Source organism: Lachnospiraceae bacterium GAM79 (genome assembly GCA_020735665.1).
In the GTDB taxonomy this organism is placed as follows: Bacteria; Bacillota; Clostridia; order Lachnospirales; family Lachnospiraceae; genus Coprococcus.
Map to the genome: position 1 here is coordinate 1,630,856 of CP085928.1, position 86,645 is coordinate 1,717,500.

An 86,645-nucleotide genomic window follows, 5' to 3' on the forward strand; every position below is an offset into this window, starting at 1 on the left:
TCAAATTCCCACTGAACCATCTCATTTTCTTCTGCCTGCTTCTTCTGTTCTTCTTCCTCAAACCGGTTCTTCTCGTAATACAATTCATTTGCAAGAAGCTGGCTGATCTCTAAGATATCGGCATAACGTTCCTGCTTCTTCATATCCAGCAGTCCATCCATCAGCTCACGCTTATTCTGCTCGATGACATCAGATTTCTGTCTGAGAGAATCCAATACACGATCGGTTTCCTCACTGATCATATTATATGCCTGTCGTACCGATTCATTGATCTCCATAAGCATCTCATTCGTATAAATGATTGATGCCGCATAGATCTCATTTGCTGTCCGAAGTGCCATCTTATCTTTCTTATTCAGATCCTTTACCTGTCTCTGGACATAGAGTGGATTCGGCTTGCTCATACGAATCCGGCTTGCGGATTCTTCTGCCTCTACGATGATGTCCTCGGCTTCTTTATTCGCATCCTTTATGATCTTGCCACGCTTATCCGTAATCTCATGATACGCTTTTAATTCTATATCTATCGTCTTTTTCAGATCTTCTATCATTTCCAGCATTTCTTCTTTATTTACAAGAACCTTCCCTGCTGCAAATGGAACATTCTGTCCGTCCTCGATCAATACCTGCATCTTATCAAGCAGTTGTTTTGCTTTTCCTTTTTCCATGTCTATTACTTCCTCCAACTATGGCTTTATAGGATTTTATTTATAGATCCGGTTTCTTATCATCTCTTGGAATACCTAAGAAATCCTGGATCAGATGTCTGCTGAAAAGCCTTCCTTCTTCACTTTCAAAATACCGCTCCGGGTGCCACTGAAACGCAAGAATACTCATGGTTGGTGACACAAATGCCTCAACCGATCCATTTTCTTCATCTACAACCAACGGATAAAACATTGTTGAAAGGTTTTCCAGATATACACAATCACTGTGAAAATTATTTATCTTTATATATCGATCCGAATTACAGATTTTTGCCATATGGTCAACACCTCGCGGTCTTGGCACTACAAACGGTGCAGAATAAGATATCTTTCCTCCAAATAATGCATTCAGATGCTGCATGCCTCTGCATACTCCAATGATCGGTATCTCATTCTCCACACAGTACATAATGAGCCGTTCCTCCATCGCATCCCGATGTGGTTGCAGCTCTGCCTTATGCGGTTCTACATAATATTTCGGGTGAAGCGTACCGCCACCCGTTACGATCAGTACGTCAATCGGATCTTCAAATAAGGCTTCAAAATCTCTGGTGAAATTTGACACCGGATGAAGTCTTATTCCCATGCTTTCATAAAATTCCGTATAGGCAGCTTCCAGAACATCCGTGGATTTTCCATACATATTCTGACCTTCGCGTTGTGTTATCAGTGCGTGAAGCATACGCCTATTCCTCCTTCAGTATCTTTCCATTTTTACAATCAAGTGTCAGTTTGTCAAGTCCTGTTACATAATTATAAATAACGTCGCCACATCCAATAGCCGCCGGAATATTGAATTCCGCACATCGGATTGCCATATGCGATGCGACACCACCATACTTCGTAATAAAGCCCCGGATTCCTTTTGCAAATATCCAGTCATATCCGGGATCTGCTTTCGGGATCACTACAATCTTATCTACAACATCAACCGCTCCGGCATCCTCGCGCTTTGATTCCTCATCCTCCAATACGACAACTGCTCCGGCAACAATCTCCGAAGTGATGAAATTCGGTCTAGCCTCTACCATCTCGATATATTCTAACTGCTGCTTATTGCAGATCACATCCGGCAGAATCATATCGGAAGCATCTGTATATGCCTTTCGGTTCTCTGCGATCACCTGTTCCCATATCCTTCGGATCTCCGTTTCTGGTTTATGATACACTGCAATTATATCATCTACTGTGAGATATGCCATATCTTCTTTTGAAAAATTCAACATTTCTCCAATATTGATCAGAATATCGATCGCCAGACTTAAGGATTTCGTAAATTCAAATTTAAAATATTCCCGTTCTTCCATGGAATCCTTTAAGAATTCCACAAATTTCTTTGCATCAACACCAAAGCCGATATCGGAAAGTGCCTGTTCTACTTTCTCCGGATCTAATGGCGTATGCTTTAACCGCTCAATTCTCTGTCTCTGCTTCTTTGCTGTCTCGCTTGCCTTGGAGCTGTCAAAATCCCGTTCCTCATATGTCTCACAAGTGATATCGTAAGTGCCGGAACGAAGATGCCCGTATTTCTCATCAAATGCAGCTCTGGTAATCCGTTCTTCTGCAAAATCCTGAAAATCCGAATCGTACTCCGATGCTACTGTGTAGATTGACATCATAAAGTCATCAATCTCACGGCTCGTAAAATATCCCTTTGCACTAAGCGACCTGCAAAGAGCCTTTGAGATAAATGCAAGTCTTGCCTGTCTTGCAAATTTCGGTGTTCCGTACTGTTTGATACTCTCGATCAATTCTATAAAATAACGGATGGAAGTATTCACATCCTTTGCTGCCATCAGCCAGTTATTCCTGATATTTTCCCGATGCACCTTCAGTCCGTTTAAGGAACGGATATCCTGCATCCGGTTCTGCCTGAAATTACAGATTGCACGATCCGTCAGACGGAACAGGCTATTTGACAAATCCTGAATCTCGCCTTTCGTGAATTCATATTCTAATAATTCCTGCAACCGATCCTCCGTTGAAAAATCATAATTGGAAAATACGATTTCAAATTCTATTTTATCATGTGCCGTTATATCCGATAATATCTTCCGGTCATAAAATGCCAAAAGTTTTTTCACCATGTCCTCATCTAAATCCGCAGGCATCAGACACAGAAATGACTTCCGCAATGATATATATGGTTTATTTCCGACCTTGTACATCAGATCTCCGTCTACCACACGATATCCGATCGTGGTAAGTCCCTGATTCCAGGCAGCCTTCGTTATGATCTCTCTGTAAAGGGAGAAATCAAGCGGATGCGGATTCACTCCTATGATCTCAGCCGGATTCCAGAATGCCATATCGGATAAAATTGCCTGTTTCTCATACAACAGATCACTGAGTTTTTGATACTGCTGTTTTGTCTTGTTTATCAATTCTCCAAATATACGATCATTCTTTGCTCTGCCTTCTTTGTAGTCAGACGGCTTCTCCAGTTTCTTAATACAGGCCGCAAGCGGACGCACCTGAAAGATCGTAACTGTCAGATCTGCTCCAACTGCAAATTCCACATCGAGTGGATACTCCGGAAAGATGTCTTCTAATTCCCTCATAGCTGTGATCAGAACACCCCAGCGCTCCGGGAGAGATGAACTCTCTGCTGTCCTTGCAATATAGATCGTCTTTCCTCCGCTTCCACTGGTTACCGCATCGGTCGAATCTTCATCATATGAGATTGCATAATACAATCTTCCTGATTTGATCTCTCTGGAGAAGATAACTCCGCTGCTGATGATAGATTTCGTCTGCGTCTGGATCAACACCTGTTCATTCCTGATATCTGGCAGATCTTTTTTATAAGAATCAAATACTGTCTCAACCGCATGACATACAGCATCGCGATCATCAGCGTCGACATCCAATATACTGTCATAATGACCCGCATTTGATGTCTCGGAGGAATCTTCATTGGAACAGGAGCTTCGAACAACGATTGTCTGTCCTTTAAATTGCGACTGAATATCTGCAAGGATCTGTTTCCGGTTCTCACCATACATTTCCCCGGTTACGATCATAAGGTCTTCTATTCTCGATTTTGTTATTCTGTTTTTCAAATAATCTAATGTATCTGCTTTTGTCAAAACCATGAAAAATCACCTTCTACAACAAAACTGCACCTTAGCAGACCATATCATCTATACTAAAGTGCAGTATATTTTTCTCTTTCGAGACATTATTCATTTTGTGGGCTGTTCTGTCAGACCTTCAATTCTTCAAAATCCATCCTCTGTCAATATTCATTACACAATGGATAAAACTGTTCTTATTGGATCGTTAATAGATCGTCAACTGATTTTCTTGGCGGCATCTCCGGTGCAAATACCGGATATCCCATTGCGATAACAGTGGCAACTGTCTGTCCTTCCGGCACACCTACGATCTCTCCAACTTTCTTATCATCAAATACTCCAAGGATAACCGTTCCGATTCCCTTCTCATGTGCTGCAAGACAGAATGTCTGGGCTGCGATACCGGCATCGAACATCTCCCACCCGGCACCCTTGCTTGTACTGAAGCTTCCATCTCTCTCATATCCACAGATACCGTTCTTCTGTGTTACAACCATCAACTGATGTGCTCTGGAAACTGTCTTCTCATTTAATGCGAATCCCATTACACCCTCTTCTGCGATCTTCTTGATCTTCTCCGGATCAGAAACACTGATGTAACGAATTGTCTGTGTATTCTTCCAGGATGGTGAATAGGATGCGAGTTCTACTAACTCACGGATCACTTCATCCGGAATGATATCCTCTTTGAATTTTCTTACCGATCTTCTTGTCTTAATACATTCTAATGCTTCCATGTCTTGTCCTCCTGTATTTTTATAAATATCTTTTGTATCTTCTTACATATATCGCAAGTATAACTCACTCAATGTCTTCGAAAAATCATCTCATTATCTGTTACAGATCACTCACCTGCAAAATATGCATCTATACCATCTGCAATTCCTTTTGCAAGCAGATTCTGATAATCTGATGTTACAAGCTTCTGGTCTTCTTCTGAATTTGTCATATAACCGATCTCAACGATCGTAACCGGAACCTTACACCAGTTAATTCCACTCATGGAATCTGTCTCCCAGACACCTTCGCTGTTTGCCCCTGTTGCTGCTGCCATTCCGCTTAATACATCGGCAGACAACCGTTTACAGGAATCATAGATATCTGCATTATACGGATTATCCTTAGTCTGGCATACTGTCATAACACCGCTCGCATTTGTATCTGTAGAACCATTTGCATGGATTCTTATAAATGCATCTGCCTTATCACTGTTTGCAAGTTCTGCTCTTGCAGCGTTACTGATATCGACATCATTGGATGTACGGATCATCTTCACAGTATAGCCTCTTGCCTCTAATGCACTCTGAAGCTTTAACGCTACCTCAAGATTCAGTTCATATTCCTCTGTACCGGTTGTAACTCCTGTATTACCGGCTGAGACTTTTGCTTTCTCATCTTCCGCACCGGGACCTACCGGCTCTGTATCCGTATTCGGCGTTGCCTGATGACCTGCATCAATACAGATCAGCTTGCCTTCGCCAACATTGCTTGTCTCCTGTGTTGATTCTTCTGTGCTGCTGTCATCACCACTGGATGCTGCTCCTTCTGCCTTTACAAATTCCGAATAAACATAATAGGTCTCACCCTTGATCGATACCTTGCTCCACTCATCGTTATAACCGATCCGGTCAAGCTCTACACCATCTGCAAGCTGCATCGCAGGATCTCCGTCTGTCGATGGTGCTGTTCTGACATTTACATAATCAGTCGTCGTCACCTTGTCATTTACGATCGTGAATCCTTCTTCATCCACCTGTGCTTCCGTCGTCGCTTCTGTTGTATCCTCTGTGGATGCTACATCTTCAGAAGCTTCTGTTGAACTCTCGGTGGTCGTCTTTTTCCCTGCATCCTTTTTCCCACAGGCTACAAGTACAAATGCTGAAAGAATGATCATCATACATATAAGTATTGTTCTGTAAACCTTCTTCATAAGTAACCTCCGTCTATATTTCTATATACCTAACGTCTATTATCGCATAAATATGGCTCTATTTCAACCAAAAAGCGATAAGCAGCCGTTTCATCGACTCATAATCTGACAAATGTGCCATTTCACATGCTGAATGCATAGCGAGTACCGGCATTCCCATATCGACTGCCTTTACCGGAAGATAGGATGAAACGATCGGACCCAGCGTGGTTCCACCCGGCATTCCTGTCTTATTGACCGTACGCTGAAACGGAATCCCTTCATCCTCACAGAGCACCTGAATCACTGCAGCAGCCTCGCTGTCTGTCACATATCGCTGAGACGCGCTGCTCTTTAAGACAACCCCATTTCCAAGCAGTACCCGGTTGACCGGATCGGATTTCTCCTGATAATTCGGATGTGTTCCATGTGCCACATCAAGAGAGATCAAAAATATCTCCGGAAGCAGCTCCTGTATGGTACGGCTCTCTCCGCTGTCTTTTAAGATACGTTCCGTTATCATCCGAAGCAGTCCGGAATCTGCTCCCTGTTTGGACAAACTTCCGATCTCCTCGTTATCGAAGAATACTCCGATGTCGAGATTCATATCAGATCCATTTGCTTCCGATATTTTTTCATCTGCCAATGCAGCTTCTGTTCCCTTACCTTTTTCTTCTTTCCACTTGTTTCCGGTTCGCACCAAAGATTCCAAAATCGCACTAACGGAAGATACATTATCAATTCTCGGTGATGTAAATACGCCACTGTCTCCGATCATTTGGCAGGAATCGCAATTATATAAATACAGATCATAGTCTAATATGTCCGCCTTATCGATCTGAAGCTTTTCTGCAACCTCATCTAAAAAGCTATGCGGCTCATCCTTCTTCCAAAGCCCAAATACCGGGATCAATTCTTTCTGCGGGTCTAATTTTGTCTCTGCGTCTCCACGTTTCAGATGCGGCGCAAGACTCGGTATGATCGCAACCGGCTTCTCGGAATCATATAATCGTACCTCTGGATGAAATGCATCGCTGCCTTTTACCACTACCTTGCCGGCAAGTCCCAGCGGGCGGTCAAACCATGTCTTCATTAACAGTCCGCCATACGTCTCTATATTTAACATATGATAACCGCCTTTTTCCATATCGGCTGACGGCTTTAACTTCAGCATTGGAAAATCCGTATGACTGGTTGCTATCCGGATATGCTGCAGCTGCTTCGGCAGATGAAATGCGATCATAACAGAACTGTATGGTCTGACATAATAATCTGCTCCTGCCTGAAGCTGCCATTTGTCCTTTAACTTAAGCTCGGAAAATCCGTATTCTTTCAAATATTCCTCTACGTGCTTTACAACATGGAATTGGGTAATTCCTTTTTCTAACATATATTTTAACAAGCCTGTCTGTTCCGGCTTTTCTGATATGAGATCAACTTCTGTTTTTCTTTCTTCCATATGCTCTATTCTCCTGTCTTTTTACTTTGTTTTCTATTGTACACCTTTTTAGTTTTTCTTGCTATTTTGATTTTATGTGTATATAATGTTGTTACACGCTTTAACGCGTTAAACCCCAAAAAGGAGAAACAGCTATGAATGCATTTAAAATTGGTTTTATCGGTCTTGGGCTGATCGGTGGATCGGTGGCAAAATCTATTCACCGTATTTTCCCAAACTATACGATCATCGGCTATGATGTCAACACTGTAACCTTAAAAGAAGCGCAGGCGGATGGCACCTTAGATCATTATACAACAAATATCAGCGACATCGCAGACTGTGATTATGTCTTTCTGTGTGCGCCGGTTCATTATAATATAGAATATCTGAAAACTTTAAAACCACTGATCTCTGATTCCTGTATCCTGTCTGATGTCGGCAGTGTCAAATCCGACATCTACGATGCTGTAAAGGAACTGGGACTTGGTTCTCATTTTATCGGCGGTCATCCAATGGTCGGATCCGAGCGCTCCGGCTACGATGCAGCAACCGACCGTCTGATCGAGAATGCTTATTATTTCATCACCCCATCTCCGGACGCTCCGGCAGACCGCGTGGAGGAATTCATGACATTTATCGGTGACCTGGGTGCTATCCCGATCCGATATTCCCCGGATGAACACGATAAGATCACTTCCTATATCAGTCATGTACCGCATGTGATCGCCGCATCTCTGGTCAATCTGGTACGGCATGCCGATTCCCCGGACGGAATCTTTAAATCTCTGGCAGCCGGAGGTTTTAAAGATATCACACGAATCGCATCCTCAAACCCGGTAGTCTGGGAGCACATTCTACTCAGCAATCCGAAGAACATCGTGAATGGATTGAAGGAATATATTGAGCTTCTAAATAAAATGATTTATGATATTGAAAGAAATGACGCAAAAGACATCAATGCTTTCTTTGAGTCATCCAGAGAATATCGGGATTCAATCCCGAACAATACAAGCGGTGTTATCCGTATGCAGTATGAACTCTTTGTCGATATCCCGGATGAACCGGGCGCTCTGGCAAAGGTTACGGTACTGCTCGCTGATGCAGGCATCAATCTGAAGAACTTCGGTATCTCCCATAATCGTGAAGACGAGGAAGGCGTTCTACGTTTATCCTTCTACGATACGGATGCATGCCGGAAAGCATTTGACCTTCTTGCTGATGCCGGATACCGTTTATATAACAGATGAGACTACATAAAAAGGAAATGGACGATATAGCGTCCAGACAGGTAATACATTATGATATTTTCCAGAAGAACAGGATTAAAAGGAACCCTTACGATCCCCGGAGATAAATCCATCTCCCACCGTTCGATCATGCTTGGATCACTGGCAGATGGTATAACCGAAGTACATGGATTCTTAAACGGTGCAGACTGCATTTCTTCTATGAACTGTTTCCGCGAAATGGGTGTAACGATCGACCACAATGGGGATACCGTTATCATTCACGGTAAAGGGCTTCATGGTTTGCAGGCTCCGAAAGAAACACTCGATGTCGGTAACAGCGGAACAACTACCAGACTGATGTCCGGAATTCTTGCGGCACAGAATTTCAAGAGCCGCGTGATCGGTGATGCATCGATCTGCCGCCGCCCAATGAAACGGATCATGACCCCGCTCTCTCTGATGGGCGCTGATATCGTGAGCGAAAACGGAAACGACTGTGCGCCGCTTCTGATCACCGGAAAGCCATTACACGGCATCCACTACGATTCACCGGTTGCTTCGGCACAAGTCAAATCTTGTATTCTTCTTGCCGGTCTGTATGCCGACGGCGAAACCAGTGTAACCGAACCATATGTATCCAGAAATCATACGGAGCTGATGTTTGATGCTTTCGGTGTCGATATCAAGACCTCCGGCACAACCGCAATTGTAAAACCTGCGGATAAATTATACGGTCAGAAGATCATGATCCCGGGAGACATCTCCTCGGCGGCTTACTTTATCGCAGCCGGACTTATCACACCGGATTCCTGTATCACGATCAAGAATGTGGGTATCAACAATACCCGCGACGGAATATTAGAGGTTGTAAAAATGATGGGAGGTACGATCACCTACGACCGGCTGGATCAGCCTGGTGAACCTTCTGCCGATATCACTGTACAAACATCAGATTTAAAAGGTTGTGTGATCCAAGGCTCTCTGATTCCGAAGTTGATCGACGAGATTCCGATCATTGCCATCATGGCATGCTTCGCAAAAGGCCAGACCGTTATCAAAGATGCACAGGAACTGAAGGTGAAGGAATCAAACCGGATCGATGTTATGGTGAGAAATCTTTCCGCTATGGGCGCAGATATTACTGCTACCGATGATGGCATGATCATCCATGGCGGCAAGCCGCTTCACGGCGCTGTCATCGACAGCCATCTCGATCACCGGATCGCCATGAGCTTTGCCATTGCCGGACTTAACGCCGACGGCGACACAGAGATCCTTGGCAGCGACTGCGTAAATATCTCCTACCCGACCTTCTATCAGGATCTCGCCGGGCTGAGATAAATAATCCTCGGACGCTGGGATGAATGTATCAACATTTCTGATAGGGAATTACAAAAAAATCCTGCTGCCCTGCTATGTCAAAAGACAAGCAAGTTTTCTATTCGGTTCGCACATTTATTAGTCAGCAGTCGCCCAAACTCACCCTTACGGGTTCAAACATGGGCTTGGTGCTGACAATTCGTGCAAACCTCATAACGAAAACTTCGCTTACGTCTTTCGTACATAGCCGGGCAGCAGGATTTTTATTGTAATTTCCTTATATAATATCTCGATATAACTCATCCCAGCGTCCGACAGTTTCAAATCGCTGCAATACAGAAGTTCTGTAAAATACATTGTGGCTCATCTGATTGGCGAATTAATTTTGACCTAAAGCTGTGCATAAAAATATTGCCGGGTTGTTATATACACAAGACATTAGTTGTATTTTCGTTATGAGGTTTGCACTAGCTGTCAACATCAAGCCCATGTCTGAACCCGTAAGGGTGAGTTTGGGCGACTGCTGACAAATCAGCGTGCGAACCGAATAGAAAATATACTTGTCTTTGTATATAACAATCCCGGCAGTAGTATTTATGTGCAGCTCAGGTCATAACTTAATATCATCCAGATGAGCGCAAGGTATTTTACAGAATCAACATGGCATCGCCGAAGGAGAAGAAACGATAGCGTTCTTCCACTGCTACCTTGTAGGCTTCAAGAATCTTCTCACGGCTGTAAAGTGCTGATACCAGCATCAACAACGTGGATTCCGGCAGATGGAAGTTCGTGATCAGTCCATCGATGGCTTTGAACTTATAGCCCGGATAGATGAAGATATCTGTCCAGCCACTACAGGCACGAAGCATACCATTCTCATCGGCTACTGTTTCCAGCGTTCTCGTACTGGTCGTTCCGACTGCAATGATTCGACCGCCATTTTTCTTTGTCTCATTGATCGTCTCTGCTGCTTTCTCATCGATCACATAGAATTCCGAATGCATATGATGATCCAGAATGTTGTCCTCTTTTACCGGACGGAATGTTCCAAGTCCGACATGAAGCGTTACATGTGCGATCTTGATGCCTTTTGCCTTGATCTCCTCTAAAAGCTCCTTTGTAAAATGAAGTCCGGCTGTTGGCGCTGCAGCAGAACCTTCATGCTCTGCATAGACAGTCTGATAACGGTTCTTGTCTTCCAATTTATGTGTGATATATGGTGGGAGTGGCATTTGTCCGAGTTCATCTAAGATCTCCTCAAAGATTCCCTCGTATTCAAAACGAACAATACGATTTCCCTCTTCCACGATATCGATGACTTCACCAACCAGTTTGCCGCCACCAAAGATGATCCTTGCACCGACTCTGGCTTTCTTTCCCGGCTTTACAAGCGTCTCCCATGTACAATCATCCAAACGCTTCAATAACAGCACCTCAATAGCCGCTCCTGTTCCTTCTTTTTCACCGATCAGTCTGGCAGGAATCACCTTTGTATCATTAATAACCAGACAGTCGCCTTCTTTCAGATATGATATTACATCATAAAAATGTTTATGTTCGATGGTTCCTTCTTCTCTATCTAAAACCATTAATCTCGAATTATCACGCTTTAAGAGTGGGTCCTGTGCGATCAACTCCTGAGGCAGATCATAGTAAAAATCTGATAACTGCATTTTCTTATCCTCCTTAAAACTCAACTATGATAATGCCACGTTTTATGTCTAAATGCAAGGAAGAAAATGAAGCAGCCAGCCTTAGTGAGAGTGCTTTTTACTTTATAGAACGAACTTTCCTATATAGCAAAAATCCGGATACAGCAATTCTGCCATATCCGGACTTCTACTAAAATATACATGTTATCTGTTCTGCTTATGTCTTTATCCTATGATTGCCTTGATTTCAGCTTCACTCATTTCGGTTACATCCATGATCTGCTCCAAGGAATAGCCTTTCTTATGCATTTTCAGGATAATACCAGCTCTTTCTTCCGACCTTCCAACAGCCTTGCCTCGTGCTTCGCCTATCGCTATTCCAGCGGCTTCGCCCTTTGCATATCCCATTTCCTCTACGCCTTCACTCAGATTGCACATGATCTTCACCCCATCTCTTATACCGCGTCTCTCTACCGGTATATCATACTCCTGTTTCATAAGCTTCAATTTTTGTTCTGCCGTCATTGTCTGCGACGCTTCCAGATTGATGATCATTTTTGCCAGTCCATCCCTCATCCGCACATAGAAAATGATGTCAAAACACACCTTGCCCTCATCGATCTCGGAACTTTCTGTGTTCAGCCCGACAATCCGTTCACCGGTTCCGGCATCTACCATTTCTTTGTTCGTTAGTCCGGGTTCTACCGGAACCTGACTGATATACGGTTCGCCCTCGATCAGCGAAGCAACCATATCTGCATCCATACCTTTAAATTCTTCTACTAACCTGATCAGTATATGCGCCAATATGATCTTCTGTCCAAGCAAGCGCTTGGCACTGGCATCATACTGTGCTTTCTGATATGTCGCATCAGCGGAATATACTAATTCATTATCCATGTTCCATCTTCTTTCCTGACAGAACAGAATAACATGCGTATTTTTTTGCTTAGTATATTGCCGCCATCTCTCCAAATTTGATTGTAACGGATATCAAAGGGGAAAACAAGTTTAACCATAAAAAATCCGGATACAGCATCTCATATCAAATAAAATATAACAAAACCCCTGTCTGCTATAGATTCATATATTTCTCATATCCATAACAGGCAAGGGTTTTATAAATTTATTTTCTAATTATTTTATCTTCCATGTCTTTACATATCCAATGGATTTCTTTTTCATCTGTTTCTTTAAAGCTATCTTTATCATATTGGCAAATGCCTCTCCACCAAGGGATACTACGGTATAACCTTCCAGTTCTGACGGAATATTCAAGACTGCCTTTCCTTCCACAATCTTCAACATAAGACCGCCTTCAACACCCTTTACAATCTCTATGGTCTTCTTTTCTTTATCCAGTATGCGATACTGATAATATCGATTCTCCGTTGTATAAATCGTATCAGTCTCTTCTGCATGCACTTCAGATACCGTAGATATCGTTCCCTGATTTTCAAATAATTCCCCGATCATCCCTGCTGCCATGACAAGCACCATAGCTACTGCCATCATTTGTAACTTTCTTTTTCCTATCTTCTCTCCTTCTTATCCCTATAACCAAAAGGGTCTGAACAATCTGATATACCAAACCGGAGAATACCTGCATTACAAATATCCTCCGGTTCATAATACCAGAATTATCTAAACCTGTAAATTAAGCTCTGAGTTCAATACCAAGCTTTCCTAATTCTTTTACAAGCTTCTCAATGATCTTATCGACTTCTCCGGCCTCTAAGGTTCTGTCTTTTGCACGGAAAGTCATCGTGTAAGCAACAGACTTCTTACCGGCTGCGATCTGCTCGCCTTCATATACATCAAAGAGCTTATAGCTTTCAAGCAGCTTGCCGCCACACTTCTTGATCAGTTCTTCTACCTGACCGACAAAGATGCTCTTATCCATAACCATACTCAAGTCTCTGGTACTTCCAGGGAACTTTGCAATACCTTCATACTTGATATCAAAGGACGACAGTGCTACGACATTTGGCATATCGAGAACTGCTACATATACCTCACCCTTTAAGTTATAGTTATCACAGGTTTCCGGATGAAGCTGACCGAGATAACCAACAACGGTATCGTCCTTTACGATATTTGCCTGACGACCCGGATGCAAGAACGGATGCTCTGTTGTAGGAACATAGGTACAGATATTCTTCATACCAAGGTTATCGAATAACTCCTCGATCACACCCTTTAAGTTGAAGAAATCACCCTCGCCGTACATACCGATCGTGAGCTTCATACGTTCTTCCGGAAGCTCTGTCAGTGGAAGCTGCTTTGGAAGATATACATTTCCGAACTCGTACAGACGTGCAACCTTATTCTTACGATTGAAGTTCGTTGCAAGAGAAGTCAGCATACCATTTAAGGATACCGTTCTCATGATACTGAAATCCTCTCCCAGCGGATTTGCGATCGTGATCGCCTTTCTGTAGACAGAATCAGCAGGAAGCAGTAATTTGTCAAATACCTTCGGGCTTTCAAATGAATAGCACATACCGCCGGAGAATCCGTTCCCTTCCAGAATGTTTCTTGCAATGTCATAGATTCTGTGGCTGTATGGCTTCTTACCTACGGTAGCTTCACCCTTTGGAAGTGACATCGGAATCTTATCATATCCATAGAAACGGGCAACTTCTTCTGCCAGATCTGCCATGCAGTTTAAATCCTGACGGAAGGTTGGAACAGTAAGTGTCTTTGCTGCTTCATCATATGTTAATTCCAGCTTGCCGAATATATCAAGCATAGTCTTTTCATCAATATCGGTACCAAGAAGCTTGTTGATCTTTTCAGGCTCAAATGGAAGCACTTTAGGCTGTACAGGATCCGGATATACATCAACCATACCGCCAACAACTTCACCTGCACCCATTTCTTCGATCAACTGGCATGCACGGTTGATTGCTTCTTCTGCAAGGTTTGGATCCAGTCCCTTTGTGAACTTGAATGCAGCATCCGTTGCAAGTCCGAGTCTTCTGGATGACAGACGGATATTGGTTCCGTCGAAGCATGCTGCTTCAAATAATAAGGTCCGGATATCATCTGTTACCATGGAGTTCTCACCACCCATGATACCTGCGATACCAACTTCTTTTTCTCCGTCACAGATCATCAGGACATCCTTATCCAGCTTTCTCTCCTGACCATCGAGTGTCACAAATGTATCGCCATCCTTTGCACGTCTGACAATGATCTTATTTCCTGCGATCGTAGACAGATCATACGCATGCATTGGCTGTCCGTATTCTTCCATTACATAGTTTGTGATATCAACCAGATTGTTGATCGAACGGATTCCCTGTGAAGCAAGTCTCTCTCTCATCCATTTTGGTGATGGGCCAATCTTTAAGTTCTTTACAACTCTTGCGCAGTAACGCTTACACAGATCTGTGTCCTGTACTTCTACAGATACATAGTTATTTACATCTTCGTCATTTCCTGTTTCCTTGATCACCGGTGGGTAGAACGGCTTGTCAAATGTAACAGCAGCCTCTCTTGCCATACCGATCATGGAGAAGCAGTCTACACGGTTTGATGTGATCTCATATTCTACAACGACATCATCCAGACCCAGTGCCTTTACTGCATCGTCACCCGGCTTTACATCTGCTTCCGCAGGAAATACATAGACACCGTTTTCCGGTGCTTCCGGATACAGCTCTCTGGATGATCCCAGCTCCTCGATCGCACACATCATACCATAAGATGGCACACCACGAAGCTTGCCCTTCTTGATCTTGATTCCATCAGCAGGAAGCTCCCCGCCATCGTGTCCGCCTGCTACTTTACCACCGTCAAGTACGGTAGGAACCAGATCTCCTTCTTTTACATTTGGTGCTCCGGTTACGATCTGAAGCAGCTCATCTGCTCCGATATCGACCTGACATACAACCAGCTTGTCAGCATCCGGATGCTTTTCTATCTTAACGATCTTACCAACTACGATCTTTTCAAGATTCTTGTCTTTTTTCTCAAAACCTTCTACATGTGAACCGGAAAGTGTCATTGCATCGACAAATTCCTGTGCCTCTACATCAAGATCAGGCACATATACTTTTATCCATGAAAGTGGTGTATTCATTTTTCTATCTCCTTTTCCTGTTTTTTAGAACTGCTGTAAGAAACGTACATCGTTTTCGTAAAGAAGACGCATATCGTCGATTTCGTATTTTAACAGTGCTACACGCTCCAGACCGATACCAAATGCAAATCCTGAATATTCCTCCGGATCAATGCCACAGTCATGAAGTACCTTTGGATGAACCATACCACAGCCAAGGATCTCGATCCAGCCGCTTCCCTTACATACACGACAGCCCTTTCCGCCACATTTGAAACAGGTTACATCCATCTCTGCTGATGGCTCTGTGAATGGGAAATGATGTGGACGGAACTTAACCTTTGTGTTTTCACCGAAGAATTCCTTTGCCCACTGCTGTAAGGTTCCCTTTAAGTCAGCCATCGTAATGTTCTTATCGATAACCAGACCTTCTACCTGATGGAAGGATGGTGAATGTGTTGCATCTACTTCATCAGCTCTGAATACTCGTCCCGGTGAAAGAATACGGATCGGAAGGTTGCCCTTCTCCATGATTCTTGCCTGTACCGGAGATGTCTGTGTACGGAGCAGGATATCCTTTGTGATATAGAAGGTATCCTGTTCATCCTTTGCAGGATGATTTGCAGGGATATTTAATAATTCGAAATTATATCTATCATATTCAACTTCAGGGCCTTCTACGATCTCATAGCCCATACCGATGAATACACGTTCCAGATCTTCAAGAGCGATCTGATTCGGATGTCTGTGTCCATCGATCTTCTTGATTCCCGGAAGGGTAACGTCGATCGTTTCGCGCTTCATCTTCTCTGCACGAAGTGACTGATTGATCTTCTTTGACTTTTCCTCTAAGGCTGTCTCAATCGCCTGTCTTGCTTCATTTACCATCTGTCCAACCTTTGGTCGATCTTCAGGTGCTACATCTTTCATACCCTTTAATACCTGGGTCAGTTCACCTTTCTTTCCGAGTACAGATACTTTTACATCATTTAAGGATGTCAGTACATCTGCTTCATTGATCTTGGCAAGTGCTGCTGCTTTGATTGCCTCTAATCTGTCTTTCATCTTTCATTCTCCTTAAATTAAAATAAATTAAAAATAAAAAAAGCCCCAGTCCACAAAGGGACGGAGCAACCGCGATACCACCCTGATTCTGACACCCGGTCTTCCCGGAACTGCCAGCACTCATTCTATGTTATAACGGTCATAACCCGTTATCTCCTACGCTTCCTTTTAAGGAATCCTCAGAGATAAAACTCGGATGTGAAATTAAATGAAATATGGTGCTCGACCAGGCTTCCAGCCGATGACCCGGTCTCTCTGTCAGACATATCCCATCTTTTGCATCTTCAACGTCTTCTCTTCCATCCGCTTATAGTCAGGATGGTTAAAACTATACTTAAATATAGCACATTTTTAATATGTGTCAATAACTTTCTTCAACGACCCATTCATTATCTGTTACAGAAAATGTAAGCTTCGCTCTCAGATTTCCTTTGTCGTCTGATAACATGATAACCGACTGTACACCTGTATCCGGGTCGGATGCAACGGCACCGCCGTTTTCTGAAAGCGCGATCTGAAGCGGAACTCCCTGATTATAGAGTGTAATACTTCCCATTCCAAGCGATGTAAACATCTGTTTAAAATACTTCGCCTTATCTGCCGCAGGCATATCTACGAAGTTGCCGGCATTATCCTTACAGATGATCGTCCCTGTACCGGAGCCGTCATCCGTCGAACCGGAATATGTGACAGCACGAACGGCATACCCTGCTTCATTTGCTTCGATCGCCATATTTACAACTGCCTTTTGCAGCTCGGATGCCGTATCCAGATATACCTGTAATCTGGATTTCTTGATATATTTAATAAGCGCCGGAGCAAGTGCTCCTGCAAGAATAGCCATGATCGCAATTACAATGATCAGTTCAACCAGTGAAAAGCCTTCATTTTGTAAGAATCTTTTTTTCATTTTTTCTCCTCTCATCGAATTCAAATTCCCCATTCATTTATACGCTTAGTATATTTCTCTCATCCATATTTTTCAATATTTTTCTGCTATTTTTTTTCTTTTCCCGAGAATTTTTTCTGAATCTGATCCCTGAGCTTAATAAAAATATCCCGTATACTATCCCTGAAGAACAGATTTAATTCAGCACCCAGCAGCAGGATATACATACATATATATAACCAGAGCATAGCGATTACCATACTTCCAAGGTTCCCATACATATAAGTATTGATTCCAAAATAAGTAAGATAGGAAGAAAACGCTGCTGATAACAGAACCCAGCATACGGTTGTAAATACCGCCCCCGGTATTGCTGTCTTAAGGCGCAGGTGATTATCCGGCAAACGACAGTATATCAGCAGAATAACGGCAAATACCAATACCGGTGCGGTTAACAGTCTCGAATAGAAAAATACCTTTTCTGAATAATCCACCCAGTTCGTCTTTGCCAGTATATCTTCCATGATCGTATTTCCCAGAACATATACACCTGCCAGTGCGATCAGCATAACGCAGAAAATTAACGTATATAATGCATTTGTCAGTCTTCTTAATATATAATTCTTAGTATCCTTTGTCCGATCCATAAAATTGAGTCCCCGTTCGATCGCCATCGTTCCCTTTGCTGCCGACCAGATTGCTACAATCGCTGATATGATCATTGTCATCCCAACCTGAGCACTATAGATCTCATCCACCATATAGCTGAGCATATTCGCCATATCACCGGGAATGATTTCTTCTATCAATGCCACAAATTCTGCCTGAGTCACCGGCAAAAATCGTATACCGATCAGGAGCATCATGGCAAATGGGAAAAATGAAAGCAGTAAAAAGAAAGCTGCCTGTGCCGCAAACGCAGACAACTGATTGTCTTTGTTAATTCCCATCACTCCCTGAACCATCCGGACAATAGCAATATTCTGAACTCTGTCTATCACCCCTGTGACCTTATTCCTGTATTTTTTCATCTGTTACAAATCCTGTCTCATTTATTTTTTTTATTTCTGCTCCATAAAAATAATGCAGCAGAATCTTCTCATATTTATAGCCCTTTTTCGCAAGATCGTTTGCTCCGTTCTGGCTCATTCCGACACCATGGCCAAAACCGCCGCCATATAGATGATACGCCCCTTCTTTGTCCTTTTCGATATAAAAGTATGCACTTGGCAACAACGACCATCCGCTCACTCTGCTCTCATCCTGTTTTACAATTTCGACTTCAAACGGATATAATACCTGCCGGATCGCCATCTGGCCATCAACCTTTACAGCACCCTGTTTTCCGTATATTACCATACTTTGTGCGATTCCGCTATTTCCTCTTTCTGTTATTATGATATTTTTTATCGTCCCAAGAATCTCTTCTGCTTCCTGCCCCGCAAATTCGGTTATTGCATCCGATTCATTCCCCTCTTTATCATAAAAAGTAAGACAACCGGCAGCCACCTGCGAAAGCCCCTGTGACACAGCCGACTGCATCTGCTCTTTACTATAGTCTATCGACCAGCGATACATCGGTTCTTCTTTTTCAATACTATTCACATATATCTTCTTATCTATAAAATCACGAAAAACCTCCTCTGTAGACAGTCTTCCATCCCCGATCTGAAAATATCCATGATCAAGCATAACAGGTGTACTATTTAGCTTTGCTTCGGTCTCTGCATAAGTCTCCAACTGATCGTTCAGATATGACAATTTATCTCCTCCCCATACATCATCATTTCTGCATGTGGTTCCGCATGAAGTAGAAAAAAAATATGCCTGTACCATATCTCCATCGCAAGTGAGCACTTCACCTGCAGTCTCCTGTACCGCCTCTATCGTTTCCGGTGTTTCAAATATATTGTTGTATACCTGACAGGCTGTCGTATCATCAAGATCGGCACCATACTTTTCATATGCATGATCTCGGATTCTGTTTACCGCATAACTTCTGGCACAGATTGCCTGTGCCTTTAATGCCTCCTTCTCATAGGAAGATGGCATCTCACTGGATACAACCGCATACAGGTATTCTTCCAGATCAATCTCATTTGTAACGATATACCCTTCCTTTTTCTGTATGTGTATAGTTCCGTGATAGGATGGCGTTCCGTCTGATTTTTCAAAATTTTTAAGTACGATCCGGTCAGAAGCGGTCTCAGGCTCCACCGTGATATAATCAAATGTATTCTCCTCAGCAAATGCCGCTACATCAAATACATCATTTCTCTTATACGAGATGGTCTTCTTTCCGTCCACATTTACATTATATGTTCCGGCACAACTGATGCTCACCGTATCCTGTAGATAGACTCCATGATTCGACAACAGTACCTTCACCTGTTCCGGCACCACAGGTTTTATTTCTGCTTCTTTTTTCTCATCCTGTCCGTTCTTCTTTTTTGTATCTGTCTCTTTGCTTTTTTTATCCGCATGCTCTGCCGCCGTCTGCGTACGTTCTCTTATATTCGAAAATATACTGATATCCGCCCGTGAAAAAATATCATCCACATCCGTTTTCTCGCTTACTGCCATCTTTGCCGCATACAGGGTACCCACAACCAACAGACATGTTATGCATAATGTAATAAATTTGATTAATTTTTTCATATATTCTCCATTTTTCGGGTATACTTTAACACAGAAAAAGCAGCATCTTAGATGCTGCTCTTTATCTTTCGTATAAAACTGAAATGCGTTCCTGCATTTTGAGTCCTAGCCAATGCTAGGTGGGCAACCGCAACTGAATCTCTGTCTTCCACGTATTAAAGAGGCATGACATCACAAGCAGCAATATAGGAATCCCTTTTATTCAAATGTAGGTTCAAAATCGCAAGAAGCTTAGTACATCTCAGCTTTAACGTAATTATACTATAGGCCTTTTTTACATGCAATACCTAAAATTTGAATAATGGTTTCTTTTTTTCAGTCAGAAGAATTGAAAAAACCTTTATCCCTGTAGTATAATGCATCTAAGTATGAAAATTTCTACTGTTTTTTACAAGGCAGGGATTAATAAAATATGGCAGGTAAACCGATATGAGTAAAACAATATTGACAATTATATTTGGCATCCTATTGCTTCTGGTTTTTATTTTTCTGATTATCTGGACAATCAGCTCTTCCGGGAAAAAGGTATCAACGACACGCAGCAAACGATCTGCCGCCGCCAAACGGAATCTTGAAAATGATCTTTTTGACGAAATTGATGATATTGACGAAAGCATGGGATACTGGTACAACAAAGAAGATATGGCCGATGCCGATGAGATCATGAAAATCCGGTATCAACACTATTTCAACAAATTAGATGAATGTATTCGTGATCTGGTTATCGAGATGTACGACTGCGGTCTTGTGCGAACAGAGGAACTATATTCCATCGCCTATGGTCAGGATGCTCTGACTCCCGATTCCGTTGTTTACCGGATCTCGGATGATTCCGGCGAAGACGAAGCCAACGTCCATGCATCCCTCTCTCTCCCACCGGTTTCTGATGAAGCTCAGCGTAAAATATATGAAAAATGGAGCGGATATGTAAATGAACTTCTGGAAACGGTAGATATAGAGACCTCCGATGACAACAAAAAAGCAATCATTGACGGACTGATGACCTACGGAAGAAAGAATCTCCGCACACTGCTTTACAGTCCGGAATAAAATTAATCAGAATTATAAATCATTAGAAAGATATATAAAAATGGAACTTATTAAACCAAATTTATCGCAACTTGATATTTTAAACCGCTATTTGAAAGGAAGCAGCATTAAAGATTGCGGCTTCTGTACCGGCAATGCAATTCTATGGGCAGAAGAATACCATGTCTCTTATGTAATTCTTTCAGAAATGCTTGTTTTTATAGCTGAAGAAGATGGCAAACCTTCTTCTTTTACCTTTCCGATCGGCATTGGTACAGATTTTATAAAAGATATACAGAACCCGGATTATCTGCTGAATGCGCGTTCTGTATTTGATGAAGTCTGTACCTATTTTCATGCTCAGGGTGTTACACCATGTGTACACTGTGCTACACCGGAAATCTATGAAATTATCACAGGCTGGTATGGAAAGGAATTCCCTTACACACTGGATCCCGGTGATTTTGACTATATCTATACGGTAGAAAAGCTCACATATCTCCGTGGCAAAAAGCTGCACGGCAAACGTAATCATATCAATAATTTCATGCGTAATTACCCGGACTATGAATATTACACGATCACGGACGAACACATAGATGCATGTCTTGCGATCGCCAGATATTGGGTGGAAAAACACGATGTCCTACAGCCTGAGCTTGCCGAAGAACATGCTTATGAATATAATATTATCCGAAAAGCCCTGTCAAACAGGAGAAAAATGCAGATGACAGGCGGAATCATATACGTCAATCACATTCCTTCTGCATTCACACTGGGCGAGCCCTTGACCAATGATACTTTTGATGTACATTTTGAGAAAGCGGACGACAGCATTGACGGCATCTATCCTATGATCAACAAAACATTTGTTGCAAACGAACTTCAAAATTACACATATGTAAACAGAGAAGAGGATCTGGGACTTCCCGGGCTTCGCAAATCCAAAATGTCTTATGTTCCTGACATTTTATACAAAAAAGGAATCATTACCCTAACCGGTCTCTATGATTAGAAAACGGTTTTTAATTTTATTACACAAAAGAATGGAGAATCAAAATGAAAAAAGAAAATTGCATCGTAGCTCAATCCGGCGGTCCAACCGCTGCCATCAACGCTTCTCTTGCCGGAGTGATCGATGGAGTAAAAAAATCCGGCAGCTTCACCCGTATCTACGGTTCTCTCCACGGCATAACCGGAGTACTTGAAAATAATCTGATGGATATGTCTCTGATGGCTCTTTCTCATTTCCCGATGTTAAATACCCTCGAACTGACACCTGCCATGTATCTCGGTTCTTGCCGATATAAGCTTCCGGACTACGATAAAGATCCTGTTCCTTATGAACAGATCTTTGAACGTTTTGAAGAATACGGAATTGCAGCATTTTTCTATATTGGTGGAAATGATTCTATGGATACGGTTATGAAACTCAGTGCATATGCAGAAAGTATTCATTCTGATGTCAGGATCGTCGGTATACCAAAGACGATTGACAACGATCTATATGCAACCGACCATACCCCGGGCTTTGGCTCTGCTGCCAAATATGTAGCTTCCACCATGCTTGAGATTGCACACGACGCTTATATCTATAAGATTCCGGCTGTTATCATCGTAGAAATAATGGGGCGCGATGCAGGATGGCTCACAGCATCCTCTGCACTTGCCAGAACAACTTACAGTCAGGCACCGGATCTCATCTATCTGCCGGAAGTTGCATTCTCAAAAGAGCAGTTCTTAAAAGATGTAAAAAACAAGCTTACCAAACAAAAAACGGTTATCGTAGCTGTCTCAGAAGGAATCCACGATGCTGATGGTAATTATATCAGTTCTGATTCTGCAGTTGCTGACAAATTCGGTCATGCACAGCTAAGTGGTGCCGGAAAAGCCCTAGAATATCTTGTACGTGATGAAATCGGTGTAAAAGTTCGTTCAATCGAATTAAATGTATTGCAGCGCTGTGCAGGTCACATTGCTTCCAGAACAGATATCACAGAATCCTTTGCTCTCGGACAGGCCGCAGTCAAATATGCCGCTGAAGGTAAGACCGGTATCATGGTTACGATCAATCGTATCTCCAATGATCCATATCAATGGATGATCCAGTCGGCTGATGTATCAAAGATCGCAAATGAAGCAAAGTCCGTACCATCAGAGTGGATCCATCCGGATGGAAATGATGTCACAGACGAGATGATCGACTATCTCCGTCCTTTGATCATCGGTGAAATATCCCTCCAGTATAAAGACGGACTTCCAGTTTATCTCCCGGTCGACCATTTATTACATTAAATTTATATATGAATAACAAAGAAACAGTAAAATATCAATATACACAAAGCGAATAAAGCTTTTTTGTTCATATCGCACATATGCACACTTTATGTCAAAAAAAAATTACTTTATATTTTCAAATAGTTGTTTTTATGGTCATAATTTGTTCATAATTATCCGATACTATATAGACAGTTCTTAATTCATAATTTTTTTCTTTGTTGTTGAAGATATTAGATAAGCCCTTTTCTTTTCGAGAAGGGCTTATTTAAATTTATAATAACAGTCAGTCCGGCTCCTGCTCCGGGCACACAACAAAAAGCTCTCCTTCGGATAACAGACTATAACAAGCCTGCTTCTCAAAAGAGAGCTTTTCCCTTTATTTTATGTTACATAAGATTCGTATATCCAACCAGCATGGAATCAACCGCAACCGCTGCCTCTCTGCCCTCATGGATCGCCCATACGACCAGAGACTGTCCTCTGTGCATGTCACCGGCAACAAATACCTTAGGAACATTTGTTGCATAAGACTTCGGACATGCAGTCTTTACATTAGTACGCTCATTTAATTCTACACCAAAGCTGTCTGCTACGTACTTCTGGCTTCCAAGGAATCCTGCCGCGATCAAAACCACTTCACAGTCAATCACATATTCGCTGTCAGGTACTTCTGTCATATTCATACGACCGGTTTTTGGATCTTTCTGCCAGTCAAGCTTTACGCATTTTGCTCCTTTGACATTTCCATCCTTATCCTTTATAAACTCTTTAACTGTTGTCTCATAGATACGAGGATCATGTCCGTATACTGTGATTGCTTCCTGCTGACCATAATCTGTCTTGCAGACTCTAGGCCATTCCGGCCATGGATTATTTTCCGCCCTCTGATCCGGAAGCTTCGGCATCATCTCGAGCTGTGTGGCACTCTTTGCCCCTTCTCTAACAGCCGTTCCTACACAATCATTACCGGTATCACCACCACCAATGACCAGAACATTTTTTCCCTTGCAGTTCACGAACTGTTTATCTGCAAACTTCGAATTTCGAAGGCTCATTGTGGTTGTCTTCAAGAAATCTACCGCAAAATAGATTCCCTTCGCATCTCTGCCTGCTGCCTTGATATCTCTCGGATTAGAAGCACCACAGGCAAGTACGATAGCGTCATATTCCTTTAACAGATCTTCCGCCTTTACATACTTCTGATTTGGATTCTTCAGGTATCCTGTTATCTGATCATCCTTTGGATAAGGTGCCTTCGCCGAAGATTTTCCGGTTGCTACTTCCGTATTTAATACGAAACGGATACCTCGTTTCTCCATATATGCAATCTTGCGGTCGATCACTTCTTTTTCAAGCTTCATATTCGGAATACCGTACATTAACAGTCCACCAGGTCTGTCACTTCTCTCATATACAGTAACCTCATGCCCGCGGCTGATCAACATATCTGCCACAGCAAGTCCGGACGGACCGGAGCCTATCACCGCAACCTTTTTATCTGTTTTTCCTTTTGGAGGCTGATCATTTACCAGACCATTTGCATAAGCATATTCAATAATCGCACGTTCATTCTCTCTTACCGATACCGGATCTCCGTTAATGTTACAGGTACAGGCTTTCTCGCAGAGAGCTGGACATACACGGCTGGTAAATTCAGGGAAATTATTGGTCTTACTCAGTCTCGCATAAGCATGCTCCCAGTTATCGTTATAGATCATATCGTTCCATTCCGGTATCAGATTATTCAACGGACAACCGGATGCCATACCGCCGATCATCATTCCTGCCTGACAGAACGGGACACCACAGTCCATACATCTGGCAGCCTGGATCTTCTGCTCTTCAAGACTTAAAGGTATATGGAACTCATTGAAATTCTTAATTCTTTCTTCCGGAGCGATCTCTATACTGGTTTCTCTTTCATACTCTAAAAATCCCGTTGGCTTTCCCATATCTATTTACCTCCATTTTTAATCCTGTAAAATGCTTCTATCGTTGCCTGCTCACTGTTCAGACCTTTTTCTTCCAGTGCGACAATCGTGTTCATCATCTTTTCGTAATCCTTTGGAATGATCTTCTTGAATTTTGGAAGATATTCATCGAACTTATCCAAAATCCGTTTTCCTACCTCTGAATTTGTATAATTTACATGATCCATGATCATCTGCTTTAATTCACCGATCTCGTATTTATCGGTTACGGCCTCGACATGAATCATTCCCTTATTCAGACGCTTATACAGATCATTCTCTATATCCAATACATATGCGATACCACCGCTCATACCTGCGGCAAAATTCTTTCCGGTGCGTCCAAGAACTACTACCTTACCGCCTGTCATATACTCGCATCCATGGTCACCGACGCCCTCTACAACTGCAGTTGCACCGGAGTTACGAACAGCAAATCTTTCACCGGCTACACCATTGATATATGCTTTACCGCTGGTTGCTCCATAAAGTGCTACGTTACCGATGATGATATTATCTTCATGGACAAATCTGGCAGATCGTGGTGGATATACGATCAGCTTACCACCGGAAAGTCCTTTTCCGAAATAATCATTGCTGTCACCAACAAGCTCCAGCGTCAGTCCCTTCGGTACAAATGCACCAAAGCTCTGTCCACCCGCGCCATTGCATTTTACAAGGTAGGAATCATCCTCCAAAGTCTCTCCATAACGTTTTGTAATCTCTGATCCAAATATCGTACCAACGGAACGATCCGTGTTTGTAACATCGATCTCGATGCTCTTCTTCTGTCCTTTTTCAAGGGCAGGTCCAAGCTTCTTTAACAGAACACGCATATCGATCGTCTTCTCCAGCTGGAAGTCATATGGATGCTTCTCGTTATATTTTATCTTATTCTGAGGTGCATCAATATATGGATTATTGATGATAAGTGACAGATCAACATTTCTGTCCTCTGCGCCCTTACCTGCATATAACAGATCGGAACGTCCTACCAGCTCATCCACAGTTCTGACACCAAGCTTCGACATATATTCACGAAGCTCCTCTGCGATAAATTTCATAAAGTTAATAACATATTCCGGTTTGCCCTTAAATCTCTTACGAAGCTCCGGATTCTGTGTAGCAATACCAACCGGACAGGTATCCAGATTACACACTCTCATCATTACACAGCCCATTGTTACCAGTGGAGCTGTCGCAAATCCGAATTCTTCTGCACCAAGCATCGCCGCGATAGCAACATCACGTCCGGTCATCAGCTTACCATCTGTCTCCAGAATAACTTTATTACGAAGATCATTCTTGATCAATGTCTGGTGTGTCTCTGCCAAACCAAGCTCCCAAGGAAGTCCTGCATAATGAATAGAGTTATTTGGTGCCGCACCGGTACCTCCATCATAACCGGAGATCAGGATAACCTGTGCTCCTGCCTTTGCTACACCGGCTGCAACTGTACCAACACCGGCTTCTGATACCAGCTTTACAGAAATTCTTGCATCTCGGTTTGCATTCTTACAATCATAGATCAACTGTGCCAGATCCTCGATCGAATAGATATCATGATGAGGTGGTGGTGAGATCAGGCTGACACCCGGAGTTGACAATCTGGTCTTTGCGATCCAAGGATATACCTTGCCTCCCGGAAGATGTCCACCTTCACCGGGTTTTGCTCCCTGCGCCATCTTAATCTGGATCTCTTTTGCGCTGACCAAATATCTGGATGTAACACCGAATCGTCCCGAAGCTACCTGTTTGATAGCTGAACAACGATTCTTGCCATCTTTTCCTATCGTTAATCGTTCAATGGACTCTCCACCCTCACCGGAATTGGATTTGCCTCCGATCGTATTCATTGCGATCGCCATGCACTCATGTGCTTCCTGTGAGATAGAACCATAACTCATAGCTCCTGTCTTGAATCGTTTTACGATTGATTCAACCGGCTCTACTTCTTCCATTGGAATCGGATTCTCCGCATATTTGAATTCCATCAGGCCTCTCAGATGGAATGGTTTTGTCTCATCTTCCAGACATGCGGTGTACTGCTTGAACAGGTTATAATCACCACGTCTGGTTGCCTGCTGTAACAGGTAGATTGTCTGTGGGTTATACAGATGTTCTTCCTTGCCGCTTCTGAACTTGTGTGCACCGATACTTGTCAGTGCGAGGTTAGTATCCAAACCGAGCGGATCAAATGCTGATGAATGAAGAGCATCTACCGTCTCCTCGATCTCTTTGATACCGGAACCGCCTACACAGCTTACTGTATTAGTAAAGTATCTGTCGACTACTTCTTTTGAAAGTCCGATACATTCAAAAATCTGTGATCCCATGTATGACTGGATCGTTGATACACCCATCTTGGATGCGATCTTTACAATACCATGCATGATCGCCGCATTGTAATCATCAACAGCCGCATTGAAATCTTTGTTTAACAGGTGACTGTCAACCATCTGCTTGATCGTCTCGATCGCCAGATATGGGTTAACCGCACACGCACCATAACCAAGCAGCGTTGCAAAATGATGAACATTTCTAGGATCGGCACTCTCAAGGATGATTGCAACCGATGTACGCTTTTTTGTTCTTACCAGATGCTTCTGCATAGCCGAAACAGCTAATAATGAAGGAATCGCAACATGAGTTTCATCTACGCCACGGTCTGATAAGATCAGAATATTCACACCGTCACGATACAACTTGTCTGCTTCTACAAACAATCGATCCAAAGCTTTTTCGAGTGATGTATTCTTATAATAAAGAATCGGAAGAACGCCAACCTTAAGTCCCTCTACCTTCATATTCTTGATCTTTAAAAGATCTGTATTTGTAAGGATCGGATTATGGATCTTTAATACATGACAGTTCTCCGGCTTCTCTTCCAGAATATTTCCATCCTTTCCGAGATATACGGAAGTCGATGTTACGATCTCCTCACGAATCGCATCAATTGGAGGATTTGTTACCTGTGCAAATAACTGTTTAAAGTAATTAAACAATGGCTTGTGGCTGTTTGATAATACTGCAAGCGGAGTATCAGTTCCCATCGCACTGATTGCCTCTGCTCCTTTTTCAGCCATTGGATAGATTGTATTTTTAAAATCTTCAAATGTATAACCAAATGCGGTCTGGAGTTTTGCACGCTCTTCATCTGTATATTCTTCTACACGAATATTCGGTATCTTAAGATCATTTAAATGAACCAGATTACTGTCAAGCCATTCACCATATGGTTTTGCTTTTGCATATTTCTCCTTGATCTCATCATCTGATATCAATCTTCCGTTCACTGTATCGACTAACAACATACGTCCCGGTCTCAAACGGTCTTTTTTCACGATCTTAGATGGATCGACCTCTAACACACCAACTTCAGATGAAAGGATCAAATAATCATCATCTGTTATATAATATCTGGAAGGTCTGAGTCCGTTACGGTCAAGCACTGCACCCATGATATCTCCATCTGTGAACAGGATCGATGCAGGTCCGTCCCATGGCTCCATCATTGTTGCATAATACTGATAGAAATCTTTCTTCTCCTGGCTCATAAATCGATCATTTTCCCATGGTTCAGGGATCGTGATCATAACTGCCAGCGGAAGCGGAATACCATTTAATACAAGGAATTCAAGACAGTTATCCAGTCTTGCGGAATCGGAACCATTTGGATCAAGTACAGGCATAACCTTGTACATCTCGTCCTGCATGATCGTAGATTCCATTGTCTCTTCTCTGGCGATCATCTTATCTTCATTTCCACGAATCGTATTGATCTCACCATTATGGCAGAGATAACGATACGGATGTGCCCGAAGCCAGCTAGGAGTTGTATTCGTGGAGAATCTCGAATGTACAAGTCCGATCGCTGATTCATAATCCGGATCCTGAAGGTCGTTATAGAACTTACGAAGTTCTCCAACTAAGAACATACCTTTATATACGATCGTTTTACTGGAAAGTGATGGTACATAGGTATCATCATTACTTTCTTCAAATATTCTTCTGACAAAGTAAAGCTTTCGGTCAAAATCAAGTCCCGTTTTCACGCTGTCAGGTCTCTTGATAAATGCCTGCATAATGCACGGCATAACATCAACAGCCTTCTTTCCAAGAATTCCCGGAGTAGTCGGAACCATTCTCCAACACAGGAACTCAAGTCCCTCTTTCTCGACAATAACCTCAAACATCTTCATTGCCTGTTTTCTTGGCAGTTCATCCTGCGGAAAGAAAAACATACCAATACCATAATCACGTTCTTTACCCAGATCATATCCGAGCTCCGCAACTGCTTTCTTAAAAAATTTATGTGAAATCTGAAGAAGGATACCTACACCATCACCGGTTTTTCCTTCTGCGTCTTTTCCTGCTCTGTGTTCCAGATTTTCAACAATCTTTAACGCATTATTTACGGTTTCATGTGTCTTAATGCCTTTGATATTAACAACGGCACCGATACCACAGTTATCATGTTCGTATTCTTCACTGTATAACCCTGGATTTACTACGTTTCTGTTATCTTCCATGCTCGTTTTCCTTTCCAACTTATTGCCAGTACCTGTAGAGATCTTATAGTCAGGTTATCTGATAGTGATTCTCAAATGCGGCTCTGTGCTTTTTATGATTTGTAATCATACTATCTTTTTTTCCGTTTGTAAACAACTTTTTTCGTCAAATTGTCAGATAGTTTGCAAACTTAATTTTATAAAGTGTTTTGTATAGTCAATATAAATTATTGCAAATCAAAAAGACACAATTGCAATGGTCTTTCCATTGAAATCGTGTCTTTTACTTTTAAAATATATAATCCGCATTTTGTGCGTTTTGTGTTTAAATTTGCCCAATCGGTCTATTCTTTCTCAATAGCAGTATGCTTCATCACCAAAATTCTTCTTACGCTTTCGTTGATCTGAGTCTCCGCAATAATCTGATCTTTTACTGCCTGCTTTATCCCCTCAACTGCCTGTTCCAGATTTTCCGGTTCCAATATCATATCATTTCCTGCAGCCACCGCATAAATCGCAGCATCCCCGGCTGAATATGTATCGGTAATTGATTCCATCTGCAATGAATCCGTAATGATTACTCTGGAAAAACCAAGTTCTGTCCGAAGAATATCTGTCACGATTTCTTTAGAAAGATCGGATGGGATATTCGATATATCGGTTACGATCATATGCCCTACCATCACAAAGTCAGCTCCTGCATCAATTCCTGCCCGAAACGACTGAAATTCATTGTTTTCAAGATCGTCTTTCGTCTCATATACATATGCATTTCCATAATGGGAATCTTCTTTTGTATTGCCATGCCCGGGAAAATGCTTCAAAGTACAGAGCACTCCGCCTGCGTGAAAACCGCGCACCGCATATGGAATTAATTCCGCCGCTTCACTATAAATATTGCTGTAAGCTCTCTTTCCTATGACTGTATTCCCCGGATTTGACCATACATCTGCTACCGGAGCAAAATCAAGGTTAAATCCATAATACGACAGATTATCTCCGATCTGTCTTGCATTCTCATACGCAATATCTCCACCCAGATTTCTGTAATCATACATTGATCCGATATCACCGCCATCTATATTGCCAAGCTTCTGCATTACGCGGCTGACCGTTCCGCCTTCCTCATCTACAGCAAGGAAGAGTGTAATATCAGAATTATCCTGCATTTCCTTCAACAGCTTTTTCAGCTGTTTTTTCGTCTGTATGTTTTTTGATTTCAGCATAATCCCACCGACAGGATACTTCTTAAGCGCCGACTTAAATTCCTTATCCAGCTTGGTCACATCATGACTTAAAACCAGATTCTCAGGATTTACAAACATCATCTGACATACCTTTTCATGCAGTCCCATATGAGCGATATATCGTTCTGTCATACCTGCCCATGCAAGATTCTGTCTTATATCTTTAATCCATTCATGAAGCAATACCCCACGTACAGGGAAGCTGTCATTGGTATTGCGCCTGCAAAATATTTGCTCCGGTAAAATCTCTGTATTTTCTATCTCTATTACTCCGGTTTCATTCGCCCGGACATATTCCATCTGTCTGTATTTCCCGAAAAGTAATACTATCACACATATGATCACTGTCAGCACCGGAATCTTCCCTACGAAAAGTCTCAGACGGATTCTGATATTATTCATTTTCTATCATTCCCGCCGGAGGTGTCGTGATCGTCTGTACTTCTGTTGTCGAACCTGTTTCAGATCCATTTGTTGCCGATTCACTCGAAGCTTCACTGCTTTCCTGTGTTGTAACAGCAGTTTCGCCTGATACCTTATCTATATCAATTGCTTCTGTTGCTGCCACTCCCGTTTCCGATGATACTTCTGTGCTTATAGATGATGCTGTAGTCGACGGAGTATAACCCGATGTTCCATACAGATATTCATGTAAAGCTGTAACATTTGCATTCAGATCCGCTGCTACGATCACACTACCTTTACCATCTAAGGACATCGGTGTATAAGAGAACGGGAATCCAATATTTCCTGTAATCTTATAGTCAGCAATATCTTTCGCCAACGAAGTCACTTCATCCTTTGTAAGACTGGTTGATATGCAGCTAAAGGATACATCGATCAGATTTGATATCATCTTACTGTCTGCATTTATCATTTTATTTACCAGACCAAGTAATACGGTACGCTGTCTCATGGTTCTGGTAATATCTCCTTTACCCGTGCTTCGGATTCTGGAATATGCAACTGCCTGCTGTCCGTTTAATACCTTCGTTCCCGCCTCATGAACGCCCTCGGAATATTTTCCCGAAATACCGATCTGTTCCGCAAGATTCTTGTTCAGATTATTTACCTCATCTTCTGTTACCGTTACCTCTACGCCTCCCAGCGTATTGATTATATCTGCCATAGCATTAAAATCAACGGTAATATAATCCGATATAGCAAGATCCAGATTTGCATTTAACGTATTGATCGACATTAAAGCACCCCCGAGCTGATATGCGTAATTGACCTTATGAGTTGTCTGAGAGTCGCTCTGTATCTGTAACAATGTATCTCTGTATACCGAAACCATCTTAACTTCTTTTGTATCTTTATTGATACTGAGTAAAATGATCGCATCACTGTTTGTTCCTGTATTCAGATTTGAATCTCTGGAATCAACTCCGTAAAGTGCAATCGTGGTATAACCCTTTGTCTGTTCTTTTACACCTTCGTTGACAACCAGATCACTGTTCTTGATCGGACGAATATCCATCTGATTATACTTATAAGATTTATTCGCGGATACATAACCGATCGTAAGGATGAGGAATACTACGAACAATACAATGCCTGTAACCGCCCATTTACCGAGTGTATTCAGTCGAAATGATCGTTTCTGTCCATCATTACCCACTTCTGATATGACAGGCTTCCGGCTTCTGACCTTCTTCTCAGCCTCACCTACTGCATCCCGGACACTTTCTCTCAGATTTGCAAATACATCAGCAACTGTATGTCCATCTTCTTCCGATTCATCCATATCTGCCTCAGATTTCATGGTATCATCCTGCGTCTGTTCTTCATAACCGAGTTTCTTATAAGCAAGCCTTTTCCGTTCTTCGGCTACACGGTCTTCTTTTATTCTCTCTGTCGGCTGCTTCGATTCGGACTTCTCCGCTGTCGCAACCCCAACCTCTTTTAATACCGACTCTAATTTGTCTGCATATTCCTTATAGGATTCCGATACCGGTGTTTCTTTCGCCGAAGAAGCATCTGATACAGAATCTGCCATTTTCTCCTCAGATGTACCATCTGCTTTACCGTCAGCTTTGCTATTTTCCGGTTCATTCTGATTGATGATCGAATCGATCAGCTCATCATCGTCCGTTGTCATTTCCTTATTCCGTTGTAACAGTCTGTCTCTGTATTCCGATAGACGTTTATCATACTGTGTAGTCTTATTATCCATTAGTGAAAGACATCCTCTCTGCAACTAAAAACTTTATTAGAACTTAAATGTTTCCTTTAATCCCAGCCATTTCTGGTCCTTATCACTCAGGTTGAGCGCGGTTCCATCTTCCAGATGATACCCTTCCGCACTTGCGTTTCCCTGATATTCACCAAAGACCTTCGGCCACTCAATACCAATTTCAGGATCATTCCATGCCAGACCGCCCTCATCACCGGGATGATAGAAATCTGTTACCTTATAACAAAATTCCGCCGTATCCGATAAAACTAAAAATCCATGAGCGAAGCCTTCCGAGATATAGAACTGCTTCTTGTTCTCTTCTGTCAACTCCACACCATACCATTTTCCATATGTTTCGCTTCCTGATCTCAGATCAACAGCAACATCATAAACTGCACCTTTAATCACACGTACTAGTTTTCCCTGCGGAAATTCCTTCTGAAAATGGAGTCCGCGAAGCACGCCTTTTGTCGACATACTTTGATTATCCTGAACAAATACCATATTCAGACCATTTTCCTCCATATCCTTCTGGTTATAGGTTTCCATAAAATATCCTCTGCTGTCTCCATGTACTGCAGGTTCAATAATGTACAATCCTTCTATCGGTGCTTTTGTAACTTTAATCTGTCCCATCTTATTTCTCTACCTCTTTTCCACAAATTAACGATTACCATACATCTTCTCATAGTAATTCTGGTATTCTCCCGAGATAATGGTCTCCCACCATTCTCTGTTATCAAGATACCACTGGATCGTCTTCTTTATTCCATCTTCAAACTTTGTCTCCGGAAGCCATCCAAGTTCATTATGGATCTTTGTCGGATCGATTGCATAGCGCATATCATGTCCTTTACGATCGCCAACATGTGTGATCAGAGACTCAGGCTTGCCAAGTTCTTTACAGATGATCTTAACGATCTCAATATTCTGTTTCTCATTGTGACCACCGACATTGTATACTTCGCCAACACGCCCTTTATGAATGATCAGGTCGATAGCCTTACAATGATCTTCTACATATAACCAGTCACGCACATTCAAGCCCTCACCATATACGGGAAGAGGCTTGTCATTCAATGCATTTACGATCATTAATGGTATCAGTTTCTCCGGGAAATGATACGGTCCATAGTTATTCGAACATCTGGATATGCTGACAGGCAATCCGTAAGTTCTGTGGTATGCCAATACCAGAAGATCTGCTGCTGCCTTTGAGCTGCTGTAAGGAGAGCTTGTATGAATCGGTGTTTCTTCTGTAAAGAACAAATCAGGTCTGTCAAGCGGCAGATCTCCATACACTTCATCGGTGGATACCTGATGATATCTCTCAATTCCATATTTTCTGCAGGCATCCATAAGCACTGCCGTACCCATAATATTTGTCTTTAAGAAAATATCCGGATTCTCGATACTTCTGTCAACATGACTCTCTGCTGCAAAGTTCACAATGATATCCGGCTTTTCTTCCTCAAATAACCGGTAAACGGCATCTCGGTCGCAAATATCCGCTTTAACGAATCTGAAATTCGGATTCTTCATTACCGGCTCAAGTGTTGACAGATTACCTGCATATGTCAGCTTGTCCAAGCATACGATACGATATTCCGGATATTTATCAAGCATATGGAATACAAAATTTGAACCGATAAAGCCGGCTCCACCTGTTACTATGATTGTTTTACTCATTTTTATCTTTCTCCTCAATCTATCTTTTATCTTTTTATCTGCAAAAGCTATGCAAGCACATCCAGATACTTACCATCTAATACATCCTTCAGATACTGTCCATACTGATTCTTCTTCAAAACTTCATATACTTCAAGAACTTCTTCTCTGGAAATCCATCCATTCAGGTATGCAATCTCCTCAAGACATGCAATCTTTCTATGCTGATGCTGCTCTATCGTCTTTACAAAGTTCGTGGCATCAACCAGACTCTCATGTGTCCCTGTATCCAGCCATGTGAATCCCTGTCCGAGAAGCTCTACATTTAACTGCTGATGTTCAAGATAAATACGGTTCAGATCGGTGATCTCAAGCTCGCCTCTGGCGGATGGTTTCAGATTCTTTGCATATTCAACAACTTTATTATCGTAAAAATAGAGACCTGTTACACAGTAATTGCTCTTTGGCTTTTCCGGTTTTTCCTCAATCGAGATCGCACGTCCGTCTTTGTCGAATTCAACAATTCCAAACCGCTCCGGATCATCTACGTAATAACCAAATACAGTTGCACCCTTACCGTTTTCCGCATTCTGAACAGCTGCACGTAATCTCTTTTTAAGTCCGTGGCCTGCAAAAATATTATCACCGAGAACCATTGCCACAGTATCATCACCAATAAAATCCGCACCAATAACAAAAGCCTGTGCAAGTCCATCCGGTGTAGGCTGTACAGCATAAGTAAGATTTACACCAAACTGACTTCCATCTCCCAACAGATCCTCAAATCTTGGAGTATCCTGCGGTGTTGAAATGATCAATATATCACGGATCCCTGCATTCATCAGAACTGACATCGGATAATAGATCATCGGTTTATCATAAATCGGAAGCAGCTGCTTCGATGTTACTTTTGTCAACGGATATAACCTTGTTCCAGATCCTCCGGCTAAAATAATGCCTTTCATCTCTTATTCCTCCTGTTAATCAAAAAACTTTTCATTCTTTCACCCGAATTATTATATCTGGCTGTGATTTCTAACTTCAGGATTTCCCATTCACAGTCTATAATAACCAGTATCCACAGTCTATTATATTATATAGCATTTCTACAAGATACTCAAACATTATTCCTATTTTTTCTTATTTCTACTATTTTTTTCTGATTTGTTACAACTTTCTATTCATTATATACAAACCGATGTTTCCTGTAATTCAATGTGTGTGTGTATATTATTCATATTTGTATATGTAATATTCATATTTTATTCTTTTTGTTTCATGATCGTATTTTTTCTTCTATCCCTCTTCTATATTGTAAATTCTGTTTTCTTACATTTTGTTTCTTTTTTATTTTTTCCACTTTTCTATTCAAAAAACACTTGCATAATATTCACTACCGTTATATATTAATTTGCAGACAGGACGATATGTCCTTTATTCAACAAATGGAATTATGATATATCAGAAATGTACATATTCCACACAGACGGATTTTAAGGAGGATTTAGAAATGGCAAAAGACAAAGTTGTTCTTGCATACTCAGGCGGCCTTGATACAACAGCTATCATCCCTTGGTTAAAGGAAACTTATGATTACGATGTTATCTGCGCCTGCATCGACGTAGGACAGGAAAGTGAGCTGGAAGGACTGGATGAAAGAGCAAAATATTCAGGAGCTTCCAAGTTATACATTCTGGATGTTGTTGATGAATTATGTGATGAATACATCATGCCAACCGTTCAGGCAGATGCTGTATATGAGAATAAATATTTACTCGGTACTTCTTTCGCAAGACCTCTGATCGCTAAGAAATTAGTTGAGGTTGCTCGTAAGGAAGGTGCTGTTGCGATCTGTCACGGCGCAACAGGAAAAGGAAATGACCAGTTAAGATTTGAGCTTTCAATTAAGGCTCTTGCTCCTGACATCAAGGTTATCGCTGTATGGAGACAGCCGGAATGGAAGCTGGATTCCCGTGATGCGGAGATTGCATACTGTCAGGCACACGGTATCGATCTTCCGTTTGATGCTGCTCATTCTTACAGCCGTGACCGTAATATCTGGCACATCAGCCATGAAGGTCTGGAACTGGAGAATCCTGCAAACGAACCAAACTACGATGATCTTCTGGTTCTCGGTGTTACCCCTGAAAAGGCACCGGATGAGGATGAATATCTGACACTTGATTTTGAAAAGGGTATCCCAACTGCTATTAATGGTACAAAGATGAAAGTTTCTGATATCATTCGTGAATTAAACCGTTTAGGCGGCAAGCATGGTATCGGTATTATCGATATCGTTGAGAACCGTGTTGTCGGCATGAAGTCCCGTGGTGTTTATGAGACTCCCGGCGGAACAATTCTGATGGAAGCTCACAAGCAGTTAGAGGAGCTGACTCTGGATCGTGAAACCCTTGCATACAAGAAGCTCGTAGCAACCAGGTTTGCAGATCTTGTATACGAAGGAAAGTGGTTCTGCCCTCTCCGTGAGGCTCTTCAGGCATTTGTTGAAAAGACACAGGAGACAGTTACCGGTCAGGTTAAGATGAGACTGTACAAAGGAAACATCATCAAAGCCGGAACAACTTCTCCATATTCTCTGTATTCTGAGAGTCTTGCAAGCTTCACTACCGGTGAGCTGTATAACCATAAGGATGCAACCGGATTCATCAACCTGTTCGGTCTGTCCATGAAAGTCCGCGCAATGATGAACGAGAAGAACAAGAACAACGACAAATAATAGTTGAAATGGAAGCGGCATTCCTGTTATAAAGGAAATTTCTTCCGTAAATCTTTGAAATAAAATGGGAAATACATTACATATTATTCCGCAAGTCGTTCGCACTCTATTTTAACGCAACGGCACTAAGCTCCTCGCCCATGGCGACTCGCTAAGAACCGGCATTAAAAAAGGCTTGCTTCATAATAGTAATGCTATTTCCCATTTTGTTTCATATATCGATTTCCAGATATGTTTCCTTCATAACAGGAATGTAGCTTCCAGATGATGAAAGTTTTATGTAAAAGGGAAGTGGACATTATTATTATGAAGCAAGCCTTTTCGAATGTCGGTACTTAGTGAACCACGGAGTGGTGAACTTTAGTACCGCTACATGAGAAACAGAGCGAAAGCGTCTTGCGGAATAATAGATAATGTCCACTTCCCTTTTTATAAAACTTTCATCATCTAACTACTCACCAAGCGTTGGTTTCTGGCACGGTCGATCACGATTGCAATTGTGATGATGGCGGCTGCAAAGAGCACCTCGATCCCCATATATACGAATGCTTCCGATGGTATCTTTGCCTCATAGTCCAGAAGATCAACGACTTTGACATACCAGTAAGCCGGAAGGAAATGTGCCAGCTTTATGACCCCTTCACCAAGAAATTCCACCGGAACAAAGATGCCGGACAGGAATGCCATACCAAGGGACACTATATTGCCGATCATACTGAAGCCCTCCTCGTTTCGGACAATCTTACTTGCAAGAAAGGCAAGTGCCATAGCTACGAACATGTAGCAAACCATATTGAGCAGATTTCCAAGTCCTGCCGCCGTAAACATTTCTTTTCTGAATACAAAGCACCCTCCAACCGCAAATACTGCGCATCCAAGGAATCCTGTTACGATCGTTCCGAGAAGGATTTCTTTTGTCATATTGGAATATTTATATGCTGAGCTTGCGATCCGTTCTCTTAATTCTTTTTTATCATATACGATCAATACCGGGCTCACACCTTCGATCATCATGACCACAAATATCCATCCCAGATAACTGAAAAATGTATATCTCGTACTATGTTTTCCGCCATGGTCTTCGGTCGTCATCGTTACGTTCGTTCTAGTCTGAAACAATTCATCCACCTGAGCTGCTGCCTCTGCCCGGTCATATCCGGCTGCAAAATATGCATTCAGATAAGAGATATATTTATTTACATCTGCTTCAAACAGTTCCACCTTGCTCCGGTTCGGAATTGCAACGATCTCGATATAATCGGACAGATCTTCCTTATCCAGATGATCCGCATAACCTTTTTTAATGCGGACGATACAGTCTGTATCCCGGTTAAACAGACTGTCCTGCATCGCTTCCGTCGTATCTGTTTTTAATTCAGCATGTTTATGTGCATGATCCAGATACGAAAACAGTTCTTCACTTTCTGCCGTCTGGTCATAATCAAACCAAGCGAATTTACACTTCATGCTTTTATATTCGTCTTCTGTTTTACCGGAATTCGGCAATATAAATCCAAATATAATGCCTGCAAAAATCCCAATATACATCAACATTGAGCCTTTTTTCTTATTTAAGATTTTAAAATAGGATTTAAACACTTGCATATTTATTCCTCCTTAAGATCAGAATACTCGCTCCAAGCAGACAGACAGCCATACCGGTTAAGATCAGGATATTTCTGAAATAACGATCGTAATTATCGTATACATTGAGCGCATAGAGACAGTCCGTTACCAGCACCGCCGGATTGATCCGGTTCAGAATTGGAAGTTTATCTTCAATACTGTTTTTAATTCCATGAACCATCAGATCCGCCATAAAAGAGAAGGTAAGGCTGACCGCTACCGCAATTCCAATCTTTCCTCCATATGAGCATTTTGACCAGGTACCAATCAGCATTCCTCCGGCAATACCGATATTACATGCAATAAAGAGTACCAGTAAAATAGCCGGATATTTTGTTCCAAACTGTACACCGAACAGCCGCATATAGATTACAGTGATAACCTCGGCTGCAAACTGAACCAGCAGTAATGCCAGATACTCCGCCAGAACAGTCACAAGTTTAGGATTCGGTGACAGACAACGACGCATTCCAAGTGCGCTTTCATTTGCCTGCAGCTTATGCATTCTTGTGATTCCGGCAAAGGAAGAAAACAGGCAACTCATAGCAAGCACTGCATAGAAATAATTATAATACTCATTCTGACATCCGTCCGTTGTGGAAATCTCTTCATAATATACCGCATCGCTCTGCACTGCCTTCTGAATGATCTCCGATGCAGCCTCCGGATCCTTCTGCATCAGATTCAGATACATCTGTTCCATCTGCTTATACTGATTCAGGATTGATTCCAGTATCGACTCCTTGATGTCACTCTGCCTCACTATCAGGCTCGCATCCGATGTATAGATCACACCGGTCACTTCTTCATCATTTAACTTTTGAAGTGCTTCTTTCTCACTGAGCACCTCCATGTCGATCCGTTTATTCTCGCCGTCCATAGAAAGCGTAGACAGCACCATCATAAGCGCTGTATCATTCTTACCATCCCTCACAACTGCGACCGGGATATCTTTAAACATCTCATCCTTTTCCATGATATTTCCGAATGCCATGTACATGAATGTGAATAATGCGATCGGAAACAGTATCGTCCAGAACAGTGTATCTTTTCCTTTTATCAGCATTTTACCTGCATATTTAAAATTATGCCAAAACATATCCACCCCTCCTAATCCCGAAGTGTCTTCCCGGTAATCTCAAGGAACACATCGTTCAGACTTGGAAGCTCGGTATATACTTTTCCAAATAATACCGCATGCTCCTTCATATATTCCATAACCCGGATCAGATTGTGATCTCCACCGGAGTAGGTCAGCTTCAACATTCCATCCTGATATGAACTGTCATACACATGTGGAAGCTGTCTCAGCTCCAGCAGTTGTTCATCTGTCAGTGCCGGAGCTTCTATGAAGATACTCTCTGTCTTCTTTATCATTTTTTTCAGCTCTTCCTTCGTGCCAAGAGCGACCTTCCGACCTTTATCCATGATCAATATACGGCTACAGATCTGTTCTACCTCTTCCATGTAATGAGAAGTGTAAATGATCGTTGCGCCCTTCTTATTCAGCTCGACAATTCCCTCTAAGATCTTGTTCCTGCTCTGTGGGTCTACTGCTACCGTCGGTTCATCAAAAAAGATCAGCTTCGGTTTGTGTGCGATTCCACACGCAATATTTAATCGTCTGAGAAGTCCTCCTGACAGTTTTTTCGGCAGGAACTTCTTATAGTCCTGAAGCTCGACAAATGCGATTGCATCCTCTACATACTGTTTTCTTGTCTCTTTATCCCTGATATACAACCCACAGAAATAATCGATATTCTCATATACCGTCATTTCATCAAATACAGCCACATTCTGCATTACAACACCGATCTCCCGTTTCAGATCGTAGCTCGTCGATGTCATCTTCTTACCAAATACGCGGACATCGCCCTGATCGTATGTAAGCAGTGACAAGATACAGTTGATCGTCGTCGTCTTGCCCGATCCATTCGGTCCAAGCAGACCGAAGATCTCGCCCTCTCTCACCTCCAGATCAAAATGTGATAATGCTACAAAATCTTTATATCGTTTCACCAGATCTTTTACTTCAATCGCATATTCCATAACTGTCTCCTCATTCATTTTCTATTCGGATGCTATTGTTTCTTCCGGCATCGCGTCTGAAACTCATCGCATATGTTCCATGTTATGCTGTCATTCTACCATATACCAAAATTTTTGTTCAGTGCCAATCATCACATCTGTAATATGACATTTGTCACATTCTTTTAAAATCCGGAGTTTTTCAACCGTAGTCAATTGACGCTGTATTTCTCAACAGGTATACTAATACCGTCACTTATAAATCCAAGCCGGTTCACGCAATTACCTGACACCCGCGTGACCTGTCTACATACAAGGAGAAGTTATGAAGCAAATCCTGACTCGACTGCTTATATTTGCAATATGCTGTATTATGTGTATTCACACTTTTTCTATATGTACGCGCAGCGTAATATATATTCTGCTTGCGATCATACTTGCTTTTGGCACAATGCTGATTGCTGACAGGCTCTCACCCACAGCTCCGGTACTGATCCACGTAGGCATATTTATTCTGTGCTGTCTGTGCCTTAAGTTTGTTGTATTTCTTCCGCTTTTCTGCTTCTATCTGAGCAGACGACCGGTTTGTTTTACTGCACCCATCGGAGTTCTTTCCATCATTCTGGCATCTGCAAAACTTCCGATGGATACTTTACTTCTGATAGGTGTCCTCTGTCTGTGCAGCATATTATACGGATATCTGACTACAGCGCTTACCACCCTTCATCAACAGATGAAGCACCTTACAGATACATCGAAGACAAACGAACTTCTGGCAAAGGAACGAATCCGTATGATCCGGAAGGAACAGAATAACATGATTTATACTGCAACCCTGAAAGAGAGAAATCGTATCGCCAGAGAGATCCATGATAATGTCGGTCACATGCTTACCAGATCCATTCTTCAGGTTGGTGCGATCCAGACGATCAACAAAGAACCGATCCTTACAAATCCGCTTTCCGATCTCCGCGCTACGCTGGATACCGCCATGAACAGTATACGATCAAGTGTCCACGACCTTCACGATGAATCCATTGATACGAAAGCTGCCATTCAGGATATGTTGAATGATATAACAGGCTTTCATACTTCATTTGAATATGATATGGGCAACATTGTTCCGAAGGATATCAAATACTGTCTTATCAGCATTGCCAAAGAAGCGATCACCAATGCTGTAAAGCACAGCAACGGCGATCAACTCTCGATTCTGATCCGGGAACATCCGGGCTTCTATCAGTTGACGATCCGTGACAACGGAACAGGCATTCACCTTACAACCTCCCCCGGCATCGGACTTACCAACATCCAAGAACGAGTCCAATCCTTATCCGGTACTTTACAGATATCAACCGAATCCGGATTCCGCCTGTTTGTCAGTATTCCAAAATATACACAAAAAGGAGATAGAACTGCATGAATATTATAATTGTTGATGATGATGCATTTGTCAGTGCATCTTTAAAGATCATATTAGAATCCTGCTCAGACATTACCGTACTTGCAACCGGAGCAAATGGCCACGATGCCATCTCCCTGTACGATACATACAGCCCCGATGTTCTGTTAATGGATATCCGTATGGAAGGCATGGATGGTCTGACCGCAGCGAAAGAAATCATCACCGGACACCCTGACGCAAAGATTCTGTTACTTACTACCTTTGCCGACGATGACTATATCATCAAAGCCATCCGGACCGGCGCAAAGGGATACATCTTAAAACAGGATTTTGAGACAGTTGCATCTGCGATCACTGCCGTACACAACGGTCAAACTGTCTTCGGGAATGAGATCATGAACAAGATCCCTACCCTGTTACAGACTGATGATCGTTTTGATTACCTGTCCTACAATCTTACGGAAAAGGAATTTGAACTGATCCGACTGGTTGCAGATGGTCTGAACAACAAAGAAATTGCGGAGCAGCTCTTTCTCTCGGAAGGAACCGTCCGCAATTATCTCAGTAATATCCTTATGAAGCTTGACCTGCGCGATCGCACTCAAGTTGCCTGTTTTTATTATAAGAATTTATTATGATCTGTTTTTCAATATCTGCATTCTTATAAGCTGATAATTTGTGTCCGTTATTTATTGGACGATTTTTTTCTGCTGATCATCACATATCCTGCCAATATTAATATTCCTATCACAGACAGGCATATGCCCGCCATCAGATATGGTGTATTGTAGGTCAGTGTAATCACATGTTCCCCTGCTTCTACAGGAACACCCATCAGGCCGGTTCCGATCTTTACAGGAGCTACTTTTTTGCCATTAACAACTGCCGAAAATCCCTTATTGTACGGAACCGCCAGATATAAAATACCGGATTCTTCTGTCGTTATGTGACCATTTAAAGTATTATCGGTCCATCCGTCAAATGTCATTTGATGTGACTCTGTATATTCTTCAAATGCTTTCACTACATTCTGATCTAAGGAATACAGCGCAAATGCTTTCGTTCCCTCCTGATCTTTAACTGCCGTTGTATAAAGACGAATTCTTATCGCATACATTCGAATCTGTACAGCATCCCCTTCTTTTACCTGACCTACATGATAAAAATCCGCTGAATCCGTGTAATTCGTAGACACTGTTACTTCATCATTCACCTTTACTTCGATACACTGAGGCTTCGTGTCCGCACATTCCAGATACAGATCTTCGTCTTTTTCCGCAGTAAGATTCACCGTGATTGCTGAAAAAACATCATTGGTACTGATATAGGAATACTCACCGTTCTTCTGTCCGGTAATATCCATACCGGCACTTGTTACTGCATCCTCCGGTATATCAATTCTTGTAAAGGCATTCTGCGTGATCTTATGTCCGGTCACAAGCTTTACCAGTTCATTCTGATTCTCTGCCATGCTGCCTTTCTCGAATACATCCGATGTATCTTCCGTTTTCGCTGTTCCGCTCCAGTCAAGAACATCTTTACTCATCAAAAATCCCATGCCTGCCAGATTATCCGCTTCGTAGAAATCAATCTTCTCATTTTTCCGGTCGATCAGACGATACCCACCTGCAACCCCTGTTTCATCAGTCACAACATACCGTACATTAAAGAGCTGGCGACTGATCGGAGTTACCCCTCTATAGGTATATTCAATATTCTGATATCTTGATATTCCAAGGCTGGTAAACACATCTACTATACTGCCATTTGCCACAGATGAATACCAGTTTACGTCTGAATACGGCATATAGTTCTGTGACACCAATGCAGTCTTTCTCTCCCCTTCTGCAAGCTGCAACTGCTCATAATCTGTTAACCAGTCCGAAGCAGATATCTCGCTCTGAAGCCGCTCATCATTATACTTCTGCGGCATCTGAATCCATGCATTTGCAAAGATCTCTATACACAATAATACTATCATCCACACATAGCAGGTCGTATAACGAATACTCTTTCTGACATACAAGATCAATAAGATCAGATATGATATACCAAAGAGCAATACAGCCGCATAGGAATAGGAATTCGCATCTTCCTTATTTAAGAACAGCTCCAAAAGGAATATAGTAATACCGATACCTGACATACTGATTATCTGCCATACCTTTACCTGCTGTAATCTGAGCATTCCGATATAACCTGCCATCAAAATGAAAAAGACAAGGATAAATGCAAAACGATTTCCGAGTCCATGCGTAATCGTAAAGCCATGCAGGACATAATTTAATCCGACCATGTTCAATCCAATAGTCAGGAATAAAATAACGGCCGTATATCGAAGCTTAAAACTACATTTGATTCCCGCTCCGAATAAGAAAAGCAGAAAGAACATAATCACCAGAATACCGCAATAATTATTGTGACTGAACAAATATCCCGTCGATATCTGTCGCAATGGATAAAATGAATTAACAAACATTCCTAGATTACTGATTCTATACCATGGAAGACTATAGTCCCCGTTTCCACAGGATGACAGATTCATAATGGCATAAAGAGACGGAAGAACAACCATTCCCGCAATCGATACCGCCATAACCGACCATCCGAAGAAACGACATACACCGGACCATAAATTCTTAGCATTCTTCCAATCCTGCATAAAAAAATAGCAGACTATAAACAGGCAAATATAAAATGCAAAATAATAATTAAACAAAAATGCACAGGCTAATAACAACGTATAACGGAGCTGCCATTTGCCTTCCGCCAGATGCTCAACTGCAATCGCAATAAACGGAAGCAGAATCAGTCCGTCCAGCCAGAGCACATTATGATTATATACCACCACATAACTGTTTAACGCATACAGGAGTCCGAACATCATGGAAATTACAGTTATATATTTCTCTGACAATCCCTTTTCCGCAAATCTGCGAATCTTTGAATGCCTGAAAAAGAACAGTCCTGCCGGAGCCAGGCATGATGCTTTGAGTACGATCATCAATGTCATAGATAATTCAACACGATCCGGACCAAGTACTATGGCTATAATATTAAACGGGCTCATGCAGTAATAGAACATGTTCAGAACAATATCGATTCCAAGCCCCCGTTCCCATATAAATGAACCTTTATCCCCTGAATGCAGCCATTCAAGGAAAATTTTCAGTATACCGGGATATTGATCACATGCATCCTGATACAGAAAGCTTCTGCTGCCAAACGGATATACATGTTCTACAGCCATATTTATCATGTAAAATCCAATACATATCAGAAACAACAAAAGATACATCCCGCAACTGCGTATGTATCTTCTGTTAAATCTGTCATTGTTTATCGTTATCGTTGAAGTAACCGGATCTGTATCGAGTTCCCGCTCCCCATGAATATTTTCATTTATCTTCATAAGCTTAAATCCATCTTTCAAAAACACTTTAGTAGAAACAATGATTTCCAATAATCTGATAATCAGATAAAGAATCTGTATCAATATAATTCTTATTTAAGAAGCTCATAAAACTTCCAATGTTGTTGTTACCGGCCAAGGCATCATTTGCTGCCTGCTGTGCTGTTGATAACGGACCATCCTGCAAGTATCCCTGCATTACGCTTCCCGTTGCACAAGGGAACTGATTCGGTGCATAAATAACTGATGAAATAGAACTTCCCCATTTACCACTTCTTACACGGTTCAAAACGACATTTGCTACTGCCAACTGTCCTTCATAGGATTCATATCCTGCTTCCATGCTGACCAGACATGCCAACAGATAAGCATCATCATACTGGGATGCATCAATCTTAGAACTATCATCCGACTTCTCCTCTGTTGTTGCTTCTGTTGTAGACACTTCTGTATCCGCTTCTGTTGCTCCCTCAGTTGTCGGAGTCTCAGTTGTTGCCGTCTCGGTTGTTTCTTCATCTGCCGTCATTATATCTGCACTGTCATCAGTTGATACCACTTCATATGCTTTCTGCTGTTCAGCTTCTACCATAGCTGTGTAGTCATCAATCGACATTGCATACTCATAAGTTTCTTCTACTGTGATATAATCCGCAGCTATATAACCATCTGTTCCGTCATTCATTGTAACTTCTACCCAATCCTTATCCTGTGTCTTAACAGAAAGAACGGTATCCTTCGCTACAAGTCCAAGGATATCTGACTGTGTAGACTTATCTGCACGTACACGAACCGTATCATCTGTTACTGTTCCAAGGACTTTCTTGTAATCTTCTGCATATGTCTCAGCATCCTTGCCGGTCAGAATATAATCACTGTTTACATACCCGATTACATCTCCCGATGAAATCTTTGTCCATTCACCGGATGTCTCCAATACATCACCTACATTACCGTCAAACAGCTTACCTACGATGTTGGAATCTGTCGTAGCTTCTTCTCTGATATTTAATGTATCATTGATCTTTGCGATAAACTTACCATCAAATTCGGATTTCTCCTCTGCTTTTGCCACTACAGTCTTCTTCTGAGCAGCCTTCTTTGTCGTGCTGGTCTGAAGTGCAGCCACATCAACAGTGGCAGCCTCCTCAGTAGTTGTCCCAACAGATGCAGTCTGAGCAGTCTGGCTGTTCAGATATGCCGGGCTGTGATCCAACGCCTCTCCATACTTTACAACAAGTCCAATTCCCGCTGCTGTAACAATCGTAGCTGCTGCCACAAGCAGATTACGTTTTATGTATCTATAACTAAACAAACCTCTTCCCACATGGGAAAAACGATTATTTCTTCTAATTCTCATCTTTTCGTACCTATTTATTAAAATCCATGACAAAATGTTACATTTCTGTTAAAAATAATACTCTAATTCAAAGTTTCTGTCAATACGCATATGTCTTCCAACCAAAGTTTTTATGGTAAAATGTATTAATTTTCCGTAAATAAACGCTGGATTTTTTTGTTTATTTTATATAATCTGCTGCAATTTTATTTCACAAATGGTCATTTAACATTTTCGTCATAAATGTTGGTTTATTATAATATTTTCATACAATATCACCTGTTTTCCGAAATTAACTGAATTTGTTCTCCAACATCAAAAAAATCCATGCTATAATGATGGAAAATCTCTTGGATACAAGCTTTTTTTCGAATAACTAAAACACCAAAGGCAGGTATATACTATGCGAATCGATAAATTTCTGGCAAATCAGGACATCGGCTCCAGATCCCAGGTAAAACAATATATAAAAAAAGGAATGATCTCGGTAAATGGAATCGTCTGCAAATCTCCCGAACAGAAGATTGATGAAAATGCAGATCAGATTTCTTATAACGGAAAGGTGATTGGATACCAAAAGCACCATTATTATATGCTGAACAAGCCCTCGGGCTGTGTCAGCGCAACAAACGATAATCTACATATAACAGTTCTGGATCTGTTAAAAGCTTCCGTTCCTGTAAAGAATCTTTTTCCTGTCGGTCGTCTGGATATCGATACAGAAGGCCTGCTGCTTATCACCGATGACGGAGAACTATCCCACAATCTCCTGTCGCCGTCCAAACATGTAGCAAAAACATATTTTGCTCGCATCGATGGTCTGGCAACAGAAGAACACATAAAAGCATTTAAAGAAGGGTTGGACATTGGCGATGACAAGCCAACCAAACCGGGTACTTTAGTCATAAAAAATACCGACCTAAACACACAGACTTCGGAGATTCTCCTGACGATCACTGAAGGACGCTACCACCAGGTCAAACGCTCCTTCGAAGCCCTCGGCATGAAGGTCACCTACTTAAAACGCCTGTCCATGGGAAGTCTGACGTTGGACGAAGCCCTCGCTCCCGGCGAATTCCGCGAACTGACAGATATCGAGTTACAGGCATTAACCCGAAAATAACTATGTAGCAATACATGATTATAATGTAATATGCATTAACCAACAGATGAATAACTATCCAGTCTGACATTGATCTCCAAAGAGAATGATCTAATACTGAAAATCTTTTTAATTTAGTTTTGCGCAGATATTGTTATTCCGTATAAACATACAGAAGGAATTCTGCCCCGGATACAACCAACCACTATAATATGACATAAGCGAGGATTTCGAAATAAGATGCACATTGCCAGTAAATGCGGGCGCTTGTTCGAGCCAAAGGCGAGTTAGCGCAGGAGCATTTACGAATCGGGCATGTGCAGCGAATCGAAACCGCAGCGAGTCATTTATAGTGGTTGGTTGTATCCGGGGCAGAACCCCTTCTATATGTTTTGTAATAAATAACAATATCCGCATAAATTACAAAAAAGATTTTCAGTATTAGATCATTCCCTTGATGTACAGAATGCTGCTTGTAATTCTTCCACCGGAATGTTTTACATAGTCACGGTATTCTTCGTAGCTGATGTAGTATTTTTTGCCCCAGGATGAAACGATCAGATACTCATGACCTGATATTTCTTCTACCCCTGTCACAACTACATAATGACTGTGAACATTCTTTTTCATGGATGCAAGCATACGTCCATCCTTTTCCACATACATATGGATTCCTTTATCGCCAAATACATTCGGGATATTCGGTCCGATTGATAATACAACCGGTTTATTCTTACGGATCAAATGCCGGATCTGCTTCATCATTTCCTCATCTGACAAAAACAATCTCCATCTTGCACGAAGTCCGATGTCATTCAGCATAAAATATCGGTTCAATGTATTCATTAACGTCACACCTGTCATTCCTTTATACCACAGAAAAAAAACATAATGCTTATAGAACCATTTTACATATGCAAGATAGTCATTTTTATTATATAAGCCCTTCGGCTTGTTGATTTTGCGAATTGCATCTGTCATAAGCCCCGGGTTCTGTTCTGCAAGATAGATTGATATATCTGCCAAAGCAATTACACCACATCCTACCTTCTGCATCTTCTTACTCCTGCACCATGACTGATTTCCGCCATAGCTGATTGTATTCATATTTTTTATTCTAATATATTCTTTATTTAACAGATAATTATTCTCCATATATTTCACCCTCTTATATCAAATCTTTGACAATATATATTATCAGGCTTCTATAGAGAGATTATAACACCCATCTGCCATCACTTCAACAATTTTTTATACCATGAGAAGTAGTTTTTAAAACCATGTTTTTTGTTTCTTTATTTTCCCCTTTACTTTTTGTGTTCATTCTGCTATAAAAGTAATGAGCTGGACAAGTGATCGCGGCTGTCATATGACAGGTGAGGAAAGTCCGGGCTTCGCAGGGCAGGGTGCCGGATAACGTCCGGTGGAGGAAACTCCCAGGCTAGTGCAACAGAAATAAACCGCCATGTACATGGTAAGGGTGGAAAGGCGAGGTAAGAGCTCACCGCTGCTTCTGGTAACAGAACAGGCTCTGTAAACCCCACTCGAAGCAAGACCAAAAAAGCAGCTTCGGCTGTGAGACGAATGGCTGCCCGTCAAGTCTCAGGTAGGTCGCTTGAGCTTTATGGTAACATAAAGCCTAGATAGATGATCACTCTCGACATAACCCGGCTTATCGTCCAGCTTTTATATGATGACGATAAATGGGCTGGCTATATATGTATTTCACAGAACGCTCGCGTTCTATTTTCTACATAGCGGTTCTAAACTCTCCGCTTTTCAAGCGGCTCGTTAAGTACCGACGTAGAAAAAGGTCTGTTTCATACATATATAGCCAGCCCATTTATCTGTTCATTGACTTATACAAAGTGAGAGATAACTTACATATCCCAATAGTAATGTTATCTCCCATTTTGTATACAACAGATTATATGCTATTTATATAAAGAAATACGATAACTTCTTCTCTGTCTTTGATTATAAATATTTGTTTCTTAAAAGCTCTTTCTTCATCCTCAGACTTTAAAACAGCCTCCGCCGATAAACTCACGTAAAATCGAGTTCAACGGAACAATGGTATCTTCCAGAGTTACAAAACGATCAGTCAATTCTTTCAGGCGTAATGCATCTGAATAAAACGGCGACTTCTCCGATACCTCCGTCAGTAATGGATTTATATATTTTTTTAATACAGAATATTCATACAACAACCCGGAATTGAACATAACATCAGCATTACTCTCATATGGAAATATATACCGTTCTTCACCCTGTCTGACAGATTTCCACATTGAAAGTGTTCGTTCTATATTGTGCCCGCGAGTTCGGTTATCTCGAACGATCCTGCGGATCAAACGACTGTCTATGGTAGATATCTTATCATCTGTATCGATCGTCAACTGGTTTAACGGGCTGATATATATACGATATTTATCCTCATCGGGCAATGCATATAACATCTTCGGATTCAATGAATGGATTCCCTCAAGCACAAGCACATCCTGATCTCCGATCCGCAAATTATCTCCCTTATACAATCTTCTTCCATTTAAGAAATCAAATTCGGGAAGTTCGACCGTTTCCCCCTGAAGCAGCATCTGCATATCATGGTTCAACAGTTCCACATCCACCGCTTCCAGACATTCAAAATTGTAGTTTCCATTTTCATCCTTTGGATTATCTTTCCGATTGACAAAATAATTATCTACTGCAATCGGATGCGGATGCAATCCAAGTGCCCGAAGTTGTATACTAAGGCGATGCGAAAATGTCGTCTTGCCGGCAGAACTTGGTCCTGCGATCAATATGATCTTTTTCTTTTCTTTGCGTATGTTTCTCGCAATATCATAAATCGTATTCTGCTGCATGGCTTCACACACAAGGATCAACTCCATACCTTTACCCGCTTCTACGATCTCATTGAGCTTCTCTACCGAATCAGCGCCTACACGAATCGCCCATTTCTTTGCAAGCTCCTTTAAAGTCAGCACGCTGTTATGTATCGCTTTTTCGCTCATATCCTTAATAAACCTCCAAAACATTCTGTTAACAGAGTATGCCGACATTTAAATGTCCGGCTCTCTGTTATCCATCTATGCTGTACACCTGTTTCAAAACTGCACAGATGGTCTTTTGTTCTGCTTTTATTGTTTTCAGACGTTTTGCGGCATTCTCCGTATTCTTACCACTCAGGCTGTCAATCAACCCTGCTGTTGTATCTCTCTGTTTTACCAGCCACGACCGCAAAACCGGATCTTTCTTTCGCAACAGGTTTCCACCATACATATAGCACCAGTCCTCTGCAAAATCTAAATTATCTGCCTTATCTGTCCACGCCACATCTGCAGGTTGTTCATCGTGTTGTGGTAAATCTCCATTCCACACATCAGGCTGTGGCAAATCGATCATACATTCATCCGCCTGTAGCATCCTCTGAATCCGTACATCCAAAAGATTATAATATTTTCCGGCATCGATCAACATTTGTTCATCTGCAAGATGGTACCCCTTTTCTGCCAGATATCGCCTGACCTTTTCAATATCCGACTGTGGTTGAAGCACAAGCTGATCACAACGTGTGACCACCTCTTCGCCGCGTTCCAGAATGTCGATCATCAACATACCGCCCATTCCAGCCAGAACAACAGCATTTACCTCGCCCGGTACGATTGTATCAAGCCCGTCGCCCATACGTATCTCTATCTGATTCGCCAGGTTCATTGCCTCTATATTCCGTTTTGCGATCGTGATCGGTCCTCGTCTGACATCGGATGCGATCACCCGTTTTGTTCTGTGCTGTTCTATCAGATATATCGATACAAATGCATGATCGCAGCCGATATCTCCGACTGCATCACATGGCTGTATCATATCCGCAACCGACTGCATCCGTTTCGACAGTTCTATCATATGCTCTCCATCCCTATTTTAGTATATATAATCTCTCAGTTTTCTGCTTCTGCTTGGATGTCTTAACTTCCGAAGAGCCTTTGCCTCGATCTGACGGATACGCTCTCTGGTTACGTTGAATTCTTTACCAACCTCTTCCAGCGTTCTTGCCCTGCCGTCTTCAAGACCAAAACGAAGCGTAAGCACCTTCTTTTCACGTTCGGTCAATGTATCAAGTACCTCTACCAGCTGTTCCTTCAATAAGGTAAATGCAGCAGCATCTGCCGGAACAGGCATATTATCATCCGGAATAAAATCACCCAGATGGCTGTCTTCCTCCTCACCGATAGGTGTCTCTAAGGATACAGGCTCCTGTGAAATCTTCAGGATCTCACGTACACGCTCAACAGGAATATCCATAACATCTGCAATCTCCTCCGGCTGTGGTTCTCTTCCAAGCTCCTGTAATAACTGTCTGGATACACGGATAAGCTTATTGATTGTCTCTACCATATGAACCGGAATACGGATTGTTCTCGCCTGATCCGCAATTGCTCTTGTGATCGCCTGACGGATCCACCATGTTGCATATGTGGAGAACTTATATCCCTTTCTATAATCAAACTTCTCTACTGCCTTGATCAGGCCAAGATTTCCTTCCTGAATCAGATCGAGGAAAAGCATACCACGTCCAACATAACGCTTTGCAATGCTGACAACCAGACGAAGATTTGCTTCTGCAAGCTTCTGCTTTGCCTGCTCATCTCCTTCTTCCATACGTTTTGCCAGTTCGATTTCTTCCTCAGCACTCAGAAGCGGTACTTTACCGATCTCTTTCAGATACATTCTGACAGGATCTTCAATACTGACCCCATCCGGTACAGAGATATCGATTTTATCTACATCTACATCCTCTTCCAGATCATCCAGCAGAAGTTCCTCATCGTCATCCTCTTCTGTGATTGTCAAAATATCTACATTATGGCTCTCTAAAAATGAAAAGATCTGTTCCATCCGTTCCAGATTCAGCTCAATTTCTTTTGCATCATTAAAGTAACGGATAATCTCTGTATCTTCAATTACCATCTTTTTCTTTTTTGCCATCTCCAGTAAGCCCTGAAGCTTCGCCTGAAATTTCTCTTCAATCTGCTCTTTATTCTCTTTTGATTCCATAAACCATGATCCTCCATAAATATATAATAGTTTATCCACTTTATAATGAAATATGCAGCTTCGTAAGATCCGCCTTGGCACGTATGAGATTCTGCATCTCTTTTATATCATTTGTCTTTGCCAGTTTATCTTCTATACTGCTTAATCTTATCTTTTTCACAACATCTGTCACCGCATTGTTGATTTCTTCCTGCGTCATGTCAATTCCGATATTCGTCTGAAGCATCTCTGCCACCAGACGTTGTTCCTCTATCGACTCAAATGTTGTTACGATACTTGCCGGTTCCACCTTCCCGTTTTCCCGATATTGTGAAAACAGCTTGTCTGCCACCACACGGTAAACGCCATCTTCAAAACTGGTTTCATCAATGATACCGTCCAGCTTCTGAAATAAGCCCGGTTCATTGACCATCCATGTCAAAAGCAGCTTCATCGGCTTATTCTTTGCCGGATCGGCAGCTCTGCTTTCATGCTCTGCCCGTCGTTCTTCCCGTTCTACGATCTCCAAACGCGGAACACCTGCAATTCCATATTTGTGTACCAGATCTGTAAGACCTGTCTTATCAATATGGTATAGATTCGATACTGCTTCGATATAATTATTACGTTCCAGCACTTCTTCTATCTGTGCCAGTCGTTTTGCTGTCTCATTGTGGAAGGAGGTTCGCTCCTCCGGATCATTCAGATTATACTGTTCAGACAACATCCGCACCTCAAACATGATCGCACTCTCTGCCTTCTGTATCCGTTCCTCAAACGCTTCACTTCCAAGTGTCTGAATAAATTCATCCGGATCTTTATGCGGTCGCATATTGATGACTCTCGCAGATATTCCTACCTCTCGCATAATCGAAATAACCTTTAGCGTGGCTGCAACACCCGCACCATCACTGTCATATGCCAGATATACTTCATTCGTATATCGTTTCAATATATTCGCATGTCCAAAGGTAAATGCTGTTCCCAGCGACGCTACCGCATTATCAAATCCTGCCTGATGCATGGATATGACATCCATGTAGCCCTCGCAGCAGATAAACCCTTTTCGTCGGCTTCTCCTGGCAATATTCATTGCAAACAGATTCCGACTCTTATCAAATACAACTGTATCACTGGTGTTGATATACTTTGGCTTTCCATCACCCATAACTCGTCCGCCAAAGCCGATCACCTTGCCATTAATATCCAGAATCGGTATCATCGCACGATTCCAGAATTTATCCGATCCGCCATTTTTCTCATCGATCACTACCAGACCGGAATCCTTTAACTCAGAATCGGAATACCCTTTACCTTTCAGATATCGATACAAGTCATCCCGGTAAACATCGGCATACCCAAGTCCAAATCGATCGATCGTTTCATCCGAAAGTCCTCTGCCTTTAAAATATTCATAGGCTTTCTTTCCATGTTCAGTATGCCTCATAATATAGTGAAAATACGCTGCCGCTGTCTTATTCATATCCCGTAGCAGTATTTTATATTTTTCTCTTGATGCATCCTGTCCTGACTGACTGCTTTCAGGCAGTGTCATTCCTGCCTTATCAGCCAGATACTGTACTGCTTCCGGGAACGACATATTCTCATATTCCATGATAAATGTAAATACATTTCCCCCGGCACCACATCCAAAACAGTGATACAGCTGCTTGTCCCGATCCACCTTAAAAGACGGTGTCTTTTCATGATGAAATGGGCAACAGGCTTCAAATGTCCTTCCTTTTTTTCTGAGGCTGACATATCCCGATATCACATTCACGATATCATTTCTGGATATCACCTCATCTATGACCTCATCTGAATAGTACAACGACTACCCTTCCTTTCCAATTAAATAATTTTCCATCTATCTGTTCGTTATCCTAATATAAAACGTAATCATATACAGATTACAGGGATTAACTCTGTCACCACACCATTCGCTCTCGTTGTAAACATATATATTGCAAACTTGACAATGATGTTATCTCAAATACCCTTCCACGCACCCGGAACATAGATCTTCTTAAATGTTTCGATCGCATAATTATCCGTCATACCTGCTATATAATCACAGATTACGGTCGTAAGATCCTCCCCCATATAGAGCATTTCTATGCTTTCATTATTCAGCCTCGATTGATCTTCTCTGTAATAATCAAATAATATCTCTAGTAACTTTTCTGCTTTTACTTCTTCTCTTTTTGCCACAGGATTCGTATACAGATATTCAAACATATATCTGCGAAGCGCTGATAACGCCTCACCGATCTCTTCTGACATCCGAACTGTATCCGTTTCATAACTGGTATCAATCACATCATGGATCAGACAGTCCAATCGATCTCTGGTATTGTTGCCAAGTACCTTAACGATACTAACCGGGAGATCGGATTCTTTCATAATTCCACCTCGAATTGCATCATCCATATCATGATTTACATATGCAATCTTATCTGCCAACCGGACGATTTTTCCTTCCAATGTTGCCGGCGTACAGGATGTCTTATGATTCAACATTCCATCTCTGACTTCCCATGTCAGATTCAACCCTGCTCCCCTTTTCTCCAGTTTTTCCACCACACGCACACTCTGTTCATTATGCTGAAACGACCTGCCGGAACATCTGGACAATGCCCGTTCTCCTGCATGTCCAAATGGTGTATGCCCCAGATCATGACCAAGTGCGATTGCTTCTGTCAGATCCTCATTCAGACGAAGCGATCTTGCGATCGTTCTTGCAATCTGCGCCACCTCAAGGGTATGTGTAAGTCTCGTTCTGTAATGATCATCTCCCGGTGACAGGAATACTTGTGTCTTATGCTTCAGGCGACGGAACGCCTTACAGTGAATGATCCTATCTCTGTCCCTCTGATAGACCGTCCGAAGATCACACTGTTCTTCCTTCTTGTCCCTGCCTCTGCTCTGATCACTGAATGATGCATATGGGCTCAGGATCTCATGTTCTTGTCGCTCCTGTTTTTCACGAATCAGCATATTTTACCATCCTCCATGGTCAATATAACGAATATAGCAAAAAAGTCCGTACAATTTTATTATTCTACAGACTTTTTCATTTTCCTTTATTTTATTATTAAAGAAACTATTTTGTTTTTCTTTTATTTTCCCTCTTCATCCACTGATTCCGATTCATCCGGTTCAGCTTCCTTCGCTGCTTCTTCCGCAGCTTTTCTCTCCTTCTCTGCAGTATCAATGATTCTTTGTTCATTCAACCGGAATATCTTTCGTATCGTATGCGTTGTTCCCCACGCAATTGCCCCAAACAAAAGTAACAGCCACATATACCAGATACTCACAAACACAACCGGATATTTCACACAGATAAATATCGGAACAAACCATGCGATAACGACCTTTACCCATGACCACAGGTAGGTTATTGAAAGTACCATTGCATTTCTTACCGTGATACTCAACGCATTATTATACCTTGCAATTAACGGAAATAAAAACGGTACAACAAGTGCAACTAATACTGCCTCAATTATAAGCACAAATGTATAAAATGTTGAAATAAACCCTGTCACCCGCTTGATCATAATATATTCAGCCAACATTACAGCAACTGCAACGAGCAACAGTAAAAACGCAATCGTAGATTGTTTGAAACTACGCTTAAACTCATGAATGAAACCAGAAACAACAGTTTCCTCTTCATCTTCCTGAAGTCGGATGCACATTGCATACAATGCAGTAAATGATGCACCAATCGTAAAAATCGGAATACATCCTATTACAAAACAAATATTCAGTGCAAACATTGTTCCAAATGCATCCATTGCGCGTCTCAAAAACGGTTCTTTATCCCTTCCGCTATTCTTGTTGTCTTGATTGTTTGTCATTTCATTCATCAAATTTTCCTCATAAACAAAAATATAGAGAACCTGCTACAGCAGCTTCTCCTCACTTATTCAGTATATATAATGTGGGTATCGATCGCCCATGGCTTCCGATACCTACATTATATTTTATAAAAGACCTCTTTACTCCTTTACACCACCAAGTGCTACACCTGCGATAATGTACTTAGAAAGGAAGAAGTACATAACCAGAATTGGAAGTACTGTAGTGAAAAGTCCACAGTAAATCTGACCCCAGTCTCTTGACTTATCATTTGCCTTTAACGCTGAAACGTACATAGGCATTGTCTGCTTCTGTCTCTCTGTTGCAAGAATAATTGAAGGTGTATACAGGTTATTCCATGATGCAACGAATCCGAAGATCGCCTGTGTTGCCATAGCCGGTTTCAACAGCGGAAGTACAATCGTATTGAATGTATGAATTTCTCCCGATCCATCGATTCTGGCTGCTTCAACGATCTCAACTGAAAGACCTGTTTCCATGTACTGCTTCATGAAATAAACAGTAGTAGGAGCAGCGATTGCCGGAATAATCAGTGATAAGAATGATCCGTATAAGTGTGTTAAGTTACAAATCTTAATGAAACCAACGATTGATACCTGCTGAGGAATCATCATGATCGCATATATAAAGCCCCATGCAAACTTCTTTAACTTGAAGTTATATACTGTAACTGCATAAGCTGTTAATGATCCGAAATAGATCTGCAATGCTGTAGCCGGAACAGTAACCAGTAAAGAGTTTAACATAGCCTGAAGTACGTTAACACCACTTGTTTTTTCACTACCTGCTAACAAACCTTTGAAGTTTGTAATAAATTCTCCACCCGGTATTAATTTAATACCTGTAACAATTTCTGTTGACTTTAAAGTAGAGTTAATGATCAAAATATAAAATGGCAATATTGACAGGAAACAAAGCAAGATACAAACGACGTATCTGACAATCTTGCCTCCTGATACTTTTGATTCTGTCTGATCCACTTTGTTCACCTACCTTCCATCCTTTGATGATTTTTCTGCTGTTAATCTGTAGAACAGTAAGCTGATAATCAGTGTGAATGCAAAAAGCATAACTGAATATGCAGCGGCTTTACCATAATCCTGTGTACCTCCGGCACTTACATACTTCTTAATCAGCATTACGACTGTTGTTGTTGAATTAACGGATGATCCACTGCCTGTTACAACTACAGGACCGCCCTCATTGAACAACTGAGGAATATCGTACATCTGTAAACCACCGATAGCTGATGTTACAAGTGTATACTGTAAGATCGGCTTTAACAATGGAAGTGTAATCTTGAAGAACTGCTGTTTAGATGAAGCACCATCTACGCTTGCAGCCTCATACAGGGATGGGTTAATACCTAAGATACCTGCACAAAGAACGATCATTGTATTACCATACCACATCCAGAACTGAATGAAAGCAATGATGATCAATGATGCCCAGCCATGATTTAAGATACCACCCTTATCACACCAGCCAAGGTCTTTGAAAATAGTCGTGATAGGACCATTAACCTCGAACAGACCGTAGAATAATACGGCGATTGTAGCTGCTGTAATAATGTTAGGCATATACATGATAACCTTGTAAATACCACTTCCCTTTAACTTGATCTTGATGTCTGTAAACCATGCAGCAAGAAGTAAAGCCAATAAAATCTGTGGAATGAAGTTTAAGATCCACAGAACAACTGTTACCATTAATGACTGCCAGAACTCGCTACCAGTCTTTGCAAATACATAGTTTGTAAAGTTTCCAAGACCAACTGTCTCAGTTACATATCTACCATTTTTAGCGGAATAGATTAATGAATTATAAAAAGTATAAAGAAGAGGATACAGCTGAAAAACTAAGAATACAAGAAAGAATGGAATGAGAAACAGTAATCCATATTTTCCATATTCAACTGTCTTATTCTTTTTCATTGTGTAAGAGCACCCCCTAAAAATTAATTGTTTATAGTACACACGCACCAGCAACTTTCATTACTGATGCGTGCAAATTGTGTTACTTAATCAGTTTTTAGGGATTATTCAGCTGAAATACCTAATTCTGATGCACACTTATCCTGGATATACTTAACAGCTTCATCAACTGATTTGTATGTTCCTGAATTGTATGCTGTAGAAGCTTCATCAATAAATGCCTTGATTGAAGCATCCTGGTATGTTAAGTTGCTGAGGTTAATACCTTCTGCTGATGCTGCCCATACTTCGATAGGATTCTGACCACCAAGGAATTTAGCTGCTGCATTGTCAGCGCTAAGTTCGCCAGCGATAAGTCTAGCATTAGCTTCTTTGTTGTTTACACAGTCACCTGTCTTGTTTGTGATTTCAACACCTACGTCTGGATCACATGTTAATTCGTAAAGAAGGAATGCAGCTAACTCAGGGTTATTTGTATCCTTACCTACACATACATATGTACCGCCCCAGTGATAAGATGTAGGGCCTGTAACAGCTCCCCAGTTACCATCTGTAGCACCATTACCCTGCATTGAACCAATGAACCAAGGACATCCGAAGTAGCAGAATACCTTAGAATCATCCTTCATATCTGCTGCCCATGAATTATCCCACATAGATGTGTTGTTTGAATATTCACCATCGTAAATCTTCTTAGCTGTCTCAAGATACTCTGTAACTGACTTGTCAAGTGTAAGAGTTTCCTTTGAACCATCATCTGTTACCCAAGGCTGTGACTGAGTATCCCAGATAGCATACTTAACATCAGGAGCACCAGACACGATCTTGTATCCAGCAGCCTTTAATGTCTCAGCTGTCTCGAAGAACTTATCCCATGAAGCAAGTGCTTCCTGAACCTTTGCAGGATCATCTGTTCCAAGAACTTCCTTAGCGATGTCTCTTCTGTAGTATACAGAACCTGCTGTTGCCTGCCATGTTACACACTTAAGCTCGCCGTTTGTTGTACCATACTGCTTAGCGAAGTCGTATGAGTTAGCAAGCATCTCATCTGTGAAACCTAAGTCATACAGATTAGCCGTCTTTGAATCATCCTCTGACCAGTACTTAGCTACATCGTTATCAGCTGGGATAAGTGTAGGATACTTGTCTCCGCTTGTAAGAGCTGTATCAATAGCTGTCTTGTAGTCATCTGATGTTCCACCAAGACCAAGTGTTACGAACTCAACGTAATCCTTGTACTCTGGGAACTTGTCAAGAACGATGTTCAGCTTCTTTGAGAAATCTTCATCCCATGAATAAGCGTAGATCTTCTTGCTGTCATCCCATCCATCTGTGCTAGGAGCTTCAATCTTAGCTGCTCCTGAAGCGTCCTCTGATGATGCTTCTTCTGATGATGCATCCTCTGATGATGCTGCCTCTGATGTTGCTTCTGATGATTTTGGCTCTGTTGTTGAATCATCCTTGTCACCACATGCAACAAGTGATAATCCCATAGCAAGTGCTAATGAAAGAGCCAATGCTTTTTTGATTTTTCTCACAAAAAAACCCTCCTTTTAAAATATGTGTGCTATTCCTTTCATTCATACTTCTGCGGATTGACATCTGCATCTGTATTATTTACTGGAATGCCTGCCACTTTTATACATGATCTGATTAACTTATCATTTACACAATATGTCAAACATGATTATGTATGTGGCTTTCTTAAGATATTATTGACAAATTTCCTTGTCAACATAGGCTTATTATAGGACATATTATCTAATTTGGCAAGTCCTTTTTTATTCTTTTTTATCTTTTTTGTACATTTTTAAATTTTCGTTAAAAAAAATTTACCAATTTGCGACATGGGGTATTTATACTATTTCTACAATTTTAGCTCAATTGACATACAATTTAAACTTTTTCTTTTCCTTTGTCTCATTTTTCACATTGTTGCATTTCTCTTTCTATATAACTCTGTCTGTACACAATAGTCAATGCGTATTTGTTAAAATGTATACGTTTTTACCACAACACACATCGCCAATTCTGTTTTTATCAGGTACTCATCTTTATGATCTGCTAAATACATATTCTTTATATTTCATTTCTTATATTTTCATTCTTTTTTCATACTCTTTACCATACCTGCTCCTTTTTATCCATTTCCATCTGTGTTATACTTATCATTATTATATAAGAAGAAAAGGAAACAATATGGGCAACAGTAAAAAGAAAAAGAAGAAAAGCAACAATGTCGCCGCAAATTCTCAGGCGCAGGTAAAAAAACAGACTGCTGTACAAACAGCAAAACCGGCTAAGGCACAAAATATCGAAACCAAACAGGAAACTGTCAATACTCAGACTGCCGTCGAAAAGAAGGAACCGGCAAAAGCACAGAATATTGAAAACAAACAGGATCAGCCGCACGAGTTCAAAGATCCCCGCAAGGTTCCACCAAAGGAAGATCTTAAGATTGAGGACAAACTGGAATTTGCAACGATGTCCCGTAAAGAGCGCCGGGCAGCAAAAAGAAAACGATTAAAGGAAACTACCGAAGGAATGACCTTTGTGCAAAAGTTACAATACTTTTTATATGCATATAAGATGGAGATCCTGTTGCCGCTGATCGTGATCATCGCAATCAGTCTGATCGTAGTTGCATTCTTCCGTGGCAACAAACCGATTGCACTCTCCTATGCAGTTGTAAACTGCGAAGATCTGGAAGCACTTGATTCCTCTGTCATAGAAACTGATTATTGGAACTACTATGGTTTTGATGACAATTATCAGTTTCAGAAGGTTCTGGATCTGAAGTATGATCCAAGCACCAGCACCAATGAAGTATCCAAAGATGCCGAAAGCGGAAACTACATTGCATTTCCTACTCTATGTGATGAAAACTACTACGATATTATCATTACAAATAAACGCGGGTTGGAATACCTAAGTGAAAGTTCGATCATTCATACACTGGGTGAAGCCTTACCTTCCGATCTGTATGATATTTTCACTGCTGATTATAATGATCAGATCACAACTTCTCCTGCTTACACAGGAAAGAGTGCTCCATACGCGATCAACATCAGTGATACCGACTTTGCAAAGAAGTTGAATCCGGGCTACGATGATGTCTACATCTGTTTCCCCGGCGTATCCGAAGACAACCAGAAGCGTGTCAAGCAGATCTGTAACTTCATCTTCGATCTCGGATTGGAGCTATAAATAATACCTATATAGAAGGAGATCACACAGGGCTGTCTCCAGAGCGATCCGTTATATGAATATACCCACTATAAATGACTTGCTGCGGTTTCTGCTCGCAACACATGCCTGATTCGTAAATACTTCTGTGCTAACTCGCCTTCGGCTCAGACAAGCACCCGTATTTACTGGCAATGTGTTGCTTGCGACGAAATCCTCGCAAACGTCATATTATAGTGGATATATTCATACAACGGATTCACTCCGGAGGCAGCCCTGTGTGATCTTCTTCTATTCAGCTATATTCTGTTTTGTTTCTTTTCTATTATAGTAAAACATTCCGAGGACTAAGACTACTGCCATCACGATGGTTGCCACAATGCTGCCCTCCATGCCGAATTTACCGCCCGTCAGGAATATATTTCCCGGTTTGATCTCAGAGGAAAGAACAGCACTTCCTACATTGGTTCCGCTGACAGAGATTCCATAGAAGGTTCCCTGCACAAAATTCCACATACTATGGTAGCCTGCCGCACCCCAGATATCATTTGTTTTTATCACATAGAGTGACAGGAATATTCCGATCAACATCAGATTGAAGAAAGCAAGAACTGTAAGTCCGGGATTTAGCATATGGCAGAATGCAAATGCCAGTGAATTCACAAGAACAGCTTTTACTGCCGAGCTTCGTTTCATCAGACTTATCATAAAATATCCGCGGAATGCAATCTCCTCACTGAAGCCCTGTACCAGAAATCCGATAAAATATAAAAGCACGATCAGCAGATTGCAGTTCTGATTCCATCCCTTAATATCTACAAATCCAAGAGCAACACCTGCAAGTACGCAAAGAGAAAAGGATATCGCACCAACAAGCAAGCCCTGTACATAATGCTTTGCTCCATCTTTCTTAATAATTCCCATGGAATAATAGGAGCGCTTTTCTATCTTATTACAATAGACCAGAACAGAAATGATCAGGATCAGTGTACAGAATAATGTAAGTATATACATTCCGTCTGTCATATTGGTTGCCAATTCCATCATATCTGAAAATGATGAATCGTCATTTAAAAACAGCCGCTGCAGTTGGTCGAACATTTCCACATCCGACAGAAACAGATACATTTCATATATCGCAGGGATCAAACCTGCAATAAAGCTTCCGATCAGGAATACCAGAATAAACCGCCATATTTCCTTGCCAAACGAATAAATCTTTCCTTCTTCGCCTGCCCGTTTTGCAATCTCAGGCTTTTCTAATCTCATCTTCATATGAAACACCCCTGTCTGCCATCTTTACTTCTATTCTTAATCTTCTCCATCAACATCCATGTTCATGATCTGACGTTTTCTTGCAAGCTCATCATTTGCCAGATATTCATCATATGTTGTCTGCTTATCGATCAGACCTGTATTGGTAAGCTCGATAATACGATTTGCTGTTGTCTGTACGAACTGATGATCCTGTGATGAGAACAGAATAACACCCGGGAACTTGATCAGTCCATTATTCAATGCTGTAATAGATTCCATATCCAGATGGTTTGTAGGCTCATCTAAGATCAGGCAGTTTGGAGCCATGATCATTAGCTTGGATAACATACAACGAACCTTTTCTCCACCGGACAGAACCTTTACCTTCTTAACACCATCGTCGCCGGCAAATAACATTCTTCCAAGGAAGCCTCGTACATAAGTTGCATCCTTTTCTTCCGAATACTGTGTCAGCCAGTCTACGATGATCAGGTCATTATCGAATTCCTTTGTGTTGTCCTTCGGAAAATAACCCTGTGAAGTTGTAACGCCCCACTTGAAGCTTCCTTCATCCGGCTTTTCTTCTCCCGCAAGGATCTTGAACAGCATTGTTGTTGCCTTTGTATTTGGTCCGACAAATGCAATCTTGTCATCATGTCCTACTGTAAACGATACATCATCTAACAGTTTCTCGCCTTCTACTGTCTTTGAAATATGAGATACGGTCAATACTTCATTTCCGATCTCTCTCTTTGGGCGGAAATCAATATATGGGTATTTACGGCTGGATGGCTTGATATCATCCAGTTCGATCTTTTCCAGTGCTCTCTTTCTGGAGGTTGCCTGTTTGGACTTGGAAGCATTTGCCGAGAATCTCTGAATGAATTCCTGTAATTCCTTGATCTTCTCTTCCTTCTTCTTATTTGCTTCTTTCATCTGCTTGATCATCAACTGACTGGACTCATACCAGAAATCATAGTTACCGGCATATAACTGGATCTTTGCATAATCGATATCGGCGATCTGAGTACATACCTTATTCAAGAAATAACGGTCATGGGATACCACGATAACGGTATTCTCAAAGTTGATCAGGAATTCCTCCAACCATGCGATCGCATCCATATCCAGATGGTTCGTAGGCTCATCGAGAAGAAGAACGTCAGGATTGCCAAATAACGCCTGCGCAAGCAGTGCCTTAACCTTCAGTCCACCATCCAAATCTTTCATCATCATATAATGATATTCTGTATCCACACCAAGGCCATTTAGCAAAGTCTCCGCATCGGATTCTGCTTCCCATCCGTTCATATCAGCAAATTCGCCCTCAAGTTCGGAAGCACGGATACCATCTTCATCTGTAAAATCTTCTTTTGCATAGATCGCATCTTTTTCTTTCATGATCTCATACAGGCGCTTGTTTCCCATGATAACAGTATCGAGTACTGTGTATTCATCGAACTTGTAGTGATCCTGCTGTAATACAGACAGACGCTCCCCCTCATCCATTGTGACATCACCCTTTGATGGTTCGATCTCTCCTGAAAGGATCTTCAAAAAGGTTGATTTACCGGCTCCGTTTGCTCCGATCAGTCCGTAGCAGTTACCCGGTACAAATTTAATATTTACATCTTCAAATAAAGCTTTCTTTCCAAATCTTAATGTTACGTTATTTGCACTTATCATCGATACACATACCTTTCCATTTTTCTAATCTAAAAGTATATCAACTAGTTGAATATGTGTCAATTATGAAAAGAACGTATGCACCTGAAAAAAGCCGGAAAAGGCTAATTTGGCAAGTCTTTTCCGGCTGACCGGTCAGGGGTGAACCCTTCTGTTTTGTTTTCCTGTTATTTCAGATTCTTTACAATCGGATCATAAAGATCTAATTTGCAATGTTTGTCCTTACTGAAATGGGAACAGTTTAAGCAGCTCTTTTCACCATCCGCTTTGTTGGTCATGCTGTTGCAATGGCATGTCTTTTCATAAGCACTGCAACGTTCTGCTACCTCATGATAGGTTTCTGTTGAACTTCTCATCGTTCTTACCTCCTTGACATTTGTCAGTCTTTATCGCAGATTTCATAGATCCGGTCATGCAACAACAACATCAGGCAATGGTATCTGCATAACTGTCTATTATCATCTACATGCATTAGTATCTGCATCTTCTCCTTCATTTATTCCGAACACTACCGGATAGTCTAATGTTTATATAAAACCACCATTTCTTAGTCGTTCTGTTCTTGACAAGCTTTTCTCTATTCTGTACAATCAAAAGCAAAAATATTTTTAGGAGATGATTTTTTTGCACCCCAGTACAATTATCCAGTTAATTACAATTATTCTATTAATCCTGTTATCGGCATTCTTTTCTTCTGCCGAAACAGCTCTTACAACTGTCAATAAATTCACCCTGCGTTCAATGGCTGATAGCGGGAACAAACGTGCTGCCCGAGTTCTTAAACTGATCTCTAACAGCGACAAACTGATCAGCACAATATTAATAGGTAATAACATCGTGAATATTTCAGCTTCCGCTCTTGCAACAACACTTACCACTAATTTATTCGGAAGCAAGGCAGTCGGAATCGCAACCGGAATCCTCACCCTTTTGATCCTGTTATTTGGTGAGATCACACCGAAAACGCTTGCCCAAAATAACAGTGTTAAAATGTCAATACTTTATGTGGACGTCGTACAGTTTCTGGTATATATCTTTACCCCATTTGTATTCATCATAAACAAGATCTCTCATGTTATTTTCTGGATCTTACATATGGATACAAACGAAAGTGCCAAATCCATTACCGAAGATGAACTGATCACCATGGTAAACGTCAGTGAGGAAGAAGGTGTCATCGAGAACAAGGAAAAGGAAATGATCACAAACGTAGTGGACTTCGGAGATTCCCGTGTTCGTGATATTATGATTCCCCGTACCGATGTGACCATGGTTCCTGTTACCGCTACTTATGATGAACTGCTGAAGCAGTATATGGAGGTTCCTTACACCAGACTTCCTGTTTATAAGGATTCTCGTGATAATGTCATCGGCATCCTGCATGTAAAAGATCTGTTCTTTTATAAAGCAACCCATGACATCAACAATTTTGACGTAACAAACATCGTCCGCGAACCATTCTATGTTTATGAATTTCAAAAAACAAATGATCTTTTGGCAAACATGAAATCCAGTTCAAATTCCATCGGTATCGTGCTGGATGAATATGGCGTCTGTGTTGGTCTGATCTCTATGGAGGACTTGATCGAAGAAATAATCGGTGATATCAAGGATGAATACGATGATGCAGAGCATAATAATATTGTGAAAATAGATGATACACATTACAGCATTGATGGCGGAATCAAATTAGACGACCTGAACGATGCGCTGGATCTGGATATCGAATCTGAAGATTATGATTCTATCGGTGGTTATATCATTCAGTTATTAGATCACCTTCCATCCGTTGGAGATACAGCATCTGATGGTGTGATATCCTGCAAGGTAACAAAATTAGATAAAAATCGTGTTTCACGAGTTCTGCTCGAAATTCTACCAAAGCCGAATACTGATATTGATAGCAACAACGAATAATCCAATCTGTTCTTAAAAACTGCCATCTAAAAAGAGCATCATAACATAGACACACATACGTCTGTTCAGTTTGAGTTTTTAATTTTAAAAATTCTGTCAAAATGCTTGTGTTGTGATTTTTATTCCTATATAATAGAATACTAAGGTTATAAAGTCCTGTATTTCATATCGTTTACATGAAAGCAGGACTTTCCTATAGAATTCATACAGATTTGGTTATGTTTGGGAGAGATTCTAATGAATAAAAATATTACTCGCAGAAAAAAATTATTACAGATTGCAACTTCTCTGAGTTACATCGATCCGGATGATATACCTGAGATCGATCTGTATATGGATCAGTTAACAACCTTTATGGAGGATAAGCTGAACGCTAATAAACGAAGTGACGATGACAAGACCATGACAAAGACCATGATCAATAATTATACGAAAAACAACCTTCTCCCGCCACCCGACAAGAAGCGTTACTCCAAGGATCATCTGATCATGCTGTTGTATATTTACTACCTCAAGAACTTTGTAAGTATCACTGATATTCAGACACTTCTTGCCCCGATGAATAACAACGACTGCTATAACGGTGAATCACCGGTCAACATCGAAGAGGTCTACCGCAAATTATTCAATTACGAGATCGATAACTATAATGACATAATCAAAAGCATCTTATCCACCTATGATAAGGCATCCGATATGTATGATCCGGAAACAGACGCTTATCTTCACGATATGTGTATGGTCTCTATGTTGTCCGTTGATGTCTATGTTAAGAAGAAGTGCATCGAGCACCTGATTGATGACATGCATTCCGTTCAGGAACAGACATTAAAGAAAAATGAACAAAAAATAAAAAACACAGAGAAAGCAAAAGCTGCAGAGAAAGCCGCCACAGCCGGAAAGACAAAAGCAAACGATACATCTGTCAGCTTCAAGTCAACTAATAAAAAGATAAAATAAAACTTTCAGATTGTACTATAAAGAAATACAGCAAGCCACGCTTGCTGTATTTCTTTATAACTAAAATGAATGAAAAAAGGCTCTGTTGCATCTGTCCAAGTGTCTTTGCAGGATCCCAGTAATTGTTACCAACACGCTGTGGTGTAGCATATGCTGCCTGTGCTGCAAGTGCTGCGATAGCCGGATCTGCCTGTACTACATCTGAATTTGATGCTTCGATGTTAGATGGTCCAAGGCCTCTTGCTTCATATCTTGCTATCTGTGAATCATAGCATGTTTATACATTTTGATCAGTTTTTTAACCTATTTTTATGTGCTATATTACAAATACATCTATCTATTCAAACAGATAGTTGCGTGTTTTTAATAGTTTTTTCCAAAATATGGTGCAACAGTTTGCGCAAGTAGCAAATAAGTCTCTCTTTCTGAGAAATACTTAACTAATATAAGCCCGGCTACCTGTCTGATTATATAAAAAGCAATAACATTCATGCAGTTTCGTAATGAGATGCACTCTAACCGTCAGCGCCAAGCCCATGTCTGAACCCGCAGGGTGAGTTTGGGCGACTGCTGATAAATAGGTGAGTGTATCGAATAGAAACGAAATGAGTCATGCGTTTATATAATCAGACAGGAAGCCGGACTTATATCATTCTAACCCAACACAAAAGAGAGCCTTATCATCAGCTTAATAAGGCTCTCTTTAAAGGAGGGGGGTATTTATGTTCACGTTAAAACCTCAAGGTTTCAACGGTTTGCATACATTCTATATGCCTGATCTATTGCGTAGATCCTTTCAGTGTCACTTCATATCCTAATAAAATCCGGTCTGCGATATCTTCACCTTCGATCATCCGAAATAGTGTCTCTCCGGCTGTTTTACCAAGTTCTTTTGGGTCATACTGTAATGATGTGATCGCTGGGCGGTTATTTTCAAACAGGGCGCTGTTATAAAAAGAAGCAACCTTAATCTATTTCGGAACAGATATGTCTTCTTTTCTAAGCTTGTCCAGCACCCAGTTACAGATACCATCATCCATGCAGACAATACAGTCGACCATGTGGCGCATACTGTCTTCTACTGCCATCTCGACATTTGATCTGTCAACGCAATCCATATATACTTTCATATCTTCTATCATAAGTCCGGCACCGGTAATACCTTGTTCAAAGCCTTCTCGCCTTGTCCGGTTGACTACATGATTGCTGTCCCCACCAATCAATGCAAATTTCTTCATTCCCTTCATAATGAGAATGGAGGTTAATTCCCGGCAGGCTGCGATATGATCGTTATCGATCTGCGCAACATTCGGTTCTTCCGTGCTTCCAATCGCTACAAATGGAAGATCCGTCTGTTTTAAATATTTGATTCTATCATCCCGGATCAGTGTCCGTCCAAGAATCAATCCATCAATCTTATGATTTTCAACTGCTCTCTGTAGTTGTGACATATCATCCATTGTATTCACTTGTTCTCTCTTAGTGTAGCGCAATGTTTTGCGCAACTCTTGTATTTAAACAAGCAACTTTTGCGCAATTTATCAATCATTTTTTAAATTTTATTTTTCTGTGTATTCCATACAGGATTCCCTGACGATGAGATTACATGGGATCTCAGCCTTTAACGGAGTACGGATACTAAGGTTTGATGCAGCGTAGATCAGGTTTGCTCCATGCTGTCCCATATCATATGCCGGAGCATTTACCGTTGTAAGTGCAGGAACTGTATACTCACTAAGCTCTGTATTATTAAAGCCAACAAGTGAAATATCCTCCGGCACTTCCATATCCGCTTCCTTGAATGCCTTTAATGCTCCTACCGCAAGTGCATCACTGGCTGCAAAGATTGCACTTGGACGTTCGTCAGATCCTGCTATCACTTTTCCCATCTCATAACCGGAGAATGTATTGAAGTTTCCCTCATACAGATATTTCTCGTATGGAAGATCCTTTTCTTTCATATATGCAATGTATTCTTCCAGTCTTGGATCAACCAGAAGCTCATGATTTCCCACATACTCTTTACCACCCATAAATCCAATCTTGCGATGTCCCAGATGGTACAGATAATCAAGCACATCCCTTACTGCCTGTTTAAAGTCCATCGTTAGGGAAGTAATATTATAATGCTCCACCTTCATATCCAGAAATACAATATTACTGCATATCTCTATAAATGATTTTACTTCCTCCTGCGCAAACTTACCCAGGCAGATAATTCCATCACAACCACGCAGCATGTCCAGATAGTTGCTGTCATTCCGAAATACCCGAACCAGTTCAATCGACTGGCTGATACAGAAATCCTCGATTCCCTTTCTTGCGGACAGATAATAGCTATCTTTCATCTCATCTTCTGCAGAGAACCAAAGCACAAGCCCAAGCTGGAATGATTTCTTTAATCTGGCTGACTTTTTCTTTGTATAATGCAATTCTTTCGCTGCCCGAAGGACTCTTTCCTTTGTCTCCGGTAAAACATTTAATGTCGGATCATCGTTCAAAATTCTTGAAACTGTAGCCGGTGACACATTTGCCCATCTCGCAATATCCTTGATTGTCGTCATAATATACCTCTTTACTCCATATTTATTGGATAAATTTACTATATTTTTACCAACCTAGTGTAACAGATTTTTTTTTATTTTTCAATTACTTTTTCAGTAAATCTTTACTAAAGTATTGTTGACATTTTACTAAACATATGTTATCCTGTCACTATAAAGAACAAACAGACTTAGAAAAACAGACACATCTGTACAAGTAAACACACATTTACGCACCGTACAGATATAAGCACATCAATTATCATGTATGATCAGGAGGATAAACATATGAAACATGCATCTGAACTAATAAAAGACTTTGAATCAGAACAGTACAATGAATTATTAACCGATATCTATGTCGATGAGCATCTGCTCGCTTATCAGAATGGCAGATATATCGCCGCTCTTCAGGAATTCATCAAAGATTTCGGAGACACAGAGGTATCTATCTTCTCCGCTCCGGGCAGAAGTGAAGTAGGTGGAAATCATACTGATCATCAGCACGGTCAGGTACTTGCCGCATCTATCAATCTGGATGCGATTGCCATCGTTGCAAAGACTTCCGATGATAAGATCCAGGTTATCTCAGACGGATATGATCTCATTACAATCGACACATCCGACCTCTCTCTTGTAGAAAGTGAAAAAGAAACAACAATGGCTCTGATCAAGGGTGTTGCTGCCGGATTAAAGGAACGCGGACACGCTGTTGGCGGCTTCAAAGCATATATCACCAGTGATGTACTGATCGGTGCCGGTCTTTCATCTTCTGCAGCATTCGAAACAATCATCGGAACCATCCTGTCGGGACTTTATAATAATGGTTCCGTATCTGCAATCGAGATTGCGATCATCGGCCAGTATGCAGAAAATGTATACTTCGGAAAGCCTTGCGGTCTGATGGATCAGATGGCATCTTCCGTCGGAAATCTTGTACATATCGACTTTGCAGATCCGGCCGATCCTATTGTTGAAAAGATCGACTTTGATATGGCAAAGAGCGGTTACAGTCTCTGTATCACTGATACAAAGGGCTCCCATGTAGATCTGACTGCTGACTATGCTGCAGTTCCTGCCGAGATGTGTGCCGTTGCGGAGATGCTTGGCAAACCGGTATTAAACGAATTAAGTGAACAGGATATCATCGACCACATGACTGATATCCGCACCAAACTCGGCGACCGTTACCTGCTTCGTGCCCTTCACTATTTTGAAGAAGTAAAACGGGTAGAAATTCAGGCTGCTTCCCTGAAAAAAGGTGATATGCCGGCATTTCTCGCGGCTGTTAAAGCATCCGGCGATTCTTCTTTCAAATATTTGCAGAACGTATATACAAATAAAGACATTCAGGCTCAGAATGTATCTGTTGCTCTGGCTGTCAGTGATATCACACTTGGAAGCCACGGAGTAAGCCGTGTTCACGGCGGTGGTTTTGCCGGAACCATTCAGGCATTTGTAGAAAATGACACTGTTGAAACTTATCGTCAGGCTATGGATCATGTATTTGGCGAAGGCTCCTGTCATGTACTGAAGATCCGCAAATACGGCGGTATGCAGGTACTGTAAAACAGACGACATGATATAATGAACGCAAAATTACTTGCTTGCAAGGGGCTGATTTTGCGGAATGCATTGAGTGAGCTAAGCTCACGATATAATGAACGCAAAATCACTTGCTTGCAAGAGGGCTGATTTTGCGGAATGCATAGAATGTGCGAAGCACATGATATAATGAACGCAAAATTATTTGCTCGCAAGGATGCTGATTTTGCGGAATGCATTGAGTGAGCTATGCTCACGATATAATAACAAATTTTATGGGAGGTTACGATTATGATAGAAACATATATCAAAGAATTAGTTACTTATGGTTTAAATAAAGGACTCGTAGATCCCGCAGACGAAATATATGTTACAAACCGTCTGTTAGAGTTATTCGACATTCAGGAATACACCGAACCGGCCGAGATCCCATCCCGTCCGCTCGTTGATATCCTAAACGATATGTTAGATTATGCATACCGGCATAAACTGATGGAGGATGACACGATCACAAACCGTGATCTTTTCGATACAAAGATCATGGGTATGCTCACTCCTGCTCCATCCGTTGTACGGAAAATATTTGCTGATAAATATGCTGTATCCCCAAAGAAAGCAACGGATTATTATTATGCTTTCAGCAAGGCTACAAACTATATTCGTGAAGACCGTATCGCAAAGGATGAAAAATGGGTTACGGAAACGGAATACGGTCCGATCGATATTACGATCAATCTGTCCAAGCCGGAGAAGGATCCAAGAGATATCGCAAAAGCCGGAAAGGCAAAGAAATCCGGTTATCCAGCCTGTCTGCTCTGCCGTGAAAACGAAGGCTATGCCGGACATTTCTCACATCCTGCAAGGCAGAATCACAGAATCATGCCTATCACCTTAGATGGACAGGCATATTTTTTACAGTACTCCCCTTATGTATACTATAACGAGCACTGTATCATCTTTAATGCTAACCATACTCCAATGAAGATCGACCATGCCGCATTCGTGAAGCTGCTTGATTTTGTCCGACTGTTTCCTCACTATACAGCCGGATCCAATGCCGATCTTCCGATCGTTGGCGGTTCCATTTTAAGCCATGACCATTTTCAGGGTGGCGGCTATACATTTGCAATGGCAAAGGCTCCATATGAATCAAACTTTACCTTACCTGGTTACGAAGACCTGACAGCCGGTATCGTCAAATGGCCTATGTCTGTTATCCGTCTTCAGGGTTCCGATCCTGCACGTATCGCAGATGCAGCAGATCACATCCTGACAGCATGGAGAAATTATACGGACGAAGCTGCTTATATCTACGCTTACACAGATGATACTCCACATAACACAATTACTCCTATCGCAAGAATGCATGGAGATCTGTTTGAACTGGATCTGGTACTTCGTAACAATATCACAACCGAAGAATGTCCGATGGGACTCTACCATCCACATAGCCAGTATCATCATATTAAAAAAGAAAACATCGGTCTGATCGAGGTTATGGGTCTGGCTGTTCTTCCTGCAAGATTAAAAGGCGAAATGGCAGAGCTTGAGGATGCAATATTAAACCACAAGGACATCCGCGCAAATGAAACCATCGAAAAACATGCAGATTGGGTAGATGAATGGATCGGAGCTTATGACATTACTCAGGAAAATATCCATGGAATCATCCAGAACGAGATCGGCAAGGTATTCTCAAAAGTTCTGGAATGCTCCGGTGTATACAAAAATACCACAGAAGGCAGAGAAGCATTCATGCGCTTTATAAATACCCTTTAAATCCTGCTCCGCTTCCTAATACCAAATATATATGGGATTTTCTTCCCGCATGGTCGGGCAGACCAATGTCTGTCCGATCAATTTTATGTCTGCGCAGGCACTACGGCAAACAGGAGTACTGTGTAAATGACTCGTTTCGATTTCTATAAACTGCATATATCTGATTCGCAAATATTCCTGTGCTAACTCGCCTGACGGCTCAAACAAGCACCCATATTTGCTGATATATGCAATTTATTACGAAATCTTCGCTTGATGTCATTTGGCACAGTACTCCTGTTTGCCGTAGTGCCTGCGCAGACATAGGTTGGTCGTAGGACAAACAAAATCCTCCGGGAACGGATCGTCTTGATCCATTCCCGGAGGATTTCCTGTTTTATATGTTGTTATTCCGAATCTTTCTTCTCTTTATCCAGATTCATTCTGCTGAATACAAGTTCATAACCATCTTTACCATAATTAAGAGATCTGTTTACTCTGCTGATCGTTGCTGTCGATGCGCCGGTCTTCTCGGCAACTTCCAGATAAGTATTATCCTCTTTTAACATCTTCGCAACCGCAAATCTCTGGGCTATGGACAACAATTCATTTACCGTACAAACATCTTCAAAGAAATTAAAACATTCCTCCTCTGTCTCCAATGTCAGTATTGCTTCAAACAGATCACGGACTGCTTCTGTATGCACTGTCTTTCCCATAACTCATACTCCTTTGCCACTCTTATGCTGTGAAAATCCGGATCATCCTCAGACTTTCATGCACTTTTACAATCTAAAGTATTAATATGATAACTCAATTTCTTATAATTTGCAATCTTTTTTGATCCAGACCGCAAGTCCCTGACGGTTTACATAGAATTCGCCACAGCCTTCTTCATCGATACGGATATCATACTTTGCATTTCCCATTACATCTGCGAAATGGCAGCCTGCGAACTGTCTGCCGACATACATACGCTTTGTTCCGCCGGTCCCATCTGACATAATAACTGCCAGACCGGAATTCTCATGCTCTGCATCTCCTTCTCTGGTGAAGCCGACAACATCCGGATGATCAAAGTAGTCATGCTGTGTTCCGTATGCATATTTCTTACGAAGCTTTAACAGCTTGTTCATAACCGTCTTTCTGGACTTGATCTTAGCCGCAGGAATGCCTTCATAATCACCCATGAACATACAAGGATATCCCTGTTCTCTTAATAAGATAATCGCATATGCCAGTGGTTTAAACCACTCTGCTACAGCAGATTCCAGCACACCGCCCGGCTGTGATTCATGATTCTCTACAAATGTAACTGCCTTTGCAGGATTGCTCATCATCATGGAACCATCCAGTAACCGGCTCAGATCATATTCTCCTTCTGCAACTGATGCATCATGGAAACTGAAATGCAGCGGCACATCAAACATAGATGGCTGATTGTCCGCAGACGCAATGTAATCATTGATATAGTCACATCTCCAGTGCCAGAAGTCTCCTACCGTAAAGATCTCTTTTTCTTCTTCTCCGGCATTCGAAGCAGCTTCTGCAAAGTCTCTGATGAACCATCCCGGAACCTTCTCTGCTTCCTGAAAACGGAATCCGTCCACTCCGGTCACATCCTCATACCACTTTGCCCATGTCATTAATTCATCATATACTTCCTGATTATACAGATCAAGTTCACTGCCAATGATGTAATCATACTTGCTGAGTTTATATTTCTTCTCCGCTTCTTCCTCTGTCATACCTGACAGCTCGCAGACACGTTTCTTAAAATCATCCTGTTGCCAGTCAATTCCGGCAAAATGATTCCAATTCCATTTGAACTTAGAATACTTACTTCTTCTGCCCGCGAAGGTGAACTTCGACAAGGCTCCTACTATCTTTTTATTACCGATCATCTGTGGAATATCCTTGGCATTAAAATCCGCTGCCGTAACCTTCTCCACAGAATCTGCACCTAACTTCTGTCTGACTGCAATATCTGCATATACATTGATTCCCTGTGCCTTCATCGCGTCAATTGCTTCCAGATATTCTTTCTTTGTACCATATCTGGTTCCAACCGACCCTTTCTGGTTAAATTCCCCCAGATCATACAGATCATATGGCGCATAACCCATATCTTCTTTTCCCGCTGCCCCTTTAGTTGCAGGCGGAAACCATACTGCTGTTGCACCGATTTTCTTCAATGTCACTGCATCTTTTGCTGCTTTTGCCCATAATGTCTGATCAGCAGGTGTATTTGCATTAAAATACTGCACTAACAGCCCATTATCTTTCATCTTGCTACCTCCACAATTATATAGTTAATTGCACCCCGCTATTATAACGCTTTAATTCTCTCGATCGCTTCTACTGTATTCTCATATGTACCAAATGCTGTCAGTCTGAAATACCCTTCACCGCTCGGTCCAAAGCCTGATCCCGGTGTACCTACGACATTTGCATTTGCAAGCAGATAATCAAAGAACTCCCATGAAGTCATCTTATCCGGTGTCTTTAACCAGATATATGGTGCATTCACGCCACCGGATACAGAATAGCCTGCTGCCTTTAATCCATCATAGATCACCTTGGCATTATTCATATAATATGCGATCTGTGCCTTTGTCTGTGCCTTACCTTCTTCTGAATATACAGCTTCTCCTGCTGCCTGAACAATATATGGAGCACCATTGAACTTGGTTCCATGTCTTCTTGCCCATAAACCATGAAGTGCAACACCATTTGCATCCTTCAGATCCTTTGGCACAACTGTAAATCCAAGACGAGTTCCGGTAAATCCTGCATTCTTCGAAAAGCTTCGAAGCTCGATCGCACAGGTTCTTGCACCTTCACACTCGTAGATGGAATGTGGTACATCGTCTTCGCTGATATATGCTTCGTATGCTGCATCATAAATGATCACAGCTCCGATCTTATTTGCGTAGTCAACCCATTCCTGAAGCTGTGCTTTGCTGATGGTTGCTCCTGTCGGATTATTTGGGAAACACAGATAGATAATGTCCGGCTCCTCCTTCGGGAATTCCGGTGCAAATCCATTCTCCTCCAGACAAGGCATATAGATCACATCGCTCCAGAGTCCGGTCTCTTTATCATAAGTTCCGGTTCTGCCTGCCATTACATTTGAATCTACATAAACAGGATAAACAGGATCACATACAGCAATCTTGCTTTCCGGTGCAAAAATCTCCTGAATATTTGCAGAATCACTCTTTGCACCATCACTTACAAAGATCTCATCAGCAGAAATATCAACTCCATGGTCAATATAGTCATTCTTTACGATGGTATTTCTTAAGAATTCATATCCAAGATCCGGTGCATAACCCTTAAATGTCTCTGCTACCGCCATCTCATCTACAGCCGAATGAAGTCTCTCAATAATAGCAGGAGCAAGCGGCTGTGTTACATCTCCAATGCTCAAACGGATGATCTTCTTATCAGGATGTGCCGCACTGTACTCTCTCTGTTTCTTTGCTACTGTTGAAAATAAATAACTTCCCGGAAGCTTCAGATAATTCTCATTTGCCTTAAACATGTCATTTCCTCCTAAAATCTGTCAGTCTCGCCGTCAAAAACTACCCTGGCAGGACCTGTCATGTATACTTTATTGTTCTCTCTATCAAAGCGGATGATCAGATCGCCGCCTAATAATTTTACGGTTACCTCATCATCTGTCTTGCCATTTAATACACATGCAACGGCTGTTGCACATGCTCCGGTTCCGCATGCCAGTGTCTCTCCGGTTCCTCTCTCCCATACACGCATCTTTACAGTATGACGGTCGATCACCTGAACAAACTCCGCATTCACACGGTTCGGAAATACTTCATGATGCTCGAATAACGGACCAGCTTCCTCCAACGGGAAATGTTCTGTATCGTCTACGAACATAACTGCATGTGGATTTCCCATGGATACACAGGTCATATGATAATCCACACCTGCTACTGTGATCTTCTCATCAATCACCTGCTCTTTATCTGAACGCACAGGCACCTGATCTGCCTTGAGGATCGGTGCACCCATGTCAACTGTTACCATATCAACCTTGCCGTCCTTTATCACAAAATCCAGATATTTGATTCCGGCAAGTGTCTCTACAGATATCGACGTCTTATCGGTAAGTCCATAGTCATATACATACTTTCCTACACAACGGATACCATTTCCACACATCTCAGATCTGGAACCGTCTGCATTATACATATCCATTGTAAAATCTGCTTTATCGGATGGCTTAATCAGGATCACTCCATCACTTCCAACACCAAAATGCCGGTCACTCATGGCAATCGCCAGTTTCTCAGGATTTTCTACCTTCTCTGAAAAACAATTTATGTACACATAATCGTTTCCAAGACCTTCCATCTTTGTAAACTTCATATTCGTGCCTCCTTAAAACAGTGCTGTATGTTCCAGTATCATATATGCCATTTCAACAATATTGATACCATTATCCATGCTCTTTTTCTGCAGATACCGATGAGCGCCCTGCTCATCAAATCCATTATCATCCATTAATTTCAGTTTTGCAGCCTTAATTACCTTTTTTTCTTCTTCTGTACGTTCCTTTGGTTTTGTCTTGCGTTTCTTACGCTCCCACAGAATATTTTCAACCATCAGTGAAACAGTATTGATAAAATCCTGTGTACGAAGTGGCATCGGCAGGCATGTAATTCCACTTTCTCTACACGCCTCGTAATGCACACGAGATGCAATCACAAGCATATCAAAATAATCCGGTATATTTGCCGCCAGCTCCGAAAATAACATATCCGGATACTGGTATCCGCATATAATAAGACCATCATCACACGCATCTGCTGCCTGCGCCGCCTGTGCTCCGGTCGTACATACCTGAGTTACATTGATTCCATGTCGAACCAAAAGATTTTTTATGCTCTTTGCTTCTTCTATTTTTGCAAATAGTACAATTACATTTACCAAAACAGCAACCTCTCACCCGACCAGTTTCAGTTCCTTATATTTTCATGGAACAAATTGATTCTATAATATAGCAACACAGGCACCCATAAAATGGGTGTCTGTATTACTCCTTGTTCTTCTTCGGTTTTACTTAAACATACCGGCTTCTGATCAGACTTTGTAAAGGTAATTGCTGATCTCCCAGTCAGTGACCTGTCTGGTATATTCGTTCCACTCATCTAATTTTGCTGATGTGTAACGTGTAAAGATATGCTCACCAAGTGCTTCCTTCATGAAGTCACTGTCTCTCATACATAAAACAGCTTCTCTTAAGTTTGCCGGAAGGCTCTCGATGTGTCTTGCTTTCTTTTCTTCTCTTGTTAATTCAAAGATATTGCTGTCAACACTTGGTACAAGCGGAAGCTGTCTCTTGATTCCGTCTAATCCGGCTTTTAAGCATACAGCCATTGCCAGATATGGATTTGCTGTTGGATCCGGGCAACGAAGTTCTACTCTTGTTCCTGCTCCTCTTGCACTTGGGATACGAACCAGTGGGCTTCTGTTTTTTGCTGACCATGCAATATAAATTGGGGCTTCATAACCAGGAACCAGTCTCTTATAAGAGTTTACTAATGGGTTTGTGATTGCTGTCATCTCTCTCATATGTTCCATGATACCTGCGATGAAGTAATATGCTTCCTGGCTTAAACCAAGCTTATCATTATCATCTGCAAATATATTTTTGCCATCCTTTGATAAAGACATATTCATATGCATACCGGAACCACATACGCCATACTTTGGTTTTGGCATAAATGTAGCACACAGACCATGCTTCTTGGCAATTGTCTTAACAACGAGCTTAAATGTCTCGATGCTGTCGGCAGTCTTTAATGCCTCGCCATACTTGAAATCTATCTCATGCTGTGCAGGAGCAACCTCATGATGGGAAGCTTCAATCTCAAATCCCATCTGTTCCAGTGTCAATACCATATCTCTTCTGGCATTCTCACCGAAATCAAGTGGTCCAAGATCAAAATAGCTTGCACGCTCGTAAGTATTCGTTGTTGGTAAGCCATTCTCATCTGTCTGGAACAGGAAGAACTCACATTCTGGACCTACGTTCATCATGTAACCCATATCAGCAGCTTCCTTCAATGCTTTCTTCAGAACATATCTTGGATCACCTTCAAATGGAGTGCCATCCGGCTTATAAACATCACAGATCAGTCTGGCAACCTTACCCTGCTGTGGTCTCCAAGGGAAAGTCTCATATGTATCATAATCTGGATAGAGATACATATCGGATTCCTCGATTCTTGCAAATCCTTCAATAGAAGAACCATCAAACATAATCTTGTTATCCAGTGCTTTTTCAATCTGACTTGAAGTTATAGCAACATTCTTAAGGTCTCCAAAAATATCTGTAAACTGAAGTCTGATAAACTCTACATCATCTTCTTTTACCATCCTTAAGATATCTGCTTTCGTGTACTTACCCATAATATACTCCTTTTCATTACTTAATGTTGATATAATGCAGCGTCTGGTTATATAAAAGTATTCCACTGTTGCATTCTTTCCTGTGGACAGACTCCATCCACATTAAAGTTCTTAATAATCATAAACGCATCCCTTTATTTTGTCAACGAAAACCACACTTTATCATAAGGCTTATCGGTCAAATATCTTCACATAGCCGGCAGCGTTCATTTTCTATTTTTATCTTTTTTTCTTTGTAAATACAGTATTGCCAATAAACACCGCAAGCCCGCCATAGCCGACCGCTTCTATCAATCCTGTTATAGTTTCCCGCACAGTTGTATCTGTATGATCGATATAGGCAAACTGTTCGATTGCGGATAAGAGCCAGTACTTGCGGAGAAACACATCTCCATCAGCAAGAATCTGATCCAGACCTGTTATCACTGTTGAGAATAAAAGTACAATAATGAGATTCACCGCAACTGCCATTCCTGCATTTTTTACATTCATCGCAACTGCCATATAGATATAGGAAGAAACTACATACATAACAAGCATTAAAAGAAACACTCGGATAAATCCTGTCACATCCTCGCGTTCGATCGTTCCATGCCAGAATATCGCCCCGGCAATCAACGATACTGCTACATATAAAAGATAACTGATGCCCGCTATCACCGTTGTCTCATATAATTTACCCATATAGATCTGACATGCCTGATATCCGCGTTCCAGCATCAGCGAATAGATCCCATTCCGTTTCTCCGCCCCTATCATAATCGTGATCACAATCGCATATAAAATGGAAAGCACCTGCATCAGTGAAGCAGCAATTCCCGCACAGTCAAACAGATTTAAATCTGTAAATGCATTAAGATCCGTATCGTATCCACCTGCTGCTTCCATCAGTTCTCCGGATATAATATGTGTTGCAGCATAAAATAATCCAAATCCAACCAATACCATCCCAATGATCACAATGCATGCAATACGAAATGTCTTATTCTTCCTGATTCTGTAATTCTCTGCACGAATGATCTGATTCATCATCTGTTTCCTGCCTTTCCGTCTTACCTGTTATTTTCTGTACAGCTTGTTATTCAAATCTCTTGTTATTCAAATCTCCTGCCATTTAAACCTATTGTATTTATTTTATTATCCGAATCTACCATAGTTATTTTTTTATAATATTTGATATTCTATTTCTACACTTATGCTATTTGTTTACATTGATTTCTGGAATCGTGTAATAATATAATTCTCAACTGCTTCCTCGCTGCCTGCCTGTTGAAGCAGTTCTTCCCTTGTATATTCCATACAGATTCTGCCATGATCCATAACCAGATACCGATTGCAAAGTTTTACCAATTCGCCGATCACATGGCTGCTGATCAATATTCCGATTGACCGATTCTCATGCATTGCCAACAGACGTTCTTCCAGATCCTGCATCCCCTGTACATCCAAACCATTTAATGGCTCATCTAAGATCAAAAGCCTCGGATCACCGAGCATTGCAACCGCTATGCCAAGTCTCTGTTTCATTCCAAGTGAATACCTGCCAACCAATTTCTTTCCAGCTTCTGCAAGCCCCATCTGCTGCAACAGGCTCTCATATACCGTTTCATCCTCTACCCCAAATAATCTGCCGAAATATCGAAGATTCTCGATTCCTGACATATCGGTATATATATTCGGATTCTCAATCAGCGTTCCTACATCCTGAGTTCTTCGTTCTCCTGAAAAAATGATTTCTCCCGAATCAACCGGAATGCTTCCTGCAATCGCCCTCATCAATGTCGTTTTACCTGCTCCGTTGCCGCCCACCAGCCCAATGACATCTCCTATCCGTATAGACAATGATACATCATCCAATACTGTACATTCCTTATATTTTTTTGTAATATGATCTATCTGTACGATCTTCTCTACCATAGAGGTCTCCTTGCATTCTTTTTGTGCTATTCTCTTTTTCATATTCCTGATTATTCATTTGTTTTTTATCTAATAATATTACTATATCTTCTATATTATATAATATCTTTAATCAAAATTAAATCCCGGATGGTTCAAGACGTCAATATTTCGTTAAACGAGTCAGGCATAGATTTTCGTGTAAATACAAAATCTATGCCTTGCTTATTTAATGTAAAAAAGGATGATTGTGAATCACTTCACAACCATCCTTCATTTTTTCAGATTGTATGCACCTTACGGTGTAACCAATGAATATAGATTAATCTACTACGTATGGTAAAATTGCAATCTGTCTTGCTCTCTTAACTGCTACAGTTAAAGCTCTCTGATGCTTAGCACAGTTACCGGTAATTCTTCTAGGAAGAATCTTACCTCTTTCAGAGATGTATCTCTTTAACTTGTTTGCATCTTTATAATCGATAACAGCAGTCTTATCTGCACAGAATACACATACTTTCTTTCTTCTACGAATATTTCTTCTCTTCATTGGAGCGTCTGCTCTATCTGTCTTTGTATAAGCCATTGTATTTACCTCCTTCTTTACTTGAATGGTAAATCATCCTCTATACCTTCCGGAATACTCATAAAACCTTCTGCGCTTGCATTTGCAGGTGAAGGTCTGCCAGCTGGCTGATAACTTCCGCCATCTGATGAAGAACTTCCTTTGCTCTCAGCAAATTCCTGATCTTCGATAACAACATCTGTTGTATATACTTTGTTTCCATCTTTATTGGTATAACTGCCTGTCTGGATTCTTCCAGTAGCCACAATCTTTGTACCCTGTTTCAGATACTTTTCAGCAAATTCTGCTGAACGGCCAAAAGCAACACAGTTAATAAAATCTGCGGTCTGATCACCATTTCTGTTAAAACGTCTATCTACAGCGAGAGTGTATCTGGCAATTGCCATCTGATCATTCCCCTGAGAATATCTGATCTCTGGATCTCTTGTTAAACGACCCATTAAAATTACTTTATTCATACGGAATTCCTCCTATTACTCAGCGTCTAAACGAACGCAAAGATATCTGAGAACAGGCTCCATGATACGAACATTAGCTTCAAGCTGTGCTGGTACATCAGCTTCTGCATCGAACTGAATGAAGTAATAGTAAGCTTCGCCCATCTTCTGGATCTCATAAGCAAGCTTCTTAAGTCCGCAGTCTTCAACATTAGTGATAGTTGCATTAGCTTTCTCGATGTAAGCCTTTACTTTCTCAACTGCTGCTGTTCTAGCATCCTCATCAATCTTTGCATTAACTACTAAAGTTAACTCATACTTGTTCATGTAATTGCACCTCCTTATGGTCTCTGGCCCATATATGATATATGAGCAAGGAAATATATGATTATTAACACATCACAGAACAAAATAATATCATAAAAATTCCCGGGTTGCAAGGATTTTTTCTATTATTTCAGCATTATTTCAATACTTTTTTGCTATTCTATAAAACCTTTAAAATTCTTTTCAACCAGTTTTCTCGATACCATCACCTGATGATCACACCCTTTACATTTTAAACGAAAATCCATACCAACGCGAAGGATCTCCCATTCATTTGCACCACATGGATGCGGCTTCTTCATCTTAATTACCTGACCAACATTAAACTCCATACTGCACACTCCTTATTTATCAACATCTGAATCTGATTTTCTTTCAATCTTTTTACAGATAAAAGAAAAAGCTGAAATCGTTATGATTTCAGCTTTTCAAAGTCATGCCCAAAGCTGGAATCGAACCAGCGACACGAGGATTTTCAGTCCTCTGCTCTACCAACTGAGCTATCTGGGCATATTACATAATAGTAGCGGGGACAGGATTTGAACCTATGACCTTCGGGTTATGAGCCCGACGAGCTTCCAGACTGCTCCACCCCGCGATATAAATAAAAAAGAAATGGGCGGAGGTGGATTCGAACCACCGAAGCATTACGCAGCAGATTTACAGTCTGTCCCCTTTGGCCACTCGGGAATCCACCCATTTTTTGCTTTTCAGCAAAAAGCCGATGATCGGACTCGAACCGATAACCTGCTGATTACAAATCAGCTGCTCTGCCAATTGAGCCACATCGGCATATTAAATTAAATGACCCCAACGAGATTCGAACTCGTGTTACCGCCGTGAAAGGGCGATGTCTTAACCGCTTGACCATGGGGCCTTATAAGATTAGCTCCCCGAGTAGGGCTCGAACCTACAACCCCTCGGTTAACAGCCGAGTGCTCTACCATTGAGCTATCGAGGAATAACACCTGGTATACCACGGCGTACTCATCAAGCCTAACACAGATTCAGGTTGATGTCAATACTTTTTATTTCATGTACCTTCAGAATTTCATACAGAAAGTCTTGCGACTTCATTCTCTCCAATCTCTTTCTCGCTTATCTTTCGAACCTCTCAGGATAAGTCTTCGACCTATTAGTATCTGTCAGCTGAATGCGTTACCGCACTTACACCTCAGACCTATCAACCTCGTAGTCTTCAAGGGGTCTTATTTCTTTAAAGAATGGGATATCTAATCTTGAGGGGGGCTTCACGCTTAGATGCCTTCAGCGTTTATCCCTGCCGGACTTGGCTACTCTGCCATGCTGTTGGTCAACAACAGATACACCAGCGGTCCGTCCATCCCGGTCCTCTCGTACTAAGGACAGCTCCTCTCAAATATCCTACGCCCACGCCGGATAGGGACCGAACTGTCTCACGACGTTCTGAACCCAGCTCGCGTACCGCTTTAATGGGCGAACAGCCCAACCCTTGGAACCTGCTACAGCTCCAGGATGCGATGAGCCGACATCGAGGTGCCAAACCACTCCGTCGATGTGAACTCTTGGGAGTGATAAGCCTGTTATCCCCAGGGTAGCTTTTATCCGTTGAGCGATGGCAATCCCACGTTATACCACCGGATCACTAAGTCCTACTTTCGTACCTGCTCCACCCGTCGGTGTCGCAGTCAAGCTCCCTTCTGCCTTTGCACTCTTCGAATGGTTTCCGACCATTCTGAGGGAACCTTTGAGCGCCTCCGATACCCTTTCGGAGGCGACCGCCCCAGTCAAACTCCCCGTCAGACATTGTCCCCCAGCCGGGTCACGGCTGCAGGTTAGAAACCCAGTACTGTAAGGGTGGTATCCCAAGGTCAGCTCCATGACAACTGGCGTCATCATTTCCTAGCTTCCCACCTATCCTGTACAGACAGTACCGAATCCCAGTATCAAACTGGAGTAAAGCTCCATGGGGTCTTTCCGTCCTGGCGCAGGTAACCAGCATCTTCACTGGTATTTCAATTTCACCGGGTGTGTTGTCGAGACAGTGCCCAAATCATTACGCCTTTCGTGCGGGTCGGAACTTACCCGACAAGGAATTTCGCTACCTTAGGACCGTTATAGTTACGGCCGCCGTTTACTGGGGCTTAAATTCAAACCTTCGCTTGCGCTAAGCTCTCCTCTTAACCTTCCAGCACCGGGCAGGCGTCAGCCCATATACCTCACCTTTCGGTTTTGCATAGACCTGTGTTTTTGCTAAACAGTTGCTTGGGCCATTTCTCTGCGGCCACATCTCTGTGGCACTCCTTCTCCCGAAGTTACGGAGTCATTTTGCCGAGTTCCTTAACAACACTTCTCCCGCCGGCCTTAGGATTCTCTCCTCATCCACCTGTGTCGGTTTACGGTACGGGCACATACAAAACAATAGCGGCTTTTCTTGGCAGCTAGCTCACCAGCTTCGTTACTTATAGTTCACTCCGCATTACGTCTTCTCCTTGCAAGGGGGATTTGCCTCCCTTACGGATACCTCGCTTGCACCGGCTTTTCCATTTCCGGCTCTGGCTTTCTCTCTGCGTCCCCACAATTCTGTTTGTATGTGGTACAGGAATTTCTACCTGTTATCCATCGACTACGACTTTCGTCCTCGCCTTAGGCCCCGACTTACCCAGGGAAGATCAGCTTTACCCTGGAAACCTTAGATATTCGGCCTTTAAGATTCTCACTTAAA

At 41.6% G+C, this 86,645-nt stretch carries 69 protein-coding genes, 6 tRNA genes, 1 rRNA gene and 1 other RNA gene (2 of these 77 running past the window's edge); 16 read left to right on the plus strand and 61 right to left on the minus strand.

The genetic code is table 11. The features are described from left to right. The 6 genes from LK416_07300 to LK416_07325 form a co-directional block, all read right to left on the minus strand. On the minus strand, positions 1-668 hold the 5' portion of the coding sequence (locus LK416_07300; protein UEA73513.1) for a hypothetical protein. It extends 289 nt beyond the left edge of the window; 668 of the gene's 957 nt are visible here — the first part of the coding sequence; its start codon is at positions 666-668; the stop codon falls past the left edge of the window. Between the two features lie 40 nt (positions 669-708). After that, complete coding sequence (locus LK416_07305; protein ID UEA73514.1) at positions 709-1,389, minus strand: gamma-glutamyl-gamma-aminobutyrate hydrolase family protein; 681 nt, start codon at positions 1,387-1,389, stop codon at positions 709-711. A 4-nt stretch (positions 1,390-1,393) separates the two neighbouring features. Next, complete coding sequence (locus LK416_07310; protein ID UEA73515.1) at positions 1,394-3,802, minus strand: phosphoenolpyruvate-protein kinase (PTS EI subunit in bacteria); 2,409 nt, start codon at positions 3,800-3,802, stop codon at positions 1,394-1,396. Between the two features lie 176 nt (positions 3,803-3,978). After that, a complete protein-coding gene (locus LK416_07315) occupies positions 3,979-4,521 on the minus strand; it encodes a nitroreductase family protein (GenBank protein UEA73516.1) in 543 nt (180 codons plus the stop codon). A 107-nt stretch (positions 4,522-4,628) separates the two neighbouring features. Further along, positions 4,629-5,714, minus strand: a complete 1,086-nt coding sequence (locus tag LK416_07320) for an N-acetylmuramoyl-L-alanine amidase (protein ID UEA73517.1) — start codon at positions 5,712-5,714, stop codon at positions 4,629-4,631. Positions 5,715-5,772: 58 nt separating this feature from the next. Next, positions 5,773-7,152, minus strand: a complete 1,380-nt coding sequence (locus LK416_07325; protein ID UEA73518.1) for a M18 family aminopeptidase — start codon at positions 7,150-7,152, stop codon at positions 5,773-5,775. A gap of 134 nt (positions 7,153-7,286) precedes the next feature. Between LK416_07325 and LK416_07330 the strand changes: the two genes are divergently transcribed. Both LK416_07330 and aroA read left to right on the plus strand, forming a co-directional pair. Next, positions 7,287-8,381, plus strand: a complete 1,095-nt coding sequence (locus tag LK416_07330) for a prephenate dehydrogenase (GenBank protein ID UEA73519.1) — start codon at positions 7,287-7,289, stop codon at positions 8,379-8,381. A gap of 51 nt (positions 8,382-8,432) precedes the next feature. Further along, positions 8,433-9,704, plus strand: coding sequence for a 3-phosphoshikimate 1-carboxyvinyltransferase (aroA, locus tag LK416_07335; protein UEA73520.1), 1,272 nt, complete (start codon positions 8,433-8,435; stop codon positions 9,702-9,704). A 626-nt stretch (positions 9,705-10,330) separates the two neighbouring features. Here the strand turns inward: aroA and queA are convergent. The 8 genes from queA to LK416_07375 form a co-directional block, all read right to left on the minus strand. Next, positions 10,331-11,356, minus strand: a complete 1,026-nt coding sequence (queA, locus tag LK416_07340; protein UEA73521.1) for a tRNA preQ1(34) S-adenosylmethionine ribosyltransferase-isomerase QueA — start codon at positions 11,354-11,356, stop codon at positions 10,331-10,333. A 204-nt stretch (positions 11,357-11,560) separates the two neighbouring features. Further along, complete coding sequence (locus tag LK416_07345; protein UEA73522.1) at positions 11,561-12,235, minus strand: hypothetical protein; 675 nt, start codon at positions 12,233-12,235, stop codon at positions 11,561-11,563. A gap of 237 nt (positions 12,236-12,472) precedes the next feature. After that, positions 12,473-12,850, minus strand: a complete 378-nt coding sequence (locus LK416_07350) for a hypothetical protein (GenBank protein ID UEA73523.1) — start codon at positions 12,848-12,850, stop codon at positions 12,473-12,475. 142 nt (positions 12,851-12,992) lie between these two features. Further along, positions 12,993-15,422 (minus strand): phenylalanine--tRNA ligase subunit beta, encoded by a 2,430-nt coding sequence (gene pheT, locus LK416_07355; protein ID UEA73524.1) that lies wholly within the window; start codon positions 15,420-15,422, stop codon positions 12,993-12,995. Between the two features lie 24 nt (positions 15,423-15,446). Continuing rightward, positions 15,447-16,466: a phenylalanine--tRNA ligase subunit alpha gene (gene pheS / locus LK416_07360; protein UEA73525.1), complete on the minus strand. Its 1,020-nt coding sequence runs from the start codon at positions 16,464-16,466 to the stop codon at positions 15,447-15,449. Between the two features lie 361 nt (positions 16,467-16,827). After that, positions 16,828-17,376, minus strand: coding sequence for a type II secretion system GspH family protein (locus tag LK416_07365; GenBank protein UEA73526.1), 549 nt, complete (start codon positions 17,374-17,376; stop codon positions 16,828-16,830). A gap of 86 nt (positions 17,377-17,462) precedes the next feature. After that, positions 17,463-18,386: a YihY/virulence factor BrkB family protein gene (locus tag LK416_07370; protein ID UEA73527.1), complete on the minus strand. Its 924-nt coding sequence runs from the start codon at positions 18,384-18,386 to the stop codon at positions 17,463-17,465. Next, positions 18,367-20,013: a SpoIID/LytB domain-containing protein gene (locus tag LK416_07375; GenBank protein ID UEA73528.1), complete on the minus strand. Its 1,647-nt coding sequence runs from the start codon at positions 20,011-20,013 to the stop codon at positions 18,367-18,369. The genes LK416_07370 and LK416_07375 overlap by 20 nt, the downstream gene beginning before the upstream one ends. 429 nt (positions 20,014-20,442) lie before the next feature. Here LK416_07375 and LK416_07380 point away from each other — a divergent pair, with 429 nt between their 5' ends. The 3 genes from LK416_07380 to LK416_07390 are packed head-to-tail and all read left to right on the plus strand — an operon-like array spanning position 20,443 to position 23,337. Further along, positions 20,443-21,063, plus strand: a complete 621-nt coding sequence (locus LK416_07380; GenBank protein UEA73529.1) for a hypothetical protein — start codon at positions 20,443-20,445, stop codon at positions 21,061-21,063. Positions 21,064-21,103: 40 nt separating this feature from the next. Next, positions 21,104-22,057, plus strand: a complete 954-nt coding sequence (locus LK416_07385) for a phosphatidylglycerol lysyltransferase domain-containing protein (GenBank protein ID UEA73530.1) — start codon at positions 21,104-21,106, stop codon at positions 22,055-22,057. A 44-nt stretch (positions 22,058-22,101) separates the two neighbouring features. Beyond that, positions 22,102-23,337 carry a 6-phosphofructokinase gene (locus tag LK416_07390; GenBank protein UEA73531.1) on the plus strand — a complete coding sequence of 412 codons (1,236 nt, stop codon included), beginning with the start codon at positions 22,102-22,104 and terminating at the stop codon, positions 23,335-23,337. Positions 23,338-23,708: 371 nt separating this feature from the next. Here the strand turns inward: LK416_07390 and LK416_07395 are convergent, their stop codons facing one another. The 7 genes from LK416_07395 to rfbA form a co-directional block, all read right to left on the minus strand. Further along, a complete protein-coding gene (locus LK416_07395; GenBank protein ID UEA73532.1) occupies positions 23,709-25,274 on the minus strand; it encodes a glutamate synthase subunit beta in 1,566 nt (521 codons plus the stop codon). 2 nt (positions 25,275-25,276) lie between these two features. Beyond that, the gene (gene gltB / locus LK416_07400) at positions 25,277-29,824 is read right to left on the minus strand and encodes a glutamate synthase large subunit (protein ID UEA73533.1); all 4,548 of its coding nucleotides are present in this window, start codon (positions 29,822-29,824) and stop codon (positions 25,277-25,279) included. 323 nt (positions 29,825-30,147) lie between these two features. Next, positions 30,148-31,452, minus strand: a complete 1,305-nt coding sequence (locus LK416_07405) for a glycoside hydrolase family 3 protein (protein ID UEA73534.1) — start codon at positions 31,450-31,452, stop codon at positions 30,148-30,150. Then, positions 31,445-33,226: an LCP family protein gene (locus LK416_07410; protein ID UEA73535.1), complete on the minus strand. Its 1,782-nt coding sequence runs from the start codon at positions 33,224-33,226 to the stop codon at positions 31,445-31,447. The genes LK416_07405 and LK416_07410 overlap by 8 nt, the downstream gene beginning before the upstream one ends. A gap of 36 nt (positions 33,227-33,262) precedes the next feature. Further along, on the minus strand, positions 33,263-33,865 hold the full coding sequence (rfbC, locus tag LK416_07415; protein UEA73536.1) for a dTDP-4-dehydrorhamnose 3,5-epimerase: 603 nt from the start codon (positions 33,863-33,865) through the stop codon (positions 33,263-33,265). A gap of 27 nt (positions 33,866-33,892) precedes the next feature. After that, positions 33,893-34,918, minus strand: a complete 1,026-nt coding sequence (gene rfbB, locus LK416_07420) for a dTDP-glucose 4,6-dehydratase (protein ID UEA73537.1) — start codon at positions 34,916-34,918, stop codon at positions 33,893-33,895. A gap of 47 nt (positions 34,919-34,965) precedes the next feature. After that, the gene (gene rfbA / locus LK416_07425; GenBank protein ID UEA73538.1) at positions 34,966-35,862 is read right to left on the minus strand and encodes a glucose-1-phosphate thymidylyltransferase RfbA; all 897 of its coding nucleotides are present in this window, start codon (positions 35,860-35,862) and stop codon (positions 34,966-34,968) included. Positions 35,863-36,407: 545 nt separating this feature from the next. On the opposite strand from rfbA, the gene LK416_07430 reads away from it, so the two are divergent. Next, positions 36,408-37,634 (plus strand): argininosuccinate synthase, encoded by a 1,227-nt coding sequence (locus LK416_07430; protein ID UEA73539.1) that lies wholly within the window; start codon positions 36,408-36,410, stop codon positions 37,632-37,634. 447 nt (positions 37,635-38,081) lie between these two features. On the opposite strand, the gene LK416_07435 is transcribed toward LK416_07430, so the two are convergent. From LK416_07435 to LK416_07445, 3 genes are read right to left on the minus strand one after another with little or no spacing between them, the layout of a single operon-like run. Further along, positions 38,082-39,239, minus strand: a complete 1,158-nt coding sequence (locus LK416_07435; protein UEA73540.1) for an ABC transporter permease — start codon at positions 39,237-39,239, stop codon at positions 38,082-38,084. Then, positions 39,226-40,359 (minus strand): ABC transporter permease, encoded by a 1,134-nt coding sequence (locus LK416_07440; protein ID UEA73541.1) that lies wholly within the window; start codon positions 40,357-40,359, stop codon positions 39,226-39,228. Before LK416_07440 ends, LK416_07435 begins: the two co-directional genes overlap by 14 nt. 11 nt (positions 40,360-40,370) lie before the next feature. Beyond that, positions 40,371-41,309, minus strand: coding sequence for an ABC transporter ATP-binding protein (locus LK416_07445; GenBank protein ID UEA73542.1), 939 nt, complete (start codon positions 41,307-41,309; stop codon positions 40,371-40,373). A gap of 304 nt (positions 41,310-41,613) precedes the next feature. On the opposite strand from LK416_07445, the gene LK416_07450 reads away from it, so the two are divergent. Beyond that, complete coding sequence (locus LK416_07450) at positions 41,614-42,711, plus strand: sensor histidine kinase (GenBank protein UEA73543.1); 1,098 nt, start codon at positions 41,614-41,616, stop codon at positions 42,709-42,711. After that, a complete protein-coding gene (locus LK416_07455) occupies positions 42,708-43,331 on the plus strand; it encodes a response regulator transcription factor (GenBank protein ID UEA73544.1) in 624 nt (207 codons plus the stop codon). The genes LK416_07450 and LK416_07455 overlap by 4 nt, the downstream gene beginning before the upstream one ends. A gap of 47 nt (positions 43,332-43,378) precedes the next feature. Here LK416_07455 and LK416_07460 read toward each other — a convergent pair whose 3' ends face one another. Beyond that, the gene (locus LK416_07460) at positions 43,379-46,105 is read right to left on the minus strand and encodes a YfhO family protein (protein ID UEA73545.1); all 2,727 of its coding nucleotides are present in this window, start codon (positions 46,103-46,105) and stop codon (positions 43,379-43,381) included. Between the two features lie 28 nt (positions 46,106-46,133). After that, complete coding sequence (locus LK416_07465) at positions 46,134-47,417, minus strand: cell wall hydrolase (GenBank protein UEA73546.1); 1,284 nt, start codon at positions 47,415-47,417, stop codon at positions 46,134-46,136. Between the two features lie 427 nt (positions 47,418-47,844). Between LK416_07465 and LK416_07470 the strand changes: the two genes are divergently transcribed. After that, positions 47,845-48,564: an rRNA pseudouridine synthase gene (locus tag LK416_07470; GenBank protein ID UEA73547.1), complete on the plus strand. Its 720-nt coding sequence runs from the start codon at positions 47,845-47,847 to the stop codon at positions 48,562-48,564. 420 nt (positions 48,565-48,984) lie between these two features. On the opposite strand, the gene LK416_07475 is transcribed toward LK416_07470, so the two are convergent. Then, positions 48,985-49,698, minus strand: a complete 714-nt coding sequence (locus LK416_07475; protein UEA73548.1) for a hypothetical protein — start codon at positions 49,696-49,698, stop codon at positions 48,985-48,987. A gap of 185 nt (positions 49,699-49,883) precedes the next feature. Here LK416_07475 and rnpB point away from each other — a divergent pair. Then, positions 49,884-50,234, plus strand: an RNA gene (rnpB, locus tag LK416_07480) — RNase P RNA component class A. Positions 50,235-50,558: 324 nt separating this feature from the next. Here rnpB and LK416_07485 read toward each other — a convergent pair. From LK416_07485 to LK416_07525, 9 genes are all read right to left on the minus strand, one after another. Next, positions 50,559-51,560: a nucleoside kinase gene (locus tag LK416_07485; GenBank protein UEA73549.1), complete on the minus strand. Its 1,002-nt coding sequence runs from the start codon at positions 51,558-51,560 to the stop codon at positions 50,559-50,561. 67 nt (positions 51,561-51,627) lie between these two features. Then, positions 51,628-52,452, minus strand: a complete 825-nt coding sequence (locus LK416_07490) for a class I SAM-dependent methyltransferase (GenBank protein UEA73550.1) — start codon at positions 52,450-52,452, stop codon at positions 51,628-51,630. Positions 52,453-52,470: 18 nt separating this feature from the next. Further along, entirely contained in the window at positions 52,471-53,604 is a 1,134-nt protein-coding gene (gene rpoD, locus LK416_07495; protein UEA73551.1) for an RNA polymerase sigma factor RpoD, read from the minus strand. A gap of 40 nt (positions 53,605-53,644) precedes the next feature. Next, the gene (dnaG, locus tag LK416_07500; GenBank protein ID UEA73552.1) at positions 53,645-55,414 is read right to left on the minus strand and encodes a DNA primase; all 1,770 of its coding nucleotides are present in this window, start codon (positions 55,412-55,414) and stop codon (positions 53,645-53,647) included. 158 nt (positions 55,415-55,572) lie between these two features. Beyond that, the gene (locus tag LK416_07505; GenBank protein ID UEA73553.1) at positions 55,573-56,580 is read right to left on the minus strand and encodes a deoxyguanosinetriphosphate triphosphohydrolase; all 1,008 of its coding nucleotides are present in this window, start codon (positions 56,578-56,580) and stop codon (positions 55,573-55,575) included. 122 nt (positions 56,581-56,702) lie between these two features. After that, entirely contained in the window at positions 56,703-57,455 is a 753-nt protein-coding gene (locus LK416_07510; protein UEA73554.1) for a YesL family protein, read from the minus strand. A gap of 132 nt (positions 57,456-57,587) precedes the next feature. After that, positions 57,588-58,457 carry a carbohydrate ABC transporter permease gene (locus LK416_07515; GenBank protein UEA73555.1) on the minus strand — a complete coding sequence of 290 codons (870 nt, stop codon included), beginning with the start codon at positions 58,455-58,457 and terminating at the stop codon, positions 57,588-57,590. Beyond that, positions 58,458-59,402, minus strand: a complete 945-nt coding sequence (locus tag LK416_07520; protein ID UEA73556.1) for a sugar ABC transporter permease — start codon at positions 59,400-59,402, stop codon at positions 58,458-58,460. It lies immediately after the preceding gene. A gap of 104 nt (positions 59,403-59,506) precedes the next feature. Continuing rightward, the gene (locus tag LK416_07525) at positions 59,507-60,940 is read right to left on the minus strand and encodes an ABC transporter substrate-binding protein (protein UEA73557.1); all 1,434 of its coding nucleotides are present in this window, start codon (positions 60,938-60,940) and stop codon (positions 59,507-59,509) included. 661 nt (positions 60,941-61,601) lie between these two features. Here LK416_07525 and LK416_07530 point away from each other — a divergent pair. Then, positions 61,602-62,609, plus strand: a complete 1,008-nt coding sequence (locus LK416_07530; GenBank protein ID UEA73558.1) for a hypothetical protein — start codon at positions 61,602-61,604, stop codon at positions 62,607-62,609. A 270-nt stretch (positions 62,610-62,879) separates the two neighbouring features. Here the strand turns inward: LK416_07530 and LK416_07535 are convergent, their stop codons facing one another. From LK416_07535 to LK416_07545, 3 genes are all read right to left on the minus strand, one after another. Continuing rightward, the gene (locus LK416_07535) at positions 62,880-63,863 is read right to left on the minus strand and encodes a CPBP family intramembrane metalloprotease (GenBank protein UEA73559.1); all 984 of its coding nucleotides are present in this window, start codon (positions 63,861-63,863) and stop codon (positions 62,880-62,882) included. A 36-nt stretch (positions 63,864-63,899) separates the two neighbouring features. Further along, on the minus strand, positions 63,900-65,531 hold the full coding sequence (locus tag LK416_07540; GenBank protein ID UEA73560.1) for an ATP-binding cassette domain-containing protein: 1,632 nt from the start codon (positions 65,529-65,531) through the stop codon (positions 63,900-63,902). A gap of 167 nt (positions 65,532-65,698) precedes the next feature. Continuing rightward, positions 65,699-65,887, minus strand: coding sequence for a hypothetical protein (locus LK416_07545; GenBank protein UEA73561.1), 189 nt, complete (start codon positions 65,885-65,887; stop codon positions 65,699-65,701). A 259-nt stretch (positions 65,888-66,146) separates the two neighbouring features. Between LK416_07545 and LK416_07550 the strand changes: the two genes are divergently transcribed. The 3 genes from LK416_07550 to LK416_07560 all read left to right on the plus strand — a co-directional run bounded on the left by LK416_07550 (position 66,147) and on the right by LK416_07560 (position 68,680). Beyond that, positions 66,147-67,448 carry a hemolysin family protein gene (locus LK416_07550; protein UEA73562.1) on the plus strand — a complete coding sequence of 434 codons (1,302 nt, stop codon included), beginning with the start codon at positions 66,147-66,149 and terminating at the stop codon, positions 67,446-67,448. A gap of 237 nt (positions 67,449-67,685) precedes the next feature. Continuing rightward, positions 67,686-68,408, plus strand: coding sequence for a DUF1836 domain-containing protein (locus LK416_07555; GenBank protein ID UEA73563.1), 723 nt, complete (start codon positions 67,686-67,688; stop codon positions 68,406-68,408). Positions 68,409-68,530: 122 nt separating this feature from the next. Continuing rightward, positions 68,531-68,680, plus strand: coding sequence for a hypothetical protein (locus LK416_07560; protein ID UEA73564.1), 150 nt, complete (start codon positions 68,531-68,533; stop codon positions 68,678-68,680). A 507-nt stretch (positions 68,681-69,187) separates the two neighbouring features. Here LK416_07560 and LK416_07565 read toward each other — a convergent pair. The 3 genes from LK416_07565 to LK416_07575 all read right to left on the minus strand — a co-directional run bounded on the left by LK416_07565 (position 69,188) and on the right by LK416_07575 (position 70,972). Continuing rightward, a complete protein-coding gene (locus LK416_07565) occupies positions 69,188-69,379 on the minus strand; it encodes a substrate-binding domain-containing protein (protein UEA75882.1) in 192 nt (63 codons plus the stop codon). Then, positions 69,380-69,868: a hypothetical protein gene (locus tag LK416_07570; protein UEA75883.1), complete on the minus strand. Its 489-nt coding sequence runs from the start codon at positions 69,866-69,868 to the stop codon at positions 69,380-69,382. 99 nt (positions 69,869-69,967) lie between these two features. Next, positions 69,968-70,972 (minus strand): LacI family DNA-binding transcriptional regulator, encoded by a 1,005-nt coding sequence (locus LK416_07575; protein ID UEA73565.1) that lies wholly within the window; start codon positions 70,970-70,972, stop codon positions 69,968-69,970. 267 nt (positions 70,973-71,239) lie between these two features. Here LK416_07575 and LK416_07580 point away from each other — a divergent pair, with 267 nt between their 5' ends. Both LK416_07580 and galT read left to right on the plus strand, forming a co-directional pair. Further along, positions 71,240-72,520, plus strand: coding sequence for a galactokinase (locus tag LK416_07580; GenBank protein UEA73566.1), 1,281 nt, complete (start codon positions 71,240-71,242; stop codon positions 72,518-72,520). 267 nt (positions 72,521-72,787) lie between these two features. After that, the gene (galT, locus tag LK416_07585; GenBank protein ID UEA73567.1) at positions 72,788-74,275 is read left to right on the plus strand and encodes a UDP-glucose--hexose-1-phosphate uridylyltransferase; all 1,488 of its coding nucleotides are present in this window, start codon (positions 72,788-72,790) and stop codon (positions 74,273-74,275) included. Between the two features lie 386 nt (positions 74,276-74,661). Here the strand turns inward: galT and LK416_07590 are convergent, their stop codons facing one another. The 19 genes from LK416_07590 to LK416_07680 all read right to left on the minus strand — a co-directional run. Beyond that, positions 74,662-74,973 (minus strand): YerC/YecD family TrpR-related protein, encoded by a 312-nt coding sequence (locus LK416_07590; protein ID UEA73568.1) that lies wholly within the window; start codon positions 74,971-74,973, stop codon positions 74,662-74,664. A gap of 102 nt (positions 74,974-75,075) precedes the next feature. Then, positions 75,076-76,542 carry an alpha-amylase gene (locus LK416_07595; protein UEA73569.1) on the minus strand — a complete coding sequence of 489 codons (1,467 nt, stop codon included), beginning with the start codon at positions 76,540-76,542 and terminating at the stop codon, positions 75,076-75,078. A 41-nt stretch (positions 76,543-76,583) separates the two neighbouring features. Then, on the minus strand, positions 76,584-77,801 hold the full coding sequence (locus LK416_07600; GenBank protein UEA73570.1) for an LL-diaminopimelate aminotransferase: 1,218 nt from the start codon (positions 77,799-77,801) through the stop codon (positions 76,584-76,586). Between the two features lie 11 nt (positions 77,802-77,812). Next, entirely contained in the window at positions 77,813-78,649 is an 837-nt protein-coding gene (gene dapF, locus LK416_07605; GenBank protein ID UEA73571.1) for a diaminopimelate epimerase, read from the minus strand. Positions 78,650-78,661: 12 nt separating this feature from the next. Then, positions 78,662-79,213: an ANTAR domain-containing protein gene (locus tag LK416_07610; GenBank protein UEA73572.1), complete on the minus strand. Its 552-nt coding sequence runs from the start codon at positions 79,211-79,213 to the stop codon at positions 78,662-78,664. A 150-nt stretch (positions 79,214-79,363) separates the two neighbouring features. Further along, positions 79,364-80,695: a type I glutamate--ammonia ligase gene (glnA, locus tag LK416_07615; GenBank protein UEA73573.1), complete on the minus strand. Its 1,332-nt coding sequence runs from the start codon at positions 80,693-80,695 to the stop codon at positions 79,364-79,366. A gap of 219 nt (positions 80,696-80,914) precedes the next feature. Continuing rightward, the gene (locus LK416_07620; protein UEA73574.1) at positions 80,915-81,727 is read right to left on the minus strand and encodes an ABC transporter permease; all 813 of its coding nucleotides are present in this window, start codon (positions 81,725-81,727) and stop codon (positions 80,915-80,917) included. A 174-nt stretch (positions 81,728-81,901) separates the two neighbouring features. Further along, the gene (locus LK416_07625; protein ID UEA73575.1) at positions 81,902-82,612 is read right to left on the minus strand and encodes an ABC transporter ATP-binding protein; all 711 of its coding nucleotides are present in this window, start codon (positions 82,610-82,612) and stop codon (positions 81,902-81,904) included. A gap of 301 nt (positions 82,613-82,913) precedes the next feature. Beyond that, the gene (rpsR, locus tag LK416_07630; protein UEA73576.1) at positions 82,914-83,177 is read right to left on the minus strand and encodes a 30S ribosomal protein S18; all 264 of its coding nucleotides are present in this window, start codon (positions 83,175-83,177) and stop codon (positions 82,914-82,916) included. A 17-nt stretch (positions 83,178-83,194) separates the two neighbouring features. Further along, entirely contained in the window at positions 83,195-83,635 is a 441-nt protein-coding gene (locus LK416_07635) for a single-stranded DNA-binding protein (GenBank protein ID UEA73577.1), read from the minus strand. Between the two features lie 15 nt (positions 83,636-83,650). Further along, positions 83,651-83,941, minus strand: a complete 291-nt coding sequence (rpsF, locus tag LK416_07640; GenBank protein ID UEA73578.1) for a 30S ribosomal protein S6 — start codon at positions 83,939-83,941, stop codon at positions 83,651-83,653. A 155-nt stretch (positions 83,942-84,096) separates the two neighbouring features. Next, on the minus strand, positions 84,097-84,273 hold the full coding sequence (locus LK416_07645; GenBank protein UEA73579.1) for a DUF951 domain-containing protein: 177 nt from the start codon (positions 84,271-84,273) through the stop codon (positions 84,097-84,099). Positions 84,274-84,378: 105 nt separating this feature from the next. Next, positions 84,379-84,451: transfer RNA gene (locus LK416_07650), tRNA-Phe, on the minus strand. Positions 84,452-84,465: 14 nt separating this feature from the next. Continuing rightward, positions 84,466-84,539 (minus strand) — tRNA-Met (locus LK416_07655). Between the two features lie 18 nt (positions 84,540-84,557). Then, positions 84,558-84,639: transfer RNA gene (locus tag LK416_07660), tRNA-Tyr, on the minus strand. Between the two features lie 21 nt (positions 84,640-84,660). Next, a tRNA-Thr gene (locus LK416_07665) sits at positions 84,661-84,733 on the minus strand. A 13-nt stretch (positions 84,734-84,746) separates the two neighbouring features. Next, positions 84,747-84,818, minus strand: a tRNA-Glu gene (locus LK416_07670). A 12-nt stretch (positions 84,819-84,830) separates the two neighbouring features. After that, a tRNA-Asn gene (locus tag LK416_07675) sits at positions 84,831-84,902 on the minus strand. Positions 84,903-85,056: 154 nt separating this feature from the next. Beyond that, positions 85,057-86,645 (minus strand): 23S ribosomal RNA (locus tag LK416_07680); it runs 1,299 nt beyond the window's last position.

Excerpts from the sequence above, each read along its gene's own strand:
- LK416_07315 (UEA73516.1), bottom strand. The coding sequence starts at position 4,521 with ATGGAAGCATTAGAATGTATTAAGACAAGAAGATCGGTAAGAAAATTC.
- LK416_07535 (UEA73559.1), bottom strand. The coding sequence starts at position 63,863 with ATGAAGATGAGATTAGAAAAGCCTGAGATTGCAAAACGGGCAGGCGAA.
- rpsR (UEA73576.1), bottom strand. The coding sequence starts at position 83,177 with ATGGCTTATACAAAGACAGATAGAGCAGACGCTCCAATGAAGAGAAGA.
- LK416_07575 (UEA73565.1), bottom strand. The coding sequence starts at position 70,972 with ATGACGACAATCAAGGATATTGCGAGATGGGCAAATGTGTCACCGGCT.
- LK416_07510 (UEA73554.1), bottom strand. The coding sequence starts at position 57,455 with ATGAATGAAATGACAAACAATCAAGACAACAAGAATAGCGGAAGGGAT.
- LK416_07325 (UEA73518.1), bottom strand. The coding sequence starts at position 7,152 with ATGGAAGAAAGAAAAACAGAAGTTGATCTCATATCAGAAAAGCCGGAA.
- LK416_07430 (UEA73539.1), top strand. The coding sequence starts at position 36,408 with ATGGCAAAAGACAAAGTTGTTCTTGCATACTCAGGCGGCCTTGATACA.
- LK416_07380 (UEA73529.1), top strand. The coding sequence starts at position 20,443 with ATGAGTAAAACAATATTGACAATTATATTTGGCATCCTATTGCTTCTG.
- LK416_07305 (UEA73514.1), bottom strand. The coding sequence starts at position 1,389 with ATGCTTCACGCACTGATAACACAACGCGAAGGTCAGAATATGTATGGA.
- LK416_07625 (UEA73575.1), bottom strand. The coding sequence starts at position 82,612 with ATGGTAGAGAAGATCGTACAGATAGATCATATTACAAAAAAATATAAG.
- LK416_07385 (UEA73530.1), top strand. The coding sequence starts at position 21,104 with ATGGAACTTATTAAACCAAATTTATCGCAACTTGATATTTTAAACCGC.
- LK416_07390 (UEA73531.1), top strand. The coding sequence starts at position 22,102 with ATGAAAAAAGAAAATTGCATCGTAGCTCAATCCGGCGGTCCAACCGCT.
- LK416_07370 (UEA73527.1), bottom strand. The coding sequence starts at position 18,386 with ATGAAAAAATACAGGAATAAGGTCACAGGGGTGATAGACAGAGTTCAG.
- LK416_07645 (UEA73579.1), bottom strand. The coding sequence starts at position 84,273 with ATGGAGTTTAATGTTGGTCAGGTAATTAAGATGAAGAAGCCGCATCCA.
- rfbB (UEA73537.1), bottom strand. The coding sequence starts at position 34,918 with ATGAGTAAAACAATCATAGTAACAGGTGGAGCCGGCTTTATCGGTTCA.
- gltB (UEA73533.1), bottom strand. The coding sequence starts at position 29,824 with ATGGAAGATAACAGAAACGTAGTAAATCCAGGGTTATACAGTGAAGAA.
- LK416_07455 (UEA73544.1), top strand. The coding sequence starts at position 42,708 with ATGAATATTATAATTGTTGATGATGATGCATTTGTCAGTGCATCTTTA.
- LK416_07490 (UEA73550.1), bottom strand. The coding sequence starts at position 52,452 with ATGATAGAACTGTCGAAACGGATGCAGTCGGTTGCGGATATGATACAG.
- LK416_07320 (UEA73517.1), bottom strand. The coding sequence starts at position 5,714 with ATGAAGAAGGTTTACAGAACAATACTTATATGTATGATGATCATTCTT.
- LK416_07505 (UEA73553.1), bottom strand. The coding sequence starts at position 56,580 with ATGCTGATTCGTGAAAAACAGGAGCGACAAGAACATGAGATCCTGAGC.
- LK416_07600 (UEA73570.1), bottom strand. The coding sequence starts at position 77,801 with ATGTTTAAGGCAAATGAGAATTATCTGAAGCTTCCGGGAAGTTATTTA.
- galT (UEA73567.1), top strand. The coding sequence starts at position 72,788 with ATGATAGAAACATATATCAAAGAATTAGTTACTTATGGTTTAAATAAA.
- LK416_07310 (UEA73515.1), bottom strand. The coding sequence starts at position 3,802 with ATGGTTTTGACAAAAGCAGATACATTAGATTATTTGAAAAACAGAATA.
- LK416_07350 (UEA73523.1), bottom strand. The coding sequence starts at position 12,850 with ATGATGGCAGTAGCTATGGTGCTTGTCATGGCAGCAGGGATGATCGGG.
- LK416_07555 (UEA73563.1), top strand. The coding sequence starts at position 67,686 with ATGAATAAAAATATTACTCGCAGAAAAAAATTATTACAGATTGCAACT.
- dapF (UEA73571.1), bottom strand. The coding sequence starts at position 78,649 with ATGAAGTTTACAAAGATGGAAGGTCTTGGAAACGATTATGTGTACATA.
- LK416_07410 (UEA73535.1), bottom strand. The coding sequence starts at position 33,226 with ATGGATAATAAGACTACACAGTATGATAAACGTCTATCGGAATACAGA.
- LK416_07450 (UEA73543.1), top strand. The coding sequence starts at position 41,614 with ATGAAGCAAATCCTGACTCGACTGCTTATATTTGCAATATGCTGTATT.
- LK416_07595 (UEA73569.1), bottom strand. The coding sequence starts at position 76,542 with ATGAAAGATAATGGGCTGTTAGTGCAGTATTTTAATGCAAATACACCT.
- LK416_07440 (UEA73541.1), bottom strand. The coding sequence starts at position 40,359 with ATGTTTTGGCATAATTTTAAATATGCAGGTAAAATGCTGATAAAAGGA.
- LK416_07635 (UEA73577.1), bottom strand. The coding sequence starts at position 83,635 with ATGAATAAAGTAATTTTAATGGGTCGTTTAACAAGAGATCCAGAGATC.
- pheS (UEA73525.1), bottom strand. The coding sequence starts at position 16,466 with ATGAAAGACAGATTAGAGGCAATCAAAGCAGCAGCACTTGCCAAGATC.
- LK416_07580 (UEA73566.1), top strand. The coding sequence starts at position 71,240 with ATGAAACATGCATCTGAACTAATAAAAGACTTTGAATCAGAACAGTAC.
- LK416_07570 (UEA75883.1), bottom strand. The coding sequence starts at position 69,868 with ATGGATGATATGTCACAACTACAGAGAGCAGTTGAAAATCATAAGATT.
- rpoD (UEA73551.1), bottom strand. The coding sequence starts at position 53,604 with ATGGAATCAAAAGAGAATAAAGAGCAGATTGAAGAGAAATTTCAGGCG.
- LK416_07530 (UEA73558.1), top strand. The coding sequence starts at position 61,602 with ATGGGCAACAGTAAAAAGAAAAAGAAGAAAAGCAACAATGTCGCCGCA.
- LK416_07475 (UEA73548.1), bottom strand. The coding sequence starts at position 49,698 with ATGGAGAATAATTATCTGTTAAATAAAGAATATATTAGAATAAAAAAT.
- LK416_07590 (UEA73568.1), bottom strand. The coding sequence starts at position 74,973 with ATGGGAAAGACAGTGCATACAGAAGCAGTCCGTGATCTGTTTGAAGCA.
- LK416_07550 (UEA73562.1), top strand. The coding sequence starts at position 66,147 with ATGATTTTTTTGCACCCCAGTACAATTATCCAGTTAATTACAATTATT.
- LK416_07470 (UEA73547.1), top strand. The coding sequence starts at position 47,845 with ATGCGAATCGATAAATTTCTGGCAAATCAGGACATCGGCTCCAGATCC.
- LK416_07545 (UEA73561.1), bottom strand. The coding sequence starts at position 65,887 with ATGAGAAGTTCAACAGAAACCTATCATGAGGTAGCAGAACGTTGCAGT.
- LK416_07460 (UEA73545.1), bottom strand. The coding sequence starts at position 46,105 with ATGAAGATAAATGAAAATATTCATGGGGAGCGGGAACTCGATACAGAT.
- LK416_07365 (UEA73526.1), bottom strand. The coding sequence starts at position 17,376 with ATGAAAAAAAGATTCTTACAAAATGAAGGCTTTTCACTGGTTGAACTG.
- LK416_07375 (UEA73528.1), bottom strand. The coding sequence starts at position 20,013 with ATGAAAAAATTAATCAAATTTATTACATTATGCATAACATGTCTGTTG.
- LK416_07395 (UEA73532.1), bottom strand. The coding sequence starts at position 25,274 with ATGGGAAAGCCAACGGGATTTTTAGAGTATGAAAGAGAAACCAGTATA.
- queA (UEA73521.1), bottom strand. The coding sequence starts at position 11,356 with ATGCAGTTATCAGATTTTTACTATGATCTGCCTCAGGAGTTGATCGCA.
- LK416_07540 (UEA73560.1), bottom strand. The coding sequence starts at position 65,531 with ATGATAAGTGCAAATAACGTAACATTAAGATTTGGAAAGAAAGCTTTA.
- LK416_07435 (UEA73540.1), bottom strand. The coding sequence starts at position 39,239 with ATGCAAGTGTTTAAATCCTATTTTAAAATCTTAAATAAGAAAAAAGGC.
- LK416_07445 (UEA73542.1), bottom strand. The coding sequence starts at position 41,309 with ATGGAATATGCGATTGAAGTAAAAGATCTGGTGAAACGATATAAAGAT.
- LK416_07330 (UEA73519.1), top strand. The coding sequence starts at position 7,287 with ATGAATGCATTTAAAATTGGTTTTATCGGTCTTGGGCTGATCGGTGGA.
- LK416_07520 (UEA73556.1), bottom strand. The coding sequence starts at position 59,402 with ATGAAAAAGAATAAGACAGTTGAATATGGAAAATATGGATTACTGTTT.
- LK416_07345 (UEA73522.1), bottom strand. The coding sequence starts at position 12,235 with ATGGATAATGAATTAGTATATTCCGCTGATGCGACATATCAGAAAGCA.
- LK416_07620 (UEA73574.1), bottom strand. The coding sequence starts at position 81,727 with ATGATGAATCAGATCATTCGTGCAGAGAATTACAGAATCAGGAAGAAT.
- LK416_07485 (UEA73549.1), bottom strand. The coding sequence starts at position 51,560 with ATGAGCGAAAAAGCGATACATAACAGCGTGCTGACTTTAAAGGAGCTT.
- glnA (UEA73573.1), bottom strand. The coding sequence starts at position 80,695 with ATGGGTAAGTACACGAAAGCAGATATCTTAAGGATGGTAAAAGAAGAT.
- aroA (UEA73520.1), top strand. The coding sequence starts at position 8,433 with ATGATATTTTCCAGAAGAACAGGATTAAAAGGAACCCTTACGATCCCC.
- rfbC (UEA73536.1), bottom strand. The coding sequence starts at position 33,865 with ATGGGACAGATTAAAGTTACAAAAGCACCGATAGAAGGATTGTACATT.
- pheT (UEA73524.1), bottom strand. The coding sequence starts at position 15,422 with ATGAATACACCACTTTCATGGATAAAAGTATATGTGCCTGATCTTGAT.
- LK416_07405 (UEA73534.1), bottom strand. The coding sequence starts at position 31,452 with ATGAATAATATCAGAATCCGTCTGAGACTTTTCGTAGGGAAGATTCCG.
- rpsF (UEA73578.1), bottom strand. The coding sequence starts at position 83,941 with ATGAACAAGTATGAGTTAACTTTAGTAGTTAATGCAAAGATTGATGAG.
- rfbA (UEA73538.1), bottom strand. The coding sequence starts at position 35,862 with ATGAAAGGCATTATTTTAGCCGGAGGATCTGGAACAAGGTTATATCCG.